The 111,326-nt window shown below is 70.4% G+C and carries 109 protein-coding genes, 3 tRNA genes, 1 other RNA gene and 1 pseudogene (1 of these 114 running past the window's edge); 55 read left to right on the top strand and 59 right to left on the bottom strand.

Annotation, left to right across the window (positions count from 1 at the left end):
* Positions 1-172: 172 nt before the first annotated feature.
* A complete protein-coding gene (locus tag ACZ6R6_RS15100; RefSeq protein WP_470093609.1) occupies positions 173-1,474 on the top strand; it encodes an MFS transporter in 1,302 nt (433 codons plus the stop codon).
* A 40-nt stretch (positions 1,475-1,514) separates the two neighbouring features.
* On the opposite strand, the gene ACZ6R6_RS15095 is transcribed toward ACZ6R6_RS15100, so the two are convergent.
* Both ACZ6R6_RS15095 and ACZ6R6_RS15090 read right to left on the bottom strand, forming a co-directional pair.
* Complete coding sequence (locus ACZ6R6_RS15095; RefSeq protein ID WP_470093607.1) at positions 1,515-2,453, bottom strand: MerR family transcriptional regulator; 939 nt, start codon at positions 2,451-2,453, stop codon at positions 1,515-1,517.
* 116 nt (positions 2,454-2,569) lie between these two features.
* On the bottom strand, positions 2,570-3,244 hold the full coding sequence (locus ACZ6R6_RS15090; protein WP_470093605.1) for a TetR/AcrR family transcriptional regulator: 675 nt from the start codon (positions 3,242-3,244) through the stop codon (positions 2,570-2,572).
* Positions 3,245-3,266: 22 nt separating this feature from the next.
* On the opposite strand from ACZ6R6_RS15090, the gene ACZ6R6_RS15085 reads away from it, so the two are divergent.
* Both ACZ6R6_RS15085 and ACZ6R6_RS15080 read left to right on the top strand, forming a co-directional pair.
* Positions 3,267-4,619: an MFS transporter gene (locus ACZ6R6_RS15085; protein ID WP_470093603.1), complete on the top strand. Its 1,353-nt coding sequence runs from the start codon at positions 3,267-3,269 to the stop codon at positions 4,617-4,619.
* Positions 4,616-5,110 (top strand): hemerythrin domain-containing protein, encoded by a 495-nt coding sequence (locus tag ACZ6R6_RS15080; RefSeq protein WP_470093601.1) that lies wholly within the window; start codon positions 4,616-4,618, stop codon positions 5,108-5,110. The genes ACZ6R6_RS15085 and ACZ6R6_RS15080 overlap by 4 nt, the downstream gene beginning before the upstream one ends.
* Positions 5,111-5,129: 19 nt before the next feature.
* Here ACZ6R6_RS15080 and ACZ6R6_RS15075 read toward each other — a convergent pair whose 3' ends face one another.
* Positions 5,130-5,273 (bottom strand): hypothetical protein, encoded by a 144-nt coding sequence (locus ACZ6R6_RS15075; RefSeq protein WP_470093599.1) that lies wholly within the window; start codon positions 5,271-5,273, stop codon positions 5,130-5,132.
* A gap of 51 nt (positions 5,274-5,324) precedes the next feature.
* Here ACZ6R6_RS15075 and ACZ6R6_RS15070 point away from each other — a divergent pair, with 51 nt between their 5' ends.
* From ACZ6R6_RS15070 to ACZ6R6_RS15060, 3 genes are all read left to right on the top strand, one after another.
* Entirely contained in the window at positions 5,325-6,650 is a 1,326-nt protein-coding gene (locus ACZ6R6_RS15070; RefSeq protein ID WP_470093597.1) for an AAA family ATPase, read from the top strand.
* Positions 6,644-7,849: a tetratricopeptide repeat protein gene (locus ACZ6R6_RS15065; protein ID WP_470093595.1), complete on the top strand. Its 1,206-nt coding sequence runs from the start codon at positions 6,644-6,646 to the stop codon at positions 7,847-7,849. Before ACZ6R6_RS15070 ends, ACZ6R6_RS15065 begins: the two co-directional genes overlap by 7 nt.
* A gap of 625 nt (positions 7,850-8,474) precedes the next feature.
* On the top strand, positions 8,475-9,473 hold the full coding sequence (locus ACZ6R6_RS15060; protein ID WP_470093593.1) for a TerC/Alx family metal homeostasis membrane protein: 999 nt from the start codon (positions 8,475-8,477) through the stop codon (positions 9,471-9,473).
* 23 nt (positions 9,474-9,496) lie between these two features.
* Here the strand turns inward: ACZ6R6_RS15060 and ACZ6R6_RS15055 are convergent, their stop codons facing one another.
* Entirely contained in the window at positions 9,497-10,096 is a 600-nt protein-coding gene (locus ACZ6R6_RS15055) for a TetR/AcrR family transcriptional regulator (protein WP_470093591.1), read from the bottom strand.
* A gap of 93 nt (positions 10,097-10,189) precedes the next feature.
* Here ACZ6R6_RS15055 and ACZ6R6_RS15050 point away from each other — a divergent pair, with 93 nt between their 5' ends.
* From ACZ6R6_RS15050 to ACZ6R6_RS15030, 5 genes are all read left to right on the top strand, one after another.
* Positions 10,190-11,371, top strand: coding sequence for an FAD-dependent oxidoreductase (locus tag ACZ6R6_RS15050; protein WP_470093589.1), 1,182 nt, complete (start codon positions 10,190-10,192; stop codon positions 11,369-11,371).
* A gap of 196 nt (positions 11,372-11,567) precedes the next feature.
* On the top strand, positions 11,568-12,032 hold the full coding sequence (locus tag ACZ6R6_RS15045; RefSeq protein ID WP_470093587.1) for an HIT family protein: 465 nt from the start codon (positions 11,568-11,570) through the stop codon (positions 12,030-12,032).
* Positions 12,033-12,287: 255 nt separating this feature from the next.
* Entirely contained in the window at positions 12,288-12,899 is a 612-nt protein-coding gene (locus ACZ6R6_RS15040; protein ID WP_470093585.1) for a DUF6461 domain-containing protein, read from the top strand.
* 434 nt (positions 12,900-13,333) lie between these two features.
* Complete coding sequence (locus tag ACZ6R6_RS15035; protein ID WP_470093583.1) at positions 13,334-13,945, top strand: DUF6461 domain-containing protein; 612 nt, start codon at positions 13,334-13,336, stop codon at positions 13,943-13,945.
* A gap of 475 nt (positions 13,946-14,420) precedes the next feature.
* Complete coding sequence (locus ACZ6R6_RS15030) at positions 14,421-14,960, top strand: DinB family protein (RefSeq protein ID WP_470093581.1); 540 nt, start codon at positions 14,421-14,423, stop codon at positions 14,958-14,960.
* A 99-nt stretch (positions 14,961-15,059) separates the two neighbouring features.
* On the opposite strand, the pseudogene ACZ6R6_RS15025 reads toward ACZ6R6_RS15030, so the two are convergent.
* A pseudogene (locus tag ACZ6R6_RS15025) lies at positions 15,060-15,871 on the bottom strand (IS5 family transposase).
* A gap of 618 nt (positions 15,872-16,489) precedes the next feature.
* Between ACZ6R6_RS15025 and ACZ6R6_RS15020 the strand changes: the two are divergent.
* A complete protein-coding gene (locus tag ACZ6R6_RS15020) occupies positions 16,490-17,308 on the top strand; it encodes an MOSC domain-containing protein (protein ID WP_470093579.1) in 819 nt (272 codons plus the stop codon).
* Between the two features lie 44 nt (positions 17,309-17,352).
* Here the strand turns inward: ACZ6R6_RS15020 and ACZ6R6_RS15015 are convergent, their stop codons facing one another.
* The 12 genes from ACZ6R6_RS15015 to dnaA all read right to left on the bottom strand — a co-directional run bounded on the left by ACZ6R6_RS15015 (position 17,353) and on the right by dnaA (position 31,328).
* Entirely contained in the window at positions 17,353-17,907 is a 555-nt protein-coding gene (locus ACZ6R6_RS15015) for a GNAT family N-acetyltransferase (RefSeq protein WP_470093577.1), read from the bottom strand.
* Positions 17,908-17,955: 48 nt separating this feature from the next.
* Positions 17,956-18,096, bottom strand: a complete 141-nt coding sequence (locus tag ACZ6R6_RS15010) for a hypothetical protein (protein ID WP_470093575.1) — start codon at positions 18,094-18,096, stop codon at positions 17,956-17,958.
* A gap of 265 nt (positions 18,097-18,361) precedes the next feature.
* Positions 18,362-18,435, bottom strand: a tRNA-Ile gene (locus ACZ6R6_RS15005).
* A 139-nt stretch (positions 18,436-18,574) separates the two neighbouring features.
* Entirely contained in the window at positions 18,575-19,219 is a 645-nt protein-coding gene (locus ACZ6R6_RS15000; RefSeq protein WP_470093573.1) for a DUF3566 domain-containing protein, read from the bottom strand.
* Positions 19,220-19,291: 72 nt separating this feature from the next.
* Positions 19,292-21,778, bottom strand: coding sequence for a DNA gyrase subunit A (gene gyrA, locus ACZ6R6_RS14995; protein WP_470093571.1), 2,487 nt, complete (start codon positions 21,776-21,778; stop codon positions 19,292-19,294).
* A 48-nt stretch (positions 21,779-21,826) separates the two neighbouring features.
* On the bottom strand, positions 21,827-23,770 hold the full coding sequence (gene gyrB / locus ACZ6R6_RS14990; RefSeq protein WP_470093569.1) for a DNA topoisomerase (ATP-hydrolyzing) subunit B: 1,944 nt from the start codon (positions 23,768-23,770) through the stop codon (positions 21,827-21,829).
* A gap of 300 nt (positions 23,771-24,070) precedes the next feature.
* Positions 24,071-24,796: a DciA family protein gene (locus ACZ6R6_RS14985; RefSeq protein WP_470093567.1), complete on the bottom strand. Its 726-nt coding sequence runs from the start codon at positions 24,794-24,796 to the stop codon at positions 24,071-24,073.
* On the bottom strand, positions 24,786-25,958 hold the full coding sequence (recF, locus tag ACZ6R6_RS14980) for a DNA replication/repair protein RecF (protein ID WP_470093565.1): 1,173 nt from the start codon (positions 25,956-25,958) through the stop codon (positions 24,786-24,788). Before recF ends, ACZ6R6_RS14985 begins: the two co-directional genes overlap by 11 nt.
* 148 nt (positions 25,959-26,106) lie before the next feature.
* Entirely contained in the window at positions 26,107-27,048 is a 942-nt protein-coding gene (gnd, locus tag ACZ6R6_RS14975) for a phosphogluconate dehydrogenase (NAD(+)-dependent, decarboxylating) (RefSeq protein WP_470093563.1), read from the bottom strand.
* Between the two features lie 32 nt (positions 27,049-27,080).
* A complete protein-coding gene (locus ACZ6R6_RS14970; protein ID WP_470093561.1) occupies positions 27,081-27,818 on the bottom strand; it encodes a 3-keto-5-aminohexanoate cleavage protein in 738 nt (245 codons plus the stop codon).
* 61 nt (positions 27,819-27,879) lie between these two features.
* The gene (gene dnaN, locus ACZ6R6_RS14965) at positions 27,880-29,019 is read right to left on the bottom strand and encodes a DNA polymerase III subunit beta (RefSeq protein ID WP_306861620.1); all 1,140 of its coding nucleotides are present in this window, start codon (positions 29,017-29,019) and stop codon (positions 27,880-27,882) included.
* Between the two features lie 572 nt (positions 29,020-29,591).
* Positions 29,592-31,328 carry a chromosomal replication initiator protein DnaA gene (gene dnaA, locus ACZ6R6_RS14960; RefSeq protein WP_306875450.1) on the bottom strand — a complete coding sequence of 579 codons (1,737 nt, stop codon included), beginning with the start codon at positions 31,326-31,328 and terminating at the stop codon, positions 29,592-29,594.
* 533 nt (positions 31,329-31,861) lie between these two features.
* Between dnaA and rpmH the strand changes: the two genes are divergently transcribed.
* The 8 genes from rpmH to ACZ6R6_RS14920 all read left to right on the top strand — a co-directional run bounded on the left by rpmH (position 31,862) and on the right by ACZ6R6_RS14920 (position 37,282).
* Entirely contained in the window at positions 31,862-31,999 is a 138-nt protein-coding gene (rpmH, locus tag ACZ6R6_RS14955) for a 50S ribosomal protein L34 (protein WP_010849920.1), read from the top strand.
* A 112-nt stretch (positions 32,000-32,111) separates the two neighbouring features.
* Positions 32,112-32,486 (top strand): ribonuclease P protein component, encoded by a 375-nt coding sequence (rnpA, locus tag ACZ6R6_RS14950; protein ID WP_470093557.1) that lies wholly within the window; start codon positions 32,112-32,114, stop codon positions 32,484-32,486.
* Positions 32,483-32,764: a membrane protein insertion efficiency factor YidD gene (yidD, locus tag ACZ6R6_RS14945; protein ID WP_470093555.1), complete on the top strand. Its 282-nt coding sequence runs from the start codon at positions 32,483-32,485 to the stop codon at positions 32,762-32,764. Before rnpA ends, yidD begins: the two co-directional genes overlap by 4 nt.
* Positions 32,765-32,768: 4 nt before the next feature.
* A complete protein-coding gene (yidC, locus tag ACZ6R6_RS14940; protein WP_470093553.1) occupies positions 32,769-33,719 on the top strand; it encodes a membrane protein insertase YidC in 951 nt (316 codons plus the stop codon).
* Positions 33,720-33,752: 33 nt separating this feature from the next.
* Positions 33,753-34,256, top strand: coding sequence for a Jag family protein (locus ACZ6R6_RS14935; RefSeq protein WP_306861590.1), 504 nt, complete (start codon positions 33,753-33,755; stop codon positions 34,254-34,256).
* A gap of 148 nt (positions 34,257-34,404) precedes the next feature.
* Positions 34,405-35,115: a 16S rRNA (guanine(527)-N(7))-methyltransferase RsmG gene (gene rsmG / locus ACZ6R6_RS14930; RefSeq protein WP_470093550.1), complete on the top strand. Its 711-nt coding sequence runs from the start codon at positions 34,405-34,407 to the stop codon at positions 35,113-35,115.
* Positions 35,116-35,410: 295 nt separating this feature from the next.
* The gene (locus ACZ6R6_RS14925; protein ID WP_306861586.1) at positions 35,411-36,223 is read left to right on the top strand and encodes a ParA family protein; all 813 of its coding nucleotides are present in this window, start codon (positions 35,411-35,413) and stop codon (positions 36,221-36,223) included.
* Positions 36,224-36,295: 72 nt separating this feature from the next.
* A complete protein-coding gene (locus ACZ6R6_RS14920) occupies positions 36,296-37,282 on the top strand; it encodes a ParB/RepB/Spo0J family partition protein (protein WP_470093548.1) in 987 nt (328 codons plus the stop codon).
* Positions 37,283-37,534: 252 nt separating this feature from the next.
* On the opposite strand, the gene ACZ6R6_RS14915 is transcribed toward ACZ6R6_RS14920, so the two are convergent.
* A complete protein-coding gene (locus ACZ6R6_RS14915) occupies positions 37,535-38,035 on the bottom strand; it encodes a P-loop nucleotide/nucleoside kinase family protein (RefSeq protein WP_470093546.1) in 501 nt (166 codons plus the stop codon).
* A 586-nt stretch (positions 38,036-38,621) separates the two neighbouring features.
* Between ACZ6R6_RS14915 and ACZ6R6_RS14910 the strand changes: the two genes are divergently transcribed.
* Positions 38,622-39,857, top strand: a complete 1,236-nt coding sequence (locus ACZ6R6_RS14910) for an IS110 family RNA-guided transposase (protein ID WP_470093545.1) — start codon at positions 38,622-38,624, stop codon at positions 39,855-39,857.
* A 420-nt stretch (positions 39,858-40,277) separates the two neighbouring features.
* Here the strand turns inward: ACZ6R6_RS14910 and ACZ6R6_RS14905 are convergent, their stop codons facing one another.
* The 3 genes from ACZ6R6_RS14905 to ACZ6R6_RS14895 all read right to left on the bottom strand — a co-directional run bounded on the left by ACZ6R6_RS14905 (position 40,278) and on the right by ACZ6R6_RS14895 (position 44,373).
* A complete protein-coding gene (locus ACZ6R6_RS14905) occupies positions 40,278-41,339 on the bottom strand; it encodes a threonine aldolase family protein (RefSeq protein WP_470093544.1) in 1,062 nt (353 codons plus the stop codon).
* A gap of 387 nt (positions 41,340-41,726) precedes the next feature.
* Positions 41,727-42,683, bottom strand: coding sequence for a D-alanine--D-alanine ligase family protein (locus tag ACZ6R6_RS14900; RefSeq protein ID WP_470093542.1), 957 nt, complete (start codon positions 42,681-42,683; stop codon positions 41,727-41,729).
* 457 nt (positions 42,684-43,140) lie between these two features.
* A complete protein-coding gene (locus ACZ6R6_RS14895) occupies positions 43,141-44,373 on the bottom strand; it encodes an aminotransferase-like domain-containing protein (protein WP_451930213.1) in 1,233 nt (410 codons plus the stop codon).
* 295 nt (positions 44,374-44,668) lie between these two features.
* Here ACZ6R6_RS14895 and ACZ6R6_RS14890 point away from each other — a divergent pair, with 295 nt between their 5' ends.
* Positions 44,669-45,289 (top strand): hypothetical protein, encoded by a 621-nt coding sequence (locus ACZ6R6_RS14890; protein ID WP_012895722.1) that lies wholly within the window; start codon positions 44,669-44,671, stop codon positions 45,287-45,289.
* Between the two features lie 348 nt (positions 45,290-45,637).
* Here ACZ6R6_RS14890 and trxA read toward each other — a convergent pair whose 3' ends face one another.
* The 8 genes from trxA to ACZ6R6_RS14850 all read right to left on the bottom strand — a co-directional run bounded on the left by trxA (position 45,638) and on the right by ACZ6R6_RS14850 (position 54,742).
* Entirely contained in the window at positions 45,638-45,961 is a 324-nt protein-coding gene (gene trxA, locus ACZ6R6_RS14885) for a thioredoxin (protein WP_184754683.1), read from the bottom strand.
* A gap of 36 nt (positions 45,962-45,997) precedes the next feature.
* On the bottom strand, positions 45,998-46,933 hold the full coding sequence (trxB, locus tag ACZ6R6_RS14880) for a thioredoxin-disulfide reductase (protein WP_470093540.1): 936 nt from the start codon (positions 46,931-46,933) through the stop codon (positions 45,998-46,000).
* Between the two features lie 134 nt (positions 46,934-47,067).
* A complete protein-coding gene (locus ACZ6R6_RS14875; protein ID WP_470093538.1) occupies positions 47,068-47,934 on the bottom strand; it encodes an anti-sigma factor family protein in 867 nt (288 codons plus the stop codon).
* Positions 47,924-48,529 carry an RNA polymerase sigma factor SigM gene (sigM, locus tag ACZ6R6_RS14870; protein WP_470093536.1) on the bottom strand — a complete coding sequence of 202 codons (606 nt, stop codon included), beginning with the start codon at positions 48,527-48,529 and terminating at the stop codon, positions 47,924-47,926. Before sigM ends, ACZ6R6_RS14875 begins: the two co-directional genes overlap by 11 nt.
* Before the next feature lie 154 nt (positions 48,530-48,683).
* A complete protein-coding gene (locus ACZ6R6_RS14865) occupies positions 48,684-50,204 on the bottom strand; it encodes a protein kinase family protein (protein WP_470093534.1) in 1,521 nt (506 codons plus the stop codon).
* A gap of 195 nt (positions 50,205-50,399) precedes the next feature.
* The gene (gene murJ, locus ACZ6R6_RS14860; protein WP_470093532.1) at positions 50,400-52,004 is read right to left on the bottom strand and encodes a murein biosynthesis integral membrane protein MurJ; all 1,605 of its coding nucleotides are present in this window, start codon (positions 52,002-52,004) and stop codon (positions 50,400-50,402) included.
* Between the two features lie 28 nt (positions 52,005-52,032).
* Entirely contained in the window at positions 52,033-54,174 is a 2,142-nt protein-coding gene (locus tag ACZ6R6_RS14855; RefSeq protein ID WP_470093530.1) for a DUF6049 family protein, read from the bottom strand.
* 46 nt (positions 54,175-54,220) lie between these two features.
* Complete coding sequence (locus ACZ6R6_RS14850; protein ID WP_306861563.1) at positions 54,221-54,742, bottom strand: aminoacyl-tRNA deacylase; 522 nt, start codon at positions 54,740-54,742, stop codon at positions 54,221-54,223.
* A gap of 160 nt (positions 54,743-54,902) precedes the next feature.
* Here ACZ6R6_RS14850 and ACZ6R6_RS14845 point away from each other — a divergent pair, with 160 nt between their 5' ends.
* Positions 54,903-56,303 (top strand): CCA tRNA nucleotidyltransferase, encoded by a 1,401-nt coding sequence (locus tag ACZ6R6_RS14845; protein ID WP_470093528.1) that lies wholly within the window; start codon positions 54,903-54,905, stop codon positions 56,301-56,303.
* A 22-nt stretch (positions 56,304-56,325) separates the two neighbouring features.
* Positions 56,326-57,579, top strand: coding sequence for an adenosylmethionine--8-amino-7-oxononanoate transaminase (locus ACZ6R6_RS14840; RefSeq protein ID WP_470093526.1), 1,254 nt, complete (start codon positions 56,326-56,328; stop codon positions 57,577-57,579).
* On the opposite strand, the gene ACZ6R6_RS14835 is transcribed toward ACZ6R6_RS14840, so the two are convergent.
* Positions 57,533-58,831 (bottom strand): MFS transporter, encoded by a 1,299-nt coding sequence (locus tag ACZ6R6_RS14835; protein ID WP_470093524.1) that lies wholly within the window; start codon positions 58,829-58,831, stop codon positions 57,533-57,535. The two genes, ACZ6R6_RS14840 and ACZ6R6_RS14835, sit on opposite strands and share 47 nt — an antisense overlap.
* A gap of 138 nt (positions 58,832-58,969) precedes the next feature.
* Here ACZ6R6_RS14835 and idi point away from each other — a divergent pair, with 138 nt between their 5' ends.
* On the top strand, positions 58,970-59,551 hold the full coding sequence (gene idi / locus ACZ6R6_RS14830; RefSeq protein ID WP_470093522.1) for an isopentenyl-diphosphate Delta-isomerase: 582 nt from the start codon (positions 58,970-58,972) through the stop codon (positions 59,549-59,551).
* An 88-nt stretch (positions 59,552-59,639) separates the two neighbouring features.
* Here idi and ACZ6R6_RS14825 read toward each other — a convergent pair whose 3' ends face one another.
* A complete protein-coding gene (locus ACZ6R6_RS14825) occupies positions 59,640-60,719 on the bottom strand; it encodes an inositol-3-phosphate synthase (protein WP_306861553.1) in 1,080 nt (359 codons plus the stop codon).
* A gap of 27 nt (positions 60,720-60,746) precedes the next feature.
* Positions 60,747-61,436, bottom strand: a complete 690-nt coding sequence (locus ACZ6R6_RS14820; protein ID WP_470093520.1) for a PadR family transcriptional regulator — start codon at positions 61,434-61,436, stop codon at positions 60,747-60,749.
* Positions 61,437-61,981: 545 nt separating this feature from the next.
* Here ACZ6R6_RS14820 and ACZ6R6_RS14815 point away from each other — a divergent pair.
* The 3 genes from ACZ6R6_RS14815 to ACZ6R6_RS14805 all read left to right on the top strand — a co-directional run bounded on the left by ACZ6R6_RS14815 (position 61,982) and on the right by ACZ6R6_RS14805 (position 67,173).
* Entirely contained in the window at positions 61,982-64,612 is a 2,631-nt protein-coding gene (locus tag ACZ6R6_RS14815; RefSeq protein WP_470093518.1) for a transglycosylase domain-containing protein, read from the top strand.
* Entirely contained in the window at positions 64,612-65,919 is a 1,308-nt protein-coding gene (locus ACZ6R6_RS14810) for a glycosyltransferase family 87 protein (RefSeq protein WP_470093516.1), read from the top strand. The genes ACZ6R6_RS14815 and ACZ6R6_RS14810 overlap by 1 nt, the downstream gene beginning before the upstream one ends.
* 135 nt (positions 65,920-66,054) lie before the next feature.
* On the top strand, positions 66,055-67,173 hold the full coding sequence (locus tag ACZ6R6_RS14805) for a mannosyltransferase family protein (RefSeq protein ID WP_470093514.1): 1,119 nt from the start codon (positions 66,055-66,057) through the stop codon (positions 67,171-67,173).
* Between the two features lie 58 nt (positions 67,174-67,231).
* On the opposite strand, the gene ACZ6R6_RS14800 is transcribed toward ACZ6R6_RS14805, so the two are convergent.
* Positions 67,232-67,990, bottom strand: coding sequence for a deoxyribonuclease IV (locus ACZ6R6_RS14800; protein ID WP_470093512.1), 759 nt, complete (start codon positions 67,988-67,990; stop codon positions 67,232-67,234).
* A gap of 105 nt (positions 67,991-68,095) precedes the next feature.
* Here ACZ6R6_RS14800 and ACZ6R6_RS14795 point away from each other — a divergent pair, with 105 nt between their 5' ends.
* Positions 68,096-68,278 (top strand): hypothetical protein, encoded by a 183-nt coding sequence (locus tag ACZ6R6_RS14795; RefSeq protein ID WP_031158341.1) that lies wholly within the window; start codon positions 68,096-68,098, stop codon positions 68,276-68,278.
* A gap of 40 nt (positions 68,279-68,318) precedes the next feature.
* On the opposite strand, the gene ACZ6R6_RS14790 is transcribed toward ACZ6R6_RS14795, so the two are convergent.
* Positions 68,319-68,630, bottom strand: a complete 312-nt coding sequence (locus ACZ6R6_RS14790; protein ID WP_470093510.1) for a hypothetical protein — start codon at positions 68,628-68,630, stop codon at positions 68,319-68,321.
* 221 nt (positions 68,631-68,851) lie between these two features.
* Between ACZ6R6_RS14790 and rpsF the strand changes: the two genes are divergently transcribed.
* From rpsF to ACZ6R6_RS14750, 8 genes are all read left to right on the top strand, one after another.
* Positions 68,852-69,142, top strand: coding sequence for a 30S ribosomal protein S6 (gene rpsF, locus ACZ6R6_RS14785; RefSeq protein ID WP_196439166.1), 291 nt, complete (start codon positions 68,852-68,854; stop codon positions 69,140-69,142).
* 77 nt (positions 69,143-69,219) lie between these two features.
* Positions 69,220-69,798, top strand: coding sequence for a single-stranded DNA-binding protein (locus tag ACZ6R6_RS14780; protein ID WP_306861536.1), 579 nt, complete (start codon positions 69,220-69,222; stop codon positions 69,796-69,798).
* Between the two features lie 122 nt (positions 69,799-69,920).
* Positions 69,921-70,157 carry a 30S ribosomal protein S18 gene (rpsR, locus tag ACZ6R6_RS14775; protein WP_012895699.1) on the top strand — a complete coding sequence of 79 codons (237 nt, stop codon included), beginning with the start codon at positions 69,921-69,923 and terminating at the stop codon, positions 70,155-70,157.
* 14 nt (positions 70,158-70,171) lie between these two features.
* Complete coding sequence (gene rplI / locus ACZ6R6_RS14770) at positions 70,172-70,618, top strand: 50S ribosomal protein L9 (RefSeq protein ID WP_306861523.1); 447 nt, start codon at positions 70,172-70,174, stop codon at positions 70,616-70,618.
* Positions 70,619-70,805: 187 nt separating this feature from the next.
* Entirely contained in the window at positions 70,806-71,666 is an 861-nt protein-coding gene (locus ACZ6R6_RS14765) for an ABC transporter substrate-binding protein (protein ID WP_470093506.1), read from the top strand.
* Positions 71,663-71,896, top strand: a complete 234-nt coding sequence (locus ACZ6R6_RS14760) for a hypothetical protein (RefSeq protein WP_470093504.1) — start codon at positions 71,663-71,665, stop codon at positions 71,894-71,896. The genes ACZ6R6_RS14765 and ACZ6R6_RS14760 overlap by 4 nt, the downstream gene beginning before the upstream one ends.
* 4 nt (positions 71,897-71,900) lie before the next feature.
* Positions 71,901-72,785: an amino acid ABC transporter permease gene (locus tag ACZ6R6_RS14755; RefSeq protein WP_470093502.1), complete on the top strand. Its 885-nt coding sequence runs from the start codon at positions 71,901-71,903 to the stop codon at positions 72,783-72,785.
* Positions 72,786-72,852: 67 nt separating this feature from the next.
* Positions 72,853-73,596, top strand: a complete 744-nt coding sequence (locus tag ACZ6R6_RS14750; protein WP_470093500.1) for an amino acid ABC transporter ATP-binding protein — start codon at positions 72,853-72,855, stop codon at positions 73,594-73,596.
* Positions 73,597-73,701: 105 nt separating this feature from the next.
* Here ACZ6R6_RS14750 and ACZ6R6_RS14745 read toward each other — a convergent pair whose 3' ends face one another.
* Both ACZ6R6_RS14745 and ACZ6R6_RS14740 read right to left on the bottom strand, forming a co-directional pair.
* Entirely contained in the window at positions 73,702-75,207 is a 1,506-nt protein-coding gene (locus tag ACZ6R6_RS14745; protein WP_470093498.1) for an APC family permease, read from the bottom strand.
* A 138-nt stretch (positions 75,208-75,345) separates the two neighbouring features.
* The gene (locus ACZ6R6_RS14740; protein WP_470093496.1) at positions 75,346-76,656 is read right to left on the bottom strand and encodes an MATE family efflux transporter; all 1,311 of its coding nucleotides are present in this window, start codon (positions 76,654-76,656) and stop codon (positions 75,346-75,348) included.
* Between the two features lie 339 nt (positions 76,657-76,995).
* On the opposite strand from ACZ6R6_RS14740, the gene dnaB reads away from it, so the two are divergent.
* Positions 76,996-79,587 (top strand): replicative DNA helicase, encoded by a 2,592-nt coding sequence (dnaB, locus tag ACZ6R6_RS14735; protein ID WP_470093494.1) that lies wholly within the window; start codon positions 76,996-76,998, stop codon positions 79,585-79,587.
* 107 nt (positions 79,588-79,694) lie between these two features.
* Here the strand turns inward: dnaB and ACZ6R6_RS14730 are convergent, their stop codons facing one another.
* Complete coding sequence (locus ACZ6R6_RS14730; protein WP_470093492.1) at positions 79,695-80,195, bottom strand: anthrone oxygenase family protein; 501 nt, start codon at positions 80,193-80,195, stop codon at positions 79,695-79,697.
* A 90-nt stretch (positions 80,196-80,285) separates the two neighbouring features.
* Entirely contained in the window at positions 80,286-81,122 is an 837-nt protein-coding gene (locus ACZ6R6_RS14725) for a Rossmann-fold NAD(P)-binding domain-containing protein (protein ID WP_470093490.1), read from the bottom strand.
* Between the two features lie 82 nt (positions 81,123-81,204).
* Between ACZ6R6_RS14725 and ACZ6R6_RS14720 the strand changes: the two genes are divergently transcribed.
* Complete coding sequence (locus ACZ6R6_RS14720; protein WP_470093488.1) at positions 81,205-82,158, top strand: AraC family transcriptional regulator; 954 nt, start codon at positions 81,205-81,207, stop codon at positions 82,156-82,158.
* Positions 82,159-82,305: 147 nt separating this feature from the next.
* Here the strand turns inward: ACZ6R6_RS14720 and ACZ6R6_RS14715 are convergent, their stop codons facing one another.
* Both ACZ6R6_RS14715 and ACZ6R6_RS14710 read right to left on the bottom strand, forming a co-directional pair.
* The gene (locus ACZ6R6_RS14715) at positions 82,306-83,043 is read right to left on the bottom strand and encodes a phosphodiesterase (protein WP_470093486.1); all 738 of its coding nucleotides are present in this window, start codon (positions 83,041-83,043) and stop codon (positions 82,306-82,308) included.
* An 80-nt stretch (positions 83,044-83,123) separates the two neighbouring features.
* Positions 83,124-84,056 carry an NADP-dependent oxidoreductase gene (locus ACZ6R6_RS14710; protein WP_470093484.1) on the bottom strand — a complete coding sequence of 311 codons (933 nt, stop codon included), beginning with the start codon at positions 84,054-84,056 and terminating at the stop codon, positions 83,124-83,126.
* A 116-nt stretch (positions 84,057-84,172) separates the two neighbouring features.
* On the opposite strand from ACZ6R6_RS14710, the gene ACZ6R6_RS14705 reads away from it, so the two are divergent.
* Complete coding sequence (locus ACZ6R6_RS14705; RefSeq protein WP_470093482.1) at positions 84,173-84,571, top strand: winged helix-turn-helix transcriptional regulator; 399 nt, start codon at positions 84,173-84,175, stop codon at positions 84,569-84,571.
* Positions 84,572-84,593: 22 nt separating this feature from the next.
* On the opposite strand, the gene ACZ6R6_RS14700 is transcribed toward ACZ6R6_RS14705, so the two are convergent.
* On the bottom strand, positions 84,594-85,070 hold the full coding sequence (locus ACZ6R6_RS14700) for an Lrp/AsnC family transcriptional regulator (RefSeq protein ID WP_470093480.1): 477 nt from the start codon (positions 85,068-85,070) through the stop codon (positions 84,594-84,596).
* 104 nt (positions 85,071-85,174) lie between these two features.
* Between ACZ6R6_RS14700 and ACZ6R6_RS14695 the strand changes: the two genes are divergently transcribed.
* Positions 85,175-86,074 (top strand): SMP-30/gluconolactonase/LRE family protein, encoded by a 900-nt coding sequence (locus ACZ6R6_RS14695; RefSeq protein ID WP_470093478.1) that lies wholly within the window; start codon positions 85,175-85,177, stop codon positions 86,072-86,074.
* A 164-nt stretch (positions 86,075-86,238) separates the two neighbouring features.
* On the opposite strand, the gene ACZ6R6_RS14690 is transcribed toward ACZ6R6_RS14695, so the two are convergent.
* The 4 genes from ACZ6R6_RS14690 to ACZ6R6_RS14675 all read right to left on the bottom strand — a co-directional run bounded on the left by ACZ6R6_RS14690 (position 86,239) and on the right by ACZ6R6_RS14675 (position 89,314).
* Entirely contained in the window at positions 86,239-86,991 is a 753-nt protein-coding gene (locus tag ACZ6R6_RS14690; RefSeq protein WP_470093476.1) for an SDR family NAD(P)-dependent oxidoreductase, read from the bottom strand.
* Between the two features lie 25 nt (positions 86,992-87,016).
* Positions 87,017-87,598 carry a TetR/AcrR family transcriptional regulator gene (locus ACZ6R6_RS14685; RefSeq protein ID WP_470093474.1) on the bottom strand — a complete coding sequence of 194 codons (582 nt, stop codon included), beginning with the start codon at positions 87,596-87,598 and terminating at the stop codon, positions 87,017-87,019.
* Between the two features lie 85 nt (positions 87,599-87,683).
* The gene (locus tag ACZ6R6_RS14680) at positions 87,684-88,418 is read right to left on the bottom strand and encodes an ABC transporter permease (RefSeq protein ID WP_470093472.1); all 735 of its coding nucleotides are present in this window, start codon (positions 88,416-88,418) and stop codon (positions 87,684-87,686) included.
* Positions 88,415-89,314 (bottom strand): ABC transporter ATP-binding protein, encoded by a 900-nt coding sequence (locus ACZ6R6_RS14675; RefSeq protein ID WP_470093470.1) that lies wholly within the window; start codon positions 89,312-89,314, stop codon positions 88,415-88,417. Before ACZ6R6_RS14675 ends, ACZ6R6_RS14680 begins: the two co-directional genes overlap by 4 nt.
* Before the next feature lie 133 nt (positions 89,315-89,447).
* Here ACZ6R6_RS14675 and ACZ6R6_RS14670 point away from each other — a divergent pair, with 133 nt between their 5' ends.
* A complete protein-coding gene (locus tag ACZ6R6_RS14670; protein WP_470093468.1) occupies positions 89,448-90,971 on the top strand; it encodes a sensor histidine kinase in 1,524 nt (507 codons plus the stop codon).
* Positions 90,968-91,633 carry a response regulator transcription factor gene (locus tag ACZ6R6_RS14665; protein ID WP_306861481.1) on the top strand — a complete coding sequence of 222 codons (666 nt, stop codon included), beginning with the start codon at positions 90,968-90,970 and terminating at the stop codon, positions 91,631-91,633. Before ACZ6R6_RS14670 ends, ACZ6R6_RS14665 begins: the two co-directional genes overlap by 4 nt.
* Positions 91,634-91,668: 35 nt before the next feature.
* On the opposite strand, the gene ACZ6R6_RS14660 is transcribed toward ACZ6R6_RS14665, so the two are convergent.
* On the bottom strand, positions 91,669-92,151 hold the full coding sequence (locus ACZ6R6_RS14660; protein WP_470093466.1) for a MarR family winged helix-turn-helix transcriptional regulator: 483 nt from the start codon (positions 92,149-92,151) through the stop codon (positions 91,669-91,671).
* A 98-nt stretch (positions 92,152-92,249) separates the two neighbouring features.
* On the opposite strand from ACZ6R6_RS14660, the gene ACZ6R6_RS14655 reads away from it, so the two are divergent.
* Both ACZ6R6_RS14655 and ACZ6R6_RS14650 read left to right on the top strand, forming a co-directional pair.
* Positions 92,250-93,698, top strand: a complete 1,449-nt coding sequence (locus ACZ6R6_RS14655; protein WP_470093464.1) for an MFS transporter — start codon at positions 92,250-92,252, stop codon at positions 93,696-93,698.
* A gap of 109 nt (positions 93,699-93,807) precedes the next feature.
* Entirely contained in the window at positions 93,808-94,593 is a 786-nt protein-coding gene (locus ACZ6R6_RS14650; protein WP_470093462.1) for an alpha/beta fold hydrolase, read from the top strand.
* Between the two features lie 76 nt (positions 94,594-94,669).
* Here ACZ6R6_RS14650 and ACZ6R6_RS14645 read toward each other — a convergent pair whose 3' ends face one another.
* Positions 94,670-95,323: a response regulator gene (locus tag ACZ6R6_RS14645; RefSeq protein WP_470093460.1), complete on the bottom strand. Its 654-nt coding sequence runs from the start codon at positions 95,321-95,323 to the stop codon at positions 94,670-94,672.
* A 292-nt stretch (positions 95,324-95,615) separates the two neighbouring features.
* Between ACZ6R6_RS14645 and dnaN (ACZ6R6_RS14640) the strand changes: the two genes are divergently transcribed.
* On the top strand, positions 95,616-96,713 hold the full coding sequence (dnaN, locus tag ACZ6R6_RS14640) for a DNA polymerase III subunit beta (RefSeq protein WP_470093458.1): 1,098 nt from the start codon (positions 95,616-95,618) through the stop codon (positions 96,711-96,713).
* A gap of 210 nt (positions 96,714-96,923) precedes the next feature.
* Here dnaN (ACZ6R6_RS14640) and ACZ6R6_RS14635 read toward each other — a convergent pair whose 3' ends face one another.
* The 6 genes from ACZ6R6_RS14635 to upp all read right to left on the bottom strand — a co-directional run bounded on the left by ACZ6R6_RS14635 (position 96,924) and on the right by upp (position 101,036).
* On the bottom strand, positions 96,924-97,613 hold the full coding sequence (locus ACZ6R6_RS14635; RefSeq protein ID WP_306861469.1) for a FadR/GntR family transcriptional regulator: 690 nt from the start codon (positions 97,611-97,613) through the stop codon (positions 96,924-96,926).
* A gap of 108 nt (positions 97,614-97,721) precedes the next feature.
* Positions 97,722-99,080, bottom strand: a complete 1,359-nt coding sequence (locus ACZ6R6_RS14630) for a helix-turn-helix domain-containing protein (protein WP_470093456.1) — start codon at positions 99,078-99,080, stop codon at positions 97,722-97,724.
* 132 nt (positions 99,081-99,212) lie between these two features.
* Entirely contained in the window at positions 99,213-99,743 is a 531-nt protein-coding gene (locus tag ACZ6R6_RS14625; protein ID WP_012895669.1) for a PH domain-containing protein, read from the bottom strand.
* Entirely contained in the window at positions 99,740-99,898 is a 159-nt protein-coding gene (locus tag ACZ6R6_RS14620) for a hypothetical protein (protein ID WP_012895668.1), read from the bottom strand. The genes ACZ6R6_RS14625 and ACZ6R6_RS14620 overlap by 4 nt, the downstream gene beginning before the upstream one ends.
* A 131-nt stretch (positions 99,899-100,029) precedes the next feature.
* A complete protein-coding gene (locus ACZ6R6_RS14615) occupies positions 100,030-100,260 on the bottom strand; it encodes a hypothetical protein (RefSeq protein ID WP_306861460.1) in 231 nt (76 codons plus the stop codon).
* A 137-nt stretch (positions 100,261-100,397) separates the two neighbouring features.
* Positions 100,398-101,036, bottom strand: coding sequence for a uracil phosphoribosyltransferase (upp, locus tag ACZ6R6_RS14610; RefSeq protein ID WP_470093453.1), 639 nt, complete (start codon positions 101,034-101,036; stop codon positions 100,398-100,400).
* A gap of 166 nt (positions 101,037-101,202) precedes the next feature.
* Here upp and ACZ6R6_RS14605 point away from each other — a divergent pair, with 166 nt between their 5' ends.
* From ACZ6R6_RS14605 to ACZ6R6_RS14590, 4 genes are all read left to right on the top strand, one after another.
* Positions 101,203-101,712: a tRNA adenosine deaminase-associated protein gene (locus ACZ6R6_RS14605; RefSeq protein ID WP_370879677.1), complete on the top strand. Its 510-nt coding sequence runs from the start codon at positions 101,203-101,205 to the stop codon at positions 101,710-101,712.
* Positions 101,713-101,728: 16 nt separating this feature from the next.
* Positions 101,729-102,220 carry a tRNA adenosine deaminase-associated protein gene (locus tag ACZ6R6_RS14600; protein WP_306861455.1) on the top strand — a complete coding sequence of 164 codons (492 nt, stop codon included), beginning with the start codon at positions 101,729-101,731 and terminating at the stop codon, positions 102,218-102,220.
* A 17-nt stretch (positions 102,221-102,237) separates the two neighbouring features.
* Complete coding sequence (gene tadA, locus ACZ6R6_RS14595; protein WP_470093658.1) at positions 102,238-102,681, top strand: tRNA adenosine(34) deaminase TadA; 444 nt, start codon at positions 102,238-102,240, stop codon at positions 102,679-102,681.
* Positions 102,682-102,705: 24 nt separating this feature from the next.
* A tRNA-Ser gene (locus ACZ6R6_RS14590) sits at positions 102,706-102,795 on the top strand.
* 72 nt (positions 102,796-102,867) lie between these two features.
* On the opposite strand, the gene ACZ6R6_RS14585 is transcribed toward ACZ6R6_RS14590, so the two are convergent.
* The 4 genes from ACZ6R6_RS14585 to ypfJ all read right to left on the bottom strand — a co-directional run bounded on the left by ACZ6R6_RS14585 (position 102,868) and on the right by ypfJ (position 104,842).
* Complete coding sequence (locus ACZ6R6_RS14585; RefSeq protein WP_470093450.1) at positions 102,868-103,251, bottom strand: hypothetical protein; 384 nt, start codon at positions 103,249-103,251, stop codon at positions 102,868-102,870.
* On the bottom strand, positions 103,248-103,481 hold the full coding sequence (locus ACZ6R6_RS14580) for a hypothetical protein (protein WP_306861451.1): 234 nt from the start codon (positions 103,479-103,481) through the stop codon (positions 103,248-103,250). The genes ACZ6R6_RS14585 and ACZ6R6_RS14580 overlap by 4 nt, the downstream gene beginning before the upstream one ends.
* Positions 103,482-103,613: 132 nt before the next feature.
* Complete coding sequence (locus ACZ6R6_RS14575; RefSeq protein ID WP_470093448.1) at positions 103,614-103,916, bottom strand: type II toxin-antitoxin system VapB family antitoxin; 303 nt, start codon at positions 103,914-103,916, stop codon at positions 103,614-103,616.
* A gap of 71 nt (positions 103,917-103,987) precedes the next feature.
* Positions 103,988-104,842 (bottom strand): KPN_02809 family neutral zinc metallopeptidase, encoded by an 855-nt coding sequence (ypfJ, locus tag ACZ6R6_RS14570; RefSeq protein ID WP_470093446.1) that lies wholly within the window; start codon positions 104,840-104,842, stop codon positions 103,988-103,990.
* 339 nt (positions 104,843-105,181) lie between these two features.
* On the opposite strand from ypfJ, the gene ACZ6R6_RS14565 reads away from it, so the two are divergent.
* Positions 105,182-106,261, top strand: a complete 1,080-nt coding sequence (locus ACZ6R6_RS14565; RefSeq protein ID WP_470093444.1) for a S1C family serine protease — start codon at positions 105,182-105,184, stop codon at positions 106,259-106,261.
* A gap of 222 nt (positions 106,262-106,483) precedes the next feature.
* Here the strand turns inward: ACZ6R6_RS14565 and ACZ6R6_RS14560 are convergent.
* A tRNA-Ser gene (locus ACZ6R6_RS14560) sits at positions 106,484-106,572 on the bottom strand.
* Between the two features lie 107 nt (positions 106,573-106,679).
* On the opposite strand from ACZ6R6_RS14560, the gene ffs reads away from it, so the two are divergent.
* Both ffs and ACZ6R6_RS14550 read left to right on the top strand, forming a co-directional pair.
* Positions 106,680-106,775: signal recognition particle sRNA small type (ffs, locus tag ACZ6R6_RS14555), an RNA gene on the top strand.
* A 30-nt stretch (positions 106,776-106,805) separates the two neighbouring features.
* Entirely contained in the window at positions 106,806-108,992 is a 2,187-nt protein-coding gene (locus ACZ6R6_RS14550) for a DNA polymerase III subunit gamma and tau (protein WP_470093442.1), read from the top strand.
* A gap of 7 nt (positions 108,993-108,999) precedes the next feature.
* On the opposite strand, the gene ACZ6R6_RS14545 is transcribed toward ACZ6R6_RS14550, so the two are convergent.
* Positions 109,000-110,478: a helix-turn-helix domain-containing protein gene (locus ACZ6R6_RS14545; RefSeq protein WP_470093440.1), complete on the bottom strand. Its 1,479-nt coding sequence runs from the start codon at positions 110,476-110,478 to the stop codon at positions 109,000-109,002.
* A gap of 329 nt (positions 110,479-110,807) precedes the next feature.
* Between ACZ6R6_RS14545 and ACZ6R6_RS14540 the strand changes: the two genes are divergently transcribed.
* Positions 110,808-111,161: a YbaB/EbfC family nucleoid-associated protein gene (locus tag ACZ6R6_RS14540; protein ID WP_306861406.1), complete on the top strand. Its 354-nt coding sequence runs from the start codon at positions 110,808-110,810 to the stop codon at positions 111,159-111,161.
* A 3-nt stretch (positions 111,162-111,164) separates the two neighbouring features.
* Positions 111,165-111,326, top strand: the beginning of a protein-coding gene (gene recR, locus ACZ6R6_RS14535; protein WP_030919803.1) for a recombination mediator RecR. It continues 438 nt past the right edge of the window; only the first 162 of its 600 coding nucleotides appear in the window; its start codon is at positions 111,165-111,167; the stop codon falls past the right edge of the window.

The following is a 111,326-nucleotide window of genomic DNA, read 5'->3' as shown; positions in this document are numbered from 1 at the left end:
GGTGACCGTCGACGGCGGGGCGGCTGCTGCGGCTGGGCCGTACCGACCGGAAGGAAGCTCCCATGGCGGAGGGATGTCCCACCACGGCCCGGAAGGAACCGCCGCGTCCCGGCTGCCGCCACGGATCGCCGGAGGGCCGCCGCGAGCCGGTCCCCTGCCATGGTGACCTGGGATGAGCGCCCCCTCCGGGGCCGCCGTCCCCGCGACTGGGGACGGCGGCCGATCGCGTCCCGGGCACGGGTGGCGCGTCGTCGCCGCGCTGGCGGTGACCCAGACCGCCGGCTACGGCGTGCTCTACTACGCCTTCTCGGTCTTCATCACCCCGATGGGCCGCGACCTGCGCGCCGGGACCGCCTCCGTCGCCGGGGCGCTCACCACGGCGGTGCTGGTCTCGGGCCTGGCCGCCCCGCTGGTCGGCCGGTGGCTGGACGGCCACGGCGGCCGCGGCCTCATGACGGCCGGATCGGCGCTCGGCGCGCTGGCGGTGCTGGGCTGGTCGCAGGTGACCACCCTTCTCCAGCTCTATCTGGTCTTCACTGTCATCGGGATCGCCTCCGCGGCGGTGCTGTACGAGGCGGCCTTCGCGGTGATCGTGGCCTGCTCCGACGCCAGGCGGCGCTCGAACGCGCTGCTGGCGCTGACCATCGTCGCGGGTTTCGCCTCCACGATCTTCCTGCCGCTCACCGGCCTGCTGGTCCAGCGCTACGGCTGGCGCACCGCCCTGGTGATCCTCGCCCTCGGCTACGCGCTGCTCGCGGTGCCACTGCACGCCCTGGTGCCGCGCAGCCGTACCGCCACCGAGGCGGAGCCCGCGGGCGCCGGGACGGAGCCCGCGGGCGCCGGGACGGAGCCCGCGGGCGCCCGTCGGCAGGCGGCCGTCCGGAGTGCCCTGGGCGAGCGGCCGTTCTGGCTGCTGGTCGCGGCCTTCCTCGCGCACACCGGAGCCGTCGCCGTGCTGGGGGTGCTGCTGGTGACCTATCTGACCGTTCTCGGTCACCCGCCGGTCTTCGCCGCGAGCGTGGCCGGGCTGCTGGGGGTGCTGTCGGTCACCGGGCGCCTGGTCAGCACCGGCCTGCAGAGCCGCTGGCCGGTCTCGCTGGTCACCGCGGCGATCTTCGTCCTGCAGGGCGCGGCCGCGGCGCTCCTGCCGCTGGTCGGGCGCAGCGTGCCCGGGGCGGTCACCGCGGTGGTCCTGTTCGGTCTCGGGTTCGGCGTGGCGACCATCGCCCGTCCCGCGCTGCTGGCCGACCGGTACGGCACCGCCGCCTACGCGAGCGTCAGCGGTGCTCTGGCCCTGCCCGTCACCGTGGCCAAAGCCGTCGCCCCGCTGACCGCCGCGGTGATGGCGCAGATCGTCGGCTACGCCGCGGTGATGGGCGTCGTGGCCGCCGCCTGCGTTCTCGGCGCGTTCGCCCTGTCCGCCTACCACCGCATGTCGTTCAGATCCTCAACCGATCAGAGGTTTCCCTCCTGACCGCCGGCCGGTCAGGCGGCGCCGGGTCGCGGCCGGCCCGCTACCCCGGTATCCGGGCACGCAGGGCCTGGATGAACCAGTCGAGCGCCGGTGTCAGGCTCTCCGGGGCGGGCCAGCCGTTGACCACTGCGAGCAGCCGGAGGTACAGCTCCCGGCGAGGGTCGTTCGCGCTCTCCAGCCGGGCCAGCAGCCGGCGCCGGAGGTCGGCGTCGTCAGGGCGGCCGAAGACGTGCGCGTATTGAGCCGTGACCGCCGCGACCACCGGATCGGCCTGGGGCGAGGCCGGGTCGATGCCGGCCGCCAGGGCCGGGCCGACCTGGTCACGGACCATCGCGGCGGAGTCGCGGCGCAGGACCGTGGTGTCGCCCTGGGCGCGCTCGGCCGCGTGGTGCTCGACCATGCGGCGCACACCGGCGCGGAAATCCGGGTCCTGGGACAGTTCGGCCAGTTCCACCCACGCCTCGACCTGACCGGCCTCGGGGTCGTCGGGCAGTTCGGGGGTCATCGAGCGCCTGATCCCGGTGAACTCGGGGGCGGCGTCCAGGCCGCCGAAGGCGGTGTCGAGGAAGTCGCCGATCAGACGTCGGCGCTCGTCCTCGGAGAGCTTGGCCAGCTTGTGCATGAGATCGATCTCCTCAGAGGTGGACCCGCGCCTGGCCACCACCGTCAGCACCGCGCGCCGCAGGCGCAGCGTCCGGATCTGCACCGCCAGTGCCTCGGCGTGCGCCGCGGCGACCTCGGGAAGCGAGATCTCCCGGTCCACGACCTTCCGGATCGTGGGAAGGTCCAGGCCCAGTTCGCGCAGCGTCCGCACGAGGTCCAGGCGTGCGACGGCGTCGATGCCGTAGCGGCGGTAGCCGGCCGGGCTGCGGTCGGCCGGCGGCACGATCCCCCGGTCGGAGTAGAACCGGATGGCCTTGACCGTCAGCCCGGTCCGCCGGGCCAGGTCACCGATCGAGTAGAGCGTGTCGCCGTCCATGCCCCCACTCTCGCGTCTCCCCTTACTGGAGACTCAAGCCCGTCGGCCCACCGGAGGGGCGGGCCGCTCCGCACCTCCACATCGTCCACGGGCCTGACGGCCCCGCGAGCCTGCGCTCAGGCGCCTTCACTCACCGTGGGCGCGGCGTGGGGGCGCAGCAGGCCGTCCACGATCGCGCGCACGCCCTTGTCGTAGGTGTCGCGGGCGGTCAGCTCCTCCCAGCGCTCGCCCAGCACCGCCAGGCGCGGTAGCTCCGCGGCGTCGAGGGTGGCGAACACCTGGCTGCGGTAGGTCGGCCTGTCCTCCTCGCGCCGGCGCGCCGCGGCCGCCCGCGCCGTGATCTCGCCCGCCGTGTAGTGCCAGATGATCCGGTAGGCGTCCACGGCCGCCTCCGGGGACAGCCCGGCGTGCACGGCCGCGTCGATGATCGTTTCCGGGTACCACAGCGCGCGGACGGACATCAGGTCGTCGGCTTTCAGCACCTCGACGATCCACGGGCAGCCGACGAGCGCGCCGTGCATGGCCGTGGCGGCGGCCACGACGCGCTCGGCCGGGGAGTCACCGGGCAGCTCGGGCCTGGGCAGGCCGGCGGCGTACTCGTCGAGGAGCAGATGGAGCAGTTCGTCCTTGTCATGCACGTGGTGGTACAGGGCCATCGGCGTGGCGCCCACCTCACGGGCCAGCCGGCGCATGGTCAGGCCCTGCGTGCCCTCCGCGTCGATGATGCGGTGGGCCGCGGACACGATGTCCGCTCTGGAGATCTTGGGAGGTCGTCCCGTACGCGCCGGCATCCTGCCATGCTACTTTCTATACATGTATAAAAAGTCACCGTGGACGGCCGTCGGCGTGCTCGCCTTCGCCGTGGCCGTCGGCACCCTCCAGATGACGGCGGTCGTGCCGATGCTGCCGGTGCTGCAACGGCAGCTCCACGCGCCGCTGCCCCTCGTGTCCTGGACCCTCACCGCCGCACTGCTGTCGGGCGCCGTCGCCATCCCACTGCTGTCGCGCCTGGGCGACCTGTACGGCAGACGTCCCGTCGCGCTCGCCGCGCTCGGCCTGCTGGTGGCCGGAGCGCTGCTCAGCGCCGTCGCCACCACGCTCCCCCTGATCATCGCGGGCCGGGTGCTGCAGGGCATGGCCGCGCCCCTGCTGCCGCTGGCCATGGGCATCGCCAGGCAGGCCGTACCCCGCGACCGGCTCCCCACGGCCATCGGCGTGCTGAGCGCCATGATGGGGGTCGGCAGCGGCGGCGGCATGATCCTCGCCGGGCTGGTCGGAGGCGGCTACCAGGCGCTGTTCTGGATCCTTGCCGGGCTCGGCGCGGCGAGCTTCGCACTGGTCGCCGTCCTCGTCCGCGAGCCCGCCCACGCCACGCCCGGCGGCCGTCCCGACCTGGCGGGCGCGGCGCTCGTGGCCACCTGGCTGGTCTGCCTGCTGCTCGCCGTCAACAAGGGCGCGGCCTGGGGCTGGACCTCGCCGAACACCCTCGGACTGCTGGCGGCGGCCGTCGTGGTGGCCGTCATCTGGGTGCTGTCGGCCCGCCGTACCGCCACTCCACTGATCGAGATCCCGATGCTCCTGCACCGGGGGACGGTCGGCGCGACGGTGGCGTCGCTGCTGCTCGGGTTCGCGCTGTTCGCCGCGATCACCACGCTGTCGTCCGTGGCACAGGGATCGCTGGGCGCCTCGGTGCTCCAGGTGGGCCTGTACCTGCTGCCGACGGCCGCGCTGATGCTGGTGATCTCACTGCTGGCCGGCCGGCTGATGCGCCGGTTCACGACGTCGTCGCTGGTCGGCAGCGGGTCTTTACTGGTGGCCGCAGCCTCGCTCTGGCTGAGCGTCTCGCACGGCACCTCGTCCGACCTGTACGGCGCGGCGGCCGTACTGGGGGTGGGTGTCGGACTCGGGTACGCCGCACTCGGCACGATGGCCGTCGAACACGTCGAACCCGCCAAGACCGCGGCGGCCGGCGGCGTGAACGCGCTGGTCAGAGTTTTCGGCAGCAGCCTGGCGGGGGTGGTGACCGCAGCCGTGATCTCCAGCGCCGGGGCGGGGTGGAGCTTCGGCGCCTCGGCGGTCGCCGCCACGATCTCGGCGGCTTCCAGCTACGTACACGGCGCTCTGGCCCGGGTCCCGGACATCGCCCTGACGAAGGAGACGGCATGAGCCAGGGAGACGGCATGAACCGGGAGCACGCCACGGCCCGGGAGGACGGCGCGGTCCGGGGAGACGGCGGACGGCTCATCGCGTGGGGCGAGGAGCTGGTGAAGCTGCACGACGGCTTCCGCCGCGACCTCGCGGAACTGCGCCGTACATCCAGGTCGGCCCCCAGCCTGGGGCCGAGCCTGCGGGAGCACTGCCTGACGTTCTGCGAGGCCCTGCACGCGCACCACACCGGGGAGGACGACGTGCTCTTCCCCCACCTGGGCGGCACGCACCCCGAGCTGGCCGACGTCCTGGCACGGCTGCGCGAGGAGCACCAGACCGTGGGGCGGCTGCTGGCCAGGATCCGCGCTCTGGTGGACACCGGCGACCCGGCCATGATCGAGGCCGAGCTCGACCAGCTCACCCAGGCGGTGGAGGCCCATCTGGACTACGAGGAGGAGCAGCTCGTCCCGCTGCTCAACCAGATGACCGACGTTCCGGAAGATCTCTGATCCAGCCGCCTGCCGGCGTTCACCGCACGCCGACCGGCGCGGGCACGGCCGCGCCGGAGAAGGCGACCGGCAGGCCGGGCAGCCGCATCGCCCCGGAGCGGGAGATCGCTTGACCGCCCCCCGGGCCGTTGCCCGGGGTATGTGGAGGATCAAGGTCCGGCATCCGCGGCTGGTAGTTTGACGCCCTGAAGTCGGACAGAAGGGATGTAGCTCCGTGCTCGACGATGCCGGCCTGCAGGCGCTCCGCGAGGCGGCGCGCTTTTCTCCGGACAACCTCCCCCTGCGGCGGCATCTGGCCGACCAGCTCCTCGCCAAGGGCTACCTCGGCGAGGCGGAGGCGGAGTATCGCGCCGCGCTCATGCTGGCACCCCGGGACCCGGACATCACGACCGGACTGGCGGAGGCGTTCACCCGCCAGAGCTCGTACGGCACCGCGCTGTCGGTCCTGGAGTCACACCTGGCGACGCCCGGTTACCCGCCGCGCATGGGCGTGATCGCGGCCAGGGCGCTGCTGGGTGAGGGCGACATGGCCGGTGCCGCCTACCGCTACCACGAGGCGGTCTCCCGCGATCCCTCCGTCGCCGACCCCGACCTGGCCGCCCGGCTGGCGGCGCCGCCGCCGCAGCCCGTGGTGGCCCCGCCGAACCTCCCTCCGGAGACCAGCGCGGAGGTCGAGCGCTCCCGCTTCACCTTCGCCGACGTGGCGGGCATGGAGGCGGTCAAGGAGGCACTGCGGATCAAGCTGCTGCTGCCCGTCCAGCAGCCGGAGCTGTTCGCCGCGTTCGGCAAGCGGGCCGGCGGCGGGGTGCTGCTCTACGGCCCGCCGGGCGCGGGTAAGACCCACCTGGCCAGAGCGGCGGCCGGTGAGCTCGGCGCGGCGTTCGTCAACGTCGGGCTGGCCGACGTCCTGGACATGTACATCGGCTCCAGCGAGCGCAACCTGCGCGCGGTGTTCGAGATGGCCCGCCGCAACCGGCCGTGCGTGTTGTTCTTCGACGAGGTCGACGCGCTGGCCGCCCGCCGCTCCGACATGCGCCAGGCGCACAGCCGGCAGTTGGTCAACCAGTTCCTGGCCGAGCTCGACGGCGTGGACGACAGCGCCAACGAGGGGGTGCTGGTGCTGGCGGCCACGAACGCGCCCTGGTACGTCGACGTTGCCTTCCGCCGGCCCGGCCGCTTCGACCAGCTCGTGTTCGTGCCGCCGCCGGACGCGGCCGCGCGCGCCGCCATCCTGCGCATCCTGTGCCGCGACAAGCCGCTGGCCGAGATGGACTACGACGCGGTGGCGAAGATCACCGACCACTTCACCGGCGCCGACCTGAAGGGCCTGGTCGACCGCGCGGTGGAGACCAAGCTCCAGCAGTCGATCAGCGCCGGCCGCCCTATCCCGCTGTCGACGCCCGACCTGCTGGCGGTGGCTCAGCAGGTCAAGCCCACCGCGGTACGCGAGTGGCTGGCCACCGCCCGCAACTACGTGCTGCACGCCAACGAGTCCGGCGCCTGGGACGAGCTGATGCCGTGGATCAAGCGCAAGTGGTGACAGTCCAGGCCGCGCTCGAACGCGCCCACAGCCTGCTCGGCCTGCGCCGCCCGGTGGAGGCGGCGCGGGAGCTGCGCGGCGCGATCACCGACGACCCGCAGCACCCCACCGCACACGCCCTGCTCGCCGTCGCCCTGATCGAGCAGGGCGAGGTGGCCGAGGCCGCCGCCGAGGCCGATGAGGCGGTACGGCTGGCGCCGGACTTCTGGTTCACGCACTACACGGCCGGGCAGGTGTACTACCGCGCCCACCGGCCCGACCGGGCGCTGCCGGCCATCGATGCCTCGCTGGCGCTGGCCCCCGAGCACGCCAACACCTGGGAGCTGCTGGCCCGGGTGCGCGTGCAGAGCGAGCAGTGGGCCGAGGCCGCGCAGGCGGCACGTCAGGGGCTGCGCCTCGATCCGCAGGACTCCGACCTGGCGAGCCTCCTGGCGCTGGCCCTGGTCATGCTCGGCGACGCGGCGGAGGCCAGGCCGGCCGCGGCGCTGGCCGTACGCCTGGACCCGGAGAGCGCCACCGCGCACCTGGTGTACGGCCGCGCGGAGCTGGCCTTCGGCGACCCCAGGCCGGCGGCGGAGGCCTTCCGCGAAGTGCTGCGGCTCGACCCCTCCTTCGACCACGCCAGGGACCTGCTCGTCCTGGCGCTCAAACGCCGCAACCCCCTCTACCGCATGCTGACCCGCCTGCGCGGCAGGTTCCGCGGCGGCCGGCGCATGGCGCTGCTGCTGCCCATGGCGCCGCCGCTCATCGCGGTGTTCGTCCTCATCGCGGTGCTGCACTGGGCGGCGTGGGTCGCCGAGTCGTGGGCGACGCTGCGCCTGCACCGCGGCCGGGCCACCCGGCTGCTGCTGGAGGGCGCGCAGGCGCGCGTGGCGGTGCTCTGCTGCGTGCTGCCGGTGGCGGGCGCGCTGCTGCTGGCGTCAGGCGCGGCGTCCGGGCTGGAGGCGGTGGGCACGGCCGGCGCCGCGGTGATGGCGCTGGTCACCCCCGTCCAGGAGGCGGCGCACACCGGCTCCCGGCGCGGACGGTCCGCGCTGTACGGCTGGGCGGCCCTGCTGACCCTCGCCATCGTCACGTCGCTGGTCATGGCGGCGTTGCCGGCCACCGCCGGGACGGGGGTCACCGTCGCGCTGCTGAGTGCCTACGCCGCGCTGGCCACGATCTGGGTGGCGACCGCCGTCCGCCGCGCGACGGGGTGAGACACGCCCGACCGTGCCGGAGCGGCGGACCGGGCGGTGCGAGCGCCCTCAGCCCCGGTGGCGGCGTCCGCGCTGAGCGATGCCCCGGCGCCGTGCGGCGGTCATCAAAGGACGGCACGGAGGAGGCGACTGAACGGGGGCCGGCGGCCGGCGCCGTGGCGACCCCGGCCACAGGACGGCGACGGTGACGACCGCGGAGACCGTCAGCAGAACGCCCAGCAGCGTTTCGAGAAGCAGCGTGACCGACATGGAGCCCTCCTTCGGCCTTGCCACGCACAGGTGGCCACGAGGACGAAGGTCTCCCCACACCCCACGTCTGACGAGGGGCCACCCCGCCGGGCCCGCCTGTGCTCAGGGGCCGTGATGACGGTCGGGGTGTCGGGCGGCGGGTACTCCCCTCCGCGTTGATTCCACTATCGGCGCAGGTCGGGTCCTGGTCAAATGTCGACCGCCGGTCGGAGGGGGGAGACGATACGCCCCGGGTTGACCTACCCTGGGATGGCGAGGGGAGTACTTCCCAAGCGTCGACCCGGTCAGTACGGACGCTCACAGCGTCCCCGGGCGGCCGCCCATCCGGTATGGGTGAAGGAGACCTCGAACGGCCAAGCGCGTTCGAGGAGGTTCCATGTTCATCGAGGCAGGTATGCCGACGGCTGATATCGAAACGATCGGTTCGCTGAAACTGTGGACGATCACGGTCGCCGCCCTGGTAGTGCTGCTGGCCCTGGACTTCCTGCTGACCCGGCGCCCGCACGAGGTGCGGATGCGCGAGGCGGTGATCTGGTCGGTCTTCTACCTCACGCTTCCTGTGCTCTTCGGCGTCTATGTCTGGACGGCGTTCGGATCCACCCAGGCGGTGGAGTTCTTCACCGGCTACGTGGTGGAGAAATCGCTGTCGGTGGACAACCTGTTCGTGTTCATGCTGTTGCTGTCGGCCTTCGCGGTCCCGGCCGCGCTGGCCCAACGGGTCCTGCTGTACGGCATCATCGGGGCACTGGTCCTGCGCGCGATCTTCATCGCGCTCGGGGCGGCCGTTCTGCAGAGCGGCACATGGGCGTTCCTGCTGTTCGGCGGCGTGTTGATCGTCACCGCCGGGAAGATCCTCAAGGACGCGCTGAGCGGCGAGGAGCAGGCGGTCGACATCTCCTCCATGCGCACGGTCCGGCTGTTGCGGCGCTTCATGCCGGTCACCGACGACTACCGCGGCTCCCGCCTGGTGGTCCGCGAGGGCGGCCGCCGCGCCCTCACCCCGCTGGCGCTGGCCATCGTGGCCGTCTTCGCCACCGACATCGTCTTCGCCGTCGACTCGGTACCGGCGGTGTACGGCGTGACCGAGGATCCCTTCCTCGTCTTCGCCACCAACGCCTTCGCCCTGCTGGGCCTGCGGGCGCTCTACTTCGTGCTCTTGGGCGTCCTGGCGAAGCTGCGGCACCTCAACCACGGGCTCGGCGTCATCCTGGCCTTCATCGGGATCAAGCTGGTCCTGCACTGGGCACACGGCCTGTGGCCGTGGGTTCCGGAGATCCCGATCCTGCTCTCGCTCGGAGTCATCATCGCGGTCCTGGTCACCGTCACGCTGACCAGCGTCTACGCCAATCACCGCGACGCGGAGCCCGTCCCGTGACGCCGCCCCGCACAACCTCCTGATCAGCCGGTCAGGCCGTTGAGGAGGAGTTCGGTGAGCGTGTCGATGATCTGGTCGTCGGTGAAGGCCGGGGCGTGCTCTCCCGCGGTGAGCACGGCGTAGCCGAGCATCGACAGCATCGCACCCATCGCGGCCGCCACCAGCGTGGGATCGCCCGGCAGCGCATGCCCCCTCTCCCGCAGGAACTCCAGGTGCTCCCGGAGGGTCTCGGTCTCGGCCGTGAGGTTCTGCCAGGCGTGGCCGGATCCCGGTTTCTCGGCCGCGGATGACTGATACATCGCCACCACGACCGGCAGATGCTCGCGGAACAGCTTCCAGATGATCGCGACGTGCCAGCGGAGCTGAGCTCGATCGGTGAGGTCGTGGTCGCGCGGATGCGGCTCGATCTCGGCGTCCGAGTCCGCTTCGAGGTCGGCCAGCAGGCTCTTGAGCAGTTCTTCCTTGCTCGCGAAGTGGTCGTAGAACGACCCGGTGGCCCGGCCCGCCGCCCGGGTGATGTCCGTGATCTTGGTGTTGAGATAGCCGTCCTCCACGAACAGCCGCCGGGCCGCTTCCTTGAGCGCCGCCTCGGTCTCGGCCGCCCGCGCTTTCCGAACTCCCACTGGAACTCCCTTGACGTCCATTGACGGGCCACATCATACTGAACCCGCGTTCGCCGAATACACATTCAGTGAAACTTGATTCAGGGAGAATGCATGAAGGTGATTGTCATCGGCGCGGGAGTCGCGGGGGCCGCGAGCGCGATCGCGCTGCGGCGGATCGGCGCCGAGGTCACGGTGTACGAGGCGTATGAGGACCCCGCCGGACAGGTCGGCTCCTTCCTGAGCCTGGCCACCAACGGACTGCGCGCGCTCGACGGGCTCGGCTGCCTGGAAGAGGTCCAGCGGGCCGGCTTCGAGATCCCGCGGCAGCGCATGTGGGCCGGCTCCGGGAAACTGCTGGGCGATGTGCCCCGGGGCCGGCTCACCGGCGACACGCTGAACAGCGTGACACTGATGCGCGGAGACCTCGTGGCGGCGCTCCGCGCGGCGGCCCTGCGCTCGGGCGCCCGGATCGTCACCGGTGAGCGGCTGGTCGACGCGGTCAGCGCCCCTGACGGTGTACGGGCCGAGTTCGCGAGCGGGCGCGTCGCGGCGGCCGACCTGCTGATCGGCGCCGACGGCATCTGGTCCACGACCCGCGGAGTCCTCGCCCCGTCCGCCCCGACGCCGGCCTACGCGGGGCTTTACAGCGTCTCGGGCGTCGCCACGGGCATCGAGGTCGAGCAGGGCACGTTCAACATGGTCTTCGCCCGAAACGGCGCTTTCATCTATATACCCACCCCCGACGGCTCCCTGTGGTGGTCAGCGCAGGTCGCCGCGCCCGAACAGCCGGCGCCGACCGGCACCGGGGACGCGGAACGGCTGGAGCGGCTGAGCGGGCTCTACCGCTCCGAGGAGCTACCGCAGGCCATCCTCAGCGCGACGACGGCCCTCCACCGGCCGACGCTCATGCACACGCTCGCCGAGGTTCCGGTGTGGCACAACGACCGCATCGCACTCGTGGGCGACGCCGGGCACCCGGTCGGCGCCGGGCAGGGCGCGTCCATGTCGATCGAGGACGCGCTGGTGCTCGCACAGGCGCTTGCCGGCACCACGACGGTCCCGGCCGGACTGGAGACGTACGCCCGGAGGCGGCGCGCGCGCGTCGCCAAGATGGTCAAGGCCGCCGGCGACAACCGAGACGCCAAGACCGCCGGACCGATCGGCCGCCGTCTCAACGACCTGATCATGCCGATCTTCTTCCGGCACTTCTACGAGAGGGCCACCGGCTGGCTCTACTCCCACGACCTCGGAACGCTCCCCACCCCGGCGGAGGCGGCGGTCCGGGAGAGCTGAGCCGCCGGCTGGGCGCCGGCTTCAATCCCTCGCACGTACGTGAGACTCGCACGTACGTGAGAACTGCCGGTCACCGCCTACATCAGCACGCGACGGTCACGGCCGATCAGGCGATCGCGGCTCACCGGCGGGGCGCGACTCGCGCACGTTCGCAAGCGGCCCTGGCCGGCGGACACGTCGTTCCAGGTAGGCGGTCGTGAGAAATCCGGGTGCGGAGACCTGGTGCGGCCGAGACCATGATCCGTATGGGCATTGCATCTTCTGCGAGATCGTCGCAGGGCGCGCCGAAGCCAGTGTCGTCTACGCCGATGACAGCGTGGTGGCCATCTTGGACCGCGCCCCGGCCACGGCCGGCCATGTACTGGTGATCCCGCGCGTGCACGTAGCGGGGCTGGCGGACGCCGATGACGCGGTCGGCGCGGCGATCTGGCGGGCGGCACGGCGTGTGTCGGTCGCGTTGCGGGCGTCGGGGCTCCGCTGTGACGGAGTGTGGCTGTCACTGGCCGACGGGGAAGCCGCCGGACAGGAGGTCTTCCATCTCCACCTGCACGTGGTGCCGCGTTATCCGGGGGACGGCGTTGTGGTCACCGCTGACTGGAAGGAGCGCTCGCGTGAGCTTCTCGACCAAGACGCGGCGCTGATCCGGGAGACGCTCGCCTGATTGCGATCCGGGGGCGCTCGCCTGATTGCGGAGACCGACGGTAATCGCGGAGACCGACGGTAATCGCGGAGACCGACGGTAATCGCGGAGGCGGACGGTAATCGCGGAGACCGACGGCCACCCCTCTGGCGGCGAGGAAGAGCAGCCGCGGCCGTTCTCGCACATGCCAAGTGACGGAAACGCGATCACCCGACGGCCGCCCGCGTCGGTGACGCCTGCGATCATGCCAGCACTCACACGATCCAAGGAGCGGTGATGACAGAGCCCTGCGAGGAGTTCCAATGGCTCTCAGGTCGCGGACCGTTGGATGACATCTTCTGCGTGTCCTTCGTCAAGGGCCTCTCGCCTCGCGAGGCGCTCATCCGCCTCGGCGTGGACGAGAACACCTTCGAAGAGATGACCTTCGACGAGCTCGATGAGCTCGTGAACGAGGAAGTGCTGAGCTCGGACGGCGACGGCCCCGGTTACGTCGGCGCCGTGCAGCTCGACGGCTGGGCCGTGCTCGTCGAGCTCTGGGGCTGGCGGGTTGCCGTCGACGACGGCGTGCTGGGCCGCGTCTCGAACGGCACCGAAGTCGTGTCGATCAACCGGCACGACTACGCCTCGGACCTCTTCGTCTATGCGGCCGACCGTGATGTGATGCTGCGCTTTGAGCCCTTGGCACCCCAATACCGGGATGGCGCTGACTCCGAGCGGTGGGAGGCCGCGATGGACGAGGTCGGCCTGGGGCGCCGCACTCATGACGAGCCGATGCCCGGTCGTCCCATCGCCGGCGCGTTCGCCCTGGCGAAGAAGATCACTGGAGTCACCTTCTCCAAGGACGTGCTCACCAAGAAATTCCTGGTCGCGATGGCCGACAAAGAATGATCACCCCTGGTCCATGCGGTCCACCGCCGCAAGAGCAGCCCTCAGGACAGCGGCCTGAGGTGACCTGCGCCCGGTGAGCAGGCTCGCGACCTCGAGGATTTCCTCGGTCGCGTGCCGGTTCAGCTCGACGGCCGTCGGCCACGATGGGAATGCTCACCGTGGTGGAACAGGGCGCCCTGGAGGGGTCACGGGGCGTTTCTGAGCCGTCGACAACCAGTCGATCTTGAATTGATAGTAGGGACACGTCAACGTCCTGCGTCAGCTCGTCCGTGCCGGCAAGGGGCTGCACCACGGATCGGTGAAGACCAGGGCGGTTGTCACCCAACTGGTCACCCGCTCATCGCCTTCTGACCTACCGCCGAGGCTTCTTGAAAGGTAACCGCTCTGTCAGAGGTGACTGCCACGATGGCCCGCAACTGATCAAGGGAGTCACGATGTCGGACATCCGTAGAAACTTCGGCTGGCTCTCCAGCCTTGGCCCGTTGGGCCGGATCTATGGCGTGTCCTTCGTCCGAAGCCTCTCTCCTCAGGAGGTGCTTACTCGATTGGGCGTGGACACCGACACGATCGAGGAGATGACCTTCGAAGAACTGGACGAGTACGCAGACGAGCGCTTGGAGGAATCCGACGGCGGCGACGCGGGTTATGTCGGAGCCGTAAGAGTGGACGGCTGGACCGTGCTGATCGAGCCCTCCGGGTGGAGAATCGCCGCCGGATCCGGGGTGCTGAGCCGCGTTTCGCATGGAACCGAAGTTGTCTCAGTCAACCGGCACGACTACGCCTCGGACGACTTCATCCATGCGATCGACGGCAATGTGATCACGCGCTTCGAGCCCTTGGTGCCGCATCTCCGCTCAGGCAGTGATCCCGATCGGTGGGCGGACCAGATGCGTGTCGTCGGGCTCGGCCGACGTACGTTCGAGGACCCCGTACCCGAGGATCACATCGCAGGCGCGTTCGCCCTGGCGGGCATCATCACTGGCATCAGCTTCTCCAGGGACGTGCTGGACATGACGTTTCTGGGTGCCGCGATCGACAGTGATTGACCATGATTGCGTGAACGGCTCTGCCCCAAAGCTGGCGTAGGTGTCGAAAAGCACTTCCTCTCGCGTACGGCGCAGGTGGCGGACCACTGCGCCGTAGGCGTTCACGCCGTACACGTGCGTATTGGCGATCATGTGGTCGTCACCGGTGAGCAGGGAGTTGTAGAGCGTGGTGGCGTGCACGCGCAGCTCGACGCCGGACGACGTCGCCAACGGCCGGTAGTGCAGGAGGTCGGCGGCGTAGACCAGGGCGCCGCTGGGCCCGACAGCTCGGCCCGGGGGTGCTGGAAGGGGCCGAAGCAATGAACTTGATCTTTTCCGGTGAGGTCAAAGGGCTTGGTCACTCACGTAGGGGGCGTCTCATCTGGTGGGTCGGTGGTAACAAATCAGCGCAGTGGTGAGGCTGACGAATCCCCTGACGAGGCCACTGGTCACCTGACGGTGCCGCTGGCCGCTTCAACGCCTAGACTCACCACCCATGATCCACCTAGACGAGCAGGGGCGCCCGGAACCTCCCCTCGAAGCCGATGAGACCACCACTCTCCTGGGCTTTTTGGAGTTCCAGCGCGCGACCCTGGCGTGGAAGTGCGCGGGACTAGACGAAACCGGTCTGAAAGCCACCGTCGGCGCCTCGTCGATGACCCTGGGTGGGCTACTCAAGCACCTGGCCTACGTCGAGGACGACTGGTTTTCTCGATGGCTGCACGGGAAAGACCGACAACCCCCGTGGGACACGGTGAACTGGCAGGCCGACCCCGATTGGGATTGGCACTCGGCCGCCGAGGACTCCCCTGAGCAGTTGCATGCGCTCTGGCAGAATGCCGTGACCCGCTCCCGATCCCTGGTTGCGGAGGCGCTGGCCGACGGCGGCCTGGAGCGTCGAGCCCGGCGCACCTGGCCCGACGGCCGGGCACCGAGTCTGCGATGGATCCTGTGCCACATGATCGAGGAGTACGCCCGGCACAACGGCCATGCCGACCTCCTGCGGGAGGCGATAGACGGGCTCACCGGAGAATAACCGCCGCGCGGGCGATCACATCGTCACGAGCCCCGGCATCGCCTGGCAGGGTGGCCGCTCATCCCGCAACCCGGCACGGACCGGAGCTCCGGAGCCGGCTCACGTGGTGAGGCGGCGGTAGCAAACGAGCGCTGCGGCGATCACAACGAAGGAGCCGAAGTGGTCGGCTCGGCGCTCGTAGCGGCGGTGGAGGCGGCGGCAGCCGGCCAGGAGACCGTCCGCTCGGCCACCCAGCGGTGACGCCCCAACCGCCGACTGGATCCGATGCCCCGGCGGGCGATGTGCGAGATGATGTCCCGCTTGCACAGGAATGCCTGCAGGTGCGGGTAGTCATACCCCTTGTCGCCGTGGAGCCTGCCCGGCCGCCGGCGGCGCGGCCCGCGGCGGGAGCGGATCGGTGGGATGCCCTGCACCAGCGGCTCCAGCGCCCGGCTGTCATGGGTATTGGCCGCACTGACCTCGACAGAGATGGGCAGACCGGTTCGCTCGGTGATGGGGTGGATCTTCGACCCTTTCTTACCGTGGTCAACAGGATTCGGACCCGTCAGGTCCCCCCTTCGACCGCCCGCAGGCTGACCGGGGCGATCGCGCAGCGCGACCAGTCCAGCTCGCCACGCGGGCCCAGCTCATCCAGCAGGATCCGGTACAGCTTGGCCCACACCCGGGTGGCGTTCCACTCGGCGGAGCGGCGGTGCGCCGTCTGTCAGACGGCTCCAAAGATCGGGGGCGGCTGCCGCCAGGTACACCCGGCGGTGGCCACGTACACGATCACCGCCGGGATCAGGCGGTCATCGGCGCCGCCCTCCACCCTGCGGCCGCGTCGGCGAGGGCGGCACCACACGCTGGAACAGCTCCCGCAACTCATCAGGAACCAGCCGATCCACAAACGTCGTCACGACCGACCCAACGATCAACCGCCAAACAGGACACGGTCTCAGTCACCCGTAAGATCAAAAAGGCCATTTCCCGGCCTGGGAAATGGCCTCTGAACTGGGTGGGGCTACCAGGACTTGAACCTGGGACCTCATCCTTGCCAGGACCGTTCACCGCGAGATCGCGGGGCATCGGCCTGGCTTGCGACGGTGGCCGAGGGACGTAGTCGTGAGCGGCTGTGTGGGGCTGTTGCAGTACGCCTTGCAGTACCCCCTTGTGCCCGTGTTCTGGTCCTCCCCCGTCCTCATGGCTGTCGGCCCGGGGCGGGGCCGCCGTGCCAAGGGTCGACGAAGTCGATCGTGTGTCAACGGCGCTCGAAATCCGGCCCCCCCGGCCACGCGTCGTCTAGGGGTCAGTTTTCACGTGTCGTCGACAGGCGGACCGGTGACGGATCGGCGAAGCTCGGAGCCTACTCCGCCGGAGTCCTGCGGAGCTCGCGATGAACGTTTCAACCGAAGGTTTCCGACGAACGGGCCCCGCCGCCTCATTGAGGAGCAGGCCAAATCCCCATCCCAGAGGGGAACCGACACACCGCACCGGCCACCCGTGGACACGCTCCCATACCCCAAGAGAGCGCTTTTTCCTATCCTTGCCCAATGGAACTAGCGGAGATCCGCACCTACCCCATCAAGTCCACCAAAGGCATCCTCCGCCCATCCGCCCAAGTCCTCCCCTGGGGTCTGGAAGGCGACCGCCGCTGGGCCGTGGTGGACCCGCTGGGAGAAGTGATCTGGGTAGGCGAACACCCCCAGCTCCTCTCGGTTGCGGCCGTCGAAACCCCCGAAGGCGGCCTCCGCCTGTCAGCGAGAGGCATGGGCAAGCTCAAGGTCCCCCCGGCCACCGGCGACACGATCCCCGGGGGTTTCTCCAACTTCGACCGAGCCGTCCTCGCCCACGCCGACGCCCACGAATGGTTCACCCGCCTGCTCGGCAAGCCCGCCCGCCTGATCTGGCTGGACGACCCGCGACGCCGCGCCATAACCGGGGAACACGGCGACCTCCCCGGAGAGATCGTCAGCTTCGCCTGGGACGCCGCTCTCCACCTGGTCTCCCGGAGTTCGCTGAGACGCCTCGACGACTGGATCGCCGAAGGCGCCATGGAACGTCAGGAGCTCCCCCCGGACCCCCTCGACGTCGCCCGTTTCCGGCCCAACGCCGTCATCGACGGCGCGGAGCCGTTCGCGGAGGACGCCTGGACGTCGGTCCGCATCGGGGAGATCGACTTCCGCGTCTCGGAGCTGTGCGACCGCTGCGCCGCCACCATCTGGGACCCGGCCACGCAGGAACGCGGCAAGGAACCCCTGAGAACCCTGGCCAAGCACCGCCGCTGGGACGGCAACACTTGGTTCGGCGTCCGCCTGGTGCCCAAGAACCTCGGCGAGCTGAGAGTCGGCGACGAGGTCCGGCCGGGCTAGCCGGTCAGGCGCTTCAACGTCCGCTCCGCGGACCCCCTTGACCGTCAGGCGTCAGCCGAGCCCTTCGAGTCCGGCTTCCAGTCCTGGGCGAGGAGCCCGAGCAGCACCTCATCCAGGAACTCGCCCATCACCCAGGCCGAGGAGCGCAGCACGCCCTCGCGGACGAAGCCGTTGCGCTCGGCGGAGCGCAGCATCGCGGCATTGTCCGACAGCGTCTCGATCTGCAGCCGCTGCAGGCCGCGCACGACGAAACCGTAGTGGCATAGCACCGCGACCACGTCGGTGCCGTAGCCCATGCCGCGGGAGGGCGGCAGCAGCCCCAGCCCAATGTGCGCGGACCGATGGTGGTTGTCGATGCCCCACAGCGTCGCGGTACCGACCAGCGTGCCGCCGTCCAGCTCCACCACGGAGAACGGGACGAGACTCTGCTCCTTGTCGTCCACCACGAGCCGCGAGTCCTCCGAGCCAGGCGTGATCGGCCGCCACGGCCGGGCTTCGGCCCGCGAGGAGTTGACCACGTCGTCGTAGAGCCCGGCCCGCAGGATCGGGATGTCGTCCTCGTACCGGGCCCTGAGCCCGACTTTGCTGCCCCTTAGCAAGCTTCCTATCCGACTGGGCTGGCTGGCGGCAAATCAACGCTCATCGCGTCAGGACCTCTCGATGAACGGCCCCTGTACGGCCTGCGCCGGGGCGAAACCCTGGGACTCCGCTGGGTCGACGTGGACTTCGACGAAGGACACCTCGACATCCGGCGCCGGCTCGTCCGGGTCGGCAAGGAGCTGCACCACGGGCCGGTCAAGACCAGGGCCGGCAACCGGTCCTTGCCGCTCCTCGGCGTGGTCCGCCGAGCGCTGGAGATCCAGCGAGACGGACAGAAGATCCTCAAGGAGGAAGCGGGGAAGAACCGGGCGGACACCGGACTCGTCCTCACCACCAGGTCGGGCAAGCCCAGAGAGCCGCCAGAAGGCCCTCACGAAGGTGAACGGGCTGTTCGAGTGAGGCCGTTGCAGCAAAAAGCCCCGGAGCTTGATCGCTTCGGGGCGTTTGTCGAGGTGGGGCTACCAGGACTTGAACCTGGGACCTCTTCCTTATCAGGGAAGCGCTCTAACCGTCTGAGCTATAGCCCCTCGTTACGAGAGAGAACGGTATCGCATCCGCCTGCTGGAGGCGAATCCGTGCCGTTCGAACAGGGAAAAGCTTACCCTGTCCGGGCACCCACTCGCGCCATGTCCCCGGCCGGTGGGCCGGGGACATGGCGACAGGTGGTTACTCGGCCTCGCTGAAGGTGACCTCCACGCCGCCGACCAGGTCGGAGGCGATGTTGTAGATGACCGAACCGAGGGTGGACAGGGCCGTGATCAGCACCACGTTCACCGCGCCGATCAGGGCGGTGTAGCCGAGGATGCGGACCGGCTCGAACCAGGAGGCGACGTCCACGCCGCTGGTGGACTTGCCGTCGGCCGTCGTGAGCTGGTTCACCGTCTGGATGATGTTGTCGAACACCCCCAGGCCGGACAGCACCATGTAGAGCACCGCGACCGCGACGAACAGCACCACGAAGCAGACCAGGGAGACCACGAAGCTGAACTTCATGGCCGACCACGGCTCGATGCGGCGCAGCACCAGGTGGGCCTTGCGCGGCGCCCGTGGAGAGGTCTCGGCCGCCTTTTTGTCCCGCGTCTCCGGTGCGGGGGACGACAGGCCGCCTGGAGCCCAGGAGGAGCTGTCGTTCTCTGCCCGCGGGCGGATGCGCACGGTGGAGTCGCCGGGTTTGCCGTCCTCGATCGCCGTCACGTTCTGCCTGCCCTTGAGGTCGTCGGTTACCGAATTATCGGTCTCCGGCGTGGGCTTACCACCGTCAGCCGGTGACTCGACCACATTGGCGGCGTCCGCTTCGGTGGTCTTATCCATCTTCTCCGTCACCTGGTCGCGTGTCGATGAGGAGGCCGGACGTGGACCTGGTCTGGCCTGAGCGCACACAGGCTACTCCCCTTCCCCGTTTTGCTCGGTCTCCAACGCCTCGGCATTACGGGCGAGAGCCACGACGCTGTCCCCCTCTGCGAGATTCATCAGACGTACCCCCATGGTCTGGCGACCGGACTGCTTGATCTCCCCTGCGCTGGTCCGGATAACCCCGCCGGCGGACGTGATCGCGAAAACCTCGTCCTCCGGACTGACCATGGCAGCACCAACCAGCTTGCCACGAGCGCTGACGATCTTCGCAGTCAGGACACCCTTGCCTCCCCGTCCCTGGACAGGGTACTGATCGGCCGGGGTGCGCTTGGCATACCCGCCTTCGGTCGCGATCAACACATCGTCGCCGTCGGCGATGCGGTTCATCGCCAGCAGCTCGTCGCCGTCGAGGAAACGCATGCCGATCACACCGCTGGTCGCCCGGCCCATCGGGCGCAGGGCCTCGTCGGAGGCCGTGAAGCGGATGGACTGGGCGCCGCGGGAGACCAGGAGGAGGTCGTCCTCCTCGGACACCAACCGGGCAGCGATCACTTCGTCATCTTCTCGCAGGTTGATGGCGATCAGGCCACCCGAACGCGGCGAGTCGTATTCGGACAGACGCGTCTTCTTCACCAGACCGCTGCGGGTGGCGAGCACGAGGTAGGGGGCGACCTCGTAGTCGCGCAGGTCCAGCACCTCCATGACGACCTCGTCGGGCTGCATGGCCAGCAGGTTCGCCAGGTGCTGGCCGCGGGCGTCGCGGCCGGAGTCGGGCAGCTCGTAGGCCTTGACCCGGTAGACCCTGCCCTTGTTGGTGAAGAACAGCAGCCAGTGGTGGGTCGTCGTGACGAAGAAGTGGTCGACGATGTCGTCCTGCCGGAGCTGCGCGCCGCGCACGCCCTTGCCGCCGCGCTTCTGCGCCCGGTAGAGGTCGGTGTTGGTGCGCTTGGCGTAGCCGCCACGGGTGATCGTGACGACCATGTCCTCCTCGGCGAGGAGGTCTTCGATCGACATGTCGCCCTCGTAGGCGATGATCTCCGTCTTGCGCTCGTCGCCGTACTTCGAGGCGATCTCCGAGAGCTCGTCGAAGACGATGCTCCGCTGCCGCTCGGGCGAGGCGAGGATCTCCTGGTAGTCGATGATGTGCGCCATCAGCGCGTCGTACTCGTCGGTGATCTGCTGCCGCTCCAGGGCGGCCAGCTTGCGCAGCTGCATGTCGAGGATGGCCTGCGCCTGGATCTCGTCGATCTCCAGCAGCGCCATGAGGCCGCCCTGCGCGGCCGACGCCGACGGCGAGCGGCGGATGAGGGCGATGACCTCGTCCATCCGCTCGAGCGCCTTGAGCAGCGCGCGCAGGATGTGGGCCCGCTCCTCGGCCTTGCGCAGCAGGTAGCGCGTCCGGCGGACCACGACCTCGATCTGGTGGGCCACGTAGTGGCGGACGAACTGGTCCAGCCGCAGGGTCCGGGGCACGCCGTCGACCAGCGCCAGCATGTTGGCGCCGAAGGTGGTCTGGAGCTGGGTGTGCTTGTAGAGGTTGTTCAGCACGACCTTGGCGACCGCGTCGCGCTTGAGCACGATCACCAGGCGCTGGCCGACCCGGGAGGAGCTCTCGTCGCGGACGTCGGCGATGCCGGTGATCCGGCCCTCCTTCACCGACTCGGCGATCGACAGCGCGAGGTTGTCGGGGTTGACCTGGTAGGGCAGCTCGGTGACGACCAGGCACTGACGCCCCTTGGCGTCCTCCTCGACCTCCACGATCGCCCGCATCGTGATCGAGCCGCGGCCGGTCCGGTAGGCGTCGTCGATGCCGCGGCGGCCGACGATCAGCGCGCCGGTCGGGAAGTCGGGGCCCTTGACCCGGGCGATCAGCGCCTCAAGCAGCTCCTCGTCACCGGCCTCGGGGTTCTGCAGGGCCCACTTGATGCCTTCGGACACCTCGCGCAGGTTGTGCGGCGGGATGTTGGTGGCCATGCCGACCGCGATGCCCGCCGAGCCGTTGACCAGCAGGTTCGGGAACCGCGACGGCAGGACCAGCGGCTCCTGGGAACGCCCGTCGTAGTTGGGCTGGAAGTCGACGGTGTCCTTGTCGATGTCACGGATCATCTCCATGGCGATCGGCGCGAGCTTGCACTCGGTGTATCGCATGGCGGCCGGCATGTCGTTGCCCGGCGACCCGAAGTTGCCCTGGCCGTCGACCAGGGTGTAGCGCAGCGCCCAGGGCTGTGCCAGCCGTACGACGGTGCCGTAGATCGAGGAGTCGCCGTGCGGGTGGTAGGAGCCCATGACGTCGCCGACGACGCGGGAGCACTTGAAGTAGCCGCGGTCGGGGCGGTAGCCGCCGTCGTACATGGCGTAGAGCACGCGGCGGTGGACCGGCTTGAGTCCGTCGCGGACGTCGGGCAGCGCACGGGCCACGATGACGGACATCGCGTAGTCCATGTAGCTGCGCTGCATCTCCGACTGGATGTCGACCGGCTCGATGCGCTCTGCGGGCGGAGTGTTCACATCCGTCACGGGTGATGGATCCTTTTCAGAGTCGGAGGAGAGGCTGTACGGCTACCGCTACACATCGAGGAAACGGACGTCTCGCGCGTTTCTGATGATGAAGGAGCGGCGGGCCTCGACGTCCTCACCCATGAGAACGCTGAACAGCTCGTCGGCCTGTGCGGCGTCGTCGAGGGTGACCTGGCGCAGGACGCGGGTCTCCGGGTTCATCGTGGTCTCCCAGAGCTGGGAGGCGTTCATCTCGCCCAGACCCTTGAACCGCTGGATGCCGTCGTGCAGGCGCGGGTCGCGCTTGCCCCGGGCCATGCCGTCCGCGATGATCGCGTCGCGCTCCGGGTCGGAGTAGGCGTAGGAGGCGTCCTCGCCCCGGCGGTCCCACTTGATCTTGTAGAGCGGCGGCTGGGAGAGGTAGACGTGCCCGGCCTCGATCAGGGGCCGCATGAAGCGGAACAGCAGCGTCAGCAGCAGCGTGTTGATGTGCTGGCCGTCGACGTCGGCGTCGGCCATCAGGATGAGCTTGTGGTAGCGGAGCTTGGCGATGTCGAACTCGTCGTGGACGCCGGTGCCCATGGCGGTGATCAGCGCCTGGACCTCGGCGTTCTTCAGCACCTTGTCGATGCGGGCCTTCTCCACGTTCAGGATCTTGCCGCGGATGGGCAGGATCGCCTGGAACTTGGAGTCGCGGCCGCCCTTGGCGGAGCCGCCGGCCGAGTCACCCTCGACGATGAACAGCTCGCACTTCTCCGGATCGCTCCACTGGCAGTCGGCCAGCTTGCCGGGCAGCCCGGAACCGGACTCCAGCAGCGACTTGCGCCTGGTCAGGTCGCGGGCCTGGCGGGCGGCCATCCGGGCGCGCGCGGCCTGAAGGGACTTGTTGATGACGTCCTTGGCCTCGCCCGGGTTGCGCTCGAACCAGTCGCGCAGGTGGTCGTTGCAGGCCTTCTGGACGAACGACTTGGCCTCGGTGTTGCCCAGCTTGGTCTTGGTCTGGCCCTCGAACTGCGGGTCGGCCAGCTTCACCGAGATGATCGCGGTGAGGCCCTCGCGGATGTCCTCACCGGCGAGGTTGTCGTCCTTGCCCTCCTTGAGGAACTTCTGCTCGCGGGCGTAGCGGTTGACGATCGACGTCAGCGCCGCCCGGAACCCCTCCTCGTGGGTGCCGCCCTCGGCCGTGTTGATCGTGTTGGCGAAGGTGTAGACCGACTCGCTGTAGGAGTTGTTCCACTGCATGGCGATCTCGACCGAGATCCCCTCGCCGTTCTCCTCGAAGTCGATCACCGAGACGTGCGCCGGCTCCTTCTTGGAGTTGAGGTGCTTGACGAAGTCGGACAGGCCGCCCTCGTAGTGGTAGACCACCTCGACGGGCTCACCGTCGATGTGGTCGGGCCGCTCGTCCCGGATGGAGATCGTCAGGCCCTTGTTGAGGAAGGCCATCTCCTGGAAGCGGCGCGAGAGCGTCTCGAAGCTCCACGTCGTGGTCTCGAAGATGGTCTCGTCGGCCCAGAAGGTGATCGAGGTGCCGGTCTCGTCGGTCGGCTCGCCCTTCTCCAGGGGTGCCGTCGGCCGGGAGTCCGCGTAGGACTGCCGCCAGTAGTGACCGTCGGTGCGGATCTCCACCTCCAGCCTGGTGGACAGCGCGTTCACCACGGAGACGCCGACGCCGTGCAGACCGCCGGAGACCGCGTAGGACTTGCCGTCGAACTTGCCTCCCGCGTGCAGCACGGTCAGGACGACCTCGACCGCGGGACGCTTCTCGACGGGGTGCATGCCGACGGGAATGCCGCGGCCGTTGTCCACGACCCGCACGCCGTTGTCGGCGAGCAGGGTGACCTCGATCCGGTCGGCGTGCCCGGCCAGGGCCTCGTCGACGGAGTTGTCCACGACCTCGTAGACGAGGTGGTGGAGACCGCGTTCTCCGGTCGAGCCGATGTACATACCCGGGCGCTTACGGACCGCCTCGAGTCCTTCGAGAACGGTGATTGAGCTAGCGTCGTAGGACAAGTGCGGAATCCTCCTGCCGCGGACATGCGGCGGGAGAAACGAATCTCAGCCCCGCCGTGCCCGTCACCGTCGTGAATGCCCCGATGCGCTCACCCAGGGGAGTCGGCTTACGTGCCGGGGGTGACACGCAAACGGACGTGTCCGGAATTCGGTTTCATTCTAGCGGCTCAGAGCGCGTGATGTGGCATTGACGGGCTCCAGAACGCTCTGTCGCGCGTCGACCATCCACTCAAGCATCCCCCTACGCGGAGGGGGGTCATCGCGTCAGAGAGGCCGCTGATCCGTTTTCCGGGAAGTCGATCACCCGTAGGTGTCGCCCGGGCCGCGGCTGCCGGTGACCCGCAGACCACCGCTGGGACGCGGCCCGTTCTGCGGGCCGCGCACCTTCACCCGCTGCACCGTTCCGTCGCCGAGCTCCTCGTTCAGGCGTCTGACCAGGGTTCTTGCCAGCAGCCGCACCTGGGTCGCCCAGGCGGTGGAGTCGGCGACCACCACGACCTCGCCGTCGGCGAAGGTCTCCGGCCGGGTGTGCGCGGCCAGATCGGAGCCGACGATCTCGTGCCAGCGGCCGAACACCCCGCCCACGGCGACGGGCTGTTCCCAGCCGCGGTCGGCCAGCAGATCGGCGATCGCCCGGCCGAAAAGCTGGGGATCGCCGAAATCCCGGCGCGGGCCGGCCGCCCTGCGGCGGGGCTCCCGGCGGGGGAGCTGCCCCCTCCTGGCCGCGTCCGCCTTGGCCTGGGCCAGCTTCTCGCGGGCCAGCGCCGCGCCCTTGGCCGCCGCGCTCCTGGCCGACCCCGCCTCCGGCGTCCCGGGCCCGGGGACGGTCCGGCCGTCCGGCCCGGGCACGGCCCGGGGCTCCCCGGACGGTGCCGCGCCGGGCTCCGGCGGCCTCCCCTCGGCCGCGCTCCGGATCTCCCCAGATGCGCTCTTGGTCTCCCCGCCCCTGCTCCGGCCCTCTCCGGACGTGCTCCGGATCTCCCCGGACGGCGCCGGGCCGTGCTCCGGGGACCTGTCATCGGACACGCTGCACGCTCCCCTCGGTGACGGCGTATCGGGCCCCGACCAGCTCCGCGGGCACGTCGTCGGCGACCGCGGCGGTGATCAGCACCTGTTCGGCCGGGGCGACGATCTCGGCCAGCCGGCGGCGGCGCTGGTTGTCCAGCTCGGCGAAGACGTCGTCGAGGATCAGCACCGGATCACCGCCGTCGGCCCTGAGCAGGTCGTAGGCGGCCAGCCGGAGCGCCAGCGCGAACGACCACGACTCGCCGTGGCTGGCGTAACCGCGCGCGGGCAGCTCCCCCAGGCCGAGGAATAGGTCGTCGCGGTGCGGGCCGATGAGGGTGACGCCGCGTTCGATCTCGGAGTCGCGGACCTCCAGCAGGCCGGCTCGGAGCCGCTCCTCCAGGGTCGCGCGGTCGGCCCCTGCCTCGGTGGGGAGCGTGCCGCGATATTCCAGGCAGGCGGGGGCCGAGCCGGGCGCGAGGGCCGCGTAGGAGGCCGAGACCAGCGGCCGCAGCGCCTCGACCAGCTCCAGCCGGGCCGCGAGCAGCTCCGCGCCGTGCCTGGCCAGGTGGGCGTCCCAGACCTCCAGGGTGCTCAGGGGGTCTCCGGCGCCGGCCGCGGCGAACGCCGCGTCGTGCTCGGCCCGCCGCCCGCTCCGGCCGCCCCGCCGGGCCTGCGCCGCCGTGCGCAGCAGGGCGCCGCGCTGCTTGAGCACCCGGTCGTAGTCGGCGCGGACCCCCGCGAACCGGGGCGCCCTGGCCACCAGCAGGTCGTCGAGGTAGCGGCGCCGCTCGGAGGGGTCTCCCTTGACCATGGCCAGGTCCTCGGGGGCGAACAGGACCGTGCGCAGCAGCCCGACGACGTCGCGCGGGCGCGAGACCGGCGAGCGGTTCAGCCTGGCCCGGTTGGCCCGGCCCGGGTTGATCTCCAGCTCGATCAGCGCCCGCCGGTCCTCCCGCACGATCACGGACCGGATGATCGCCCGCGCCGCCCCCTGCCGCACCAGCGGCCCGTCGCCGGCGACCCGGTGGCTCGACTGCGTCGCCACGTATCCCAGCGCCTCGACCAGGTTGGTCTTGCCCTGCCCGTTGGGACCCACGAAGGCCGTGACCCCCGGCTCCAGGCCGAGGTCGACGGTGTCGTAGGACCGGAAGTCGGTCAGGGAGAGGTTGGCGACATGCACCCCAGGAAGATTAGTCGGACACGCCCCCCGCCGGGGCCGCACGGGCCGGTGCGGCCCGTCCACCGGCGGGGTTACGGGCCCGAGCCCGTGGGAGGGCGCGGGCCGTGCGGGCGCCGGTCCGTCTCCCGGCCTCCGTCGGAGACCCGGTCTACTTCTCGGCCTCCACCGGAGGGACGACGTCGGCGCCCGGGGCGTCGGCGCCCTTGGCGGTCTCGCCCTCCTTGGAGGTGACGGCGTGCCCGCCGAACTGGTTGCGCAGGGCCGCGACGACCTTCATGGCCGGCGAGTCGTCCTGCCGGGAGGCGAAGCGGGCGTAGAGCGCCGCGGTGATGACCGGCAGCGGCACCGCGTGGTCCACGGCGGCCTGCACGGTCCACCGGCCCTCGCCGGAGTCCTGCGCGTAGCCCTTCAGCTCGGCCAGGGCCGGGTCCTCGTCGAGCGCGCGGACCAGCAGGTCCAGCAGCCACGAACGGATGACCGTGCCGTTGCGCCAGCTCTTGAAGGCGCCGGGGACGTCGGTCACGACGTCGGAGGCCTCCAGCAGCTCCCAGCCCTCGGCGAAGGCCTGCATCATGCCGTACTCGATGCCGTTGTGGACCATCTTCGCGAAGTGGCCGGCGCCGACCTCACCGGCGTGGACGAAGCCGCCCTCTTCGGGCGTGAGCGTGTCGAAGATCGGCATCAGCCGCTCGACGCTCTCCTTGGAGCCGCCGACCATCAGCGCGTAGCCGTTCTCCAGGCCCCAGATCCCGCCGCTGACCCCGCAGTCGATGAAGCCGATCCCCTTGGCGCCCAGCTCGGCGGCGTGCTTCTGGTCGTCCAGATAGTGCGAGTTGCCACCGTCGATGACGATGTCGCCGGACGACAGCAGGTCGCCGAGTTCCTCGACCGTCGCCTGCGTCGGCGCTCCGGCGGGCACCATGACCCACACCGTGCGCGGCGCCTGGAGGCGGTCCACCAGGTCCTTCAGGCTGGAGACGTCACTGACCGCGGGATCGCGGTCGTATCCGACGACGTCGTGACCGCCGCGGCGCAGCCGCTCGGCCATGTTGCCGCCCATCTTGCCCAGCCCGACCATGCCGATCTGCATACGAGCACCCCCTTCAGGGTTCCATCATCCACCTACACCCGGCGTGCCAGCGCAAGCCGTACCAGATCGGCGTTTCCATCAACGGGACCGCCCACAGGGCTGTGGAGAACGTCCTCGAGACCGATGCGCGTGGCCAGACCTAATTGCCCCGCTTCGTCGACAAGTATCCAGGCAGGTTCTCCCTCCCCGTGGAGCAGTCGCGGGCCGGGGACGGCGAGTTCGTCGAGACGGCCGAGCACGGCGTGCGCACGGGACACGGCGGTGTCCGCGGAGCCTCCGATGATCTCGACGAGCACCCGTACGCACTCCAGCCCGGTCTCGGCGAGCGCTTCGGCGTCGCCGGTGGACCAGACCCCTGCCTCGACGCCCACGCCGAGCCGCCGAAGATCATGCCACAGGTCGGAGAAGCCGGGTTCGGAGAGGTTCACCGACGCGAAGTCCGGCCGGTCCTCCACGGGCAGCGCGGCCCAGCCCCGTACGGCCTCGCGCCGCGCCTCCACGTCCCCGCCGGTCATCCACAGCCCTGTGCTCACCCCGACGGGGAGCCCGGGGCACGCCCGCCGCACCGCGCGGACGGCCGCACCGATGTGGACGGCGCTGAGCGACTCGCTGCCCGCCTCGTCGCGCGGATGCATGTGCACGGCCGCCGCACCCGCCTCACGGGCCTCACGGGCCGCCTCAGCGAGCTCCAGGGGCGTCAGGGGGAGGGCCGGGTGCGTCCCCGGCTCCCTGTTGCCGTTGAGACACGCCTTGATCATGGCCACGCCCATTCACGCCTCCCCGATCCGCTCCGCCCGCGGACGGACTCCGGGGACGCTCCGGGACAAGTATTCAGCTGGACAGGCGGATGGGCATGATGAGGTAGCGGTAGTCGGGGACGCCCCCGTCGTCCACAGGCTTGCCGCCGGTGAGGATGGCGGGCTTGGTGGAGGTCGTCATCTGCAGGCGGGCGACGTCGGAGTCGATCGCGCCCAGGCCCTCCAGCAGGAACTGGTGGTTGAAGGCGATGTTGATGTCGTCGCCCTCGAAGTCCACCGGGAGCACCTCGACGGCCTGGGCCTCGTCGCCGCTGCCCGCCTCCAGGACGACCTCGTCGCCGCGGAAGGCCAGCCGGACCGGGGTGTTGCGCTCGGCGACCAGGGCCACGCGCTTGACGGCCTCGACGAACGCGCTGGTGGACAGGTCCGCCCGCGCGGAGAACTCGGTCGGCAGCAGCGAACGGTATTTGGGGAACTCCGGGTCGAGCAGCCGGGTGGTGGTGCGGCGGCCGGCGCTGGAGAAGCCGATCATGCCTTCGCCGGTGCCGCCGACGGAGCTCATCGCGATCTCGACCTCGGCGCCGGTGCTCCCCAGGGCCTTGGCGGCGTCGGCGAGGGTCTTGCCCGGGATCATGGCGATCGCCGAGAAGTCGGGCTGGCCCGGCTGCCACTTCAGCTCCCGCACGGCGAGGCGGTAGCGGTCGGTGGCGGCGAGGGTGACGGTGTCGCCCTCGATCTCCATGCGCACGCCGGTCAGCATCGGCAGGGTGTCGTCCTTGCCCGCCGCCACCGCGACCTGGCCGACCGCCGAGGCGAACACGTCGCTGCCCACCCGCCCGGCGGCCGGGGGCATCGTCGGCAGGGAGGGGTAGTCCTCCACAGGCATGGTGAGAAGTGTGAACCGGGCGCTGCCGCAGGTGACGACCGCCTTGGCGCCCTCCACGACGAAGTCCACAGGCTGTGCGGGCAGCGCACGGGTGATCTCGGCGAGGAGCTTGCCCGAGACGAGCACCACGCCCGCCTCGCCGCTCTGCGGTTCGAGGGTCACCTCGGCGGAGACCTCGTAGTCGAAGCCGGAGAGCTTGAGCTGCCCCGTCTCCGTGACCTCCAGGCGCATGCCGGCCAGCACCGGCACGGAGGGACGCGCCGGAAGGCTGCGTGCCGTCCATGCGACCGCCTCAGCGAGTACGTCTCGCTCGATCCGGAACATCACGTGGATCTGCCTCCTGTGTGTCGAGCGCTCTTCGCTCGATGCCTTGGGTTCGAGTGTTCACTGTCCCGCACATGCGCTCCCCGGAACCCCTCTATGGGTCTTGAGTTTCTAGTTAGAGATACAAGGGGTCATCGCATTAGGGGCTGTGGAAACTGTGGAAGACCGCTGTTTCCGCAGGTCAACTATAGTTTTTTCATCCACTGGGGGTGTGGGTGACGGGTGTGGAGAACTCGCGGGGCTGGGGAGAACCGAGCTGTACACACAGGCCATCCCCAGATCTTGGTGTCTTCGTCCACCGGTTATCCACGAGGTTTCCCCAGGTTCTCCACGGGGTAGGAAGGCGTTTTGTCCCTGGGGAAAACTCTCTTCACAGGGCGTCCCCAGGTTCTCCCCAAGTTGTCCACGAGTTGTCCCCAGGTTCTCCCCAGAGTTGTCCCCAGGCCGTGTGGGCACCCGGAACCCCCCGATCCAGCGTTGATCATGGTCGGCGGCGCCGATCGACCCCGTCGGCCGGCCCCGTACCACTGATCCACAAGGTTTTCCACAGCCTGTGCATCACGCCGGGGCGAATCTCATCCATTGCGCGACTGCTGCTTGATCCGCGTGGTGAGTTCGTTGACCTGGTTGTAGATGGATCGACGCTCCGCCATGAGCGAGCGGATCTTCCGGTCGGCGTGCATGACCGTGGTGTGGTCGCGTCCGCCGAACTGCTGACCGATCTTCGGCAGCGACATGTCGGTGAGCTCCCGGCACAGATACATGGCGATCTGCCGGGCGGTGACCAGGACGCGTGAGCGCGACCCGCCGCACAGGTCGTCGATCGACAGGCCGAAGTAGGCGGCGGTGGAGGCCATGATCGTGGCGACCGTTATCTCGGAGCCGGCGTCCTCGGTGATCAGGTCCTTGAGCACGACCTCGGTGAGCTGCAGGTCCACCGACTGCCGGTTGAGGCTGGCGAACGCGGTGACCCTGATCAGGGCCCCCTCCAGCTCGCGGATGTTGGTGGAGATGCGGCTGGCGATGTATTCCAGCACCTCGGGCGGGGCGGCCAGGCCCTCCTGGATCGCCTTCTTGCGCAGGATCGCGATGCGGGTCTCCAGCTCCGGCGGCTGGACGTCGGTGATCAGGCCCCACTCGAACCGGTTGCGGAGCCGGTCTTCCAGGGTGACGAGCTGCTTGGGCGCCCGGTCGCTGGAGATGACGATCTGCTTGTTGGCGTTGTGCAGGGTGTTGAAGGTGTGGAAGAACTCCTCCTGGGTCTGCTCCTTGCCCTCCAGGAACTGGATGTCGTCCACGAGCAGGATGTCCACGGCCCGGTAGCGGCTGCGGAAGCCGTCGGCCTTGTGGTCGCGGATGGAGTTGATGAAGTCGTTGGTGAACTCCTCCGAGCTGACGTATCTCACCCGCGCGCCGTCGTAGAGGCTCTGCGCGTAGTGGCCGATCGCGTGCAGCAGGTGGGTTTTCCCCAGGCCCGAGTCGCCGTAGATGAACAGCGGGTTGTACGCCTTGGCCGGCGCCTCGGCCACCGCGACCGCGGCCGCGTGGGCGAAGCGGTTGCTGGAGCCGATGACGAAGGTCTCGAAGGTGTATTTCGGGTTCAGCCGGGCGGGTTCGCCCTGGGTGCGGCCGCCGCGGCCGTCCCATCTGTTGGGTACCGGGCCGGCCGCCGGCTGCGCGGGACGCTCGAAGGTGTCGGGCTCCGGGCGCGAGGCGGGAGGGGGCTGCGGGGTGTATCCGCCGCGGCCGTATCCGCCGCCCTGCTCGGCCGGCGGCGGGGCCGGGGAGGGCTCCGCCGGGAGGTACGGCTGCGCCGGCTCCTCCATGTGCTGGTAGGAGTAGGAGAACGGCTGAGCCTGTGGTTGGTGCTGTGGATATTCGGTGGACGGCGGAGCGGCGGGCCCGGCGGCCGGATAGGGGTGCTGGGGCCCGGATCCGCCGTGGTGCTGGGCGTTCACCGGCTGTGCATAACCCTGCTGTTGTCCACCGCCCTGTGGATAACTCTGCGGCGGCGCCTGTGGATAGGACTCCGGGCGGGAGGCGACGCCGGAGTCGGAGCCCGTGGCGCTGGGGTCGACCATGACCGCCACCCGCATCGGGCGGCCGAACTCCTGGGAGAGCGCGTGGCTGATCAGGGGACGGAGCTTGTTTTCCAGGACATCTCTGGCGAAATCGGTGGGGGCGGCGAGCACCACGGTGTCGTTCATGAGACCGAAGGGCCGGGTCATGCTGAGCCAGACACGCTGCTGGGACGGGACGCTCTCGTTGAGGGAGTTCTCCAGAGCCCGTGCCCACACCGCGCCGAGGTCCATTCCATCCACTGCCCGGCTCACCTCCTCCGACGCGGCCCCCGCTGAGCTCACCGCGATCTGTTTATCCACACCGATGAACCGCCGGGCGCATCGGATTCCCCCGTTGTCCACATGTCGGCTTGCCCGTGGCCCTGCGGGGTCGCTGTCCGTAATCCACATCGAATCCACACGGTGTGCACAGCCCCCCACTTGCCGCCTGACGCATTCCGGCAGCGGAGAGTGGGTCTGGAAGGGCCGACAGTAGCCCTGTCCACAGCCGTGTTCAAGACGTTGTCCACAGCCTAGTGGCACCACGAGGGAGGCTGAGTGCACATCCTGTGGACGGCGGGGCGTCGGTGGATAAAGGGGCTGTGGATCCGTGGATAACCTAGCTCCACGTGCTTTCCGGTTTGACCTGGGACACGCGTTCCCCGTAACGTACGACGGTCGGCTTACCACGCGACGGCTATTTCGCATGCCCCGCTTACCGTAAGCCAGCCACTGCCGAGCGTCCCCATGTGCTGGGGGCGCGTTTTGAAGCCTGGAGCCCACTCGTGAGCAAGCGTACTTTCCAGCCGAACAACCGTCGTCGCGCGAAGACCCACGGCTTCCGGCTGCGGATGCGCACCCGCGCCGGCCGCGCCATCCTGGCCGCCCGCCGTCGCAAGGGCCGCGCCGAGCTCTCCGCCTGACGCATCCGTTGTGCCCGGTCCGCCGGGCCAAGGCAGCAGCGTCCCGTCGCCCGCCGGCCGTGATGTCGGCGGGCGATAGCCGTACCTGCCCAGGGTCAACCAAGGTTCTCGCGTGTTGCCGTCCGGGTCCCGCATGCGCCGGGGCGATGAGTTCGCAGACGCGGTCAGAAAGGGAAGCCGTGCAGGCCGTCCCGCCCTGGTCGCGCACTTGAGCGTGCGCGCGGACGGCGACGAGCCACCCCTGGTGGGATTCGTGGTGAGCCGCGCCGTGGGAGGCGCGGTCGTCCGCAACAGAGTCAAACGTCAGCTGAGACACCTCGTCCGGGACCGTCTTCACCGTCTCCCGAGAGGTAGCCTGCTGGTTGTACGCGCCAATCCACCGGCCGCGTCCGCGCGAAGCGAGCGCCTTGCCGCCGAACTCGACGTCGCGCTGGATCGTTTACTCAGGCGGCGAGAGCCTTCCAAGGCTCACATGGATGGGCGATGATGACGGCGCAGCAGACCGCCGGAGTTTCTCCGGCAGCCAGGATCCTGATGGTTCCTATCCGGTTCTACCGGACATTCGTGAGCCCTCTGCTGGGTCCCCGTTGCCGCTTCCACCCTTCGTGCAGCGCTTACGGTCTTGAGGCGATGGCCGTCCACGGTGCGTTGCGCGGCACATGGTTGACGATCCGCAGAATCGGGCGTTGCCACCCATTCCATCCCGGAGGTTTTGACCCGGTGCCCCCACGCCCGGTCCGGTCCGACGAAACGCAAGGGAGCTAGCTCGGTGGAGCTGTCCTGGCTGAACTGGCTTTACACAGCCGTCGCCCAAGTCATCACCTGGATTCACCAGGGTTATAGCAGCTTCCTCGCCCCTGACAGCGGGCTGACCTGGGCGCTGACCATCATCACCCTGACCGTGCTGATGCGGCTGCTGATCTTCCCCCTCTTCCTCAAGCAGATGCGCTCGTCGAAGAAGATGCAGGAACTGGCACCGAAGGTCCAGGAGATCCGCAAGCGTTACAAGAACGACAAGCAGCGCATGAACCAGGAGGTCATGGCGCTGTACCAGGGGCAGGGGGCCAACCCGCTCGGCGGCTGTCTGCCGATCGTGGCCCAGTTCCCGATCTTCATCTCGATGTTCACCGTGCTGCAGGCGATGGCCAACGGCCAGCTCAAGTTCGGCATGACGCAGCATCTCGTCGACAGCGCCCGCGCGGCGCACATCTTCGGCGCGCCCCTGCCGGCGACGTTCTGGACCGACTCGGCCGACATCATCAAGCTGGGCGCCGACCCGATCGCCACCAAGGTCGTTCTCGCGATCTTCGTGGCGATCAGCTCGCTGACCACGTTCCTCACCGTCCGGCAGAGCGTGGGCCGCTCGATGGCGCAGATGCCGGACAACCCGATGGCGCAGCAGCAGAAGATCCTGATGTACATCTCGCCGCTGTTCGCGATCTTCTCGCTGAACTTCCCCCTCGGTCTGATCCTCTACTGGGTCACCACCAACCTCTGGACCCTCGGGCAGCAGCACTGGTTCTACAGCCGCAACCCCTCCCCGGTGGTCGACGCCAAGGGCAACATGGTGACCCCCGAGCCCAAGCCGAGCCTGCTGAGCAAGGTCAAGAAGGCCGCTCCCGAGCCCGAGGCGCCGCCCGCGCCGCCGGAGCCCAAGCCGACCCGCCAGCAGCCGACCCGCCAGCCGCGCAGCAAGCGGACCGGTAGCAAGAAGTCCTGACGACAACCTGACAGCACGAAGGAGTGGCCGGACGTGACCGAGGCCGAGGCCGAAAAGGAGACCGTGAAGGCGGCTCCTGATCTCGCTGCGCTGGAGCAGGAAGGCGAGATCGCGGCGGACTACGTCGAGGGTCTGCTCGACATCGCCGACATCGACGGTGACATCGACATGGACGTCGAGGGCGATCGCGCCGTGGTGTCGGTCGTGGACATCAAGGGCGGCGACCTCGTGGGTCCCAACGGCGAGGTGCTGGAGGCGATCCAGGAGCTGACCCGGCTCGCCGTCCACCGCCAGACCGGAGAGCGCTCGCGGCTCATGCTCGACATCGGCGGCTACCGTGACCGCCGCCGGACGGAGCTGCGCGAGCTCGGCAGCAAAGTCGCCGCGGACGTCAAGCGCAACGGCGAGCCGAAGGCGCTGCAGCCGATGACCCCGTTCGAGCGCAAGATCGTGCACGACGCGGTCGCGGCGGCGGGGCTGCGGAGCGAGTCCGAGGGCGAGGAGCCCCGGCGTTTCGTGGTGGTCCTGCCCGCATAACGCAGACAGGCACAGACACTGGCCGCCGTCCCCGGTCCCCCGGGGGCGGCGGCCTTTTTCGCGGCCCGCCTTTGTGCGCCCGTATGGGACGGGCCGTTAGCCTTAGAAAATCCTGACCCAGACAGTCCCGAGGAAGAGTGAGCGTCGAGTGAGCGAGCAGATCCCCGAGCCGCCCGAGGTTGCGCGCGAGGTGTTCACCGGCGACGCCTGGTCCAGAGCGGAGGCGTTCGCGGCGTTGCTGGCCGGACCCGGGGTGGTGCGCGGGCTGCTCGGGCCCCGCGAGGTGCCCCGTATCTGGGACCGCCACCTGCTCAACTGCGCGGTGGTCGCCGAGGCCGTCCCCGCCGACGTGCGGCTGGTCGACATCGGCTCGGGCGCCGGCCTGCCCGGCCTGGTCCTGGCGATCGTACGGCCGGACATCAGGGTCACGCTCCTGGAGCCGCTCCTGCGCCGGACGGTGTTCCTGGAGGAATGTGTGGAGGCGCTGAAGCTCGACAACGTCGAGGTGCTGCGCGGCCGGGCTGAGGAGTTCGTGGGCAAACGCGAGTTCGACGTGGCCTGCGCGCGCGCCGTGGCGCCGCTCGACCGGCTGCTGAAGTGGTCGCTGCCGCTGTTGCGCGAAGGAGGCGAGCTTCTCGCGATGAAGGGAGAGCGGGCAGCGGAGGAGCTGGCGGACGCCGAGGGGCAATTGCGGTCCAGTGGGGTGCAGACCGCCGAGCTTGTATCGGTCGGGCACGGTAAGGTCGAGCCGCCTGCAACTCTCATCCGAGTGGTCGCCGGTCGGACCCCCGAAGGAGCGCGGCAGGCCTCTCGCCGGAAGGATCGTGAATCGCGATCGAAGCGGGCACGACGCCAGTAGACAGACCGAGTAAGCGAGTACGAGGCCAGTGAATGACCGTGTGAATGCGATCGTCAGCGCGGCGGGCGGTCTCGGCTGGCCGGAGAACCCTGTCACCCCGCCCCATCGACGCTCCTCTGGCCTGGGATGGCCGGCACCGGCTCCCGCCCCCGTAGCCAGCTCGGTTGAAAGGACGACGACCGTGACCCAGACCCCCCTTAATCCCGGCGACTCGCCGCTGGTACGAGAGGCACTCAGCTCAGTGGTTTCACGTGAAACATCGGCCCAGACGACCGCGGCGGCTCCTGGAGGCTCCATGGGGACCCGGGGAGAAGGCTGGCCCCGCCCTCCCAAGACGCGCATCTTCACCGTCGCCAACCAGAAGGGCGGTGTGGGCAAGACCACGACCTCGGTGAACCTGGCGGCCGCGCTGTCCATGCACGGTCAGCGGGTGCTCGTGGTCGACCTCGACCCGCAGGGCAACGCCTCCACGGCGCTGTCCATCGAGCACCGTGGCGACGTGCCCGACATGTACAAGGTCCTGGTGGAGGACATGTCCCTGGCGGAGGTCGTCAAGGAGGTCCCGGAGATGCCCGGGCTCTACTGCGCCCCCGCCACGATCGACCTGGCCGGCGCCGAGATCGAGCTGGTCTCCATGGTGGCCCGGGAGGCCCGCCTCCAGCGCGCGCTGGCCGCGTACAAGGAGATCGAGCTCGACTACGTCTTCATCGACTGCCCGCCGTCGCTCGGCCTGCTGACCGTCAACGCGTTGATGGCCGCAAACGAGCTGCTGGTCCCCATCCAGTGCGAGTACTACGCGCTGGAAGGCCTCGGCCAGCTGCTCCGGAACGTGGACCTCGTCCGCGCCCATCTGAACCCCGCGCTTGATCTGTCCACCATCCTGCTGACGATGTACGACGGGCGGACCCGGCTCGCCTCCCAGGTCGCCGAGGAGGTCCGCTCCCATTTCGGTGACACCGTGCTGAACACGCTGATCCCCCGGAGCGTCCGGGTCTCCGAGGCCCCGAGCTACGGCCAGTCGGTCATGACCTACGACCCGGGCTCCAGCGGTGCGATGGCCTACATGGACGCCGCTCGCGAGATGGCACATCGTGGCGCGGCCGTGTGAACGTTGACAGACTTACGGCTGTCGTCGTCGTGGGAACGCCGAAGGCGCAGATCTTGAGCCGTGGGAGGGGCAGTGAGTAAGCAGCCGAGAAGAGGGATGGGCGGCAAGGGTTTGGCGGCCCTCATTCCGACGGGCCCACCCCCGGCGCAGACCGTGGCGCCGTCGGCGACCGCGACGATGGTCGCGCCGGAGCCGGTCGCGCAGCGGCAGCCGGCCCCGGACCTCAGGCCGGTCGCGGGTGCCTACTTTCTTGAGATCCCGATCGAGGACATCGAGCCGAACCCCCGTCAGCCCCGGGAGATCTTCGACGATCAGGCACTGGAGGATCTGGCCACCTCGATCCGCGAGGTGGGTCTGCTCCAGCCCGTCGTGGTGCGCTCGGTGGACGGAGAGCGCTACGAGCTCATCATGGGGGAGCGCCGCTGGCGCGCCTCCAAGCTCGCCGGACTCAAGGAGATCCCGGCGATCGTGCGGAGTACCCAGGAGGACAAGCTCCTCCTGGACGCGCTCATCGAGAACCTCCAGCGCGAGCAGCTCAACCCCCTGGAGGAGGCGGCGGCCTACCGGCAGCTGATCGACGACTTCGACGCGACCCACGAGCAGCTCGCCGCCCGCATCGGCCGTTCCCGCTCCCACGTGACGAACACGCTCCGGCTGCTCAACCTTCCTCCCCGGGTCCAGCTCCGTCTGTCGGCCGGCACGATCACCGCCGGGCACGGCCGCGCTCTGCTGACTCTGGACGACCCCGCGGCGCAGGAGCGGCTCGCCGACCGGATCGTGGCCGAGCTGCTGTCGGTCCGCGCCGTCGAGGAGATCGTGGCGGTGGGGGATGCCAAGGCGGCCCCGGCGCCCACGCAGAAGACCCCAAGGGCGAAGCCGGCCGAGGAGCCCGCGCTCCGGCACCTGGCCGACCGTCTCTCCGACCGCTTCGAGACGCGGGTGAAGGTGGACTTCGGCCGCCGCAAGGGCCGGATCGTGGTGGAGTTCGCGACCATCGACGATCTGGAGCGCATCATCGGGACCATGGCCCCGGGCTCCATGCAGACAGCCGAGGAGTGACCCTTCCCTCCACGGACGAGATTTCGAGAGCGGGCTCCCTGTTTCACGTGAAACAGGGAGCCCGCTCTCTATCTGTCCGAGGGGATGCGGCACCGGTACGGCAGGCGGAGGGAGAGCTGTCCCCAAGGCATGGGTGCCTGGAAGGAGCCGGGGATGCCGGGTCCCGTTCCGTGGGTCAGCTGAGACGCCGTGTGCGTAGCACCGGCCTCTGCCGGCCGCGGACATCGTTCCGAAGCGCTCGGCAAGGGATCTTCAGCGAGCGCCGCCGAGGTGGGCCATGGCGACCCGCGCATTGCCGGCCGGCGGAGCGGTGGAGTCGAGTGTCAGGCGGTCCTCGTGCCACGCGTCGAAGTTCGCGCGTCGCGCCTCCACCGACGCCCAGGGCGGTTCGGTGAACCCGTCGATATCGCGCTGACGGGCCTCAAGCCGTCGTCGATGCAGGGCACGGTCGGGGCAGATCACTTCGATGTAGCGCAGCGCCACGCTCCGCCTGCGGGCCAGGGCGCGCCACTGCTCCCGTGCCTCCTCGGCGTCGTTCACCGCGTCGACGATGACTGGCTGCCCGAGTGCGAGAACGTCGGAGGCGAGCGCCTCCACCACGACGTAGGCCGCCAGCCCGGTCGGCTGGTCGCGGTCCACCCCTGCTCTCCACATCGCGGCCTCCACCGGGTCGACCGACAGCACCGGCGCTGGAAGCAGGCGCCCCAGCTCCTGAGCGATGGAACTCTTGCCGACGCCAGGCAGGCCGCTCATCACTATCAGCATGGCCGCAACCCTGTCACACGGCACCGACAAGGCTTGTCCGCGTCGAGGAAGACCTCTCGATGATCGCCGGCCCGCGACGGCGCCGCCCAACCGGTCGGCGTCTCCGACCTCATTGGGGAACAGATGGCCCTCTAATCGCATGTTGTGAGCAGGCGCCGACCTCAGAGCCTGAGTTGGCGAGGGCACTGGATGCCTATCCCCAGACCGGCCGGGGCTGGTGTCTGCTCATCGAGCGATCCGCCGCCGTTGTGATCGATGGATGCCGGGCTGATGAGCCTGACTTTTGGGAGGGTCGTCAAGACCTGACCCCAGACCGGCCCTCCCGGCGTTCTCCCGTCATGACCACGGCTTTTCGACGAGCGTGGTGTCCGTGGTTCGAGCCCGTCTACGGGATCGACCTCCTCAACGCGGCCGAGCCGGTGAGCTCTTGCGGCAGAAGGAGGCCCCGTGGATCGCTGGGGTCGCGAACGGCTGATCGGATGTCGGACCGGCGAGTCCTTCGATTAGCGGGCCGCGCGTCTCCGCTGCGGCTTTGAGCTGCACCGATGACCGGCTGCCTGTCCTGGGAGGAACATTGACGAAGCTGTTTTGCGGGATCGACTGGGCCGAACACCACCACGACATCGCCATCGTCGACGACACCGGCGTCCGGGTCGCCAAGGCCCGCATCAGCAACGACGCCGCCGGTCTGCGGGCGCTGCTGGAACTGCTGGCCGGCGCCGGCGACCACCCGGACGACCCGATCCCGGTCGCGATCGAAAAGCCGCACGGCCTGCTGGTGGCCTGCCTGCGCGCCACCGGACGGCAGGTGTTCGCCATCAACCCCTACGCGGTCTCGCGCTATCGAGACCGGCACGGGGTCGCGCGCAAGAAGTCCGACGAGCAGGACGCGTTGACCCTGGCCAATATCCTGCGCACCGACATGACCGCGCACCGCCCGCTGCCCGCCGACTCCGACCTGGCCCGGGCGATCACCGTGCTGGCCCGCGCCCAGCAGGACGCGGTCTGGGACCGCATCCAACTCGGCCAGCGGATCCGATCGCTGCTGCACGACTACTTCGCCGCCGCCCTGAAGGCGTTTGCGCACCTGCGCAACGGCGGCGTCACCAGGGCCGAGGCCCGGGTCATCCTCGCGCTGGCGCCCACTCCCGCCCGCGCCGCCGTCCTCACCCGCGGGCAACTGCGGGCCGCGCTCAAACGGGCCGGGCGGGTTCGCCACGTCGACCAGGACGTCGAACGACTTCACGCAGTCTTCCGCGCCGAGCACATGCGTCTACCTGATCTGGTCGAGCAGGCCATGGGTCACCAGCTCACCGCCCTGCTCGGCCAGCTCGAAGCGACCTGCACGGCTGAGCAGAACCTGGCCACCTGCGTGGAGGAGGCCTTCGCCCAGCACCCCGACGCCGAGATCATCACCAGCTTCCCCGGTGTCGGCCCGCTGGTCGGCGCCCGCCTCCTGGCTGAGATCGGTGACGACCGGACCCGCTTCGCCGACGCTCGCGGCCTGAAGGCGTATGCCGGCTCGGCACCGGTCACCCGAGCCAGCGGCAAGTCACGGCACATCATGACCCGCAAGGTCAAAAACGACCGCCTGGCCGCCGCCGGCTACATCTGGGCCTTCGCCGCGCTACGTCCCTCACCGGGAGCTCGGGCGCACTACGACCGTCGCAAAACAGCCGACGACGCGCACACCGCAGCTCTACGGCACCTGTTCAACCGCCTGATCGGCTGCCTCCACCACTGCCTCCAAAAGCGCCGAACCTACGATGAATCCGTCGCGTTTCCACCTCGTCTCACAGCCGTGGCTTGACACCACAACGTGCTCGGATGTCTGGGGACATGTCGCTCTGCCGTCCACCCACCCCGAGCACGGTGACCGCCGATGTGATCAGCGCCGTGCACTCAACGGTGGCGCCTGAAAGTCCGCGCCGGCACCGGCTGAAGCGACATCTCTGAGTGCTGCGGCCTCCGGTGGATACATCCCACCGTGGCCACTCCGCGAGGGGCCGCTGTTTCACGTGAAACAGCGGCATGGAGATCCTGAGTCACAGGGACCCGACCCCCAGCGAAGGGCTTCTGTTTCACGTGAAACAGAAGCCCGGGGAACGGCGCTTTCTGTTTCACGTGAAACCCTGCCCCGGGGGAGTGCGCCTCTGTTTCACGTGAAACACGCCATCCGAGAGGTAGCGTCTCTGTTTCACGTGAAACACGCCGCTCCTCGAGGCGGTGATCACACGCCGTTGCTCGCTCCGTGGACGGCGAGACGAATGTCGGAGACGAAGGTGTCGACGTGCTCGGCCGTGGTGTCGAAGGACGTCACCCACCGCACCACGTTCTCGTCGGCGTCCCAGACATGGAAGAGATAGCGCTGCTGGAGCTCGGCGATCGCCTTCTCCGGGAGGACCGGGAAGACGGAGTTGGACTGAACGGGGTAGCGGAGCGAGACGCCGGGAAGATCGGCGACGCCGTCGGAGAGGCGGTGGGCCATCGCGTTGGCGTGGGCCGCGTTCTCGCGCCAGAGACCGCCGGTGAGGAGCGCGGTCAGCTGGGCGGAGACATAGCGCATCTTGGAGGCGAGCTGCATGCCCTGCTTGCGCAGGAACAGTGCCGGGGCGTCCAGCTCGGGATTGAGGATGACGAGTGCCTCCGCGCCCATGGCGCCGTTCTTGGTGCCGCCGAAGCTGAACAGGTCCACCCCCGCGTCCGTGGTGAGCTCGTGCATCGAGCAGTCGAGCCAGGCCGCCGCGTTCGCCAGGCGAGCGCCGTCCACATGAAGGAAGAGACCGCGCGCGTGGGCGAACTCCGCGAGCTCGGCGATCTCGTCGGCGGTGTAGCAGGTGCCGCACTCGGTCGCCTGGGAGACGGAGATGACGCGGGGCTGGGAGCGTTGCACGTTGCCCAGTGCGGAGAGCTCGCCACGGATGCCGTCAACCGTTATCTTGCCGTTCTCCGTGGGGAGAGGGACCAGCTTGGCGCCGAGCAGGCGTTCGGCGGCACCGCACTCGCTGGTGTTGATGTGGGCGGTGGCGGGGCAGAGCACGGCGTCGTAGGACCGCAGGGTGAGGCCCAGTCCCACGACGTTGGCGCCGGTGCCGTTGAACATGGGGTAGACGGTCGCCCCGGCGCCGAACTCGGCACGGAAGACGTCCTCCATGGCCCGGGTCCAGCTGTCTCCGCCATAGGCGGGGGCGTCTCCGGTGTTCGCGTCGACGACGGCGGCGAGGACCGCGGGGTGCACGCCCGCGTGGTTGTCGCTGGCGAAACTCTTGGGGAAGGGGGTGGGAGTCAGCACAGGGCCAGCCTAGGTGAGCGGCTCCCGTGGCCGACCGGCGCGCCGCCGTACCCCCGCGGTCGCCGTACCCCCGCGCTGCCATACCGCTGCGGCCGCTGTATCCCTGCGTGGCGGGCGGAGTGACCGAGGCGGTGCCAGGAGCTTTCCGGCGACAGGATCTGTCCGGCGCGGGGCTGTCCAGCACAGGGAGGGCTGTCCGGAGACAGGAGAGGACGCTCCTGCCGGCCGTCCGGCCGGGACGGAGGCTCCTGGGTGAGAGATCCGGGGCAAGGGACTCCCGGGCTGTGAGACAGAGACGCCCGGCACCGCCCTGGGACGGAGTGACTCCATCCGGGGGTGCCGGGCGGCCGGCCCGGGACGCCGGGCAGTCAGGAGACGGAGGCGGGGTCAGGCGGCGCCGCGGGCGGCGGCGTGCTCCAGCAGCACCCGGCAGACGGTGCCGAGGTCGTCGCCGGCGGCTTCGACGGCCATGGGGAGCAGGGAGGTCTCGGTCATGCCGGGGGCGACGTTGACCTCCAGGAAATGCGGCAGGCCGTCCCCGTCGACGATGAGGTCGGTGCGGGAGATGTCACGGAGACCGAGGGCGGTGTGCGCGGTCACCGCCATCTCGGCGCAGGCGGCCAGGGCTTCGGGCGACAGGCGGGCGGGGGCGAAGAACTCGGTGTGGCCGGCGGTGTAGCGGGCCGCGTAGTCGTATACGCCCTTGTCGGGAACGATCTCCACGGGGGGCAGGGCCACCGGGCCCTCGCCGAGGTCGACCACCGCCACGCCCACCTCGACGCCTTCGACGCAGCGCTCGATCAGTGCGGTGTCACCGTAGGCGAAGCAGCCGACCATGGCGGCCGGAAGGTCCTCGGCGGTGCGGACGGTCGACGCGCCGAGCGCGGAGCCGCCTCGGGAGGGCTTGACGAACAACGGGAGCCCGAGGCGTTCCACGATGCGGGTCAGCACGGTGGAGGCGCCGAGGTCGTGGAAGGTCTCCTTGGGGAGCGTCACCGAGTCGGGGGTGCGCAGACCGACGGAGCGGACGACCGTCTTGGCGGTGGGCTTGTCGAAGGCCACGCGGCAGGCGTCGGGGCCGGCGCCGACGTAGGGGACGGAGAGGAGTTCGAGGACCGAGCGGATGGCGCCGTCCTCGCCCGCCCCGCCGTGGAGGGTGACGAAGACCGCGTCCGGTGGATCGGCGAGGATGGACGGTACCAGCGAGGCGTCGGTGTCACGGGTCTCCACGACGATCCCCGCGTTGCGCAGCACCTCGCTCACCCGGCGGCCCGAGCGCAGGGACACCTCCCGCTCGTAGGACAGTCCGCCTGCCAGGACGAGCACATAGCCCAGATCACTCACCCGAAATACCTCTCTACGCAGCCTGCGCCGGACCAAGGGAGACGCTCACCACGATCAGGGTGATCGCCGCACAACGGCGCCGGAAATCACCGTACGGCAACTCGCCGCATCGGCGCGCACCCGAGGGAGCCCATGTCGGCGGCCGCCTGCCATCGCGGGCGCCCGCGGAGGAAGGTGCCGGGCGGGGGTCCGGGCCCCGGGCGCCCGCGCGGAATGTGGTCGGGCGAGATCCGCTCCTGAGATGTCCACACCGATGCGGTCGGGCGAGGAGCCAGTCCCGAGGGTGTGTCCGCGCGGAATCGGGCGAGATCCGCTCCTGGGGTGTCCGCGCCGATGTGGCCGGGCGAGGACTGGCCCCGGGGTGTCCGCGCCGATGTGGCCGGGCGAGGACTGGCCCCGGGGTGTCCGCGCCGATGTGGCCGGGCGAGGACTGGCCCCGGGGTGTGTCCGTGTGGGATCAGGCGAGATCCGGCCCCGGGGTGTCCACGCCGATGTGGTCGGGTGAGGAACCGGTGCCGAACGTGTCGCGCAGCCGCAGCTCCTGCTCGATCACTCCGGCCAGGCGGCGGACGCCTTCGCGGATGCGGTCGGGCTCCGGGTAGCAGTAGGACAGCCGCATGTGGCGGGCGCCGCCGCCGTCGGCGTAGAAGCCGGTGCCCGGGACGAAGGCCACCCGTTCGGAGACCGCACGGGGCAGCAGCGCCTTGGAGTCGAGCCCCTCCGGGAGGGTGGCCCAGACGAAGAAACCGCCGCTGGGACGGGTCCAGGTGACGTCGGCGGGCATCAGGGCCTCAAGCGAGCTGATCATGGCGTCCCGGCGCTCGCGGTAGAGGACCTGGAAGGACTTGATCTGCTCACGCCACGGCTGGGTGGCGAGGTATTGGCCGACGGCGAGCTGGGTGAAGGAGGAGTGGGACAGGACCGCGGACTCCATCGCCAGCACCAGCTTGTCGCGGATGGCGTGCGGGGCCAGCGCCCAGCCGACCCGGAAACCGGGGGCCAGGGTCTTGGAGAACGAGCCGAGATAGACGACGCCGTCGGCGTTGTCGGCACGCAACGCCCGCATGGGCTCGCCGTCGAACCCGAGCATGCCGTACGGGTTGTCCTCGACGATCAGCACGCCCGCACGCTGGCAGATGTCGAGCACCTGCTGCCTGCGCGCCGTGTTGAGCGTCACCCCCGCCGGGTTCTGGAAGGTGGGGATCGTGTAGAGGAACTTGATCGGGCTGCCCGCGGTCTTCAGGGCGTAGATCGTCTGGGCGAGCGACTCGGGGATGATCCCCTCGGCGTCCATGGCGATGTGGACGACCTTGGCCTGGTAGGCGGCGAAGGTGCCCAGGGCGCCGACGTAGGAGGGACCCTCGGCGAGCACGACGTCGCCGGGGTCGATGAAGATCCGGGTGATCAGGTCGAGGGCCTGCTGCGAACCGACCGTCACGACGACGTCGTCGGAGTTGGCCTCGATCCCTTCCATGCGCATGACGTCGCAGATCTGCTCGCGCAGATGCGGGTCTCCCTGCCCGGAGCCGTACTGGAGCGCGACGGGGCCGCGGCGGGCCACCAGGTCGGCGACGAGCTCTCCCACGGTGTCGAGGGGGAGCGCGGTGACGTACGGCATGCCGCCGGCCAGCGAGACCACCTCGGGCCTCGACGCGACGGCGAAAAGAGCTCGAACCTCGGAGGCGACCATCCCGGCAGCTCGTGCGGCGTACCGATCGACGTAGGCGTCGATCCGCGACCCCTGGGCCGCGATGGTCTGACCGTGATCTGAGTCTTGGGGCACGGTCCACCTCCTAGGTCATGTGGAGCACATGGTGCTCATGCTAGAGAAACCAGGGTACGTCAGTGACGGTTGTCGTCTGCGTGGGGGGACGGGAGACCCTGAAACAGAGGCCCTCCCTGAGCTACGATGCCAGCTGAAGACGTCGTTTTCGCGCGGTTTTCGCCATGGCTTGCGCTCGTCTCGCCAGGATTGGGGCCAACAGGTGTCGCGTCGGCTGGCAAACGTCACACTCGACAATCTCGACGACCTGCCGCGCCGGTGCCGCCGGTGCGTCTTCTGGGAGCTCGATCCCGTCAACGGGAACCGGGCGGTCGAGGTGGGTGATCCGGGGCTGGAGAAAGAGGCCTGGATCTCCTCCACGCTGCTGGAGTGGGGGAGCTGCGGCAAGATCGTCTATGTGGACGGGGTGGCGGCCGGGTTCGTGCTCTACGCGCCGCCGCACTACGTGCCGCGCTCGGTGGCCTTCCCGACCTCGCCGGTCAGTGCCGACGCCGTGCTGCTGATGACGGCGCACATCGTCCCGGAGTTCTCCGGCGGCGGTCTGGGCCGGATGCTGGTCCAGGGCGTGGCCAAGGACCTGACCCGGCGCGGGGTCCGGGCGATCGAGGCGTTCGGCGACCTGAAGTGGGAGCAGCCGGGGGCCTGCCTGATGCCCGCCGACTACCTGCTCTCGGTGGGGTTCAAGACGGTCCGGCCGCATCTGCGCTTCCCCCGGCTCCGCCTGGAGCTCAAGACCGCCGTGTCGTGGCGCGAGGATGTCGAGGTGGCGCTGGAGAGGCTGCTGGGCTCCATGAGCCCGGAGAGGGCGCTAAGGCCCGTCTGAGGGTCTCTCCACCCGCCCCCGCCCCCGGGCCGCGCCCTCGCCCGGAGAGGGCGCCACGGCCGCCCTGTGAGGCGCTACGGCACGCCTGCCGCTCGCGCCGCCCTCGGCCGGCCGGTGCAAACCGTACACCCTTCGGTCAGCGCAAGCCGCTCACCCTTCGGCCGGCGCAAGCCGTACGCCCCTCGGCCGGGCCCGCCCGCCCCGCCGTACCGGGGCGCACGCCGCGGACCCGCCACGGACGCGCGGAAGCCCCCTGCCGTCGGGCGAGGGGGCTTTCGCTGGGTGGGTGTGCCGCTCGGAAGCGGGTGGTACGGCATGCGCTGTGGGGTGCGACCAGCCGCAGGGGGCCTAGATGATGCCCTCGAGCTCGCGGAGCAGCATGGCCTTCGGCTTCGCACCAATGATCTGCTTCACGACCTCTCCGTTCTTATAGACGTTCAGGGTCGGAATCTGGAGTACGCCGTAATTGCCGGCAGTCGACGGATTCTCGTCGACGTTCAGCTTGACGACGGTCAGCTTCTCGGCCTGCTCGTTGGCGATCTCCTCCAGGATCGGCGCGACCTGGCGGCACGGGCCGCACCACTCGGCCCAGAAGTCAACGATGACGGGCTTGTCGCTCTTGAGGACGTCGGCGTCGAAGCTGGCGTCGGTCACGTTCTTGATGGCACCCAAGGTTGCTGCTCTCCCTATCCGAGGTTGCGGTTGGTCTCAGTGGTCGTCGTGGTCGCTCAGCCAGCGCTCGGCGTCCAGCGACGCGGCGGTGCCGGTGCCGGCGGCGGTGATGGCCTGGCGGTAGGTGTGGTCGACGACGTCGCCGGCGGCGAAGACACCGTCCAGGTTGGTGCGCGTGGAGGGGGAGGCGACCTTGATGTAGCCCTCGTCGTCGAGCTCCACCTGGCCCTTGACGAGCTCGGTGCGCGGGTCGTGACCGATCGCGATGAACAGGCCGGTGGCCGGGAGCTCGCTCTCCTCGCCGGTCTTGAGGTTGCGCAGGCGCACCCCGCTGACCTTGTTCTCGCCCAGGACGTCGGCGACCTCGCTGTCCCAGACGAAGCGGATCTTCTCGTTGGCGAACGCGCGGTCCTGCATGATCTTGCTGGCGCGCAGCTCGTCGCGGCGGTGCACGACGGTCACCGAGCCGGCGAACCGGGTGAGGAAGATGGCCTCCTCCATGGCGGTGTCGCCGCCGCCGACGACCACGATGTCCTGGCCGCGGAAGAAGAAGCCGTCACAGGTGGCACACCAGGAGACGCCGTGGCCGGACAGCCGCTTCTCGTTGGGCACGCCCAGCTCGCGGTAGCCGGAGCCCATGGCCAGGATGACGGCCTTGGCGTGGTAGGTGTCGGTGGCGGTCTTGACGACCTTGGGAGTGACGGTCAGGTCGACCTCGACGACGTCGTCGGCGACCAGCTCGGCGCCGAACCGCTCGGCCTGCTTGCGCATGCTGTCCATGAGGTCGGGGCCCATGATGCCGTCGGGGAACCCGGGGAAGTTCTCCACCTCGGTGGTGTTCATCAGCGCGCCGCCGGCAGTGACCGATCCCTCGAAGATCAGGGGCTTGAGGTCCGCACGCGCGGAGTAGACGGCCGCCGTGTAGCCGGCGGGACCCGATCCAATGATGATCACATTCCGGACGTCCATCACTGCTGCGCCTCTCCCTTTGTCATTGCCAGTGGCGTCAACAGATCCTAGGCGTCGGTGATTCCCGGGTGAGACGAGAAGGCCCGGCATGGACGGATCCATACCGGGCTTCTCTTTGGATGGGGTGTTACCGGAGGTTAGTTCCAGCTTGCGAGGGCCGGCTTGCGCAGGTCCTCACACTGCAGCCCCACGACGTGGACGCTGACCGAGTTCTTGGCCTTGTTCTGCCAGAAGACCATGATGTTGGCCTCCTGACCGTTGTAGAGGCCCTGGTCCACGGCGAACGGAGACTTCCCGACCTTGCCGCTGACCTGCTGGACGCACTGCTGGAGCTTGGCGCCGGCGCTCATGTCCTTGGCGTCGACGATCTGCGCCGGACCGATGTAGTCGAGCAGCGAGCCTCTCAGCTCCCGGTCGCTGTAGTTCCAGTTGCTGTCGGTCAGCTGGTAGCCCTGACCGGAGGCGGCCAGAGGCTGGGCGGTCGGGCTGCCGTGGCCCGCGCCCGGGGCGGAGAGAACGCCGCTCGTCACCACGGTCCCGCCGACCACCGCCGCCAGCACTCCCGCCGCCGCGACGGGCATCGCCCACCGGCGCCGGCGTGTGGCCCTGCGCTGCCTGGCCGGAGTGATGGTGCCGTCGTCGCCGACGACTCCGAGCCGTGTCACCGGCTCCGGCTCAGGCTCGGGGAGAGGGGCACTCTCCCATGGCGCGTCGCGCATTATGTCGTCCCAGGCCGGTGCTTCCACCAGGCCCACTCCACCTCCACGGAAGCTTTCGGCCTCTGCGGCCAGCGCGCGGTCGATCCTGAGCGCGACTCCCATCGGCATCGCCGGGGTAGGCGTCGCCGACAGCACCTCGCGGACCGCTGCCAGGTCGGCAAGGCTCTCGCCACAGGGATCGCAGACCGCGAGATGCTCGCGTACCTGCAGGGCCGTGGCGGCGTCGAGGAGACCTTCGGCCAGCTCGGCCAAGATCTCCAGGTCGTAGTGCGTATCACCCGTCACGAAGTTCTGCTCCCTTCGCGGATGAGACGCGATTCAGGTCGGATCGGTTCCGTAAGTGGGAAAGAATTGGGGCGAGTTTCGCCCGTCCGCGGGCGCATCTGCTCTTCACCGTGCCGCTCGGCACCTCCAGGACCTGGGCGGCGTCCTCGACGGAGTAGCCCATCATGTCCACGAGCACCAGCGCGGCCCGCTGGTCGGCGGGCAGGAGCTTGAGCGCGGCCGAGACCTCCATGGAGACCTCGCGCTCGGCCGTCTGGTCGAGCACCGGGGTGTCGCGCTCGGCGGCCTCGACGAGCTCGTCGTCGGCGACCGGGCGTACGGATTTCCTGCGCATGCGGTCGAGGCAGGCGTTGACCACGATGCGGTGCAGCCACGTGGTGACGGCGGCCTCGCCGCGGAAGCTGTCGGCCTTGCGATAGGCCGAGACGAAGGCGTCCTGTACGGCGTCGGCCGCCTCGTCGGGGTCGCCCAGCGTACGCAGGGCGACCGCCCACATGCGGTCGCGATGACGCTTGACTATTTCACTGAAAGCGTGCGGATCCCCGGCGATGTGCCGGGTCAGCAGCTCGGCGTCGGACACTGCGGCCCGCGCCATCTGCTGTTCCGCCGCTGGCGGGGTCTCGGGTGGGGAATTCACAAGGAGAGTCCTGCTGCCGGTCCGGGGAGAACACCACTACGTGATAGATGGTGCCACGAAATCTCCCATGATCGTCAACAAGACGGGTAAAACCGATCAAATCGCGCCGGTGTCACTTCGTGGCGAGCACCTTGACCTCGTGCACGGTGCCGCGGTACTTGCCCTGGTAGGTCGGCATCTTGGTGAACCAGACCAGGACGTAGCGGCCCTTCTTCGGAGAGTCGGAGCTGAAGGTCTTCTTGCCCGACGCGTCGGTGGACTTGCCGAGCGCGGTCATGCTCCCCTGGGCCTGCGAGTCGCCGACCCTGATCTCCACGGCGCCGCCGGAGCCGCTGCCGAAGTCGGCCGAGACCTGCTTGACCGGGACGCTCTGCCCCATGTCGAGCATGAGGCCGACGCCCTCCTTCAGCCGGCCGAAGTCGACCGAGTCGTAGGACTCGGAGTGCCAGTCGGTGGAGGGCTTGCCGTCCACCGCGTTGAGGGCGAGCTCGCCCCGCTCGTCGCGGTCGCCCAGCGGGTCGAATCCGGTGACGGAGGCGGGCTTGACCTCGCGGGTGGCGGCGGCCACGGTCGGCGTGGGCGTGGCGCTCGGCCCCGCCTCAGGGGTCCCGGCGTTGCCGATGCTGCGCCCGAGGGTCCAGGCGCCCAGGCCGACGGCCACCATCACCAGCAGCACGACCATGGTCATGACGACCTTGTTGACCATCCCGCCGCCGGCCGGCCGCGGCTGCTGGTAGTGGTGCTGCGGCAGGGGGATGGGCGGGCTGGGGCGCTGGGCGGACGGGGTCTCGACGCCCTCCGAGCGCGAGGCCGCCACCGAGGAGGGGGACGGCGCCACCGCCGCGGGCATCGGCATGGGCATCGGGGTGGGCCGGGGCACCGAGGCGAGGACCTCGGCGATCGCCTCCGGCGTCGTCAGTAGTTCGAGCCCGCGCCTGCTCTCGGGCAGGATCGCCCGGCAGGTGATGGTGTCGAGGTAGCCGGGGACGCCCGCGGTGACCTGGCGCGGCGTGCAGAAGTGACCGTCGTCCATGGGGGCGGCGGGCAGTCCGCTCTCCTGCTCCTCGCCCGGCCAGTGGCCGGTCAGCCCGGCGTACAGCAGGCGGCCGAGCCCCTCGGCGTCGGTCCTGGCCGGGTCGTCGCTCGTCACGTCGGCCAGGACGGCGTCGACGCCCACCCCCAGCAGCTTGACCGTGCTGCCCGCCGTCCACACCAGGTGCTCGGGGGTCAGGCACAGGTGGGCCAGATCGGCCTCGTGCGCGTGGGCCAGCGCCTCGGCGGCCTCGGCCACCAGCGCGGCGGCCCGCTCCGGCTCCAGCGGCCCAGCGGTGATCATGTCGGTGAGGGTCTCCCCGCTCACCCATTCGCTGACGACGTAGGAGTGGCCGTTGTCCTCGGTGGCGTCGAAGACCTGGGTCAGCCTGGGGTCGGTCAGCCGGCTGGCCGCGCGGGCGGCCGTGACGACCTCGTTGAGGCGGGGGAAGCCGGGGTCGAACGTGTGCACGGCGACAGGCCGGGCGAGCACCTCGTCGATGGCCTTCCACAGCGTGGCCCCGCCGGACTCGTGGACGCGGTCCTCGAGGCGGAAACGCTCTGCCAGCTTCGTGCCGGGCTCGACGGCGGGGGAACTCATGAGCGCTCCGTAACTGAGAACACGACAGCGCCATGCCGGGTTGACACATCAGGACACATCACGCGATGCCGGGTGGATCCGCCCACGCCCTCCTGCTTCCATTAGCCGCATGTCGTCACACGCGTCGCACCATGGTAGTCCCGCGCCGGTTCCGCCCGTGATCTGGTTGTCAGACGCTTGGGACAACCCTTTGGGTTACCGGCCTACCCTGCCCGCAACCATTCCAACGATCGAACTCACTTCCGGGATACGCATCCGGTGTGCGATGACCAGGTAGAGAACCATACCGAGACCGCCGCCCGCGGCCAGCATGATGGCCGCGCTGAGCGGGGTCAGGTCGGTCAGCTCCTGCGTGAGCCAGAGCACGCCGAGGGCGACCAGCGCGGCCGGGAGCGCGGCGACGTACATCCGCGACAGCCCGGCGGCCACGGCGCGTCCCTGAAGGCCCCGCACCCGGCGGGCGGCCAGGGTCCAGGCGATCGCGGTGCCCACCACGTAGGTGATCGCGAACGCGGCGGCCAGGCCCATCACCACGTACTCCGCCGGGAGGAAGGAGTAGGCGAGCAGGCTGAGCGCGATGCTCACCACGGTGTTGCCCGCGCCGACGAAGACCGGCGTGCGCGTGTCGCCGAAGGCGTAGAAGACACGCAGCAGGAGCTGGAAGATCGAGAACGGGACCAGCGCCAGGCCGAAGACCTGCAGCACGTTGCCGATGTAGACCGCCGCGTCGACGGTCATGGTGCCCCACGAGAAGATCAGCACGGTCACCGCGGGCCCCAGCACCATCAGCATCAGCCCGGCGGGGACGAGCAGCGCCGACACCAGCCGCACGCCCGAGGCGAACTCCTCGCGGACCGACTCCAGCTGCCCGTCGTGCACCGCCCGGCTCATCCGGGGCAGCATCGCGGTGATCACCGAGACCGCGATGATCCCGTAGGGGAGCTGGAAGAGCTGGAAGGCGGAGGCGTAGGTGGAGTTGCCCGCTCCGGGCACAGCCTCACCCGCGCCGGAGGAGAGCCTGGTGGTGACGAGGAAGGCGATCTGGCTGACGCCGACGTAGGCGAAGGTCCAGACCGCGGTCCGGCCCATCTCGCCGAACCCGGCGTCGCGCAGGTCGAACCTGGGCCGGAACCGGAAGCCCACCCGGTGCAGCGAGACGACCAGCACCAGGCACTGGGCCACGATCCCGGCGGTGGTGCCCAGGCCGAGCAGCGCCAGGTCGGCGTCGGTCACCCGGTCGATGTCGGCGCCCGCGTCGCCGAGCATCAGGTAGTAGGCCACCAGGACGCCGATCATCACCACGTTGTTCAGCACCGGCGCCCACATCGGGGCGCCGAACCGGTCGCGGGTGTTGAGGATCGCCCCGGCGATGGCCCCGATGCCGAAGAAGGCGATCTGCGGCAGGATGTATCGGGCCAGCGTGACCGCGACCTCGACCTTCCTGGCGTTCCAGTCTTCGGTGTAGAGGCCGATCAGCGGCCGGGCGAGCAGCACGGCCAGCACCGCCACCACAGTCAGCACCACGGTCCCCAGCGTCATCAGCCGCTGCTCGTAGGCCCGGCCGCCGTCGGGGTCGTTCTTCTGCCGCTTGACGATCATCGGGACGACGACGCTGCTCAGGATCCCGCCGATGAGGAAGTCGAACAGGATGAACGGGATCGCGTAGGCGACGTTGTAGGCGTCGCCCACGTAGGCGGTGCTGATCGCCGCGGCGAGCAGCGCCGTACGGACGAAACCCGTGACGCGGGAGACCATCGTCCCCGCCGCCATGATCGCGCTCGCACGCAGAACCCTGCTCATCCGCTCTCCTCCGCTAGACCGCTGGTGCTCAGGACTCGGTGCCGGCCGGTGCGCTCGCCCGCCGCTGCGGCACGGTGGCCGCCGCGGCGCGGCGGGTCCCCCGCCGGCGCAGGACGCGCATGATCACCGCTGCCAGCATCACCAGGAGCGCCGCTCCGACGATCACCAGGGCGATCCCGGTGTAGCCGGTGGTCCGCACGGTCAGCTCGACGGGCCTGCCGTATTTGCGGCCGTCTTCGGTGGTGAGCTGGACCGTCACGGTGGTCTGCCCGCCGGTCGTCGTCGTCGCGGTCATCGGGACGCGGATGGTCCGGTTCTGGCCGCCCCGGATCACGATCGGGTCGTCCTGGGCCTCGTAGGGCTCGATCTTCAGCAGGTTGGGCTGGTCGGAGGTCACCTCCAGCTTGACCTCGACCTCGTTGCCGTCGACGTCCGGACCCAGGCCGTTGTGGACGGTGATCGGCACCTCTCCGTTCTTGCCGGCCAGCGTGCGGACCTGGGTCTGCTCGGTGCCGGTGATGGAGATCTTCCCGATCCGCTCGTCGACGGCGGTCCCGACCTGCTTGACGTACGGCGTGGCGGTCTCGGCCCTGTCCCGCCAGGCGGAGGAGGTGAGCCGGAGCAGCGCGAGGTCGAAGACGTTGGCGTCCTGCCCGGTGGTCACCGTGGACGTCAGGTCGGCGCGGGCGGCCACCCGCCTGACACTCGACACGTACGGCCTGCCGAGCTCCTTGCGCCGGTCCTGGTCGGTGTAGGTCAGGTCGGTCCGGGCCGTGGGGACGCCCTTGCCCTTCTTGACCGCGTCGAGCGTGGCCGGGGCGAGCCACGGCAGGGTGGCGGCCGTCTTGGCCAGGTCGGTCACATAGGCCGGGTCCGGGTTCCAGCGCCGGGGCGGGGCGCCGATCACGGTCCTGGAGGTGGTGACGGGCTCGGAACCGATCATCGCGGTCTCCGCGATGAACCGCTGGCGGTTCAGCAGGGCCGCGCCGGGGACGGAGGTGTCGGCGCCGATGACCTCGCTCAGCGCCGTGTCGGCGACCAGCGCGGTGACCGGGCCGCTCACGCTCTCCACGGTCGCGGAGGCGTCCGGGGTGGTGGCGGACGGGATCGCCGGGGGCAGGTTCGGCGCGTTCAGCAGCACGGTGCGGACGCCGCCGGTGGCCAGCAGGTCCAGCCCGTCGTAGTCGAGCAGCCCGTTCGCCGGCCAGTTGACGTCGGTGCGGACGTCGCGGCCGAGGATCTCCTTGGCGACGGTCCCGGCCGCCTTGATCCCGGTCGAGGTGATGTCGTCGACGCCGTTGTGGGCCAGCGCGGCCACGTCGGGGTCGGCGTAGGGGGTGGCCACGACCGGAGGCTCGGCGAGGGCCGTGCGGAGCTCGCCGAGCCACTTGGCGGCCGCGGCGTCCGCCGGGCGGCTCTCGCCCGTCTCCTCGGTCTGGACCGTGTGCGCCTTGCTCAGCGCCCGCGCGTCGTCGAGCAGGGCGGGGTCGACCACCCAGGTGAGCCCCTTGACCGAGGCGGTGTCCTGGGCGATCTTCAGCAGGTTGCCCAGGCGCTTGCCCTCGGCCATGGACGCCGGCAGGCCGTCGTTGACGAAGATGCGGTCGTCGGCCCGGCGGGGCTGATCGATGATCGGCAGGACCATGGCGAGCCTGGTGCGGGGCACCTTGGTGCCCTTGGGCAGGTAGGAGACGAAGGTGCGCTGGACGGCGAGCTGCTGGCCGAGCGGGTCGAGCACCTCGACCATGACCGGGTAGACGCCGAACCGGGACAGGCCCAGCTGCTGCGCCGTGGTGGGGAACTCCCACGGCACCTTGGCCGAGGGCGCGACCTGCGGGACGCTGGACTGGGTCCAGGTGACGGGCTGGAACGCCTGGCCGCTCAGGTAGGACGCCATGTCGGCGCGCTGGGCGAACGGCTGGGACGAGTAGCGCATCCGGATCCGGAGGTTGGTGAGGGCCTCGGTGCCGGGGTTGGTGAAGGAGCCGGAGATCTTGATCTCGGCGGTCGGCTCACGGGGCACGTCGGGGCTGATCGTCTCCACCACGAGCTGCGGGCTCTGGCGGCTCACCGTGGTCGTCTGGGCGTTCGCCGCAGCAGGAGACACCACGGCCGCCGTGGAGAGCAGCGTGGTGGTGAGCACGGCGAGCAGCGCGGCCTTGTTGATCACATGCCGGCCATGGGTCGAGTACGGCGCACGCCCGTAATGCTATGGCCTATCCAGCGAGGGGAAAGGTCGTCTGCTCTCTCCGTGACCGTGAATGGACTAGGTCAATGGGCTTCCCTGAGACAAGTGTGAGCAGGTGGTCGGCACGTATCCGCAGCGCCGTGTGACGCTCTCCAGTGGGAGTGTGAACGATCTGCGCGGTCCCGGTGAGCCGCTCGTCGACCAGCACGGTCAGCCCGTCGGGCAGCAGCAGCGGGCAGATCAGCCCGGCGGCGTAGTCGGTGACGGAGTTCACGGTGAAGGCCGAGGCGGGCCGGACCCGGCGGGCGCCCAGGGTGCCGCCGATCACGCCGAGCGGGAGAGGGGATCCGACGGTGCTGACGACCGCGACGGACTCGCGGCCGATCCGGGTCGTGACCTCGAAGACTGTGACCTCCACGCAGGTCGCCGGGCTCGCGGACAGCAGCTCCGGCAGCTCGTCGACGCATGTCATCGCGCGCGGAAGGCGTACGATCTCATGGTGGACCTGGTGTGCGAGGAGCCAGCGGTGGATCGCGAGGGCGTCCTTCATGTATGTGCTCCTTGCCTCGACGCACGGCCCCCGACGGTCTCCTGACTGACCGTAACCTGGTGATCGCTTCAGGTGTATCCCCAGAGGGGAACATGTTCCGTAACCGAAGGACCTACCCGGCTTGTCCCTTTCAAATCTGTCTGAGAGCCAGCGACACGGCATGAGCGAGCTGTTCCGAAAGATCGCTCCTGTGGCCGATGAGCTCGGCGAACTGTTCGCCGCCCGGGGGTACCAGATCGCCCTCGTGGGCGGCTCCGTCCGCGATGTCTTCCTCGGCAGGATCGGCAACGACCTCGACCTGACCACGGACGCGCGCCCTGAGGCGGTCCTGGAGCTCATCCGGGACTGGGCCGACTCCATCTGGACGATCGGCATCGACTTCGGCACGGTCGGCGTGCGCAGGGGCAACTGGCTGCTGGAGATCACCACCTACCGCAGCGAGTCCTACGACCCCGCCTCACGCAAGCCCGAGGTGGCCTACGGCGACACGCTGGAGGGCGACCTCGCCCGGCGTGACTTCGCGGTCAACGCGATGGCGCTGCGCCTGCCGTCCCGCGAGTTCGTGGACCCGCACGGCGGTCTCGACGACCTGCACGCCAGGGTGCTGCGCACGCCCGGCCCCCCCGAGCGGTCCTTCGACGACGACCCGCTGCGGATGCTCCGCGCCGCCAGGTTCGCCAGCCAGCTCGGCTTCACCGTGGACCCCGGGGCGTTCGCCGCGATGACCGCGATGGCCGAGCGGATCGAGATCGTCTCGGCCGAGCGGATCCGCGACGAGCTGAACAAGCTGATCTGCGGCGAGCACCCCCGCGAGGGGCTCAAGATCCTCGTCGACTCCGGGCTCGCCTCCCACGTCCTGCCCGAGCTGCCCAAGCTCCGTCTGGAGATCGACGAGCACCACCGGCACAAGGACGTCTACGAGCACACGCTGATCGTGCTGGAGCAGGCGATCGACCTGGAGGAGAGCGGCCCCGACCGCATCCTGCGCTGGGCGGCGCTCCTGCACGACGTGGGCAAGCCCAAGACCCGCCGCCACGAGCCCGGCGGGCGGGTCTCCTTCCACCACCACGAGGTGGTGGGCGCGCAGCTGGCCAAGAAGCGCATGTCGGAGCTGAAGTTCCCCAAGGACGTGGTGGCCGACGTCTCCCGCCTGGTGGAGCTCCACCTGCGCTTCCACGGCTACGGCACCGGGGAGTGGACCGACTCGGCGGTGCGCCGCTACGTCCGCGACGGCGGGCACCTGCTCGAACGCCTGCACAAGCTGACCCGCGCCGACTGCACCACGCGTAACAGGCGCAAGGCCCAGGTCCTGTCCCGGACCTACGACCAGCTCGAGGAGCGCATCGCCCGGCTGGCCGACGAGGAGGAGCTGGGGAAGATCCGCCCCGAGCTCGACGGCAACGAGATCCAGGCGCTCCTGGGCGTCCCCCCGGGCCCGGTCGTCGGCCGCGCCTACAAGTTCCTCCTGGACATGCGCCTGGACAAGGGCGTCATCGGCAAGGAGGCCGCCGCCGAGGCGCTGCGCGGGTGGGCTCACGAGAACGGGCTGCTCCCTGGGTAGGGGCGCGGGCCCGGACGGCGTGGTGGGCCCGCACGACCTCACGGGCCCGGACGGCCTGGCGGACCTGGACCGTGAGCACGTCTGGCACCCCTACGCGGCCGTGCCGCCGCGGGGGCCGGTCCACGTGGTCTCCCGGGCCGAGGGGGTACGGCTGACGCTCGCCGACGGCCGGGAGCTGGTCGACGGGATGTCGTCGTGGTGGGCGGCGATCCACGGCTACAACCACCCCCGGCTCAACCAGGCGCTGAAGGACCAGGTCGAGGACATGGCGCACGTCATGTTCGGCGGGCTCACCCACGGGCCCGCCGTACGGCTGGCCCACACGCTGGCCACCATGACCGGGCTGCCGAAGGTGTTCATCGCCGACTCCGGCTCGGTGGCCGTCGAGGTCGCGATCAAGATGGCCTTCCAGTTCACCGGCAGGAGCCGCCTGCTCACGGTCAGGGGCGGATACCACGGCGACACCTTCGGGGCGATGGCCGTCTGCGACCCGGTCAACGGCATGCACCACCTGTTCTCCGGCGCGCTGCCCCGGCACGTGTTCGCCGAACGGCCGCCGGCGGAGTTCGACGAGGGCTACGCGGCCCGGCTGGCGGAGCTGGTCGCCCGGCACGCCCACGAGCTGGCGGCGATCATCGTGGAGCCGGTCGTCCAGGGGGCGGGCGGCATGCACTTCTACCACCCGGCCTACCTGCGCCGGCTCCGCGAGCTGGCCGACGAGCACGGCGTCCTGCTGATCGCCGACGAGATCGCCACCGGGTTCGGCCGGACCGGTGAGCTGTTCGGATGCGACCACGCCGGCGTGCGGCCCGACATCATGTGCCTGGGCAAGGCGCTGACCGGCGGCTACCTGTCGCTGGCCGCGACGCTGTGCACCGAGCGGGTGGCGGCGGGCATCGGGGTGCTGATGCACGGGCCGACCTTCATGGGCAACCCGCTGGCCACCGCCGTCGCCGGCGCCTCCCTGGAGCTCCTGGCGGAGCGTCCGTGGCGCGAGGAGGTCAAGCGGATCGAGACCGGCCTGGCCGAGGGCCTGGCGGAGGCCGCGCGGGCGCCCGGGGTCAAGGACGTGCGGGTGCTGGGCGCGATCGGGGTCGTCGAGACCCACGAGCCCGTCGACGTCGCGGCGGTCCAGGACGTCGTCATGCGGCACGGGGTCTGGCTCCGCCCGTTCGGCCGGCTGATCTACACGATGCCGCCCTACTCGATCGGCGACGACCTGGAGAGGATCACGACGGCGATGACGGCAGCGGCTCGGGCGCTCGGACCGGGGTGACCATCCGGTAGAGCGCCGCGCCGCCCACGTATCCGGCGGTGATGAGCCCCAGCACCAGCATCGACCGGCCGTCGGCCGGCAGCAGTGCCGCGGCCAGCGCCGCGGCCAGCACGTAGGTGCCGTTGAAGAGCATGTCGTAGATCGAGAAGGCCCGGCCGAGATAGGCGTCCTCGACGTCACGCTGGACGCTCGTGTCCGCGCAGATCTTGATGCTCTGCCCGGCGACGCCGAGCACGAAGCCGCCGACCGCGAAGCCCCACTGCTGGAAGGAGAAGCAGAGGGCGAACGTCAGCACCCCGGCGGTGGCGAGCATGGCCGGCACCCACCGCTCGATGCCGAAGCGCTCGGTGGCCCACGGCGTGACCAGGATGGCCAGGGCGTAGCCGACCCCGGAGGTGGCGACCACGAGGGAGGCGGCGTTCAGCGCGTCCTCGGCGCTGTCGGCGAAGTAGTAGCGCGACAGCATCACCAGCATCGCCGTGCACATGCCGTACATGAACCGGTGGGTGGCCATCGCCCCCATCGCGGCCGTGGCGGCCCGGTGGCGGACGATGTGCCGGGCGCCGTCGGCGATACCGGTCAGCACGTGGCGGACGGCCTCGCGGGCCTGCGGCCGGTCGGGGTCGTAGGCCGGGCCGAGCAGCCGCCTGTTCATGGTCCTGGCGATGAGCGCGCTGAACCCGAAGACGAGGCCGGAGACCACCAGCAGCACCGCGGTGCCCCGGTGGTCGGCCCCGAAGACCATCCGCAGCAGGTAGCCCGCGCCCACGCCGACGAAGGTCAGCACGGTGCCGGAGGTGGGGGTGACCGCGTTGGCCACCATCAGCCGGTCGGCCGGGACGACGTGCGGGAGCGAGGCCCCCAGCGCGGCGAGGAAGAAGCGGTTGACCCCGAGGACGGCGAGCGCGGCGGCGTAGAAGAGCCCGTCGGGGGCGCCGGCGGCGACGAGGGCCGCGGCCACCAGCAGCAGCGCCCCGCGGACCAGCGGTGCGATCACCAGGATCTGCCGCCGGGACCAGCGGTCGATGAACACGCCGACGAAGGGCCCCAGGATCGAGTAGGGCAGGAGCAGCACGGCCAGTCCGGCGGCGATCTGGACGGCGTTGGTGCTCTTCTCCGGGCTGAAGAAGGCGAATCCGGCTACGCCGAACTGGAAGATCCCGTCGGAGAACTGTGAGACCAGGCGGGTGCGGAACAGCCGCCGGAAGTCCCGACCTTCCAGGACCACGCGTAGATCGGATACGAATGACACGCGCTCAGCCTACGCTCGACCACCCCTGCGGAGACATCAGGAACTTCCCTGATATGCGTGAACGGACATTTCCCCACCTTTCGTGATCTAAAGCTGATCGGACATGACGGAGCGGCATGGTCACGTACCCTCGATCGGGTGACGCCTCATGAACACGTCGTGCTCGTCGACCCCGAGGGCAACGCGATCGGCACGGCCCCCAAAGCCGTGGTGCACGGTCCCGACACCCCTCTCCACCTCGCCTTCTCCAGCTACGTGTTCGACGGGCAGGGGCGGGTGCTGCTCACCCGCAGGGCGTCGCACAAGATCACTTGGCCCGGGGTGTGGACCAACAGCTGCTGCGGCCACCCCCTGCCGGGCGAGCCGATGCCGGAGGCGGTGACCCGCCGGCTCGCCCACGAGCTGGGGCTGCGGGCCGACCGGGTCGACCTGGTGCTGCCGCGCTTCTCCTACCGGGCGGTCATGGACAGCGGGATCGTCGAGCACGAGCTCTGCCCGGTCTACCGGGTGGTCGTCGGGTCCGCCGCGGTGCCCAACCCCGACGAGGTCGACGACGTGCGCTGGATGCCGTGGAAGGAGTTCGTCGACGGGGTGCTCGGCCACCGGCTGGCCGTCTCCCCGTGGTGCCTCGAACAGCTCCCCCAGCTGGCCGAACTCGGCGCCGATCCCCTCGCCTGGCCGGTCGCCGACCCGGCCGGGCTGCCCGCCGCGGCCCGCTGACCGCCGCGGCCCGCCGGCCACCGGCCCGGCGGACAGACGCGAACAGGCCCCCGCCCGTACGGGCGGGGGCCTGTTCACTGCCGGGCGCTCAGCGCTCGACCTCGCCGCGGATGAACTTCTCCACGTATTCGCGGGCCTCGTCGTCGGAATACTGCTCCGGCGGGGACTTCATGAAGTAGGAGGAGGCCGACAGGATCGGCCCGGCGATGCCCCGGTCCAGGGCGATCTTCGCGGCGCGGACCGCGTCGATGATGATGCCGGCGGAGTTGGGGGAGTCCCAGACCTCCAGCTTGTACTCCAGGTTCAGCGGGGTGTCGCCGAAGGACCTGCCCTCCAGGCGGACGTAGGCCCACTTGCGGTCGTCGAGCCACGGCACGTGGTCCGACGGGCCGATGTGCACGTCGGCCTTGCCCATCTCGTGCGGGATCTGGGAGGTGACGGACTGGGTCTTGGAGATCTTCTTGGACTGCAGGCGCTTGCGCTCCAGCATGTTCATGAAGTCCATGTTCCCGCCGAAGTTGAGCTGGTAGGTGCGGAGCAGCTCGACCCCGCGGTCCTCGAACAGCTTGGCCATCACGCGGTGCGTGATGGTGGCGCCGACCTGGGACTTGATGTCGTCGCCGACGATCGGGACACCGGCGTCGGTGAACTTCTGGGCCCACACCGGGTCGGAGGCGATGAACACCGGCAGCGCGTTGACGAAGGCGACCTTGGCGTCGAGGGCGCACTGGGCGTAGAAGCGGTCCGCCTCCTCCGACCCGACGGGCAGATAGGAGACCAGGACGTCGACCTTGCTGTCCTTGAGGACCTGCACGACGTCGACCGGGATCTCGTCGGACTCCTCGATCATGTCGCGGTAGAACTCGCCGAGACCGTCGAAGGTGTGGCCGCGCTGCACGGTGACGCCCAGGGGCGGCACGTCGCAGATCTTGATGGTGTTGTTCTCCGAGGCCACGATCGCCTCGGACAGGTCACGCCCGACCTTCTTGGCGTCGACGTCGAAAGCCGCGACGAACTCGACGTCGCCGACGTGGTAGTCGCCGAACTTGACGTGCATCAGGCCCGGCACCCGGGCGCCGGGGTCGGCGTCCCTGTAGTAGTGCACGCCCTGCACGAGCGACGTGGCACAGTTGCCTACACCGACAATGGCTACGCGCACCGAACCCATGGCACTCGCTCCCCTTGTTCTGAGTGGTCAGTTGTCTTCCGGGGCGGCACGCCGCCCCGCGTCATCCGCTCCGGGCGCGGGCGCCCGGAGCGTTCCTTCTTGTGTGGACTGTCCTTGTGCGGACTGCCGCTCTTCGTCGGCCGAGGAGCCGCGTCGCTCGGTGGCGATCAGCTCATTCAACCAGCGCACTTCGCGTTCGACCGACTCCAGGCCGTGACGTTGCAGCTCCAGGGTGTAGCTGTCGAGCCGCTCCCTCGTGCGGGCGAGAGCCGTGCGCACGCCGTCGAGCCGCTCTTCCAGCCGGCTGCGGCGTCCTTCCAGGATGCGCAGGCGCACCTCGGCCTCGGTGTGCCTGAAGAAGGCGAAATGGACCCCGAAGCTCTCGTCCTCCCAGGCGGACGGGCCTGCCTGGGTGAGGAGCTCCTGGAGCCGTTCCTTGCCCTCCGCGGTCAGCTTGTAGACGATCTTCGACCGACGCCCGGTGAGCGTTATGGGGCTCTCCGTAGGGGCAGGGGCCGTGTCGGACGCGCTGTCCTCCACGATGAGCCCGTCGGTCAGCAGCTGCCGGAGGCAAGGGTAGAGCGAACCGTAGGAGAACGCCCGGAACATGCCGAGCAGAGCGTTGAGCCGTTTGCGCAGCTCATAGCCGTGTAATGGGGTCTCGTGCAGCGACCCGAGCACGGCGAGCTCCAGCACGCCACCGCGTCCACCGGCCACTGGAAACCACCACCTCTCGCGCCGATGTATCGAGCCGATACATCTTGAGGATACGTCGAACCAACATATCTCTGCAATTAACGACTTTCCCAAGAGGTTGGGAGCAAACAGTAAAAAGCCGTAGTGTGACGCCTATGTGGTCATGGCGAATGGTGGCGGGCGATGGCCCCCGCATGGCCGGGACCGCCTTCCAATACGGGGAATCCCACGCTCACGTGGGAGAGGTCTGCCAAGGTTGTTCTCGGAACCACCCGCAGGTCTCGTCCGTCCCCGGGAATGGAGATCCACCCGCAGGAGTCGGCTACCACTAAGCCAAGGTGCTGGGATCCTCCGTGATCTGGAGGTAATCTCACCCGCCAGCACGCCGTCGTAGACCCCGATGACCCGAACGAGGACGCGTGAGTCACAGCAACAGCCATGACCCGGAGCCGGACGGACGCCAGCAGCGCCCGGACGCGTCGGCTCGCCAGGGGCGGCGCCGTCGCTCGAACCCAGGTGCCGCTCCCCGTGCAGTTCCCCCGCCCCAGCCGTCCCAAACCGGTGACATGAGCTGGAACCAGTCCCAGGCGCAGACGCAGGTGCAGGGACGGGCGCAGGGCATGGGTCCCGATCCTCGGGACTTCGGGCGGGCGCCGCAGGGCGCCGCGGGCGACCCCCGGGAGATCGGCCGGATGCCGCAGGGCGCCGGACACGACCCACGGGAGACCGGGCTGCGCCGGCGTGACGCCGACCAGGGCGGGGGCCGCCGCCCCGAGGCCGCCTTCGAGGACACCCAGGCCATGCTCGCCGCCCAGGCCAGGAGCGAGCGGTCGGCGGGCTCCGGCCCCGGTGACACCGGCGGGCGCGGCAGGCGCGGGCGCGGCACGCGCGGCGCGGCGGGCCCGCAGGCGCGCGCGGGCTCCGGCGGGCCGGGCGGTCCCGCCGGACGCGGTCCCGGCGACGGAGACGGTCCCGGAGACGGTGACGGGCACGACAGGCCGGGGCGCCGGGGCTGGAAGCGCTTCCTGCCCAACTGGAAGATCGTGGTGGCCAGCTTCACCGTCCTCGCCGCGGGCGTCTTCGGCATGATCGCGGTCGCCTACGCCAATACGCCCGTCCCCAAGGTGACCCAGGACAGCGTCGACGACCAGGGCAGCGTCATCTACTACAGCGACAAGAGCGTGCTCGCCCGCCTCGGCGTCAAACGGACGATCGTGACGATCGACAAGATCCCACGGCACGTCCAGGACGCGGTGATCGCCGCGGAGAACCGCAGCTTCCGCGAGGACAACGGCATCGACTTCAAGGGCATGGCCAGATCGCTGCTGAGCACCGTGAGCGGCGAGCAGGTCCAGGGCGCCTCGACCATCACCCAGCAGATGGCCCGTAACTACTACGGCGGCCTCAGCCAGGAACGGTCGATCCAGCGGAAGATCAAGGAGATCTTCGTCGCGGTCAAGCTGGACAAGGAACTGTCCAAGGACACGATCCTCGCGCAGTATCTCAACACCATCTACTTCGGCCGCGGCGCCTACGGCATCCAGGCCGCCGCGCAGGCGTTCTTCAACAAGAACGTCGGCGAGCTGACCCCGCAGATGGGCGCCTACCTCGCCGGCCGCATCCAGAACCCCGACGCCTTCGACCAGGCCGAGAAGGCCAAGAACCTGGCCCCCACCCAGGAGCGCTACGACTACGTGATCAAGGGCATGGCCCAGCTCGACCCCGGCAAGTACGGCCCGCTGCCCGCCAAGTCCCCCACGGCCCCCAAGCGGATCGCTCTGCGGACCAAGGACTACTACCAGGGCATCAAGGGCTACATGATCACCGAGATCCTCCGGGAGCTCGAGAAGCGGGGCATCAGCCAGGAGGACGTCGAGCAGCGCGGTTACAAGATCTATTCGACGTTCGACAAGAAGCTGATGCTCGCGGCCAAGAAGGCCGTTGAGGAGAACACCTCCGGCCTCTCCTCCGAGATCCACACCGGGCTCGCGGCCGTCGACCCCCGCAACGGGAGGGTCGTCGCCTTCTACGGGGGCCCCAGCTTCACCAAGCGTGAGTGGAACGACGCGTTCATGTCCGAGAAGCAGGCGGCGTCGGCGTTCAAGCCCTACGTCCTGGCCGCCTGGCTGGAGGAGGGCAACAGCCTCAACAGCTACCTGTCGGGCAAGGGGCCGATCAAGGCGCCGGGCACCAAGGACATCAGGAACTCCCACGACGTCCCCGGCGGCTCGGTCAACACCATCAGGGCCACCGCCGAGTCCATCAACACGGCGTTCGTGCAGATGGGCATGGAGGTCGGCCTGGACAAGGTCATCCAGATCGCGGCCGGCGCGGGCCTCAGCGAGCAGAAGCTCAAGGAGACCCAGGCCACGCACGCCTTCGCGCTCACCATCGGGTCCGGCCCGGTCACCCCGGTCCAGCAGGCCGGCGGCTACTCGATCTTCGCCAACGAGGGCAAGCACTACGAGAACCACGTCGTGATCGAGGTCACCGACCGCGACAAGACGAAGGTGATCAAGGAGAGCATCCAGCCGACCCAGGTCATCAGCCCCGACAGCGCGGCCGACGCCATCGTCGCGCTGCAGCAGGTGGTCAAGGACCCGCGCGGCACCGGCAGGGCCGCGGCCCTGCCGGACCGGCCGGTGGCGGGCAAGACCGGCACCAACGACCAGAACAAGGAAGCCTGGTTCGTCGGGTTCACCCCGCAGCTGTCCACCGCCGTCGGCATGTACCGGCAGGACAAGAAGACCAACGGCGAGATCTCGCTGGGCGACATCCAGGGCGCCACCTACCCCACCCGGGTGTGGCACGCCTTCATGGCGGAGGCCATGAAGGGCAAGGAGGTCCTCCAGTTCCCGCCGCGCGCCAACGTCGGCGCGGACAAGAACCTCGCGCCCAAGCCCGTCCCGACGCCGACCCCGACGCCGGAGCCCGACGACCAGGGCTGCCTGCCCGGGGACATCACCTGTGAGTCCGGGGACGGCACCGGCTTCCCCGACGAGGACGGTCAGCCGACCACGCCCGACGACCAGGGCTGCCTGCCCGGGGACATCACCTGTGAGTCCGGGGACGGCACCGGCCTGCCCGACGGCGACGGCGGCGACATCGGGGACGGCGGCGACATCGGCAGCGGCGGCGGCCCCCCCGCGGCGGTCGCGCCGGACCCCCGGCACCGGTCGTCCGGGCAGCGTCCCTGATGGACAGCCTCCAGTCGGCGCGGAGCACGGTGTCCGGCCTCGGCGCGCGGGCGGTCCCCTACGTGCCCCTGGCCCTGTTCGCGGGGCTGGGGGCGGTGCTCGCCTACCTGTGGAAGTGGCCCTGCCGCTTCGGCGGGGCCTGGAACCACGGGACCCTGCAGTTCACGAACTTCTGCTACACCGACATCTACCCGCTGTGGTGGAACGAGAAGCTGAACGAGGGCAAGGTCCCCTACTTCGGCCATCCGGTGGAGTATCCCGTCGGCATCGGCGGGATCATGGAGTTCTTCCGCCGGATCGTCACGCCCATGAGCGATCCCGGGACGGCGTTCTACGACCTGACCGTGATCCTCATGGCGCTCTGCCTGGTCGTCGGCGTGCTGCTGATGGCCGCGCTGGCCGGGCCGGCCCGGCGCTGGGACGCGCTCTGGTACGCCCTGGCCCCCGCGCTGATCCTGACCGCCTACATCAACTGGGACCTGGCCGCCAACGCCCTGGCGCTGGGCGCGCTGCTCGCCTGGGCGAAGCAGCGGCAGTGGCTGGCCGGCGTCCTGCTCGGCCTGGCGATCGCCACCAAGTTCTACCCGCTGATGTTCCTCGGCCCGCTGTTCCTGCTGACGCTGCGGACCGGTAAATGGATGCCGTTCCTCAAGACGGCCGGCGGCGCGGCCGGGATCTGGCTCCTCGTCAACGTGCCGATCATGTTGACGGCCTTCGACGGCTGGAAGCGGTTCTACGTCTTCAGCCAGGAGCGCCCGGCCGACTGGGGCTCGATCTGGTATTTCTTCAACCAGAAGCAGTGGCCGTTCCTCGGCGACGCCGAGCGGCTCGACACGCTGGGCGTCCTGTCGCTGGCGGCGTTCTGCCTGGCGATCGCGGTGCTCACGGTGACGGCCAAGACCCGTCCCCGGCTGATGCAGCTGTGCTTCCTCACCCTGGCCGCGTTCATGCTGACCAACAAGGTGTGGTCGCCCCAGTACGTGCTCTGGCTGGTCCCGTTCGCGGTGCTGGCCCGGCCCAACTGGAAGGCGATCGCGCTCTGGCAGGTCGCCGAGTGCTGGTACTTCTTCGCGATCTGGCTCTATCTGGTCGGCATCCAGCCGGGCAACGAGGCGCTGGGCATCACCGGCGACACCTACTTCACCGCGGTATGGGGCCGGGCGATCACCATCCTGATCATGATGGGTCTCGTCGTGCGGGACGTCCTGCGGCCGGACAAGGACGTGATCCGGCAGGACGGGACCGACGACCAGGCCGGTGGTGTCTTCGACGGGGCCCCCGACCGGTTCAGGATCGCACTCTCGTAGTCTCTCCCGGCCCCGGCGGGCCGCCGTCCGGCGGCTCCCGGTGGCCGCTGTCCCGCGGCGGCCGGTCAGTGGTGGTCAATTTCATGATATTTCCGGCTGGCCGTAGAGCATCCTGATCCACCACAATTCCAGCGTATGGTCACCCCCCGCGAGTCTCCGCGCGACACCGCGACGGAGGCACTCATGCTCTGGCTGAGCTCCCGGCTGGGAATCGTCGTCCTCGCCGTCGTGGGGGCCGGGGCGATGTCGGGGGGAGAAGCCGTTGCGCCGTTCCTGGACCGATGGAAGCACTGGGACACCGCGCTCCTCATCACCATCGCCGAGCACGGCTACGGCGGCGACCCCGCAGCCGAGCCGGACAAGGGGCTGCCCGCGTTCTTCCCGGGGATGCCGTTGACGCTCCGCGCGGTGCACGCGGTCGTGGGCGACTGGACGCTCGCCGGGCTGCTGATCTCCTTCGTGGCCGGCGCCGTCGCGATGGTGGCGCTGGCCAGGCTCGCCGAGTTCGAGGGGCCGCCGGGCGCCGGATGGCGCGCGGTGCTGGCGCTGCTGCTCTGGCCGATGTCGGTGTTCCTGTTCACCGGCTACAGCGAGGCCCTGTTCCTGGCCTTCGCGATCCCGGCCTGGCTGGCGGCGCGTCAGGGCCGCTGGCCGCTGGCCGCCGGCCTCGCGGCGGGCGCCTCCTGCATGCGGATCACCGGACTGTTCCTGGCCCTCGCGCTGATCGTGGAGTTCTTCACCAGGCGGCAGGCCGTACGGCAGGCGTGGCTGCTGGTGCTGCCGTTCGTGCCGCCGGCGCTCTACTCCGCCTACCACTACAGCCGCAGCGGTGACTGGATGGCGTGGAAGCACGCCCAGGAGGCCGGGTGGGGACGGCACATGGTGTGGCCGTGGGAGTCGCTGATCACGACGTGGAACTCGGCCATGGGAGAGGGGCGGTTCGCCTGGGCGTTCCGGCTGGAGATAGCCGGGGCGGTCGTCGGGGTCGGGCTCGTGCTGGTCCTGCTCTACCTGCGGCGGTGGAGCGAGTTCATCTATGTAGGGCTCCAGGTCGGCGCCCTGGTCTGCTCCGCCTACTACCTGTCGATCCCGCGCTCGGCGCTGCTGTGGTGGCCACTCTTCCTGCTCATCGCGCGGGCCGGCACCCCGGGCGCGCGCTGGAGACGGTGGGTGATCCTCGGCTACGCGCTGGTGGTCGGCCCGCTGATGGTGCTCAACACGCTGACTTTCATGGACGGTGCCTGGGTGGGGTGACTCTCCTTACCCACCCTTGGCGCGGAGTAATCCAGAAAAGTTATCCACAGGCTGTGGATCAAATGCGCTTCCTGAGGAGGGCGATGTCCTCGGCCTGGCCGGCGGCCGGCGTCTCCACCACGATCGGCGCGCCCGCGCTCCGGCACACCGCGAGGATGGCCTCGGTGTCGATCTGACCCGCGCCGAGGTTGGCGTGCCGGTCGGCGCCGGAGCCCGCGGCGTCGCGCGAGTCGTTGCAGTGGATCAGGTCGATCCGGCCGGTGATCGCCATGATCCGCTCGACCACGTCGGTCAGGTCCTCGCCGCCCGCGTGGGCATGGCAGGTGTCCAGGCAGAAGCCCACGTCGAAGCCGTCGAGGGCCTCCCACAGCCGGGCGATCCGCTCCAGCTTGCGGGCCATCGCGTTGTCGCCGCCCGCGGTGTTCTCGATGAGCACCGGGACCTCGTGCTCGGCCAGGCGCTCGAAGACCTTGCGCCAGTTGTCGAAGCCCTTCTGCGGGTCGTCGCCGGCGTTGACGTGGCCGCCGTGGACGATCAGGCCCTTGGCGCCCACCTCGGCCGCCGCGGCGAGGTGGGCGCTCAGCAGCTTGCGGCTGGGGATGCGGATCCGGTTGTTGAGGGTCGCCACGTTGATCACGTAGGGGGCGTGGACGTAGACGTCCACGTCGGAATCCTTGACCTCCCGGGCCTTGTCGCCGACGACCGGGCCCTTCCAGCTCTGTGGATCACCGAGGAAGAACTGCACGACCTCGGCGTCGCGTGCCCTGGCGTGGGCGAGTGGGTCGTCCTGGTCGACATGGGCTCCGATACGCGGCATGTGTTCGAGCGTAACCCGTTTCGAGGGGCTGTTCACGGGAAGTCGCACGGCGCGCCCCGATGCCCGCTCCCCCCCCCTCGCGCGGGCCGAACGCAAGGAGTCGAAGTGGCTTACTACCGAAGAGGGATCAGCCTGATCGGCCTGATCTACATCCTGGTCGGCCTCTACGTGGCCTGGGTCTACGACTACATCACCCCCAAGCTCCTGAAGGACGTCGCCGAGGCGTTGCTGGCGGTCTTCCTCTGGTTCCTCGTCCTGCTCGGCGTGGACCTGCGGCTGGGCGGCTAGCCATACGCGGCCGGACGGGCGTGGCCGCCGGGCGGGGACCCTACGGGTAGAAACCACCGTGGTAGATGCCGAAGGCCACGCCCACGAACGAGGCCACGATGCCGACGATGTTCAGTGAACGCTCGGCCGTCGTCGCCGAGACGTACTGTGAGTAGAGACCTCCGACGAACCCCACCGTCCCCAGCCACGCCCCGACCGCGTGGGCGCTGGGGATGAAGACGCTCACGAAGGCGATCAGCCCGCAGGCGAGCGTCACGACGCTCAGGACGTTCTCGACGGGGTGCCGTCGCCCGTCGCTGTTCAGCCTGAACCGGGACGGGCGGCCCCCGGTGGACCGGAACACGTGAGGCATGACTCACCACCCCCTCTCCCCATGGTAGGGAGGTGCCCGGCGCGGCGGCCGTCCAACCCTTGACAGACTGGTAGGCTGGCACGGCTACGTTGCGTGGGGCGTGTCATCGCCCGCCCTCCACCACGGCCGCCGAAATGGGCGTCCGGGGTGAAGACGTCAGCGTCCTCCTGTCACGGCACGGTGTCGTGACCGCAAGAGTCCAGAGGAGGTTGGAAGCCAGCATGCGTCGTTACGAGATGATGGTCATTCTCGACCCTTCGCTCGATGAGCGTACGGTGGCCCCTTCCCTCGACCAGTTCCTCACGGTCGTCCGCAATGACGGCGGCACCGTGGAGAAGGTCGACGTGTGGGGCCGTCGGCGGCTGTCCTACGACATCGCCAAGAAGCCCGAGGGCATCTACGCCGTCATCGACCTGACCGCTGAGCCCGCCACGGTCAAGGAGCTCGACCGGCAGATGAACCTCAACGAGGGCATCCTGCGCACCAAGGTCCTGCGTCCGGACGTGCACTAATCCCCGGCATTTTGTCGGGCGGCAGCCGTACTCTGAGCCGATAACCAGCTAAGGCCGCAGGAAGGGCAGCGCTAGCCATGGCAGCAGGCGACACCACGATCACCATCGTCGGCAATCTCGTCGACGACCCGGAGCTGCGGTTCACCCCGACGGGGCAGGCTGTGGCCCGGTTCCGCATCGCATCCACTCCCCGGTTCCTCGACAAGACGACCAACGAGTGGAAGGACGGCGAAGGCCTGTTCCTGACCTGCAACGTGTGGCGGCAGGCGGCGGAGAACGTCGCCGAGAGCCTCCAGCGCGGCATGCGGGTCATCGTTCAGGGACGGCTGCGCCAGCGGTCTTACGAGACCAAGGAAGGCGAGAAGCGCACGGTCTACGAGGTCGAGGTCGACGAGGTCGGCCCCTCCCTGCGTAACGCGACCGCCAAGGTCAACAAGACCGCCCGTCAGGGCGGTGGCGGTGGCGGCGGCTTCGGCGGCGGTCCCGCCAACGACCCGTGGGCCTCCGCGGCGCCCGCCGCCCCCCAGGGGGGCGGCTACGGCGGCGGTGGTAACAACTACGGCGGCGGTGGCGGTGGCGGCGGCTTCGGCGGCGGCCAGCAGCAGGGCGGCGGCAACTTCGGCGGCGGCGACTTCAGCGACGAACCGCCCTTCTAGGCCGAGCCCTCCAGGTCGGGCGGCCGTCCTGTCCGGACGGCCGGAGACCGCATTCTGAAACCCAGTCCATATCCGCAGCGACCATTCCCGCCGCACGGCGGGGCTCTGAAAGGAGCACCACGATGGCCAAGCCGGCACTGCGCAAGCCTAAGAAGAAGGTTTGCCTGTTCTGCCATGACAAGATCTCCTACGTCGACTACAAGGACACGGCGCTGCTCCGGAAGTTCATCTCCGACCGCGGCAAGATCCGTGCCCGCCGGGTGACGGGCAACTGCACCCAGCACCAGCGTGACGTGGCGACCGCTATCAAGAACGCTCGTGAGATGGCGCTCCTGCCGTACATGAGCACCGCGCGCTAAGGAGGTCCGGACAGATGAAGCTCATTCTCACCAGTGAGGTCTCCGGCCTCGGCGCCCCCGGCGACATCGTCGAGGTCAAGAGCGGCTACGGCCGCAACTACCTGCTCCCCCGCGGCTTCGCGATCCTGTGGACGCGCGGCGGCGAGAAGCAGATCGCCTCGATCAAGAAGGCCCGCGACGCCCGCGAGATCCGTGACCTGGGCACCGCCCAGGAGGTCGCCGGCCAGCTCAAGGCCCTGAAGGTGGTCCTGAAGACGAAGGCCGGCGAGTCCGGCCGGCTCTTCGGCTCCATCACCACGGGCGACGTCGCCGAGGCGGTCAAGGCCGCCGGCGGCCCGCTGCTCGACCGCCGCCGCATCGAGATCGCTCCCGCGATCAAGAGCCTCGGCTCCCACCGGGTCAGCGTCAAGCTGCACCCGGAGGTCTCCGCGTCCCTCGACATCGAGGTCGTCGCGGCCTGACCGGCCATGCGTGAGGAGGGCCCTTCCCGCTCGCGGGGAGGGCCCTTTCCGTATGGGAGGGGCCTTCCCGTATGGGAGGGTCTCCGTATGGAGAGATGGCGGGCATCCGGATAGCGAGACTGCGTCACTCGGGGTCACCGTGCGTCCGTAGAATTCGTGAGTCGTTGCTTGATTTTGGAGGTTTGTCATGGTTCGTCCTTCGATGCTGCTCGCGCTCGGCGCCCTCGCGGTGGCCGCCGTGGCATGTGCGCCGGCTTCGGAAACGACGGCCAAGGCGAGTCCGTCCGCCCCGGCCACCTGCGCCAAGGACCAGCTCACGCTGAAGACCCCGGGCAAGCTGACCATCGGCACCGACAAGCCCGCCTACGAGCCCTGGTTCAAGGACGACGACCCGGCCAACGGCAAGGGCTTCGAGAGCGCGGTGGCCCACGCCGTCGCCAAGCAGCTCGGCTTCGGCACCGGTGAGGTGACGTGGGCCACGGTGAAGTTCGACTCCGCCTTCGCCCCCGGCGCCAAGCAGTTCGACTTCGACCTCAACCAGGTCTCGGTGACCCCCGACCGGGCCAAGGTCGTCGACTTCAGCAAGGGCTACTACACGGTCAAGCAGGCCGTGGTCGCGCTGGACGGCTCCAAGGTGGCCTCCGCGACGGATCTGGCCGCCCTCAAGGACGCCAAGATCGGCGTGCAGGTCGGCACCACCTCCCTGCAGGCGGTCAAGGACGTCATCAAGCCGGCGGCCGAGCCGAACGTCTACAACGAGCAGATCGACGCGGTGAACGCGCTGAAGAACAAGCAGGTCGACGCGGTGGTGGTGGACCTGCCCACCGCCTTCTACGTGACCGCCGCCCAGGTCGAGAACTCCAAGATCGTCGGCCAGTTCGGCGCCACCTCCGGCACGCCCGAGGTCTTCGGCGCGGTCTTCGAGAAGGGGAGCCCGTTGGTGGGCTGCGTGAACGAGGCGATCGACAAGCTGACCTCCTCCGGCGAGCTGGCCAGGATCGAGACCGAGTGGCTCGGCTCGGCCGCGGGCGCCCCGGAGCTGAAGTGAGCCGGACGCACATCCCGGGCGCCGGCCTGAGGCCGGCGCCGGTCGCCCCGCCCGTCCTGGACGGCCTGCGCGGCCGGGACGGCCTGCCCGTCCGCGACGCCCTGTCCGTCCTGGACGGCCTGCGCGGCCGGGACGGCCTGCCCGTCCGCGACGCCCTGTCCGTCCTGGACGGCCTGCGCGGCCGGGACGGCCTGCGCGTCCTGGGTGCCGCCCCCGCCGGAGAGCGGTGATCGCGTGACGGCTCCCACCGAGGAGAACGGTGATCCCGTGACGGTGACCCGGGCCGGCTGGGTGAAGAGCGGGCGGCAGGTGGAGCGGGAGCGGCTCCGCAGGAACAGGTCCATCCGGTCGAGCTCGATCGCGACCGCCTCGACCATCCTGCTGATCGTCCTGCTCGTCTGGGGGTTCACCAACTCGCCCGGCTGGCCCCGGGTCCAGGAGACGTTCTTCAACCCAGAGCAGTTCACCAAGGCGCTGCCGGACGTGCTGAGCGGGTTCCTGCTCAACGTCAAGATCTTTCTGATCGCCGAGCCGCTGATCCTGGTCCTGGGCCTGCTGGTCGCGCTGGCCCGCAACCTCACGGCGCCGGTGTTCTTCCCGCTGCGCGCCCTCGCGGTGGCCTACATCGACGTCTTCCGTGGCGTGCCCACGATCCTGGTCATCTACCTCGTCGGCTTCGGCCTGCCCGCGCTCGGCCTGCAGGGCGTGCCGACGGATCTGGCGACGCTGGGCGTCATCGCGCTCACGCTGTCCTACGGGGCGTACGTGGCCGAGGTGTTCCGGGCGGGCATCGACTCGGTGCACCCGAGCCAGTGGGCGGCCGCCCGGTCCCTGGGCCTCAACCACGGCAAGACCATGCGTTACGTGGTGGTGCCGCAGGCCGCGCGCCGGGTCGTGCCGCCGCTGCTCAACGACTTCGTCTCGCTGCAGAAGGACACCGCGCTGGTGGCCACCATCGGCCCGCTGGAGGCCCTGCGCCAGGCGCAGATCCACGCCGCCAGCACCTTCAACTACACGCCCTACCTGGTCGCGGCGCTGCTGTTCATCCTGCTCACCATCCCCATGGCCCGCTTCACCGACTATCTGGCGGCCCGGTCGCAGCGGCGGCGGGGCCAGTGAACGCGCGCGGCGGGCGGCTCGGCGGCCCCGACCCACGGCCCGGCGGCCCGCCGGGTGAGGAGAACCCATGAGCCTGCTGACCATCGAGGGCGTCTGGAAGAACTACCACGGCCACAGCGTGCTGCGCGGGATCGACCTGTCGGTCGAGGCGCACGAGGTGGTCTGCCTCATCGGCGCCTCCGGCTCGGGGAAGTCCACGCTGCTGCGCTGCGTGAACCTGCTGGAGACCGTCGACGACGGCACGATCCACCTGGACGGCGACGAGATCACCGACGTCCGGGCCGACGCCGACGACGTGCGCAGGCGCATGGGCATCGTGTTCCAGGCGTTCAACCTCTTCCCGCACATGACGGTGCTGGACAACATCACGCTGGCCCCGCGCAAGGTGCACGGGGTCGGCCGGGAGCAGGCCGAGGAGCAGGCGCGTGAGCTGCTGGCCCGGTTCGGCCTGGCGGACAAGGCGGGCGCCTACCCCGACCGGCTCTCCGGCGGCCAGCAGCAGCGTGCCGCCATCATCCGGGCCCTGGCCACCCGGCCCCGCCTGATGTTGCTGGACGAGGTCACCTCGGCGCTGGACCCGGCACTGGTCAAGGAGGTGCTGGAGATCATCCGGGAGCTCAAGGAGGGCGGGATGACCATGATCCTGACCACTCACGAGATGGGCTTCTGCCGGGAGATCGCCGACACCGTCTGCTTCCTGGACGGCGGCGTGCTCCTGGAGCGCGGCACCCCCGAGCAGATCTTCACCGAGCCCCGGCAGCCCCGGACCCGGGAGTTCCTGCAGAGCGTGCTCGACGCCCGGCGGCTGTAGGGCTTCCCCGCGGCGGGGCTCGGCGGCGCGCCCGGCCGGAGACTCGGCGGCGCGGCTCCAGCGGTGCGCCCGGCCGAGGGGCCCGACGGGACTCGGCGGCGGGGATCAGCGGCGGTGCCGGCCGCGGATCTCGGGGCCGAGCGGGTCCGCCGGGGGCCGTACGCCGGCGAGCACGCTGTTGCGCCTGCCGTACACCAGGTAGACCAGCACGCCGAAGGCCATCCAGGCGGCGAAGTACAGCCAGGTGATGACCTGCAGGTTCACCAGCAGCCACAGGCAGGCGACGATCGAGGCGATCGGCACGCCGGGGGAGAGCGGGACGCGGAAGCCGCGCGGCAGGTCGGGCATCGTCCGCCGCATCCTGATCACTCCGGCGGACACGGCGATGAACACGAACAGGGTGCCGATCACGACCAGCGGTTCGAGCGTCAGCACCGGCACGAACTCGGCCAGCAGGATCGCCAGACCGCCGATGAGCAGGGTGGCCCTGGTCGGGCTGTGGTAGCTCCGGTTGATCCTGGCCAGCGGGCGGGGGACCAGCCCGTCGCGGGCCATGGAGAACATCACGCGGGTCAGCCCGACGATCAGCACCAGGACGACCGTGGTGAGGCCGAGGACCGCGCCGATGTTGATGATGTGCACCATGAAGCCCTCGCCCGCCTGACGGAAGGCGTTGGCGAGCGGGGCCTTCGGGCTGATCTTGTCGTAGGAGGTCATGCCGACCATCACCACCGCGACCGCGATGTAGATCACCGTGGTGATCACCAGGCTGCGGATGATGCCCCTCGGGATCGACCGGGGGGCGTCCTCGGCCTCCTCGGCGGCGGTGGCCACGATGTCGAACCCGATGTAGGCGAAGGCGATGACCGCTGAGGCGGCGAAGATGCCGAACCAGCCGAACGCGCTCGTCTGGCCGAAGAGGATGCCCAGCAGCGGTGAGTGCAGGGTGTCGGCGGCCGTCTCGACGGGGGCCGCCGGGACCGGGATGGTCGAGAGGTTGTGCTGGTCGAAGTGCTTGGCGCCGACCACGATGACCGCGCCGACGGCCAGCAGCTTGGCGACCACGATGATCCACAGGGTGCGCAGGCCGACCCGGGCGCCCAGCGCCACCACGGCCGTCAACGCCACCAGGATGAACAGTGCGAACAAGTCGAAGCCCTCGGCCTGACCGGTGATCCCGGCCAGCGGGCCGGGCAGGCGCACGCCGAGGTCGGCGAGCATCTGGGCGGCGTAGAGGGACCAGGCCCGGGCCACCACCGCGGTGGCCAGCAGCAGCTCCATCACCAGCGCCCAGCCGACGATCCAGGCCCACACCTCGCCGAAGATGACGTAGGTGAAGGTGTAGGCGCTGCCCGAGGTCGGCATGGCCGACGACAGCTCCGCGAAACAGAAGGCCACGAGCAGGCAGGTGATTCCGGCGATCATGAAGGAGAGGATCACGCCGGGGCCCGCCATGGTGGCCGCCTGGCGGCCGGCGACGCTGAAGATGCCCGCGCCGATCATGACGCCGACACCCAGTACGATGAGGTCCGCGCGGCCGTAGGCTTTGGGCAGACCGTGGCGCGCACCGGTCCACCGGTCCGTGGCCTCACTCGGCGGCAGGCGACGCACGATCGATAAAGATGCACCTTCGGGCACGACGCGACCCAATCATGGGGGGTTGAAGACCCTTTTGCCGGACGTGTTCACAGTGCCGCAGGGGAATGCCTCGTACAAGAGGTAGCCGGTCACGTGGTGGACACCGCCAGATCACGCACCGATCACCAGCCACGCCCTGCCGTAGGCGCGTAGACCCAGGGTGATCAGCCGGGCCGCCATCCACACCCCCAGCGCCAGCCAGAGCGCGATCAGGCCGCCGCCGACGGTGACCACCAGCAGCGCGGCGGGCAGGTAGGCGAGCGTCGTCCACAGGCTCGCCCAGGCGAGGTAGCGCTGGTCACCGGCGCCGATCAGCACCCCGTCCAGGACGAACACCACCCCGGCGGCCGGCTGCAGGACCGCCGCCACCCAGAGCAGACCGAGCAGCTCCCCGGCCACCGCCGGGTCGGCGCCGAATAGGGCGGGGATGAACGGCCTGGCCGCGACCAGGGCGAGCCCGAGCACCACGCCCGATCCGATCCCCCATATGACCATCCTCCGGGTCGCCGCCCGGGTCCCGGCCACGTCGCCGGCGCCCAGGGTGCGGCCGGTGATGGCCTGCCCGGCGATGGCGATGGCGTCCAGGGCGAAGGCCAGCAGGGTCCAGATCCTGAAGGCGACCGTGTGGGCCTCGATCTGGGTCTCGCCCATGCGGGTGGCCACGGCCGCCGAGACGGTCAGCACCATCTGCATGCACGCCGTACGGACGACCAGGGCGACCCCGGCCGAGCCCGCCGCCCGGATGCCCGCCAGATCGGGCCGGAGCGGCGCCCTGTGCCGCCCGAACACCAGGGCGAGGTAGACCGCGGCGCCGAGCGACTGGGCCAGCACCGTGCCCCAGGCCGAGCCCGCGACGCCCCAGCCCAGGCCCAGGACGAACACGATGTTGAGCACCGCGTTGAGCGCGAAGGAGCCGACGGACACCAGCAGCGGGGTGGCGGTGTCCTGCAGGCCGCGCAGCACGCCGGTCCCGGCCAGCACGAGCAGCATGGCCGGGACGCCCAGCAGGCTGATCCTCAGATAGGTCACCGCCTGCCGGGCCAGCTCGCCCTCGGCGCCGATCAGCTGGACCAGCCAGGGCGCGAGCGGCCAGACCACCACGATGATCGCCAGCCCGACCCCGACCGCCAGCCAGAGGCCGTCCACCCCCTGCCGCATCGCCTGCCGGTGGTTGCCCGCGCCGATCTGCCGGGCCACCGCCGCCGTCGTGCCGTAGGCCAGGAACACGCACAGTCCCACCAGGACGCTCAGCACGGTGCTCGCCACCCCCAGCGCGCCGAGTGCGGGAGCGGGCAGGCGGCCGACGACGACGGTGTCGGTCAGCAGGAACAGCGGCTCGGCGACCAGCGCTCCGAAGGCCGGTACGGCCAGTCGGAGGATCTGCCTGTCGTGGTCGCGGCCGGCTCTGGGGGTAAGAGGCACGGATCCATTGTGCCTCTTACCCCCAGAGCCACCCTCAAAAGGATCAGTCGGACAGTCCGTGTCGTGTGAGGAGAGTCTCGGCGTGTCGCCCCAACTTTCTTTCCTCCACAGGCGGTGGATGATGTTTTCCCAGTACAGGCGGCCTTCCGGGGCTGTGGAAAAGAGTTATCCACAGAACTGTCCCCAGGGTGCCCACATCTCTGGGGAAGAAGTGCACACCTTATCCACACCCCTGTCGACAGGTTGCGTTGCCACTTGGTCCGAGGAGCGGCGAGACTGTCAGACTGGTCGGCTAAAAATTGGGGATGGCGTAACTGTGTTCGAAAGAGGGGGTGTGTGGTGAGCATCGCGGAGCCACCGGTCTTCGAGCCGGGATTCGAGCGCACCCCGCCGAACAACATCGAGGCCGAGCAGTCCGTGCTCGGCGGCATGCTGCTGTCCAAAGACGCCATCGCCGACGTGGTCGAGATCCTGCGGTCCGACGACTTCTACCGCCCGGCCCACCAGATCATCTACGACATCATCACCGACCTCTACGGCCGTGGTGACCCCGCCGACGCCGTCACCATCTTCGACGAGCTGCAGAAGCGCGGCGAGGTCGCCCGGGTCGGCGGCGGCGCCTACCTCCACACGCTGACCGCCGTCGTGCCCACCGCGGCCAACGCCGGCTACTACGCGCGGATCGTCCGCGAGCAGGCCATCCTGCGGAGGCTGATCGAGGCCGGCACCCGCATCGTCTCCTACGGGTACGGCGGGCAGGACGAGGAGGTCGACGACCTCGTCGACCGCGCCCAGGCCGAGATCTACAAGGTCACCGAGCGCCGCACCTCCGAGGACTACGTCCCGCTGGCCGACATCATGCCCGGCGCCCTCGACGAGCTGGAGGCGATCGGCGGCCGGGGCGGTCAGATGGTCGGCGTCCCCACCGGCTTCCAGGATCTCGACGCCCTCACCAACGGCCTCCACCCCGGTCAGATGATCGTCGTGGCCGCCCGCCCGGCCATCGGCAAGGCCCTCGCCCTCGACACCCCCCTGCCCACTCCGAACGGCTGGACCACCATGGGGCAGGTGCAGGTCGGCGACTACCTGATCGGAGCCGATGGCAAGCCCACGCGTGTCGTGGCGGCCACCGACATCATGCACGGCCGCCCCTGCTACGAGGTGGAGTTCAACGACGGCACGGTGATCGTGGCCGATGCTCAGCACCAGTGGCTCACTGATACGCGCGCCTCCCGCAAATCGGCCCGGGCGGCGGCGGTCGGCTACAACCGGACCAAGAACCAGCGGACGTTCGCCGAGGTGCGCACGACGGAGGAGATCGCCGCCACGCTGTGGTGCAACACCGCAGACAAGCGCCTCAACCACAGCGTCGTCAACGCCAAGCCGTTGGAGATGCCCGACCGGGAGTTGCTGATCTCGCCGTATGTACTTGGGGTCTGGCTGGGAGACGGAAGCTCGGACAGCGCTGCTTTCACCACTGGGGATCAAGAGATCGTCGAGTACATGGCGGCCGAGGGGCTCAGGGTGGAGCACCGGGGGCGCATGCTGTACGGGATGCTGCTGCCCGAGCCGGAGCCGATCGCCGAACGGCTGTGCATCGTGTGCGGTATGCCGTTCACGCCCAAAACGTCCCAGGTGCGCACGTGTGGCCGGGTGTGCGGCTGCCGGTCAAGGAATTCCTCCCACGGCCTCTCCGGGGAGCCCCGCTGCCCCGACTGCGGCGGCCCGTCCAGTGGGCTGCGTCTGTGCCGGCAGTGCCGGCACGACCATGGCACGATGAAGGCCCTGCTGCGGAAGCTGGGGGTGCTGAACAACAAGCACATCCCCGCCGAGTACCTGCGCGCGTCCGAGGAGCAGCGTAGGGCCCTGCTGGCCGGACTGTTGGACACTGACGGCCATGTCAACCCCGGCGGGACGGTCCAGTTCGCCGTCACGAGTCGGCGGCTGGCAGAGGACGCCTGGGAGCTGATTCTGAGCTTGGGATACAAGGCGACCTGGACATCCAAGCGGGTGCGGGGACGCACCGAGGCCAGTTCGACCAGCTACGCGATCACGTTCACGCCCTCCGACAAGGTCTTCCGGCTGAGCCGTAAGAACGCCCGCGTGAACACCAACGCTCACCCCAAGGCGACCTATCGGAACATCACTGACGTACGGCCGGTGCCCTCGGTGCCCGTGCGGTGCGTGGAAGTGGACAGCGCCGATCACATGTACCTGGCCGGGCGGACGTGGATCCCGACCCACAACTCGACCCTGGGGCTGGATTTCGCCCGTTCCGCAGCCATCAAGCACGGCATGACCACTGTCGTGTTCTCGCTGGAGATGTCACGCAACGAGATCACGATGCGCCTGCTGTCCGCCGAGGCACGGGTGGCGCTGCACAACATGCGCTCGGGCACGATGACCGACGACGACTGGGCCAAGCTGGCCCGGCGGATGGGTGAGGTGGCCGAGGCGCCGCTGTTCATCGACGACTCGCCCAACATGTCGATGATGGAGATCCGGGCCAAGTGCCGCCGTCTCAAGCAGCGCAACGAGCTGCGCTTCGTCATCATCGACTACCTGCAGCTGATGTCCTCGCCGAAGAAGACCGAGAGCCGCCAGAACGAGGTCTCGGAGATCTCCCGGGCCATCAAGCTCCTCGCCAAGGAGCTGGAGGTCCCGGTCATCGCCATCTCCCAGCTCAACCGTGGCCCCGAGCAGCGGACCGACAAGCGCCCCATGGTCAGCGACCTCCGCGAGTCGGGCAGCATCGAGCAGGACGCGGACATGGTCATCCTTCTCCACCGGGAAGACGCCTACGAGCGCGAGTCGCCCCGGGCGGGCGAGGCGGACCTGATCGTAGCCAAGCACCGTAACGGCCCCACCGCCACGGTCACCGTGGCCTTCCAGGGCCACTACAGCCGTTTCGTCGACATGGCCCCCCACTAGCGGCACACCCGGAGCGCCGCAGGACCGGACCCCGGGTGTCCCGGCGGGTCCGGTCCTCGTCGTGGGCGGCGCGCCGGGGTGCCCGGGGGCGCCCCGGCCCGGCCGGGTCAGGCGGTGCCCCCGTGCACGATCAGGGCCCAGACGAGGCAGCCGAAGGCGGCCGTGGACGCCACCGCGCGGACGGTGTTCCAGCGGACCCACCTGGCCTCGAACGCCTGGCGGACCGCCGCGGGGTCGGCGATCGCGGCGGGGTCGCCGGCCGCGGCGAGCTGGTCGTTGAGCGGTATGTTGACGGCGAAGGTGACGACGAGCACCGCCCCGTACAGCACGAGGCCGGCCACGATCCAGGGGAGCACGGGCCGGCCGCCCCCGCTGAGGTGTAGCACCCCCGCCAGGATGGTCAGGATCAGCGCGCCGCCGAACGCGAGGGCGAACCAGCCGTTGAGGATCTTCACGTTGATCCACTGCATCGCGCTGATGAAACTCCGGTCGTCCGTGCGGCTCAGGCCGAGCATGACCGCGCAGGCGAACGAGTAGAACAGGCCGGCGGTGAGCCCCATGGTCAATGTGGACGCGGCCAGCGTGGCGGTTCTCAACAACTCGAACATCCCATCCTCCGTCAATGAAGATCAAATTCTTGGGCGGGTGAGCCGGGCCCGCTCCCGCCGGGCCCGGCTCCACACCCGTGGGCCCGGCCCTCAGCCCTTCCAGACGCCGGTGGCCGCGGCGTCTCGCGCGTAGTCGGCGAAATCCCGGGGCTCCCGGCCCAGGGCGCGCCGGACGCCGTCGGCCAGATGGGCGTTGCGGCCGTCCAGGACCTTGGTGAACAGCCCGGTCAGCAGCGTCGCCTCCTCGGCCGGCATACCGTACTCCACGAGCGCGGCCACGTACTGCTCCGGGGATACCGGCACGTACCGTACCTCCCGGCCGGCGGCTTCCGCGATCTCCAGGGCGGCGTCGGCAAAGGTGAGCAGCCGGGGGCCGGTCAGCTCGTAGATCTGGCCCGCGTGCCCGTCCTGCGTCAGCGCCGCGACCGCGACGTCCGCGATGTCGTCGGCGTCGACGAACGGCTCCGCCATGTCCCCGGCCGGCAGCGCGACCACGCCGCTGAGCACCGGCTCCAGCAGGTAGTGCTCGCTGAAGTTCTGGCAGAACCAGCTCGCCCGCAGGATCGTCCACTCGGTGCCGGCCTCCTGCATCGCCCGCTCGCAGACCTGGGCCTCCTCCTCGCCCCGGCCGGACAGCAGGACGAGCCGCCGGACGCCGCTGTCGGCCGCCAGCTCGGCGAACGAGCCGATCGCGGCGGCGGCGCCGGGGAAGGCCAGGTCCGGGTAGTACGTCACGTACACCGACTCCACATCCCGCAGCGCGGGCGCCCAGGTGGCCTGGTCGTCCCAGTCGAAGGGGGGCCTGCCGGAGCGGGAGCCGACGCGGACCGGCAGGTCGCGGGCGGTGAGCCGGTCCACCACCCGGCGTCCGGTCTTGCCCGTGCCGCCGAGGACCAGTGTCGTTGCCTGTCGCGTGTTTTCCGTCATGCCATTAGTGAAGCGCCTGAAGGGTTGGACGGAACATGGTTGAGAGGCGCAACTCCATGTTTGTGCGTCTAAAATCAGGCGCATGGATGTACTGGCGGGACTTCTGGACGGGCCGAGAGCCCGGGGCGCGTTCCTGCTGCGGTCGATCCTGTCCCCGCCCTGGTCCATGCGGATCCAGGACCGGGCGCCGCTCACCCTGGTGGCCATGGTGCGGGGCCGGGCGTGGGTGGTCCCCGACGGCGGCGAGCCCGTGCGGCTGGGCCCCGGGGATGTCGCGATCATGCGCGGTCCGGATCCCTACACGGTCGCCGACGACCCGGCGACCCCGCCCCAGGTGGTGATCCATCCCGGGCAGCACTGCACGACCCTGCGGGGCGAGCCCCTGGAGGAGGCGATGGACCTGGGCGTGCGGACCTGGGGCAACAGCCCGGACGGCTCGACGGTGATGCTCACCGGCACCTACCAGATGCACGGGGAGGTCAGCCGGCGACTGCTCGCGGCGCTGCCCGCCCTGCTGGTCCTGCCCGACGACGCCTGGGACTGCCCGCTCATCCCGCTGCTCGGCGACGAGATCGTCAAGGACGACCCGGGCCAGGAGGCCGTTCTCGACCGGCTGCTCGACCTGCTGCTCATCGCCGTCCTGCGGGCCTGGTTCGCCCGCCCGGAGGCGGAGGCCCCGGCCTGGTACCGGGCCCACAGCGACCCCGTGGTGGGACGGGCCCTGCGGATGCTCCACAACAATCCGGCCCACCCCTGGACCGTGGCCGCGCTGGCCGCCGGGACCGGCGTCTCGCGCGCCTCGCTGGCGCGCCGCTTCACCGACCTGGTCGGCGAGCCGCCCATGGCCTTCCTCACCGGCTGGCGGCTGGCCATGGCCGCCGACCTGCTGCGCGAGAGCGACGTGACCATCGGCGCGGTGGCCCGGCAGGTCGGCTACGGCAGTTCCTTCGCGCTCAGCACCGCCTTCAAGCGTGTGTTCGGCGTCAGCCCGCAGGAGCACCGCGGTCTGAAGGCCCACGACGACGCCGTGGCCTGAAGGCCCACGACGCCGCCCTTGACGGGCACCTCGTCCCCGCCGAGAAGCGTGGCGGCGGAGCAGGCGCCGGAGGGTCCCGCGGCGTCGGCCCGCGCGGCGGGACGGGCGCCCTCCCGCCTGGTGGGAGGGCGCCTGCGCCGTACGGGTTCAGACGACCGGGCGCATGTGGGTGGTGAGGCGGCCGCCCTCGAAGAGGTGGAGGGCGAACTGGGGCGGCAGGCCGTAGTCGACGGGGACCGGCGCGGCGGTCTCCTGGGGGAGCAGCGCGGTGGAGATGACTCCGGGGGCGACGATCAGCGGCAGCCCGGCGAAGGTCGTGCTCGCCGCCGTGTGGGCGTGACCGGCGATCACGGCCACCACCTGGGGATGCCGTCGCAGGACCTGCTCCAGCCGCTCCGGGGCGCGCAGCCCGATGTCGTCGACGTAGGGGATGCCCAGCGCCGCCGCCGGGTGGTGCATCCCCACGATGACCGGGGTCGCGGGCGACTCGGCGAGGACGGTCTCCAGCCAGGCGATCGTCTCGTCCTCCAGGAAGCCCTCCGGCCGTCCGGGGATGCTGGAGTCGCACAGGGCCACGGTCAGGCCGTCGAGCCGCAGGACCTGGTTGACCGGGCCCTCGCCGTCCTCGCCGAGCAGGACCTTGCGGAAGGCCGCGCGGGCGTCGTGGTTGCCCGGGCACACCACCGTCGGGTAGCGCGAGGCGAGCAGCTCGCGCGCGATCTCATACTCCTCGACCGCGCCGTGGTCGGCGATGTCCCCGCTCACGATGACGGCGTCCAGCGGCCCGGGGAGGCCCTCCAGGTGCCGCATGACGGCCCGGGTCCGCTCGACGCTGTCCGGGGAGCCGCCGATGTGGATGTCGCTTATGTGCGCCAGTGTCAGCATGCCCCCACGGTGCCACACGCCGCTCCGTCCCGGCGCGCGGTACGGCCCGCACCGTGCCGGCCGTACCGCTGGGAGGGGCGTCAGGGGAGCAGGACCAGGCGGCCGCGGAGGCCGCCCGCGGCGAGGCGGTCGTGGGCGGCCGCGGCCTGGTCGAGCGGGAAGGTGCCGGCCACCCTGAGGGTCAGCCGGCCGTCGTCGGCGAGCCTGGCGAGCTCGGCCAGCCGGGCCCCGTCGGCGCGGATCCAGACGTTGACCACCCGGGTGCCGCGCAGCGCGACGGGCGCGCCGCCGAGCACGGCCACGTAGCAGCCGCCGCCGCGCACCGCGGTGAGCGCGGCCGTGCCGACCGAGGCGGCGTCGATCGCGCCGTCCGTCCCGCCCGGCACCAGCTCCCGTACGGCGGAGCCCAGCTCGGCGTCGCGGGGCACGAAGAACTCGGCGCCGAAGCCCCGGACGAGATCCTCGTCCCCGGCCCCCGCCACGGCGACCACCCGCAGCCCGCGCGCCACCGCCAGCTCGACGGCGTAGCCGCCGACCCCGCCGGCGGCCCCGGTCACCAGCAGGGTCTGGCCCGCGGCCAGGCCGGCGAGGTCCAGGGCCTGGTCGGCGGTGAGGCCGTTGAGCGGGAGCGTGGCCGCCTGGGCCGGGGTCGCGTGGACGGGCGCGGGGGCCACCGCGGCGGCGTCCAGCACGATCTGCTCGGCGTAGGCGCCCAGGGGGAGGTCGAGCCGGTCGGCCAGGCCGATCACCCGGTCGCCCGCCGCGAACCCGGTGACCCCGGCGCCGGTCTCCTCGACCACCCCGGCCACGTCCCAGCCGAGCCCGTGGACCTCGCGCCGCTCGGCCAGCCCGCCCTCGACGAGCGCCCCGGTCCGGACCGCCACGTCGACCGGGTTGACGCCCGCCGCCTCCACCCGTATCCGCACCTGACCGGTGCCGGGACGGGGGACCGGCACCTCCTCGACCTCCAGGGTCCCGGACCCGCCGAACGTACGGACCACAACCGCGCGCATCCTCGTCTCCATCGCTGTCTCCCTCGCCGATCGGCTGACTGAGACGAACCTAGGGAGTGTTACTCTCCACCGGGAAGTACGCACGTGAAGGTACGTACCGCACCGGAAGGAGCGCCATGGCCACCCAGACGGCCGCACAGCGGCGAGAGGGCGCGCGGGCCGCCTACGACGCCTACCTGGCGGCCTGCCCGGCCAGGGAGCTGCTCGACACCATCAGCGACAAGTGGGTCAGCCTGATCCTGAACGCGCTGTCGGACGGCCCGCTGCGCTACAGCGACCTGGGCCGGATCATCGCGGGCGTCAGCCAGAAGATGCTCACCCAGACCCTGCGCGGCATGGAGCGCGACGGCCTGGTCTCCCGCACGGTCACCCCCTCGGTGCCGGTCCGCGTCGACTACGCCCTCACCGAGCTCGGCCGTGACCTTCAGCCGCTCATGCGGGCCATCAAGGCGTGGGCCGAGAGCCACATCGAGCAGGTCCACAGCGCCCGCGAGGCCTACGACGCCCGCGCCTGACCGGGCGGGTCCGCGGCGGGGTCTAGGAGGGCCGCTCCTGGCCGCGCGGGCTGTCACCCCGGGGGTCGAGGGGGCGCTCGAAGAACGTCTCCAGCACGACCACGGTCCGGGTGCTCGTGACGCCGGGGACGTCGTGCAGGCGCCTGAGCACGGCCTGCAGGTCCTCGGGGCTGGAGGTGCGCACCTTGACCAGCAGGGAGGCGGCCCCGGCGACGATGTGGGCCTCCTCGATCCAGGGCAGCGCGGCGAGCGCGGCGGCGGTCTCCTCGCCGCCCATCCACGCGTTGGCGTCGATCATCACGAAGGCCGCCACGCCCTTGCCGACCGCCGCCGGGTCGACGTCCACCGAGGTCCGTCTGATCACACCACGCAGGCGGAGCTTGCGCACGCGCTCGTGAGTGGCGCCGCTGGACAGGCCCACGGCCTCGCCGAGCGCGGCGTACGACTGGGTGGCGTCGGCCTGGAGCAGGGCGAGGAGTTCACGGTCGATGTTGTCCACGGTGAGCATCGTACTGCCGAACGTAAGTCGGCAATGAAAGAAGTTGACCGAATGCCATCCTGTGTTCTTAAGTATGCACAGAACGAGATCTAAGGATGGGGACGATGGAGACGATCGAGGCGCGCTTCGAGACGCTGGACGACCGGTTCAAGGCATGCCGCGGCGACGACCGCATCGAGCGGCTCCACACGGGCTGCCGGTGGGCCGAAGGCCCGGTCTACTTCCCGGCGGGCCGTTACCTGCTCTGGAGCGACATCCCCAACGACCGGATGCTCCGCTGGGACGAGATGACCGGCGCGGTCGGCCCGTTCCGGCAGCCCGCCGGCTACACCAACGGCCACACCGTCGACCGCGAGGGCCGGCTGGTCTCCTGCGAGCAGGGCAACCGCCGGGTCACCAGGACCGAGCACGACGGCTCCATCACGGTGATCGCCGACCGTTGGGAGGGCAGGCGCCTCAACAGCCCCAACGACGTGGTGGTGAAGTCGGACGGAACGATCTGGTTCACCGACCCGTCCTACGGCATCGACACCGACTACGAGGGCCACCGCGCGGAGAGCGAGATCGGAGCCTGCCACGTCTACCGCGTGGACCCGGCCACCGGGGAGGTCCGGATGGTGGCCGGCGACTTCGTCCGCCCCAACGGCCTGGCCTTCTCCACCGACGAGTCCACGCTCTACGTGGTCGACACCAGGGTCAACCACATCCGCTCGTTCGCCGTGAACGGGGACGGCACGCTCTCGGGCGGTGAGGTGCTCGCCAAGTGCGCCGCGGGCGTCTTCGACGGCATCCGCGTGGACACCGCCGGGCGGATCTGGGCCGCGGCCGGGGACGGCGTGCACTGCTTCGACCCCGACGGCACGCTGATCGGCAAGATTCACATTCCCGAGGCGGTGTCCAACCTCTGCTTCGGCGGCCTGAAGCGCAACCAGCTGTTCATCACGGCCACGTCCTCGGTCTACACCATCCTGCTCACCGTGAACGGCGCCACCCGGCCCTCGTAGGCCGCCCGGCCGGGCGGCGCCGTCACCGCCATGGCCGGCCCGGCCGCACAGTTCGGTCACCGGTCATGACGTGCCGCCGGGGGCCGTGCCGTGCCGCCGGGACGGCGCCGCCCGGTCCCCGGTCACGGCCCGCGGACCGGACGGGGCCGTGGTGGGCATGCGGGTCAGGCCGTGGAACCGCCGTCGACCACGATGTCGCTCCCGACGACGAAGCCCGCGTCCTCGGAGGCGAGCCAGAGGACGGTGCCGGTGATCTCGTCGAGGGAGCCGACCCGGCCGATCGGGAGCTGCTGCTTGACGCGGGCCGCCCGGTCGGCCTCCGTCTCGCCCGGGCGCATGGACATCGCGGTGTCGTGCGGGCCGGGGCTGACCGTGTTGATCCGGATGCCCCGGCCGATGTATTCCAGCGCCGCGGTGCGCGTCAGTGCCGTCACCCCCGCCTTTGAGGCGGCGTAGGCGCCGAACCCGGGGATGCGCTTGTGCGCCCCCATCTGTGAGCTGAAGTTGACGATGACCCCGCCGCCGCCGGCCAGCATCGCCGGGATCTCGTGCTTCATCGACAGGAAGGTCCCGGTCAGGTTGATGTCGACCACCCGGGCGAAGTCCTCCCAGGCCTGGTCGGCCACCTCGCCCGTGGCGAGCACCCCGGCGTTGTTGATCGCGATGTCCAGCCTGCCGTACCGCTCCACGATCTGCTCCACCAGCCCGGCGACCGAGGCGGAGTCGGAGATGTCCACGGTCAGGGCGGCGGCCCGGCCGTCCTCGGCCTCGATCAGCTTCACGGTCTGGCCGAGCGCCTCGTGCCCCCGCGCGGCGACCACGACCTGGGCGCCCTCGCGGGCGAATCCCCGTGCGACGGCCCGGCCGATGCCCGCCCCGCCCCCGGTCACCAGAACCACTTTGTCCTGAAATTTCATGACTGCTCCAAAAATAATTGATCGATCAGTCCAGAACCGTGAGCGCCTGGGTGGCGGCGTCACGCAGGCGTGCGGGGTCCGGCATCCCCTTGGCCGTCAGCCGCAGCCCCTGCAGGAAGACCAGCAGGAACCGGGCCAGCGCCCGCGGGTCGCGGTCGGCGGCCAGCTCCCCCTGCGCCTGTGCCCGGATGAGCGCCGAGGCCAGCGCGGTCTCCAGCGCGGTCCAGTTGGCGTCGACGAACCTGGCGACCGCGTCGTCGCCGGGGAGCAGTTCCCCGGCCGCGTTCGCGATCATGCAGCCGCGCCGCCGCCGGTCACGGATGGAGTCCTCGGCGTAGAACTCCACCAGGCGGCGTACGGCCGGCAGGGCGGCCCCCGGCTGCGACAGCATCTCCACCGGCGAGGGTTCCCTGGTCTCCAGGTAACGCCGCAGGGCCTTCAGGTAGAGATCGTGCTTGCCGCCGAAGGTGGCGTACAGGCTCGCCCGGCCGATCCCCAGGTGCCCCACCAGGTCGGCCATGGAGGTCGCCTCGTAGCCGCGCTCCCAGAACAGCTCCAGCGCCGCCTGGAGCGCGGTGTCCGGATCGAACTCCTTCGTTCTCGCCATGGGGGGACCGTAGACCAAAATGGAACGATCGGTCAAGTAAGGGGTGCGCCGCCTGCCTCGGCGTCGGGCGCCCCGGGCCGGGGGACTACTCCCACCGGAACAGCCGTGCGGCCAGCACGCCGGTGACGAGCACGGTCGCCGCCATCACCACCAGGTGCAGCGGCTGGGGCGCGTGGCCCGCCCACGTGTCGCGCAGCGCCTGGGCGAACGGCGCCATCGGCAGGAAGTCGCCGATCCGCCGCACCAGGTCCGGCAGGAGCTCCCGGGGGACCCACATGCCCGCCATGAACAGCAGGGGGAACATCAGCAGCGAGCCGATCCCGGGGGCGATCTTGGCGTTGGGCGCCATGGCGGCGATCAGCAGGCCGAGCCCCAGCATCGAGGCGGTGCCGAGCAGGAACACGCCCGCGAACGCCAGGGGGCTCCTGGGCGCGGCCACGCCGAGGACCAGGTTGCCCAGGACGATCATCAGGGCGGTCGCGACGGCCGCCACCGCGAGGTTGTTCACCACCTGGGCCACCAGCAACCGGACCGGGCTGACCGGGGTGGTCGACATCCGGCGCAGCACGCCGTTGTCCCGGTAGGTCACCAGGACGCTGGGCAGCGCGGTCAGCGCCATCGTCACCACGGACAGGATCACCATCATGCCGGGGAGCTGGGTGTCGATCACCCGCTGCCCGCCCAGCTCCGGGCTCGCCTCCTGGAAGCCGGGGATGCTGCCCAGCCCCAGCAGGAGCGCCAGGGGGAGCAGGACAGCCATGATCGGGCCGCCCGGCTCCCGCAGGAAGAGCTTCGCCTCGGTCAGGATCATCTTGTTCATTCGGAGATCTTCTTTCCGGTGAGGGCGAGGAAGGCGTCGTCGAGGGTGGCCTGCTCGACCCGCAGGTCGGCGGGGACGACGCCGGCCGAGGCCAGGGCGGTGGTGACCGCGACGAGCAGGTCGCCGGTGCCGGTGACCTCGATCCGGCCGCCCTCGCGGCTCACCTCGGTCACCTCGGGCAGGGCGTCGAGCACCGCGCCGTCGAAGGCCCCGGTGGGCCGGAACCTGAGGCGCTGGCGGGCACCGGCCCGGGAGACCAGGCCGGAGGGGCTGTCGATGGCGACCACCCGGCCGGCGTCGATCACCGCCAGCCGGTCGCAGAGCCGCTCGGCCTCCTCCATGAAATGGGTGACCAGCACGATCGTCACCCCGTCGGCGCGGACCTGCTCGATGAGCTCCCAGGTGTCGCGGCGGGCCTGCGGGTCGAGACCGGTGGTCAGCTCGTCCAGGATCGCCACCCGAGGGGCGCCGACCAGCGCGAGCGCGATGGACAGCCGCTGCTGCTGGCCGCCGGAGAGCTTGCCGTAGGGGGTGTCCTGCTTGTCGCCGAGCCCGACCCGCTCCAGCAGCGCGCCCCAGTCGGCGGGCGCCCGGTAGAAGGAGGCGTAGAGGTCGAGCGCCTCCCAGACCTTGATCTTCGCAGGCAACGCGGAGCTCTGCAGCTGGACGCCGAGCCGCTCCTTGAGCTCCGCGCCGGCCAGGCCGCCGAGCACCCGCACGGTGCCGGAGTCGGGGGTGCGCAGGCCGGCGACGCACTCGACGGTCGTCGTCTTGCCGGCGCCGTTGGGGCCGAGAACGCCGAAGATCTCGCCCTCCTCGACGGTGAACGACACGTCGTCCACCGCGAGCTGGTCGCGGTATCGCTTACGGAGGTTGCTCACCTCGATGACCTTCATGCCGACGACGCTAGGAAGTCCGCGGGCCGTACAGAATCCGTCTGGGCACCCAGCGGGGGTGTAGCCATCTCCACCCCCGGACGGCGTCCAGCGCCACTGGGCACGACCGGCCCGATGGTCGAGACTTTCGGGCATGAGGCGACACGTGGTGGCGATCGGCCGGGCCCTGGCTCTCGGGGCGCTGGCCCTGATGGACGTCGTCCTGTTCGGGCTGGCCCTGGTCACCGCGGCCATGACCGCGCTGGGGCTGATCTTCGTCTTCACTCCCGTGGTCAGGCTGGTCAGGCGCCGCACGATGCTCGCCAGGAGGCTGGCCGGCCGATGGCTGGACGCCGAGATAGCGCCGTCCTACCTCCCGCCCCCGCCCCCGCCCCGGCGCCAGCCCGACGGCTGGTACCGCTATGAGCGCCAGCTCTACAAGACGCCGCGCTGGCCCGAGTGGAACAACCGCTGGAAGTGGATGTTCACCGACCCGGCCACCTGGCGGGACGGGCTCTGGCTGTCGCTGAACCCGCTCGCCGGCGGGGCCCTGCTGCTGCCCCTGGCCGCGGTCGGGTACGGCCTGGCCATGCCGTGGTACTGGACCCCGGCGGCCGCGCCTCTGGGAGCGGCCGTCGCCGTGGCCGGGGTGGCCGCGACGCCCTGGCTGCTGCGCTGCTACACGTGGTGGACCCGGCTGCTGCTGTCGCCCACCGCCAAGTCCATGCTGGCCGGCCGGGTCCAGCGGCTCGACCAGGTCAGGCTGGAGGCGGCCGACTCCCAGGCGGCCGAGCTGCGGCGGATCGAGCGCGACCTGCACGACGGGGCCCAGGCCAGGCTCGTCGCCATGGGCATGACGCTCGGCGCGGTCGAGGAGCTGATGGACAAGGACCCGGCCGCGGCCAAGGCACTGCTGGCCAAGGTGCGCGAGGCCTCGTCCGTGGCGCTCACCGAGCTGCGCGACCTGGTCCGGGGCATCCACCCGCCGGTCCTCGCCGAGCGCGGCCTCGGCGACGCCGTACGCGCCCTGGCGCTGGACAGCCCGCTGCAGGTCACGGTCACCGTCGCGATGAAGAACCGGCCCGAGTCACCCGTCGAGTCGGCGGCCTACTTCTCGATCAGCGAACTGCTCGCCAACGCGGCCCGGCACGGAGGCGCGGACCGCGTGTGGATCGACATCAGCGACCGGGGCAGGGCGCTGCGCGTCACCGTCACCGACGACGGCTCGGGCGGCGCCGACCCCTCCCGGGGCAGCGGCCTGCGCGGCATCGAGCGGCGGCTGGCGGCCTTCGACGGGGTGCTCGCGCTCAGCAGCCCGGCCGGCGGCCCGACCACGGCCACCCTCGACCTGCCGAACGCCTCCGGCTGGGACGCCCCGCCGGACAAGCCCTCGCTGCCCCGGCGCAAGGCCGTCCTCGTCGCGCTCGGCTGGGGGCTGGGCTGGCTCCCCCTGTTCCCGCAGGGACTGGTCGCGATGGCCGTCAAGCTCGCCGGCGAGGAGGAGTTCAGCTGGTTCTACGCCCTCTACCTGCCCGAGCCGTGGCAGTGGCCGGCCATCGTCCTCAACATCCTGCTGGGCCTGGCCCTGTACGGCATGGCACTGACGATCCCCATCGCGCACTCGCGCAGGCAGTGGATGGCAGAGGTGATGACGACCCGTCTATGGTTGAGCAAGTGAGCCCCCGAGTCGTCATCGCCGAGGACCTCTACCTGCTCAGAGACGGCCTGGTCCACCTGCTCCAGGCCCACGGTTTCGAGGTCGTCGCGGCGGTCGAGTCCGGGCCCGAGCTGCTGAGCGCGCTGACCGGCGAGCGGCCCGACGTCGCCGTGGTCGACGTACGGCTGCCGCCCACCTTCACCGACGAGGGACTCCAGGCGGCGCTGGCGGCCCGCCGGGCCGTCCCCGGCCTGCCGGTGCTGGTGCTCTCCCAGCACGTCGAGCAGCTCTACGCCCGCGAGCTGCTGGCCGACGGCTCCGGGGCGGTCGGCTACCTCCTGAAGGACCGGGTGTTCAACGCCGAGCAGTTCGTCGACGCGGTCCGCCGCGTCGCCGCCGGGGGCACCGCGATGGACCCCGAGGTGATCGCCAAGCTTCTGGTCAGCACCGCCCGGCACGGGCCGCTCGGCGCGCTGACCCCGCGCGAGCGCGAGGTGCTGGAGCTGATGGCCGAGGGCCGTTCCAACGCCGCCATCTCCCAGCGCCTGTTCCTCAGCGAGAGCGCGGTCGGCAAGCACACGGCCAGCATCTTCGGCAAGCTCGGCCTCGCCCCCTCCGACGACGACAACCGCCGGGTGCTGGCCGTCCTGACCTACCTCAACGCCGCCCGCTCCCAGCCGTAGCCGCTCCGCCCCGGTGGACGGCCCCGGTCACCGCCCTAGTCGCGTCCGAACGGGGCCATGGCCTTGCAGCCGCCGGGGATCTCGCGCGCCTGGGCGTGCAGGCTTTCGGAGAAGCGGCCGAGCAGTGCGATCAGCTGCTCGCGCTCCCCGGCGGTGAACGTCTCGGAGAGCAGACGCTCGACAGCCGACGCGGACGCGTCGGCCTCCTCCAGGGCGGCCCGTCCCCTCTCGGTCAGGCGGGTCTCCAGCACGTTGCGGTGCCACGGGTGCGCGGTCCGCTCGATGAGCCCCTTGTTCTCCAGGTTGCCCAGGGTCGTGGCCATCGTCTGCGGGGTGACCAGGCACGCGCGGGCCAGCGCGGCGGCCGACATGCCGGGGCTCTCCCCCAGGAAGTAGAGCGCCTGGTACTGCGGCACGGTCAGGCCGGACGGCTTGAGCACCATGTGCTTGAGCGCCATCAGCTCCTGCTCCACCCGCTTGACGTGGCTTCCCAGTCGCTCGTCCGGAGGCATTCCCATGCACAGGATCCTACCCAACGACAGTGTTTGACTAGTTATCAGAGTTCTGTCTATCGTCAGCTCTCGTCTTAGAAGCTGAACTCTGAGAGGCGATAGCCGTGGCGCTTTCCCGACAGGCCGGGCACCGGCCGGGGATCACCCTGGCCACCGTGGCCGTGGCGGGCACGATGTTGCCGATCTCCGTGATGGCCCCGGCCCTCGCCCTGTCCGCCCTCGGGCGGGAGCTGGGGGCCGGACTGGTCGGTCAGCAGTGGGTCCTGCACGGATACAACGTCGCGTTCGCCGCGTGCATGCTTCCCGCCGGGGCACTGGCCGACCGGTTCGGCCGCAGGCGGGTCTTCGCGCTCGGCACGCTGCTGTTCGCGCTCGCCTCGCTGGTCTGCGCCCTCGCGCCGACGATCCTGGTGATGGACCTGGCCAGGGCCGTGCAGGGCGCCGCGGCGACCGGCGTGCTGACCGCGGGCAGCGCGGTCCTGGCCGGTGCCTTCGAGGGCGGGGCCCGGGCGCGGGCGTTCGGCGTCCTCGGCACGGCCTTCGGCGCGGGCATCGCGCTCGGTCCCGTCATCGGCGGAGGGCTGCTCGCGCTGGGCGGCTGGCGGGCGGTGTTCCTGTCCAACGTCGTGGTCGCGGTGGCCGCGGTCGCCCTCGGCGTGCCGCACATGAGGGAGTCCCGCGACCCCGGCGCCACGCGCTTCGACCGGGCCGGGGCACTGACCTTCACCGGCGCGCTCGCCCTGTTCACCCTCGCCACCGTCGAGGGGCCGCAGCTCGGCTGGGCGCACGGGGGCGTCCTGGCGATGTTCGCCGGGGCGGCCGGGCTGCTGCTGGCCTTCGTCGGGATCGAGACGCGGAGCGTCCGCCCGATGCTCGACCTGGGCCTGCTGCGCGACCGCCGCTTCCTCGCGGTCATCTGGATGGTGTTCGCGATGGGCTTCGGGTTCGTCGCCCCCGGCACCTACCTGCCGCTCTACTTCCGCTCGGTCGGCGGAGCGGGTCCGCTCGACGCCGGGCTCAGCATGGTCCCGCTGGGTCTGCCGGTGCTGCTGGTGCCGCCGGCGGCCGGGGCCCTCCTCCGGAGGTTCTCGCTGCGCGCCCTGCTGACCGCCGCCCTGGTCCTGATCGCCGCGGGAGACCTGTGGCTGGTGACGCTGACCCCCGCCGGGGGCTGGACCCAGGTCGCCGGCCCGCTGACCGTCCTCGGCCTGGGCGTCGGACTGGCCTTCGGCCTGATCGACAACGCGGCGGTCAGCGCCGCGCCGCCCGAGCGGGCCGGGATGGCCTCCGGGGTGTTCAACACCATGCGCCTGGCCGGTGAGGCGGTGGCGGTCAGCGTCACCGGAGCCCTGCTGGTCAGCCTGACCCGGTCAGGTCTGGACGGCGACCGCGACCTCGCCAACCGCGTGGTCGCCGGAGACCTGGCCGGGACCCCGCCGCTCGCCGCCGGCGTCTACACCGACTCCCTGCGCCTGACCCTCCTCGCGATCGCCGTCTTCACCGCCGTCTCCGCGGCCGTCTTCCTCTCCCTGAACCGCCGCGCCCGTCCCTGAGCCACCGGACCCGTTCGAACCGCGCCGTGTCTGTCCCTGAGTCACCGATCCGTTCGAACCGCCGGCCCCGTCCGCCCCCCGGCCAACCGCCTCAACCCAAGGAGACCCCATGCCTCTCGTGACCGTGGGCACCACATCCGTCGACTACCGCGTCAGCGGTTCGGGCCCCGGCCTGGTGCTCGTCCACGGCACCGGCGCCGACGCCGACAGCAACTGGGCGCCGCTCGTCGAAGCCGTCGGGCACCGTTTCACCGTGGTGGCGGTCAACCTGCCCGGCGCCGGAGAGACCGTCGACCAGGGGGAGCCGCTGACCGTGGAGGGGCTCGCCGACCAGGTGGCCGCGGCCGCGGCGGACGCCGGGCTGGCGGAGTACCACATCGTCGGCCACTCCCTCGGCGCGGTCGTCGCCACCGCCGTGGCCGCCCGCCGTACCGATGAGGTGCTGTCGCTGTTCGCCCACGCGGGATGGGTCACCAGCGGCCCCCGGGAGATCTTCCAGTTCGACTACTGGGCCCGGCTGCTCCGCGCCGACAAGGAACTGCTCGCCCGGCTGCTCCAGCTCACCGCGATGGGCCCGGCCACGCTCGCGGCCCGCGGGAGCGGTGACTTCGAGGACGCCGCGGCCGGGTTCACCGCCCTGCTCGACGGGCGGATCCTGCGGCAGATCGAGCTGGACGGCAGGGTGGACATCTCCCCGATGCTCCAGCGGATCAAGGCCCCGGCCATGTTCCTCGCCGGCGCCCACGACCTGATCGTGCCCCCGCGCCACCAGCGGGAGCTGGCCGACCGCGTCTACGGCGCCGGCTACCGCGAGGTCGAGGGCGGCCACGCCCTGCCGTTCGAGAACCCGGAGCTGTTCGTGGCGGTCGTCGCGGAGTGGCTGGACGGGTTCTGACGGGCCGGGCGTGGCTGGACGGGTTCTGACGGGCCGGGCACGGCAGGCGGCCCCGCCGTCCCCGCGCGGGAGGGCGTCAGCCGCGCCCGACCAGCCCGGTCTCGTAGGCCGTGATGACCGCCTGGACCCGGTCGCGCAGTCCGAGCTTGGTCAGCACGTTGCTCACGTGAGTCTTGACCGTGTGCTCACTGACCACCATCGTGGCCGCGATCTCGGCGTTGGACAGGCCGCGGCCGAGGAGTCCGAGGGTCTCGCGTTCCCTGGCGGTCAGCACGTCGAGCCCGGCCACCGGGGCTGAGGGTCTGGCCTGCTTGCGGACCATGTCGTCGATCAGCCGCCGGGTCACCGACGGCGCGAGCAGCGACTCGCCGGCGGCCACCACCCGGACCGCGTGGACCAGGTCGTCGCGGCGCACGTCCTTCAGCAGGAACCCGCTGGCCCCGGCGTGCAGCGCGTCGTAGACGTAGTCGTCCTGGTCGAACGTGGTCAGCATGAGCACCTTGGTGGAGGTCTCCTCGCAGACCACCCGGGCGGCCGCGATGCCGTCCATCCTGGGCATCCTGATGTCGAGCAGCAGCAGGTCGGGCCGGTGCTCGCGGACCGCGGCGACCGCCTCGGCCCCGTCGCCCGCCTCGGCCACGACGGCGATGTCCGGCTGGGCGTCCAAGATCATGGAGAACCCGCCCCTGACCAGCTCCTGGTCGTCGGCCACCACCACACGGATGCTCATCAGCCAGCCCTCCCCTTCTACGGAGCCTTCGGAGGATTCCTGAGCCTTCCCGGAGTTTCTCCTCGAAGCCCGACCCGTGCCGGGGAGCCTCGCATGTACGACCATATTGGTCAGCGCCTCGGCCCGTGCCTCCCGGGCGGTCCGGGCCCCTCCCCTGTACGGCCGGCCGCTCCCGTCCGCATGGAGGAGATATGCGGTGGCTGGGAGGTTCTTGTCGGTCCCACCGGCTACGGTTCTGTTGACGTACGGCCACCGCGGATGGCGGTGCCGTTCAGGACGGAGGGATGATCAGGTGAAGATCCAGGTTGACCGTGATGTCCTGGCCGACGCGGTGGCCTGGGTCGCCCGGGCGCTGCCGAACCGTCCGGCTCTTCCCGTGCTCTCCGGGCTGCTGCTGGAGGCCGACGACGACCTCGTGCTGTCGGCCTTCGACTACGACGTCTCCGCCCGGGCCTCGATCGAGGCCGACGTGGCGGAGCCGGGCCGGGTGCTGATCCCCGGCCGGATCCTCGCGGAGATCACCCGGAGCCTGCCCGCCGAGCCGGTGGAGATCGCCATCAGCGGTTCCGAGGCGGTGCTGACCTGCGGCAGCGCCGAGTTCGGCCTGCTCACCATGCCGGTGGAAGACTTCCCGACCCTGCCGGCCATGCCGCCGAAGATCGGCGCGATCGGCGGCGGGGTCTTCGCGAGCGCGGTCGGCCAGGTGGCCCCCGCGGCCAGCCGCGACGAGACGCTCCCCATGCTGACGGGCATCCGGGTCGACATCTCCGGCGAGACCGTGGCCATGGCCGCCACCGACCGCTACCGGATCGCGGCCAGGGAGTTCGGCTGGCGTCCCGAGCGGCCCGGCGGCACGGCCGCGGCCATGGTGCCCGCCCGGGTGCTGGTCGAGGTGGCCAAGTCACTGCGCGGCGGCGAGGTGTCGATGGCGCTGGGCGACGGGGTCGCGGGGTTCGAGAGCGTCGGCCGGAGCACCACGGTCCGCCTGCTCGACGAGCAGTTCATCGACTACCGCGCGCGGCTGACCGACGACTGGCCGATCCGGGCCGACGTCCGGGTGGCCCCGTTCATCAGCGCGATCAAGCGCGTCGCGCTGGTCGCCGAGCGCAACACCGCGATCCGGCTGTCGTTCGGTCAGGGCCAGGTGCTCATCCAGGCGGGCGGGGGCGACATCGGCCGCGGCGCCGAGGTCCTGGACGCCGAGCTGTCCGGTGAGGGCATCCAGATCGCCTTCCAGTCCCAGTTCCTGCTGGACGGTCTGGCCGGGGTCGAGACCGAATACGTCCGGCTCAACCTGCAGTCCCCGAGCCGGCCGGCCCTCATCACCGAGGTCCCCGGCGACGCCGACCCCGACTTCCGCTATCTCGTGATGTCCCTGCGCCTGCCCTGACGGCCCTCACCCGGCGCCGCCCTCTCCCGGCCATCCGAGAGACCTCAGGTAGCGCCTGAAGGGCCTCAGGGCGGCGTCTGACCGGCTTCCCCGCCCGGCTGGCCCGCTCCCGTCCGGCGCGACGACCTCAGACGACCTGAAAGGGCCCCACCCCCGGCGGGGTGGGGCCCTTTCAACGTCGGGGCGGGACCGGTGAGGAGGTGGGAGAAGTCAGGAGGAGAGCTCCTGCGCCTCGGTCAGGGCGATCAGGATGTGCTCCATGCACGCGTGGCCGGCGCGCTCGGCGGCGGCCGCGTCGCCGGCCGCGATGGCGCGGGCGATGGCCTCGTGCGGGATGTAGGTGCTGTTGAGCGAGGTGCCCGCGGCGGTGATGCTCGCCCGCAGGGCGGCCGAGAAGTCCTCGTAGAGGTCGATCAGGACCAGGTTGTGGGTGGCCTGGACGACGGCGATGTGGAAGGCGAGGTCGGCCTCGACGAACGCGTTGGGCTCGCCGAGCTCCCAGGCACGCTCCCGTTCGGCCAGGGCGGCCTCGATGCGGACGATGTCGGCGTCGCTGCGCCTCGTCGCGGCCAGCCGGGCGGCCTCGACCTCCAGCGCGCGCCGTACTTCCAGGATCTCCAGCTGCTCGGCGGTGCGCAGCCGCCGCAGCATGGCCCCGGACAGCTCGCTGGTGGCGCGGACGTAGGTGCCATCGCCCTGGCGGCACTCCAGCAGCCCGGCATGGGTGAGCGCCCGCACCGCCTCGCGCACGGTGTTGCGACCGACCCCGAGCTGTTCGGCGAGCACGGTCTCGGTGGGAATCTTCGCGTGCATCTGCCAGGAGTTCGAAGTGATCTGCTCCTTGAGCTGATCGATCACCTGGTCGACGAGAGACGCACGCTGCGCCGTACGCAGACTCACAGTCCGCCTCCTCCGGGGAAACCAATCATCCTATGAGTCAATGACTGGTCGACCATAATAATTCCGGAGGCGGAAAAACAAATCCGGAGCCCCAGCGGGTGAGTGGTTTTACCGAACCAGCGCCGAATCGACCGTCACACCAACCATCGCACTCCGGACTCCGGCGGCTTCGAGCGCCCTACGGTATGCGCTCGCCTGCTCCTCGCCGGCACCGACCCGGCTGTAGAGGTCGCCGAGCTCGCGCCAGACCCGCGCGACCTCCCGGTCGGGGCCGGCGGTCCCGGAGCGCAGGCCGTCGAGCAGCTCGCAGGCGCTGTTCAGGATGGCCGTGACGTCGCCCTCGCCGCGGGTGAGCGCGACCTGGGCGAGGACCAGATGGGCGGTGGCCGCCGTGACGCCGCTCTGCCCGCCCGGCGTGTCGAGGACGGACCCGGCCAGGTCGGCCGCACCCTCCACGTTGCCGCTCCGGAGCTGGACGTAGGCGAGCACCACCAGGCTCTTGGCGTGGTCGTGCGCCCGGTCGGAGAAGGCGCCGAAGACCCCGCTCGCGGCGGTCGCGAGCTCGTGGGCCTCGTCGAGCCGCTCCTCGCCGACGGAGGCGGTGAGGCGCGACCAGTCCATCGCGATGCGGGCCAGCCGGAAGGCCATCCGGGCCGGCCGGCCGGTGGCGATCGCGTCGTCGGCCAGGCGGACGGCCAGCGCGGAGTCCTCGCCCTCGGCGGCGGCGATGCTCGCCTGCCAGAGGGAGTGGATCTCGGCGACGCGGTTGACCACGGCCGACACGCCGTTGACCGACAGGATGTGCCGGACGTAGGACAGGCCGGGTGAGTCCGGCCCGCGGCTGGCCTCGGTCTCCATCAGGGAGGCGGCCAGATCGACGGCGATCTCGCCCTGCGTCAGGGCCAGCCGGTTCACCTGGGTGAGGGCCTGGGCCGCCAGGTCATGGGCGCGCAGGGTGTCGCCGGCACGCTGGTAGCAGCGGCTCAGCGCCACGGTCAGGGGCAGGTCGGCCAGCCGTTCGGGGTGGGCGGCAGCCTCGCGGCGGAGCCGCTCGAACGCCTCCACCGCCGGGCCGATCCGGCCCTGTGCCTCCAGGGCGCGGGCCCGGCCGAGCCGCGCGTGCGCGGCCAGCATGGCGTTCTCCTCGCCGACGACCTTGACGATCTCGCCGAACCGCTCGGCGGCGGCGGACGGGTCGCCGTGCTGCAGCTCCAGCTCGGCGTGGCGCAGCCCCAGCTCGGTGTCGATGCGCTGGCGCGGTTCGATCCCGTGCAGCAGGAACTCGGTGGTGCACCCCAGCCGTTCGGCGAGAAGGCGCGCGACCACCGGAGTCGGCGTGCGCTTGCCCGACTCGATGAGGGAGACGTAACTGTCGGAGAGGTCAGGCCCGGCTAGCTGGGCCTGGGACATGCGCCTACTCAGCCGCAGTCCGCGGACGCGGTCACCGATGGTTCCCTGACTCGGCATCTGATCTCTCAGGGCGGGGGATGGTCAATGTTCCCGCCATGATTGCATGAAGCAGTCGAATCGGGTAACCCCACGTGAAGAATCCTCAGGTGGACTCTTGTCGAGCCCCATGCCATAAAGGACATGGGGGGACTAATCATCCGAGTCGTTGCCTCCGGGGAACAGCATCTGGCAGACCTCCAGGTAGAGGGTCTCCGGATACGGGATATAGGTGACCGTCGACAAAGCCTGATCTTGACCGGCCGATTCCAGGACGAACTCGCCGTAGCCCAGCATCCGGCCGAGCAGTGAGCGCTGGAAGCTCATGTCCGTCACCTTGCCGAGCGGCATCATCGCGACCTTGCGCGTGATCAGACCCGTGGTGAGAAGCATGCGCTTGGAGGTGACCACGAAGTAGTCGACCGACCACTCCGCCACCTTCCACACGAAGCGGATCAGTAACAGCAGCCATGCCCACCAGACGATGACGAGCGCGCCGCCACCGCCTTGGTCGCCGAACCACTTGCTGAGCAGTCCGGCGAGGATCAGGCCGCCGAAGACCTCGGCGACCGGACGGAGTAGTACGGCCGGGTGACGCCGCACCATGATGACCTGGTGTTCGTGGGGGAGTAGGTAGCGGTTGACCGACGAGGGAGCGGAGTCCCCGTGGGTCACCAACCTCATGACAGATGGGAAACGAACTGGGCCAGGGAATTGGCCGCCGTGTATACCGTGTCCATGGCACCCCTCACCGCGTTCGCCGCGTCACCTGGTCGGGTGAACAGGAAAAACGCCACGAAGGCGGCACCGCCATACGTGAGAACTTTCTTGACCTGCACTGCGGCCTCCTACTACCACTGCCCACTGCACCCGCCGTATACATTACCCACGCCATAGGCGAGGTAAAGCGCATCAGCCATTACGGTCTCGGCCCGTCCCGAAAGCCCTGCTCCGGCTGATGTGTTCTGCGTCACCCGCGCTCACTCGCGACCAGCGCGAGGACCTCCAGGTGTTTGCGGGCGATCCGTTCGACCAGCCCGGGATGGGCGTGGCCGGTGACCTCCAGCGCGCCGTAGTGCGCCGCCGCGATGCAGCGGATCACGGTGGTCGCCGGGTGCACTTCGGAAAACTCATCCCGCAGCGCGGCGCTGACGTCCTCGTAGGGGTCCGGCTCCGCGTCCGGGATGACTCGCTCGCTCATGGTTCTCCCTGGTGTGCGCCCACGGCCCGGTGGACCGGGGACACAGAAGAGATGTCTTCGTCACTACCGGTACCCACATAAGCACACTGTGTAACGGAGAAGTGGCGGAACGACTCTCCCTTGGGAAGGAAGATTACTTAGACGACCCCGTAAAGGCGGTCACCGGCGTCGCCGAGACCCGGAACGATGTAGCCGTGCTCGTTCAGCCGCTCGTCCAGAGCCGCGGTCACCAGGCGGATCGGCCTGTCGCTGCCGGCGAAGACCTCGTCCATGTGGGCGATGCCCTCGGGAGCGGCCAGCAGGCACAGCGCGGTCACGTCGTCGGCGCCGCGCTCGAAGAGGAACTCGATCGCCGCGGCCAGGGTCCCGCCGGTGGCCAGCATCGGGTCGACCACGTAGACCTGCCGGCCGGACAGGTCGTCGGGCAGGCGGGTGGCGTAGGTCTCCGCCAGCAGCGTGGACTCGTTGCGGATCATCCCGAGGAAGCCGACCTCGGCCGTGGGCAGCAGCCGGGTCATGCCGTCCAGCATGCCCAGGCCGGCGCGGAGGATGGGGACCACCAGCGGGTACGGCTGGGCCAGCCGTACGCCCTTGGCGGCGGCGACGGGGGTCGCCACCGTCACCTCGGTGGTGCGGACCTGACGGGTCGCCTCGTAGGCGAGCAGCGTCACCAACTCGTCGGCCAGACGCCGGAAAGTGGGCGAATCCGTGTTCACGTCCCGCAGCACCGTCAGCTTGTGGGCCACCAGCGGGTGGTCAACGACCAGGGTCTCCATGGGCGCCAACGGTATCTCGGATGGCAGCTCAGGAGATAACAGACCACACGTACGTGACATCGCCCGCTCACGCGGATTTGATCACAATTTGGTCGGAGAGGCGTACGGTGATGGGCTGGTTCTGAAAGCATTGACATCCGTAGTGAACGCATCGGTGGGGATGACCATGGCAGACGAAGACTCGCTGGACTTTGCCATCGTGGTCTATCGCGAGGACGAGACCTGGGAAGCGGAGATGCTCCCGGTGGCGCTCGTCTCGGATCTCGACGGCCTGATTCACGCCCTGCGCCAGCAGCCGAGCATGAACGGGACGATTGGCCTGGTCGCCGTGGGGGATGAGTTCTTCGTGGCGTTACGGGTGTTCGGTGAGCGGGTGGAGGTCTTCCTCTCCGACATCGCCGCGTCCTGGGACTTCCCGCTCGCGCAGCAGGCGCTGGAATACCTCGACGTGCCGGTCCCCGACGAGGACGAGCTCGAGGCGATCCTCCAGGACGAGGAGACGGCGCTCCCCGCGGGAGACCTGTCGATCTTCGCCGACCTGGGCCTCGACGAGATGGAGCTCGGCATCCTGTCCGGCGACATCGACCTGCTCCCCGAGGACGTGCTGTCCAGCATCGCCGCGCGGCTGGGGTTCTCCGAGCCGTTCGAACGCGCCATCGACTCGGTGTTCGGCTGACCTCGGGAGATCGGCCATGGCCTCCAGACCATCCGGCAACAGCGTGTTCTCGGCAGCCTTCGTCCGCACCGCGGACGGATGGAACGGCGCGGAGGTCGACCTCAGCGCCGCCGAGATAGCCGACGACCTGGGCGACGCCGTCCAGGAGCACCTCGGGCTCACCGGTGACGAGCTGGCCCTGCTCTGCGTGGAGGTGGAGGACGAGTGGTTCGCGATCGTCCGCTACCAGGGCGACCAGGAACCCCGCACGTTCCTCTCGGACGCCCAGGCCGGGATCTCCGACGAGCTCGGAGAGCTCTTCAGCGAGCTGGCCGGGGTCGCGCCGGACAAGGACACCCCCGACCTGGGCGTACGGCCCGCGGGTGACTTCGAGCTGCTGAGCGACCTCGGCGTGAGCCCCGAGGAGCTCATCGAGCTCAGCATGGAGGAGGGCGTGCTCCCCGCGGACACGCTCTCGGTGATCGCCGAGCGGCTCGCCTTCGCCGAGGAGCTCGATCGGCTGCGGTGACCGACTACGTCCCGCAGATGCGGCTCGCCCTGGCGCAGGCCGCGGCCGCCGGCGCCCGTGGCGAGGTGCCGGTCGGCGCGGTCGTCCTCGGCCCCGACGGGGCGGTGCTGGCGCAGGCCGGCAACGACCGGGTGTCCCTGCGCGACCCCACCGCGCACGCCGAGGTCCTCGCCCTGCGGGAGGCCGCGCGGGCCTGCGGGGAGTGGCGGCTGACCGGCTGCACGCTGGTGGTCACGCTGGAGCCCTGCACGATGTGCGCGGGGGCCGCGGTGCTGGCCAGGGTCGACCGCGTCGTGTACGGTGCCGCGGACGCCAAGGGCGGGGCCGCCGGCTCGCTCTGGGACGTGATGCGGGACCGCCGTCTCAACCACCGGCCCGAGGTCGTCATGGGCGTGCTGGCCGACGAGTGCGCCGGCGTTCTCACCGAGTTCTTCGCCGTCCGCCGGATGCGCGAGCAATAGTGGTTATCCGGTAAGCTGCTCGGCGGTGGTGTCGCCTAGTGGCCGAGGGCGCACGCCTCGAAAGCGTGTGATGGGGCAACTCATCCGTGGGTTCAAATCCCACCACCACCGCCACCGAGAAAGGCCCTTGACCCACTCGAACGGGTCAGGGGCCTTCTCCGTGTCGGCTCCCCCGCTCCCGGCCTGTCAGGCGGGGCTCCGCAGCAGGTCCGTCACCGACCCCGGCATGTCCAGCAGCGTCGCGCTGTCGCGCTCCGACAGGCCCGCCTCGCGCAGCCGTACGGCGAGGGCACGGGTGCTCTCGTCGAGCTGCGCGCGCTCGCGCCGGTAGGAGGTGAGCACCTCCTGGGGCAGGCCGGGCAGCTCGTAGACGTATTCGACGGAGACGGGGGTCTCCTTGGGGAGACCGAGGCAGAAATGCTTGACCGCCTCCACCTCTTCGACCAGCTCGGCCAGGCTCTCGCCGGAAACGCTGCCCGGGGCGCCGACGGCGAGGGCCACCCACACGTCGCCCCCGGTGTCGAGCGCTCTGCTGCGAGTGACCTTGAAGGTCAGGTGGTGGGCGGTCATTCCATCCAGTCCCTTCCGAAAACGCGCTCCAGGTCTGTGGCCAGATGGGCCAGTGCTTCGAGTGTGACACCTCGGACGGGGACGGTGGCGCGTGCTATGACGATCTGGTCGGTGTCGAGCAGATGGAGCAGCCGCACCGACCTGGTGGTCTCGACCCAGTCGACCCGCAGCCCGTGCCGGCGGGCGAGCTCGTAGATCCGGTCACGGATCTCTTGGTAGGTGCTCAGCACCCGGTAAAGCTAACGAGGCCCGGGGCGCCCGAGGAAGGGCTCTCATGATTCGGTCACGGGGTCCCGGGCCGAATCCCCTCCGCCGCCGGACGGAAAAGGGCTCCCGGGATGCCGGGAGCCCTTTCGGCGTTCTCAGTCGTCAGCGGAGATCTCCAGGACGCGGGCGTGCAGGACCGAGCGCTGGTGCAGCGCCGAGCGCAGCGCGCGGTGCAGGCCGTCCTCCAGGTAGAGGTCGCCGCGCCACTGCACCACGTGCGGGAACAGATCACCGTAGAACGTGGAGTCCTTGGCGAGCAGGGAGTGCAGGTCGAGCACCGCTTTAGTGGTGATCAGCGTGTCGAGCCGGACCTGTCGCGGCGGTATCTGCGCCCACTCGCGATGCGAGAGGCCGTGCTCGGGGTAGGGCCGTCCGTCACCGATCAACTTGAAGATCACACTATGTAGTTTAAGAGAGATTCGGACTGTTTGCCTGCCCGGTTGTTCTTATCGCAGCTCAACGGCCTGTGTCAGATGTCGCCGGCGAAGGTGTCACACCTGGTGGGGTCGCCGCTCTCGTAACCGGTGGTGAACCACTTGACACGCTGCGCCGACGTTCCGTGGGTGAAGCCCTCGGGGTCGATCCGGCCCTGGGTGCGCTCCTGGATGCTGTCGTCGCCCACCGCCGCGGCCGCGCTGAGCGCCTCCTCGATGTCGGTCTGGCTGAAGGGCTTCTCGAACAGGCCGGTCTCGTAGGCGTTCTTGGCCCAGGCTCCGGAGTAGCAGTCGGCCTGCAGCTCCAGCCGGACCGAGCCGCTCTCCGGCCCCTGCCGGTCGCCCTGGGCCCTGGCGTTGGTGCCGAGCAGGTTCTGCACGTGGTGACCGTACTCGTGCCCGATCACATAAGCCTGGGCGAACGGCCCGCCCTTGGCGCCGAACCTGCTCTCAAGCTGCTCGAAGAAGGACAGGTCCAGGTAGACCTTCTGGTCGGCCGGGCAGTAGAACGGGCCGACCGAGGAGTCGGCCGCGCCGCAGGCGGTGTTCACCTGGCCGGAGAACAGGACGGTCTTGGCGGGCTGGTAGTCCTGCACGACCTTGGGCCAGTAGTCCTGGATGCTGTTGACCACGCCGACCACCCGGCACTCCTCGTTCTGGTCGGCGTCCTGCCCCGACTTGCACTGGGCGCTCAGGTCGGAGCTGGGGCCCACCGGGGCGGGGTCGCCGCCGGTGATGTCGCCGGGGTTGATCCCGAATATCAGCGCCACGATGAGCGCGAGGATCCCGGCCGCACCGCCGCCGACCGCGAGACCGCCTCCGGGGATCCTTCCCCGGCCGCCGCTCTCGACCTGTGAGCTGTCCAGCTGGGCATCGTCCTTGAAATCCATCGCCGACGTCCCTTCGATCCGCTTGGGACCCTCCGACTGCCCCCGGAGGGGCCGGGCATGCCGGGGGGCTGGGATGCCTCTGCAGGGACGCCGCGACGCCGTGGCCCGCCGGGCCGGTGGCGGGGTGGGCGACCTGCGCTGTCGCGCCCGCTCCGCGGCCGGGCGCGTTCCTGCCGGTGGCTCTGTCAGACATTCCCCGCACGGTCCTGTCTACGCCGTCCGGTGACCGCCGCCCGGCCGGCTCCCTGCGCCCTGCCGGCCGGGTTGGTCGCACCACTCTGTGCGAAACATGTATCTCCATTTACGACTTTCCGCTGCTAAATGGGCAAATGTTTCGACATGAGGGAAACACGGACTGTAATCATCACGCTACTCGCCGCGTCGGCGGTGTTCGCCGGTGGCGGTCCTGGCACCGACCCGCGACCGTCGGGCAGGAGGGCCGGCACCGTCGCCGTCCCGGCGGCGAGGACCCCGACGGCGCTGGAGGCCTCCTACAGCCAGAGCATCGCCAGGGTGCTGCCGTCCATCGTGCAGATCTCCTCGGAGGTCGGTCCGCTGGCGGTCGCCGAGGGCTCGGGCATCATCTATGACAAATCTGGTCATATTGTGACAAATGCTCATGTGGTGGGCGGTGCCAAGAATTTCGAGGTCACACTGACCACGGGCGGCACTCCTCGGACCGCCAGGTTGGTGGGCTCCGACGAGGCCAGCGATCTGGCGGTGCTCAAGGTGATCGATCCGGCCGGTCTCGTCCCCACCGGCTTCGGCGACTCCAGCGAGCTGTCCATCGGCGAGTTCGTGCTGGCCATGGGCAACCCGCTGGGCCTGTCGGGCAGCGTGACCGACGGCATCGTCTCCGGGCTGGACCGCAGCGTCTCCTTCCCGGCCGAGGGCGGCGCCACTGCCGGATCCACGATCGACGGCCTCATCCAGACCTCCGCCCCGATCCAGGAGGGCAACAGCGGCGGCGCCCTGATCGACCTCGCGGGGGAGGTCGTCGGCATCCTGGTCGCCAACGTCGTCAACACCGAGACGGGCGCCACGGTTCCGGGCATCGGCTTCGCGATCCCGTCCAACACCGCCACCCGCGTCGTCCGTCAGCTCATCAAGGACGGCAGGGTCACCGACACCGACCGGGCCACTCTCGGCGTCGCGGTTCAGACCGTGGTCAGCCGCCGGGGCCGGCCGGCGGGCGTCGGCGTCCTGCGGGCGGCCGAGGGGGTCGGCGCGCCGCAGGCGGCCATCAAGCCCGGGAGCGTGATCGTCTCGGTCGACGGCACCCCGACCCTGACCGCGCAGGCCCTGTCCAAGGTGCTCGCCACCCGTAAGCCCGGCCACCGGGCCAAGGTGAAGCTCCGGCGGCCCGACGGCTCCCCCGCCACCACGACCGTGACGCTCGGGAAGCTCCCCGCCGACTGACCGGACGGGGACGGGCCCGGCCGGCACCATCCGGCGGACCCGGGCGGGGCGGGCCGGTGGTCCAGGGCGGACCCGGACGGTGGTCCGGGGTGGAGGGGTGCGGTGGTCCGGGGCGGAGTGGCGCCGGGCGGGACGAGAAGCCCTCCGAAGGGCCGGCCGGGGCCCGGACCGGGGCCCGGACGCACGGAAGCCCGCTCCATGATGGAGCGGGCTTCCGTGTGATGGCGGAGGATAGGAGATTCGAACTCCTGAGGGGTTGCCCCCAACACGCTTTCCAAGCGTGCGCCCTAGGCCAACTAGGCGAATCCTCCGTGGAGAAGCTTACCGAACTTTCAGGAGTGCGTAGACCACATATTTCAGGGGTCCGAGCGCTGCGCATTCGATACCCCGAGCACTCCGCGCAGAGGCTAGACTGTCCCAGGACCCCTCGCGCGGCGTCATCCTGTGAACCTCCCCAGGGCCGGAAGGCAGCAAGGATAAACAGGCTCTGGCGGGTGTGCGAGGGGTCTCTTCGTTTCAGGCCCCTCGCAGGTGGGAGCGTCGCATGAGTCTTGCGCTCTACCGCAAGTACCGGCCCGGGACCTTCGCGGAGGTCAAGGGACAGGAGCACGTCACCGAGCCGCTGCGGCAGGCGCTGCGGAGCGGCCGGATCAACCACGCCTACCTGTTCAGCGGCCCCCGGGGCTGTGGCAAGACCTCCAGCGCCCGGATCCTGGCCCGCTCGCTCAACTGCGAGAAGGGCCCGACCCCCGAGCCCTGCGGGGAGTGCGAGTCCTGCGTGGCGCTGGCCCCCACCGGCCCCGGCCACCTCGACGTCATCGAGATCGACGCCGCCTCGCACGGCGGTGTGGACGATGCCCGCGACCTGCGTGAGCGGGCCTTCTTCGCGCCCGTGTCGGCGCGTTTCAAGATCTACATCATCGACGAGGCGCACATGGTGACCCGCGAGGGTTTCAACGCGCTGCTCAAGCTCGTCGAGGAGCCCCCGCCGCACCTGAAGTTCGTCTTCGCGACCACCGAGCCCGAGAAGGTCATCGGGACGATCAAGTCCCGGACCCACCACTACCCGTTCCGGCTGATCCCGCCCACGGCGCTGCGCGCGCTCATGGAGGAGATCCTCACCTCCGAGAAGGTCCCCTTCGAGCCCGCCGCGCTGCCGCTGGTGGTCCGGGCGGGCGCCGGCTCGGCGCGTGACTCGCTGTCGATCCTCGACCAGCTGTTCGCCGGGTCGGACGAGGCCGGCATCACCTACGCCCGCGCGGTCTCCCTGCTGGGTTACACCGACGGCGACCTGCTCGACGACGTGGTCGCCGCCTTCGCCTCCCGTGACGGCGCGCAGGTGTTCCAGACCGTCAACCGGGTGGTCGAGGGCGGGCACGACCCCCGCCGCTTCGCCATGGACCTGCTGGAGCGCTTCCGCGACCTGGTGATCCTGGCCAACGTGCCGGAGGCGGCCACCAGCGGGCTGCTCGACCGGCCCGCCGACGAGCTGGAGCGGCTCCAGGCGCAGGCGGCCTCGATGGGGCCGGCCGAGCTGACCCGCGCCGCGGAGATCTTCAACGCGGGTCTGACCGAGATGCGCGGCGCGGCCTCGCCCCGGCTGCTGCTTGAGCTGATGTGCGCCCGGACGCTGCTGCCCGGGGCGGCGCAGGGAGAGGGCGCCCTGCTGGCCAGGCTGGAGCGGCTGGAGAAGGGCGGTGTCACGGCGGCCCCCGCGGCCTACGCGGCCCCCGTCGTGGCGTCCCCCGCCCCGGTGCTCCACGCGGCGCCGGCGCCCCAGGTCCCGCCGCCCGTCCCGCCCGTCGCCGTCGCGGCCCCCGCCGCGCCCGCCCAGCAGCCCCGCGCCCAGACGGACGACGACTGGCCGGCGCCGGTCCGGCCCGGCGCCCCGGCACCCGAGCCCCAACCCCAACCTCACTCTCCATCCCCAGCCCAGCCCCAGTCCCAGCAGGGATCCGGCGCTCCGGCGGCCGCCCCGGTCTCCGACGCCGGGGGCGGGGGCGGGGCCGTACAGCAGGCATGGCCGCAGGTGCTCGGGGTGCTCAAGCAGCGCAGCATCGTCGTCTGGGCGAACGTGAACACCAACGCCCAGGTCGTCGGGGTCGAGGGCAAGGTCGTCACGCTCGGCTTCACCCAGGTCGGCGCGATGCGCAACTTCACCGGAGGCGGCAAGGACGCGGTGGTCGCGGCGGCGCTGCAGGACGTGCTGGGCGGCACCTGGAAGGTCGAGGCCGTCGTGTCCGGCGGCGGGCCCGGCCCGTCCGGCGGCGCCCGTCCCCCGGCCGGGCCGCCTCCGAGCCCGTCCCCGGCGCGCCAGGAGCCCGCTCCCAGGCCGGACCCCGCCCCGGCGGCCCAGCAGGCCCCGGCGGTCCGGCAGGCCCCGGCGGCTCCGGCCGTCCAGGAGGCCCCGGCCCGGCAGGCCCCGCCCGCCACCGACGAGTCCTGGCCGGACGCGCCGCTCCCGGACGACCCCGGTTCGCCTCCCACCCCGAGTCCCGGCCTGGCCGCCGCGCGCTCGGCGGCCAGGGCCGCCGCCCAGTCGGGTCCCAGGGCCTCCGGCGGCGGCAAGCCGGCCTGGCCGGACGCGGTGCCGGGCCGCAAGCCCGCCGTCGAGACCGACGAGGTCGACCCGCTGAACGACGCGGACGCCGACGTCGACGAGCTCACCGGCATGGCGCTCATCCAGCGCGAGCTCGGCGGCCAGATCATCGGCGAGATCGACCACACCTGACGGCGGGTCAGGGCAGGTCGAGGCCGGCCAGGCGGATCCGTGCGGCCACGGTGCGGTGGTCGTCGGGCGGGAGCGCGGCGATGAGCCGCTCCAGGACCTGGATGTCGTTTCTGGCGTATTCGGTCTCCGCGTAGGCCCACAGGTCGTCGGGGGCGCCCCGTAGCAGCAGGCGGGCGCGGACCTGGCCTTCCAGCTCCTCGCGCTCGCGGCGGATGGCGGGGGCCTCGGAGCGCGGCAGCAGCGGGCCGCCGTAGGCGCGGGCGATCGGGGCGACGTCCTCGGCGGCGAGCAGATCCTTGAGCCTGAGGAAGTCGGCCTCGACCGCGCAGGCCAGGCGGTACGGCTTGGCGGAGATGGCGGGGCCGAGCTGGGCGCGGAGGCGGTGGATCTCGGCGCGGACGGTCACCGGGTTGCCCTGGTCGCCGTACAGGTGGAAGGAGAGCCGGCCGGCCGTCATGCCGTGCGGATTGAGGGCGAGCACGGTCAGGATCTCGGCATGGCGCGGGGACAGCGGGACGCGGACCCCGTCGAGGTGGGCTGAGGGGTGCTCGGTGCCGAGAAAGGACAGGGTGAGCACGGGGACGTGCGCCGGGTCGCCGAGGCGGAGCAGGAAGCCCCCGTCGAGCGGGTCGAGGAAGGCCGTCCGGCCGTCGGGCAGCATCACCCGGTCGCCCGACTCCGGCAGGCGGACGCGCTCGCCCCACCGCAGGGCCCGGTCGCCGGCGACGACGCGTCCGGTCGCGGTGACCAGTGCGCCCGGCTCGCCGCGCAGCGCCCGCAGGCGCCCCTCGTGGCGGGCGCGGAAGCGGCCGTCGCGCTCGTGCATGCGCAGCGCGAGGTGGCTCTCGGCCAGGCGTGCGGTGGTCTCGACGAGCGTGACGGTCGCCGGGTGCAGGGCGCGCGTGGTCCCGCTGATGTCGATGCAGCCCAGCACGTCGCCACTGTCGGGGTCGACGACCGGGGCGGCGGAGCAGGACCAGACGTGGAGCGCCCTGACCAGGTGCTCGGCGGAGAAGACGTGGACCGGCCGCCGGGCCGCGAGCGCGGTGCCCATGCCGTTGGTCCCGATCGCGCGCTCGCCCCAGTGGAAGCCGTCGGCCAGGCCCACCTCGTCGGCCCGGTGCATCACCCGGCGGTCGCCGTCGCGCCAGAGCACCCGTCCGTCGGCGTCGGCGACGATCAGGATGTGCGCGCTCGCCTCGGCGGTCTCCAGGAGCGTCCCGGTGACCAGCGGCAGCAGCGCGCTCATGGGGTGGGCCGCCCTGACCTCGCGGATGTCCTGCCTGCCGAAGGCGGGCGGGGCCGACGGGGTCTCGGGGTCGATGCCGGCGTCCATGGACCGCCGCCACGACGCGGAGATCAGGCTCCGCGCTGCTCCGCCGCCCGGCCGCTCGCCGCCCAGCCCGGCCTCGTGCAGGCGGCGCAGCCGTACCGAGTAGGCGTCCAGATCGGGGACCGGGACGGTTCCGGGGTGGCCGTCGGGCATCTGCTCCCCCCTGCAATCAGGCCGATGGCCGAAGCATCGGTGGTGAGGCCCCCCGCCCGCAACCGGTTCGGGCAAAAGAATGTGCGAAGCGTGATCGGACGGACGCAACCTGTGTGCAACCTGGGTCGGGCTAGGTTTCCGGGCACACGCCGTCGGGTGCGGCCGCTTCGGTGCGTGTGCGTCGGGTCCCGGGCGTCTGGAGGGGGGCCGGGACCCGACCGGGGGTTTAGCGCCCCTCCCCGGGGAACACGTGCTGAGGCCAGTACAAGACCTGGCCGGAACCCCGTAGGCTCGTGACGACTGATGTCACGGACGAGGAGCACACGACGGTGAACCCAGGGGATGTCAACCTGCAGCAGCTGCTGGAGCAGGCACAGCTCATGCAGCAGCAGCTTGTCAGCGCCCAGCAGGAGCTCAACGACGCGGAGGTCGAGGGCTCGGCGGGCGGCGGACTTGTCGTGGCCACGGTCAACGGTGGGGGCGAGCTGCTGGAACTGAAGATCAGTCCGGAGGCCGTCGATCCCGGCGACCCCCAGGAGACGGCCGACACCATCGCCGACCTGGTCATCGCCGCGATCCGCGACGCGGTGCGCGCCGCCGCCGACCTCCAGCAGGAGAAACTCGGCCCGCTCGCACAGGGGCTGGGCGGCGGGAGCGGGCTCGGCCAGCTGCCCGGATTCTGAGCCATGTACGAAGGGGTCGTCCAGAACCTGATCGACGAGCTGGGGATGCTGCCCGGCGTCGGTCCCAAGAGCGCGCAGCGGATCGCGTTCCACCTGCTGGCCGCCGAGCCGGCCGATGTGAAGCGGCTCGCCCACGCGCTGCTGGAGGTCAAGGAGAAGGTCCGC

This window comes from Streptosporangium sp. NPDC048886, from assembly GCF_055586905.1.
Note: the sequence above shows the minus strand (reverse complement) of the source record. Positions and strands in the feature narration are given on the sequence as shown.

What these genes read in the sequence shown, in the direction of transcription:
- ACZ6R6_RS15100 (WP_470093609.1), top strand. Translation starts at nt 173, where the DNA reads ATGAGCGCCCCCTCCGGGGCCGCCGTCCCCGCGACTGGGGACGGCGGC.
- ACZ6R6_RS15095 (WP_470093607.1), bottom strand. Translation starts at nt 2,453, where the DNA reads ATGGACGGCGACACGCTCTACTCGATCGGTGACCTGGCCCGGCGGACC.
- ACZ6R6_RS15090 (WP_470093605.1), bottom strand. Translation starts at nt 3,244, where the DNA reads ATGCCGGCGCGTACGGGACGACCTCCCAAGATCTCCAGAGCGGACATC.
- ACZ6R6_RS15085 (WP_470093603.1), top strand. Translation starts at nt 3,267, where the DNA reads ATGTATAAAAAGTCACCGTGGACGGCCGTCGGCGTGCTCGCCTTCGCC.
- ACZ6R6_RS15080 (WP_470093601.1), top strand. Translation starts at nt 4,616, where the DNA reads ATGAGCCAGGGAGACGGCATGAACCGGGAGCACGCCACGGCCCGGGAG.
- ACZ6R6_RS15075 (WP_470093599.1), bottom strand. Translation starts at nt 5,273, where the DNA reads ATGCCGGACCTTGATCCTCCACATACCCCGGGCAACGGCCCGGGGGGC.
- ACZ6R6_RS15060 (WP_470093593.1), top strand. Translation starts at nt 8,475, where the DNA reads ATGTTCATCGAGGCAGGTATGCCGACGGCTGATATCGAAACGATCGGT.
- ACZ6R6_RS15050 (WP_470093589.1), top strand. Translation starts at nt 10,190, where the DNA reads ATGAAGGTGATTGTCATCGGCGCGGGAGTCGCGGGGGCCGCGAGCGCG.
- ACZ6R6_RS15040 (WP_470093585.1), top strand. Translation starts at nt 12,288, where the DNA reads ATGACAGAGCCCTGCGAGGAGTTCCAATGGCTCTCAGGTCGCGGACCG.
- ACZ6R6_RS15035 (WP_470093583.1), top strand. Translation starts at nt 13,334, where the DNA reads ATGTCGGACATCCGTAGAAACTTCGGCTGGCTCTCCAGCCTTGGCCCG.
- ACZ6R6_RS15030 (WP_470093581.1), top strand. Translation starts at nt 14,421, where the DNA reads ATGATCCACCTAGACGAGCAGGGGCGCCCGGAACCTCCCCTCGAAGCC.
- ACZ6R6_RS15020 (WP_470093579.1), top strand. Translation starts at nt 16,490, where the DNA reads ATGGAACTAGCGGAGATCCGCACCTACCCCATCAAGTCCACCAAAGGC.
- ACZ6R6_RS15000 (WP_470093573.1), bottom strand. Translation starts at nt 19,219, where the DNA reads ATGGATAAGACCACCGAAGCGGACGCCGCCAATGTGGTCGAGTCACCG.
- gnd (WP_470093563.1), bottom strand. Translation starts at nt 27,048, where the DNA reads ATGCAGATCGGCATGGTCGGGCTGGGCAAGATGGGCGGCAACATGGCC.
- ACZ6R6_RS14970 (WP_470093561.1), bottom strand. Translation starts at nt 27,818, where the DNA reads ATGGGCGTGGCCATGATCAAGGCGTGTCTCAACGGCAACAGGGAGCCG.
- dnaA (WP_306875450.1), bottom strand. Translation starts at nt 31,328, where the DNA reads ATGGACCTCGGCGCGGTGTGGGCACGGGCTCTGGAGAACTCCCTCAAC.
- yidD (WP_470093555.1), top strand. Translation starts at nt 32,483, where the DNA reads ATGATGACGGCGCAGCAGACCGCCGGAGTTTCTCCGGCAGCCAGGATC.
- ACZ6R6_RS14925 (WP_306861586.1), top strand. Translation starts at nt 35,411, where the DNA reads ATGGGGACCCGGGGAGAAGGCTGGCCCCGCCCTCCCAAGACGCGCATC.
- ACZ6R6_RS14915 (WP_470093546.1), bottom strand. Translation starts at nt 38,035, where the DNA reads ATGAGCGGCCTGCCTGGCGTCGGCAAGAGTTCCATCGCTCAGGAGCTG.
- ACZ6R6_RS14895 (WP_451930213.1), bottom strand. Translation starts at nt 44,373, where the DNA reads ATGGTCGCCTCCGAGGTTCGAGCTCTTTTCGCCGTCGCGTCGAGGCCC.
- sigM (WP_470093536.1), bottom strand. Translation starts at nt 48,529, where the DNA reads ATGGCGCGGGCCGCAGTGTCCGACGCCGAGCTGCTGACCCGGCACATC.
- ACZ6R6_RS14865 (WP_470093534.1), bottom strand. Translation starts at nt 50,204, where the DNA reads ATGAGTTCCCCCGCCGTCGAGCCCGGCACGAAGCTGGCAGAGCGTTTC.
- murJ (WP_470093532.1), bottom strand. Translation starts at nt 52,004, where the DNA reads ATGAGCAGGGTTCTGCGTGCGAGCGCGATCATGGCGGCGGGGACGATG.
- ACZ6R6_RS14850 (WP_306861563.1), bottom strand. Translation starts at nt 54,742, where the DNA reads ATGAAGGACGCCCTCGCGATCCACCGCTGGCTCCTCGCACACCAGGTC.
- ACZ6R6_RS14845 (WP_470093528.1), top strand. Translation starts at nt 54,903, where the DNA reads ATGAGCGAGCTGTTCCGAAAGATCGCTCCTGTGGCCGATGAGCTCGGC.
- ACZ6R6_RS14825 (WP_306861553.1), bottom strand. Translation starts at nt 60,719, where the DNA reads ATGGGTTCGGTGCGCGTAGCCATTGTCGGTGTAGGCAACTGTGCCACG.
- ACZ6R6_RS14815 (WP_470093518.1), top strand. Translation starts at nt 61,982, where the DNA reads ATGAGCTGGAACCAGTCCCAGGCGCAGACGCAGGTGCAGGGACGGGCG.
- ACZ6R6_RS14810 (WP_470093516.1), top strand. Translation starts at nt 64,612, where the DNA reads ATGGACAGCCTCCAGTCGGCGCGGAGCACGGTGTCCGGCCTCGGCGCG.
- ACZ6R6_RS14805 (WP_470093514.1), top strand. Translation starts at nt 66,055, where the DNA reads ATGGTCACCCCCCGCGAGTCTCCGCGCGACACCGCGACGGAGGCACTC.
- ACZ6R6_RS14800 (WP_470093512.1), bottom strand. Translation starts at nt 67,990, where the DNA reads ATGCCGCGTATCGGAGCCCATGTCGACCAGGACGACCCACTCGCCCAC.
- ACZ6R6_RS14790 (WP_470093510.1), bottom strand. Translation starts at nt 68,630, where the DNA reads ATGCCTCACGTGTTCCGGTCCACCGGGGGCCGCCCGTCCCGGTTCAGG.
- rpsF (WP_196439166.1), top strand. Translation starts at nt 68,852, where the DNA reads ATGCGTCGTTACGAGATGATGGTCATTCTCGACCCTTCGCTCGATGAG.
- ACZ6R6_RS14780 (WP_306861536.1), top strand. Translation starts at nt 69,220, where the DNA reads ATGGCAGCAGGCGACACCACGATCACCATCGTCGGCAATCTCGTCGAC.
- rpsR (WP_012895699.1), top strand. Translation starts at nt 69,921, where the DNA reads ATGGCCAAGCCGGCACTGCGCAAGCCTAAGAAGAAGGTTTGCCTGTTC.
- rplI (WP_306861523.1), top strand. Translation starts at nt 70,172, where the DNA reads ATGAAGCTCATTCTCACCAGTGAGGTCTCCGGCCTCGGCGCCCCCGGC.
- ACZ6R6_RS14765 (WP_470093506.1), top strand. Translation starts at nt 70,806, where the DNA reads ATGGTTCGTCCTTCGATGCTGCTCGCGCTCGGCGCCCTCGCGGTGGCC.
- ACZ6R6_RS14750 (WP_470093500.1), top strand. Translation starts at nt 72,853, where the DNA reads ATGAGCCTGCTGACCATCGAGGGCGTCTGGAAGAACTACCACGGCCAC.
- ACZ6R6_RS14730 (WP_470093492.1), bottom strand. Translation starts at nt 80,195, where the DNA reads ATGTTCGAGTTGTTGAGAACCGCCACGCTGGCCGCGTCCACATTGACC.
- ACZ6R6_RS14725 (WP_470093490.1), bottom strand. Translation starts at nt 81,122, where the DNA reads ATGACGGAAAACACGCGACAGGCAACGACACTGGTCCTCGGCGGCACG.
- ACZ6R6_RS14720 (WP_470093488.1), top strand. Translation starts at nt 81,205, where the DNA reads ATGGATGTACTGGCGGGACTTCTGGACGGGCCGAGAGCCCGGGGCGCG.
- ACZ6R6_RS14715 (WP_470093486.1), bottom strand. Translation starts at nt 83,043, where the DNA reads ATGCTGACACTGGCGCACATAAGCGACATCCACATCGGCGGCTCCCCG.
- ACZ6R6_RS14710 (WP_470093484.1), bottom strand. Translation starts at nt 84,056, where the DNA reads ATGCGCGCGGTTGTGGTCCGTACGTTCGGCGGGTCCGGGACCCTGGAG.
- ACZ6R6_RS14705 (WP_470093482.1), top strand. Translation starts at nt 84,173, where the DNA reads ATGGCCACCCAGACGGCCGCACAGCGGCGAGAGGGCGCGCGGGCCGCC.
- ACZ6R6_RS14695 (WP_470093478.1), top strand. Translation starts at nt 85,175, where the DNA reads ATGGAGACGATCGAGGCGCGCTTCGAGACGCTGGACGACCGGTTCAAG.
- ACZ6R6_RS14690 (WP_470093476.1), bottom strand. Translation starts at nt 86,991, where the DNA reads ATGAAATTTCAGGACAAAGTGGTTCTGGTGACCGGGGGCGGGGCGGGC.
- ACZ6R6_RS14685 (WP_470093474.1), bottom strand. Translation starts at nt 87,598, where the DNA reads ATGGCGAGAACGAAGGAGTTCGATCCGGACACCGCGCTCCAGGCGGCG.
- ACZ6R6_RS14680 (WP_470093472.1), bottom strand. Translation starts at nt 88,418, where the DNA reads ATGAACAAGATGATCCTGACCGAGGCGAAGCTCTTCCTGCGGGAGCCG.
- ACZ6R6_RS14675 (WP_470093470.1), bottom strand. Translation starts at nt 89,314, where the DNA reads ATGAAGGTCATCGAGGTGAGCAACCTCCGTAAGCGATACCGCGACCAG.
- ACZ6R6_RS14670 (WP_470093468.1), top strand. Translation starts at nt 89,448, where the DNA reads ATGAGGCGACACGTGGTGGCGATCGGCCGGGCCCTGGCTCTCGGGGCG.
- ACZ6R6_RS14660 (WP_470093466.1), bottom strand. Translation starts at nt 92,151, where the DNA reads ATGGGAATGCCTCCGGACGAGCGACTGGGAAGCCACGTCAAGCGGGTG.
- ACZ6R6_RS14650 (WP_470093462.1), top strand. Translation starts at nt 93,808, where the DNA reads ATGCCTCTCGTGACCGTGGGCACCACATCCGTCGACTACCGCGTCAGC.
- ACZ6R6_RS14645 (WP_470093460.1), bottom strand. Translation starts at nt 95,323, where the DNA reads ATGAGCATCCGTGTGGTGGTGGCCGACGACCAGGAGCTGGTCAGGGGC.
- ACZ6R6_RS14630 (WP_470093456.1), bottom strand. Translation starts at nt 99,080, where the DNA reads ATGCCGAGTCAGGGAACCATCGGTGACCGCGTCCGCGGACTGCGGCTG.
- ACZ6R6_RS14625 (WP_012895669.1), bottom strand. Translation starts at nt 99,743, where the DNA reads ATGAGGTTGGTGACCCACGGGGACTCCGCTCCCTCGTCGGTCAACCGC.
- ACZ6R6_RS14615 (WP_306861460.1), bottom strand. Translation starts at nt 100,260, where the DNA reads ATGAGCGAGCGAGTCATCCCGGACGCGGAGCCGGACCCCTACGAGGAC.
- upp (WP_470093453.1), bottom strand. Translation starts at nt 101,036, where the DNA reads ATGGAGACCCTGGTCGTTGACCACCCGCTGGTGGCCCACAAGCTGACG.
- ACZ6R6_RS14605 (WP_370879677.1), top strand. Translation starts at nt 101,203, where the DNA reads ATGGCAGACGAAGACTCGCTGGACTTTGCCATCGTGGTCTATCGCGAG.
- ACZ6R6_RS14600 (WP_306861455.1), top strand. Translation starts at nt 101,729, where the DNA reads ATGGCCTCCAGACCATCCGGCAACAGCGTGTTCTCGGCAGCCTTCGTC.
- tadA (WP_470093658.1), top strand. Translation starts at nt 102,238, where the DNA reads ATGCGGCTCGCCCTGGCGCAGGCCGCGGCCGCCGGCGCCCGTGGCGAG.
- ACZ6R6_RS14585 (WP_470093450.1), bottom strand. Translation starts at nt 103,251, where the DNA reads ATGACCGCCCACCACCTGACCTTCAAGGTCACTCGCAGCAGAGCGCTC.
- ypfJ (WP_470093446.1), bottom strand. Translation starts at nt 104,842, where the DNA reads ATGGATTTCAAGGACGATGCCCAGCTGGACAGCTCACAGGTCGAGAGC.
- ACZ6R6_RS14565 (WP_470093444.1), top strand. Translation starts at nt 105,182, where the DNA reads ATGAGGGAAACACGGACTGTAATCATCACGCTACTCGCCGCGTCGGCG.
- ACZ6R6_RS14550 (WP_470093442.1), top strand. Translation starts at nt 106,806, where the DNA reads ATGAGTCTTGCGCTCTACCGCAAGTACCGGCCCGGGACCTTCGCGGAG.
- ACZ6R6_RS14545 (WP_470093440.1), bottom strand. Translation starts at nt 110,478, where the DNA reads ATGCCCGACGGCCACCCCGGAACCGTCCCGGTCCCCGATCTGGACGCC.